This is a genomic window from Mycoplasma corogypsi (genome assembly GCF_045276875.1).
GTDB classification, from domain to species: domain Bacteria; phylum Bacillota_I; class Bacilli_A; order Mycoplasmatales; family Metamycoplasmataceae; genus Mycoplasmopsis; species Mycoplasmopsis corogypsi.
In genome coordinates this window covers 403700-519042 of the sequence record NZ_CP174163.1, presented here as the reverse complement: position 1 = coordinate 519042, position 115343 = coordinate 403700, and the positions used below count along the sequence as shown (strand labels likewise).

Below are 115343 nucleotides of genomic sequence, written 5' to 3'. Positions count from 1 at the left end.
TGGATCTACAACTGGTTCAGCTGGTTTAGTTTCTTTACCTTTACCATCTGTTTCAGGTGTAGTAGGCTCACTTGGGTTAGTATTATTATTTCCACCATCTGCATTTGTATTAGATGTATCGCCAGATGTTTCTGAGTTTGTATTTTCTTCTGTTGTAGCTTTACTTCCACAACTAGCAGCAATCATTGTAGGCACGATTGCTAATGATACACCGGCAGATAAAATTAATCTAAATTTTCTATTTTTCATAATTTACCTCTAGTTTTCATAATTTACCTCTAGAAATAAAAACCATTTATTATTATGAACTTTATATATGATTGGCTTATTAAACAATTGTTTATTAAATAGTTTTTATTTCGAATCAAAAATATAATAAAATCTATCGTTAATTTCGTTTATTTCCATACCTATTAAACAAAAAAAAAAAAAAAAAGAAGAAAATGGTAAAAAAACGGAATAAAATTTGATATAACCACTGAAAAGAGAGCTTTTTATTTTGCTGTTTTTGAGGTTATGGTCATTATATATCAGTTAAAACTATTTATTTTTAGTTTCAGAATTTATAAAAAACACCACTATATATTTGAGATTGAAGTACCACTTTTACCTAAATAAATAGAATTTAGATTCACTTCATAATCATAGACTATGTATTTCTTAGCTGCATCAGAAATTAAGTTCTACTAATAGTTTTATTGTATTTTTACTAAAAATAATTAGATATACATGAAAAAAAGAAAGCACACTGAACTATACAGTGTGCTTTGGTTTAAATATTTTAGGAATGAATTTGACCACAAGCAAGTTGCTTGTGAATGACTTTGAATAAATACTAATTATAAATAAAAAGAATATTAACTAGCGTTATCTGTAGCTGCCGCTGCTGGTTGTGTATTTTCTGGTTGTGCGACTGGTGCAGTTTCTACAGTACCAAATGTTTGAACTGGTTTTACAAATTTAGTTAATGGTATTCTGACTAAAAATACATTAACTCAACCTTCATTTGTTCTACCTTGTAAAGGAACATATACAGCTCCTGTATCACCTTTTAATTCTTGAAGCACAAAGTGTTCAGATAAACCATCTACTCTACGGTATCTTAAATTAAATGCAGGAACAATTTCATTGTCAGGTTGAGCTACAAAAATACCATTTTTCTTAAAGTATCAATCATTATCAAATTTGTATCTATTGTCGAATTTATTGATGTATCTTCTTAACATTTCTTGGAATTTATTATTTCTATCAAGGAATCAGTTTTTAAATTTACTATTAAATTCAGTGTTTGTTATTGTAGCGGTACCATTTACTGTTTTATTTAATCCCTCTTCAACACCAATTCCTGTTAACCCAGATGCATCTAATGGAATTGATGGACCATCATAGTTAATAAATAAGTTAATATATTCACGTGCAATTTTTTCATTTTCTGCTGTAATTTCAGTAGTTGGTGCAGGTGAAGCAGTAAAGTAAACTGAATTATGTTCATATGGATAAATACCATCATTGACAGATTTATTTCTAATATTACGTAAAACAAGTGAAATAGTATTTTGACTTTCACTTAATGATGAAATACCATCAACTGGTTTAACGTCGAAAGTAACACTTGGTATTAGATAAATAATTCTTTCATTTGACTGAGTTTTATGGAAATATAGGTATTTATATGAAATAACCGGATTATCTAATTTAACATTATTAAAGTTTTCTGATCCTAATTGTTTTGTTAATTTTTCAGTTAAGTCAGCATAATTAGATACTTGACTGAAGTATGCATTTAATTTATCTGTTAACTTAGTTTTTACATCATTTACGCCACCTATTTTTTTTGCTACATCTTTATCAACTGGTCCATTTTGTTGTAAGTCAGATTGTTCATCATTTTGCAAGATGTATTGAATATTTGGTAAGTCTTCTATCGCCATACTTGGTAAGTATCTGTTTCAACTTAATGTGTAGTTGTGTGGATTTTTAAAGTAGGCTTTTGAATCGGTTCTTGTAGTTCCGTCTAGCCCATTTTTAGCAGCTTGTAAGTTTGCTAAAAGTTTAGAAACCACATCAGCTGTAGACTTAAATGAAGCATCTTCAGCTTTTACTACTTTGCCATCTGTTTCTTTAACATAATTAACTAATTTTAAACTGTCTTCAGCTCTAACTGGACCTCAAACTCTTGGGTCAAAACTTTCTGAATTTGTAATAGCGGCTTCTAATTCTTGAGGAGTTACAGTTTTGAAATTATATGCTGGATATAAAGCGAATGTTTTATTTAATGCTTCATCAAATTCAGCTTTATTTGAAGAGTTATAATATTCCTTAGTATAATCATTTCTAACTTTTTGGCTTTCAAATACTAATGTTTTTAGTTGTTTTAATGATTCTAATAATTTTTTAATTTCAGCAGCTTTTTCAGCTTTTACAGAAGTTGTTTCGTTAAATGATAATAAATCATCAACATGAGCTAATAAGTTAGTTTTTAAGTCATCTACTAATATGTTTGAATTTTCACCTAATTCAGTTTTAAGTAGAGCTACACTAGCTGTTAATTCAGTGTAAGACTTTAAATTGTCTGTAGCTGTTTTTAGTTTAGTATTTGCATCAGTTAATTGTGCTACTGTTGTGCTTGCTGTTTTTAATTTATTTTCAGCCAATAAATCTTCGGCAACTTTTAATGCTTCTTGATATGCAACTTTTGCTTGATTATCATTAGCTAAAGCACTTGCATCAACTTTTTTATATTCAGTAACTTGCTCAACTAAAACTAACACATCTGTATTTAATGCTTTTGCATTTGTTAAAACAGCTGTAACTGCTTCTCTTGTAGTTGCTTGATTTATATTATTTTTTAATTCAGTTTTAGCAGAATCACTTAAGTTATTTAGTCCATCGATATCATTTTTTGTTGTTTCTTTTACTTTATTTAATTCAGCTAAAGTATCAACAACTGGCTCGCTTGGAGTAGTTTTATCTTTTTCTCCATCTGTACTTGGATTAGTAGGTTCTGATGGCTGTTCTGGTGTTGTAGGTTCTTTTTGACCATCTTTTTCAGGAGTAGTAGGCTCGCTTGGAGTAGTTTTATCTTTTTCTCCATCTGTACTTGGATTAGTAGGTTCTGATGGCTGTTCTGGTGTTGTAGGTTCTTTTTGACCATCTGTTTCAGGAGTAGTAGGCTCACTTGGGTTAGTTTTATCTTTGTCACCATCTGCGTTTGTATTAGATGTATCGCCAGATGTTTCAGAGTTTGTATTTTCTTCAGTTGTAGCCTTGCTTCCACAACTAGCTGCAATCATTGTGGGTATGATTGCTAATGATACACCGGCAGATAAAATTAATCTAAATTTTCTATTTTTCATAATTTACCTCTAGAAATAAAAACCATTTATTATTATGAACTTTATATATGATTGGCTTATTAAACAATTGTTTATTAAATAGTTTTTATTTCGAATCAAAAATATAATAAAATCTATCGTTAATTTCGTTTATTTCCATACCTATTAAACAAAAAAAAAAAAAAAAAAAAGAAGAAAATGGTAAAAAAACACGGAATGAAATTCGATATAACCACTTAAAAGAGAACCTTATAGTTTGCTATTTTTGGTGTTATGGTCATTATATATCAGTTAAAACTATTTATTGTAGTTTAAGAATTAATAAAGTTTATATAAAACATCACTATATATTTGAGATTAAAATACCTTTTTTATCTAAATTCAAAATAAAATTTAGGTTCACTTGATAACTCTAGACTATGTATTTCTCAGCTGCGTCAGAAATTAAAAGGCTACTAATAGTTTTATTATTTTTTACTAAAAATAATTAGATATACATAAAAAAGAAAGCACACTGAATTATACAGTGTGCTTTGGTTTAAATATTTTAGGAATGAATTTGACCACAAGTATGTTACTTGTGAATGACTTTGAATAAATACTAATTATAAATAAAAGGAATATTAACTAGGATTAGCTTCTGCTGTTGCCGCTGCCGGTTGTTCACCTTCTGGTTGTGCGACTGGTGCAGTTTCTACAGTACCAAATGTTTCAACTGGTTTTACAAATTTACTTAATGGTATTCTGATTAGGAAAATTCTTAATCACCCATTCTGTGTTCTGGCATACATTGGTAAGTAAACTGCTTCTTTATCACTGTGGACTTGTTGTAATGCAAATTGAGTTTTCACTCTTGGTAATTCACGGTATCTTAAATTGTGTACTGTATTGCTAAGATCATCTGGATATGCAACAAAAATCCCACTCGCAGCTACATTATCAACGTTATCTACATTAAATCTATTATCTAGTTTATGGATATAGTTTCTTATTCCGTATTGGAATTTGTTTGTTTGATTCAAGAATCAAGCCTTAAATGTTTCGTTGAATTCATTACTTGAAATAGTTGAAGTGTTATTAACAGTTGGTTTTTCACCTTCTGTAACCCCTAATTTACCAACTAATGATGATGCATCTAGTGGAATTGTAGGACCATCATAGTTAACAATTTGATTTAAAAAGTCTCAAGCAATTTTTTTGTTGTCTGTTGTAATTTGATTACTTGGTGCAGGTGAAGCTGTAAAGTAAACTCATGGTAATTCGAATGGATACATTCCACTATCTAGTTCTGAATCTCTTAAATCACGAAGTTGCAATTTAATTTCTTTTTCCGATTCTTCTTTTAATACAGTATTATCTTTAGCAGTAACTGTTAGTGTTACAATTGGATCTAATAATACACGTCTAGATGTGCTATCTTTGTAGTAAACATATTTAAAAGTGAATTTAGGTTCAGATAATTTAACGTTATTAAAGTTTTCTGATCCTAATGTTTTAGTCAATGTTTCTGCTGCTTTTTGTAGATTTTCATCATGACTGAATCACTCTTTGAATTTTTCTAATAAAACAGTTTTTCTATTTGTTACATCTTGGATACTTTCAAATTTAGATTCATCATAAACACCATTATCAGTAACACCTTCAACATCATTTGCTAACATTACCCCAATACCAGGAAGATGAGGAATACTTAAATTTGGTAAGAATCTGTTTCAACTTAACATATATCCGTATGGATTTTTGAAATATGCTGGTGAATTTTGTCTTGTTTCACCATCTAATCCATCTTTTGCAGTTTTTAATGTAGCTTCTAATTTTGCTACTAAATCAGCAGTAGCTTTAAGATCGGTTTCTTCTGCCTTAACAACTTTGCCGTCAACTTCTTTTACATAGTTAACCAATTGTAATTCATTATCGCTTCTTTTTGGACCTCAAACTCTTGGGTTAGTGTTGTCTTGGGCCGCGATTGTGCTTTCAATATTATCACTGTTAAAGTTATATGCTGGATATAAAACTAAAACATCGTTTAAGGCTTTATCAAATGCTGCTTTATTAGTTGAATTGTAGTAATTTTTAGGATATGTAGTTCTTAAATCGATACCTTCTGACACTAAACCTTTAAGTGATTCTGCATGAGTTAATAATCTGTTAATATCAGCTACTTTGTTAACTTTTTCAGATACTTGTGCATCTGAAGTTTCTAAAGCAGTAACATGTTTTAGTAGGTTGTCTTTTAGTGTTGCAACTAAATAATCAACATTACCTTCTAATTTAGTTTTTAATGCAGCTAATGTTCCAGAAAAGTCAACATAAGCACTTAAATTTGTTGAAGCTAATTTTAATTGTGCAGTTACTTCTTCTAATTTAGCTTTTGTAGCTGTCGCTTCATTTAATTTATTTTCTGTTAATAAGTCTTGTGCTGCTTTTAATACTTCTTGGTATTTTGTTTTTGCATCATTTGTAATATCTTTAGCACCTTCTTCTAATTTCTTAGATTCAGTTACTTGTGCTACTAACGCAACTACAGCAGCATCCAATTGTTTAGCTTCTTCAACAATAGCACTAATTCCGTCTTTTGTAGTTGCTGAATCAATTTTTGTATCAAATGATGTTTTAACTGTTGCAGATAAATTTTCTAAAGCAGCTACACTGCTTTTACCTTTAGTTTTTTCGTTATTTAGTTCAGCAACTGGATCTACAACTGGTTCAGTTGGTTTAGTTTCTTTATCTTTACCATCTGTTTCAGGAGTAGTAGGCTCACTTGGGTTAGTTTTATCTTTGTCACCATCTGCATTTGTATTAGATGTATCGCCAGATGTTTCAGAGTTTGTATTTCCTTCAGTTGTAGCCTTACTTCCACAACTAGCAGCAATCATTGTAGGTATGATTGCTAATGATACACCGGCAGATAAAATTAATCTAAATTTTCTATTTTTCATAATTTACCTCTAGAAATAAAAACTATTTATTATTATGAACTTCTATATATGATTAGGCTTATTAAACAATTGTTTATTAAATAGTTTTTATTTCGAATCAAAAATGTAATAAAATCTATCGTTAAATTCGTTTATTTCCATACCTATTAAACAAAAAAAAAAAAAAAAAAAGAAGAAAATGGAAAATTTTTTCTCTTTTTATCACATTTAAATGCACCAATTACATATTAATAAATTAATATGTTATGAAACATCGCAAAAGAATTTAAAAATTTAGTGTAAATTATGTTTTTACACTAAATAATTACCTTTAATAATAGTAAAAATCATTTTAATTAAGACAATTTAGAAAGTAATATAAAAAAACAATCATATGAGTGCTATCTAACGTCCCAAGCCTTGTTTTGACGATCAAGTTGTACTTTACATACTTTGTATCAAAAGAAACTTATTCCAATAGTTAAAAGAATAAATGCAACAAATAATACTAAGTTTAATGTAATTACTGCAAATATATTTCCACCAGTGTAGAAAAATGGTTGTCTAAAGTTTAAAAATGGGTAAATTACCACACCAAGTTTACGGTAAAAGGCTGATTTTTCGCTAGCAAATTGACTGAATAAGTTAACATAATCATCACTGATAAAGTAAACAATCATTGCAAAAAAGTAGTAAGCCAACAGTGGAATAAATGATAAAAACATTGCTCATTTTGAAATAGATACAGCTTTACGGTTGTAAATAAATGTAGCAATTCCTAATACAGGAGTAACAAAGTGTACCATCACACTTGGAATAAATCTTAATGGATCGATTGTTCTATTAATTAAAGCAGGTACAAAAATTAAAGCTCAAAAGACTAAAAAAGTAATGCTAATATAGACTGTTACTAAAAACATTGCTCGTTGCATTTGTCATTTAGTTGGATAAATGGCAAATAGAATAATAACAATTCCCATTGCAATGTTTGAAATTCAAGTAAAAGTAAAAGTTGTACCCCAAAAAGTATTTAATGGTTTTTGTAGTAAGTTATTTTCATATAAAAATTTAATTTTATCCGGTTCTAAACCTTCTAAAACTTTTACATAGTTAATTTTATCAACGATCCAAACCATTAAAGTAGCAGCAAACATTAATAATAGATAAATAACACCTAATATGAGGGTTATTTTTCTTTTTTTGTCCCAAAAATGGTATGGGAGCTTTTGTCCTAGTTTTAAATTCATAATATTATTTTATAATACTTTTTAAATCTTGCTATTTTCTGCAATAAAAAAGTCCATATTGGACTTAATAAACTAATGATAGTTTTGAATAATTGCTAATAAATAGATTAATCTTTCTTCTTAGCAGCTTGCATATTACGCATAATTGATCTAATTTGTGATTCGCTAGCTTTACGACCCATTTGTTCAAACATAACACGAATCATTTTTTCAGTAATAGGTGGATTTTCTTTAATTTGTTTTTCAAACATTCTTTTAGTTACAAAGAAAGTAACAATAGCGGCTGCTAAACCAATACCAATTACTAGTCCAACGATTAGTCCAGCTAGCTCTCCTCCAGATAATGTAATCATTCTCTCTCCTATCTAAATCTGTGCTTATTTTAATTATAACCAAAATAAGTTAATAACTTAAATTATTGGTATTTAATTTTGTTATATTCTGCTTCATTAAAGTCTTTACAGAAGTTTGTAAGTAATTCAGTTGCTTCAAGTAAATCACTTATGCTACATACCCCAATTGGGCTATGTAAATATCTTTGAGGTAGTGAGATAGTTAGAACACTAGCTCCTCCAGGAGCATATTGTAGCTCGTGAGCATCAGTTCCTCCACCCATTGCTACAAAACGGTAAGTTTTTAAGTTATGTTTTGTGGCTGTTTGTTCAAAGAAATTAATTAATTTAGTATCCATTAAAGTTCCACCATCTTTATATCTTAAAGCAGCACCTTTAAATAAAGCTGTTGTTCCTTTAATTGTTCCGATTGTATCGTGACTTGAAGTAGTATCTAAAACTATAGCTACATCAGGGTTAATAATACTTACTGAAGTTCGAGCTCCTCTTGTTCCTACTTCTTCTTGTACAGTACCAAATAAATATAAATCTATATCTAGCTCTTCATCTGCTAGATTATTAGCAATAAATTCTAAAACTGTTACCCCAGCACGATTATCCATTGCTTTTCCACCGATTAAATCAGGGTTTTTAAATTGAATTAATTCACCAGATAAACAAACTCTATCTCCTGGTTGTACTTTAGCTTCTAAAGCTTCCGTTTTTGATTTAAAACCAAAATCAGCATACAATTCTTCGTTTGTAATAGCTTTAGACACTTTATCTCGTTCCATAATGTGAATTGAAGTATGTCCAAATACTCCAGGGTAGCTCTCGTTTGTTTCGTTTACTATTAAAGTTGCTTTAGTTCCAACTACAACAGTTGGTCAAATACCTCCAACTGGTGATAATAGTAATTGGCCATTTTCGCTAATATCTCTAACCAAATAGCCAACTTCATCCATATGAGCTGCAATCATTACTTTTGGAGCATTAGCTTTTTTAGATTTTCTGTAGAAAATAATTGAACCCATTTTATCACGAGAAATTTGATAAGCCCCAGCTTTAATATTGTTTCTTAACTCATCTGCTACAGGTTCTTCGTATCTTGACATTGCTTGAATGTCTAAATAGCTAATTAAACGCTTTTTAAATTGTGTAGTTTTATCCATAATTATCCTTTAATTTTTATAACCAAATCTTGCTAAAGCTTCTTGGTTATCGATTCATTTTTTGGCTACTTTAACTTTCAAATTTAGTGTAGTTTTTTGGTTAAATTGACGCATGATTTTCATACGTGCATTAACTCCAATTTGCTTGATTTTTGAAGCGTTTTTACCAATTACCATTCCTTTTTGAGAATCTTTTTTAACATAAATTGTTGCGTTAATTAAGATTTTTTGGTTTCCAAATTCATCTAGATCATCTGGATCTTCAATAAAATCAGTAATTTCAACAGCAATTGAGTGAGGTAGTTCGTCTCTTAGCTGTTCAATTGCGCTTTCTCGAATAATTTCCTTAGCTATAAAACGCATTGATTTATCAGTTACATAACTTTCGTCATATTGCAACGGTCCTTCATATGAGTAAGTTTTTATTAAATCAATTAAAGCATCAATTGATTTAAAATCGTCTTTTGAAGTTGAAACGATATGTTCAAACTGAAATTCTTGCAATTCGTCCATTTTGGCTAGTAATTTTTCAGGCTGGCTTTTGATTGTATCGATTTTAGTTATAACAGCTATTTTATGTTTTAGGTTTTGAATTTTATCTAAAATCATTTTATCACCAGGACCTATTTTTTCATCAGCTGGAGTTAAAAATAAGACAACATCGACATCTTTAGCAGCTTCATAAGCATTTTTATTTAACGCTTCACCTAGTTTATTTTGAGGTTTATGAATTCCTGGAGTATCGGTGAAAATTAATTGAGTATCTTCATCATTATATATACCGATAATTTGATCACGAGTGGTTTGAGCTGTTTTAGTTACAATTGCAACGTCATAGCCAACAATAGCATTAGTTAGTGAGCTTTTTCCAACATTAGGTCTACCAATGATACTAATAAAACATATTTTCATTATTTAATATCATCCATTCTAATTCCGTATGGAACTAATTGTTTTATTGTATTAACTCTAACTTGTTTACCATCGTTGCTATATTGATAAACTTTGGCATCAATTGGCATAAATTCGGTCATTACTTGTCTACAACCAGCGCAAGGGCTTATGATTTCGTTTTTTTGGCTAATAATATGAATTTCCTTAAAACTACCCACTTCAGCTCCGTATGCTACTGATCCAAATAAGGCGCTTCTTTCTGCACATAAACCTGATGGATAAGCTGCATTTTCAACATTTACACCATAGTATTGTTTATTGTTTTTATCAATTGCAATAGCAGCCACCTTAAACTTTGAATATGGGCTATATGAATATTGCAATAAGTTTTGTAATTTTTCAAGCATATTATTCCTCTCTTGTGATTTGTAAAGGATTAAAAATATCATCCACTATTTGATTCATTTGTACTCTTTCATTTTCTTCTTCATGGTCATAGCCCATAAGATGAACTAAACCATGAGCAAATAAATAACAAAATTCACGTTTAATTGAATGACCAAATTCCTTAACTTGCTTTTCTAATTTTTCTCAACAAATAACTAACTCACCAAGTAATTTTACTGGTAATTGGTCATACATATTTTCATTTCCAACTCCAAAAGATAAAATATCCGTTACATAATCTTTATTACGATATTGTTTATTTAATTTCTGGATTGTTTTAGGTCCTACAATTTGTACATCTAGCAAAATTTCTTCTTTATCAATTTTGAAATAATCAGCTAAATTGTTAATAATTTGCTTCATTTCTTTGTCAAAAATAATTGCTCTTTTAATTCTGTTGTCGATACCTAAATTAATAGTTCTTTTCATAATTTTAATTATATAAAAATCCAGTAAATAAGTAAACAAACGGCTGCGTTATTTAGTTAATTTGACTAAAAATAAGTGCTTTTATTTTGGTTGTATAGCATTAGATATAAAATTCTAATTGCATATTATGGGTTTGTTATTAAAAATAAAATCTCCACACTGATATTACTAATGTGGAGATTTTTTTTACTATTTTGAATTGTTTGGTGACTTATTTTCCTCTTTACTTAGTTGATTGTCTTTGAAAATCAGTCTTTTTATTCTATGAATATTATTTGGGGTAAGCGCAGCTAAACTAGCTAGGTAAATTAACCCATAAATAACTGCGACAGTGATAGTGTCGTATCTATATCAGTATCATTTTAGTTCACCATTTAAATCAGGTTGAATGTTATTAACATTTTCATAATGAGGCACTCAACTTAAAGTGACAAATATACCTAAAATTAAAATGTTATTTTGTAATGTAAAAAGTGAGATTTTTTTCTTATAAACTAAAAACATTCCACCAACAAAGATAATAACGGTATAAAAGAAGTTAACTAAAATATTACCTCAAAATGGATTATAGTAATTTGGTCAAGGTAAAATACTTGAGCTTAATAAGAAGTTTAATAGACCAAGTACAACAGTAACAACGAAAGTGGCTAATTTAATATAGTGAAGTTGTTTAAGCAACTTTTCTTTATCAGTTTTTTGATTTTGTTTAGTCACGAGAAGCCTTTAGTTCACTTAACATTAAAATAAAATCACTTAAACTAACTGTTGTTACAGCTTGTTCACCATATTTACGATATGACACAAGTTTTTCTTGTTGTTCTTTTTGACCAACAATGATTTGAATTTTAGATTTGCTCATTTGTGCTTCACGAATTTTTTTGTTTAATCTTTCATCACGTTCATCAATTTTAGAACGATAACCTAAATTAAATAATAATTCATTGATTTCACGAGCATATTCGATATTTTCTAAGTTATTGACTGGAATTACAGTAATTTGTTTTGGAGCTAGTCAAAATGGTAATACACCTTTAGTTTGTTCTAGTAAAATTGAAACAAATCTTTCATATGTACCAACTAATCCACGGTGAATCATTACTGGACGTTCGTCTTTACCTTCTTTATTAGTAAATCAAATATCAAATCTTTGAGGTAATAAAAAGTCTAATTGTAAAGTTGAAACAGTAATTTCGTGTCCTAGTGCTGTATAAATTTGGATGTCCATTTTAGGTCCATAAAAAGCAGCTTCACCGATTTTTTCTTCGTATTGAACACCTAGTTCATTTAACACAGTTCTTAATTCATTTTCTGCGTCATTTCACATTTTATCGTCAGCGTAGTATTTTTCTTTATCTTCTGGGTCTCTTAAACTTAAAGAAACATAGCTAATTTGAATCTTAAAAGCTTCTAAAGTTTCTTTAACTTGGTTATACATATGTTTAAATTCTTGAGCGATTTGGTCTTTACGAACAAATGAATGCCCTTCAGTTAAAAGCATACCTCTAACTCTTTCAAGTCCAGTTAAAGCACCTGATTTTTCATAACGATATAACTGAGATTGTTCACTATAACGTATTGGTAAATCACGATATGAACGCTTTTTAGTGTTATAACAAATAATATGATGTGGACATGTCATTGGACGAGGAATCAATCTTTCGTTTTCCACCACAATTGGTTTAAACATATCATCTTTATAGTGAGCTAAATGACCAGAAATTTTATATAGTTCCTCTTCACCAAAGTGAGGGGTTAAAACTTCAGTAAATCCATATTTACGGTCCATATGTAATACTAAATTTCTGATTTCATTATGAATGTACATTCCATCTTCTAATCAAAATGGCATTCCTTGTCCACCTAATTTATTGAAGGTGAATAGCTCCATTTCTTTACCGATTTTACGATGGTCTCTTTCTTTACGGTCTTGTAAAATTGCTAAATATTGTTCTAATTCTTCTTTAGTTTCTCAAGATGTTCCATAAATTCTAGTTAACTGAATATTATCTGAATTTCCTCTTCAGTAAGCTCCAGCTAGACTTAATAATTTTAGATTCTTAATTTTTTTGGTACTTTCAACGTGCCCACCAGCACATAAATCTATAAATACTTTTTCTTTATTTAATGGATCAACTAAAGCATAAAAAGTAATATTAGCACCTTTAGCTACTAATTCATCATATAATTCTTTTTTGTATGGTTTATTAGTAAAATCGTACTCTTCAAGTGGAACTTGAACCATTTCTAAGTTTCTTGAAGCTAGTTTTTTCATTTCTTTTTCAATTTTAGCTAATTCAGTGTCACTTAAAGCATCGACAAATTCAAAGTCGTAGTAAAAACCTTCTTCAGTTGCTGGTCCAAAACCAAGCTTTACTCCTGGATAAAGTCTTTCAACAGCTGCCCCGAGTAAGTGACTAGTTGTATGGTTTAATTCTTTATTTGCTTTCATTTGTTTCTCCAAATAATCCCATTTTTAGCATTAAGTTGTTTAAGGTGTATTTTGCAATACCACTTGCTTTAGTTGCACCTAACGCAGTTACTTGTTGCACTAGCGTTAATGATTGTTTGTATTTTGTTTGAATATTGGTTAGTAAATTGAATACTGAGGTGGCTACTTTTTCTTTAAACTCTTTGTAGTTTGCATCTTTAAATTTAGCTTCAGCTTCTTTTAGAGTTTTATTTTCTAAAGCTGCATAAATATTTAATAAGTTTAAAACCCCTGGTTTATCATTAGAAATGCACACTTTATTTTCGCTATCAGTAATTGCCTTCATAATTTTGTTATATGCTTGCTTTGGGTCTTCTAATAAGTAAATGCATGATTTATCTGATTTATCACTTTTTGACATTTTTTGAGTTGGATCAGTTAAAGACTTAATTCTAGCTCCAACTTCTGGAATATAACCAGTTGGCACTTTTAATCTAGTTTTATACTTGTGATTAAATCTTTCTGCAATATTTCTAGTTAACTCTAAGTGTTGGGTTTGATCTTCACCAATCGGTACTAAATCAGCATTATACAGTAAGATATCGCCAGCCATTAGTGTTGGATACATTAATAAACCAGTTGGAACTTTAGTTGTACCATTGCCTTGTTTTAGCTTGGTTGCTTTATCTTTGAATTGGGTCATTCTTTGTAATTCCCCAATTGTAGTTTCACTAGTACATAATCATTGCATTAATCCATGCTCTTGCACTTGTGATTGATAAAAAATAACACTTTTATTTGGATCTAGTCCACAAGCTAAATATAAAGCAACAATATTTTCACGATCTTTTTGTAGTTGTTTTGGATTTACTGTTCCAGTTGTTAAAGCGTGTAAATCAGCAACAAAAAAATACGATTCATATTGATCTTGCAACTTAATGAAATTTCTAATTGCCCCAATGTAATTACCTAAAGTTAAATCACCAGTTGGTTTAATACCACTAATTAGTCGTTGTTTCATTTTACTCCAATACTATATTTTTAAATTGTAAAACTTGTTTATATTATATTACTTTAAAAATTTTAGTGCACAAAATATTGCGCTTTTTTGTTTTTCAAAACTAAAAATTAGTTGGTATGAGCCACAATTTTTATCCGTTTGCAAACTAACAATTTATAATAAAAAGTTAGAAAAAAAACAAAAAAAGATAAAAATTATTTTGTGTTTTGAATAACTAGTAAATAGTGTTTTTTTAACCTTTTATAATTAGCTAAATTTGAAAAAATGCTAGCAAATTTAGCGTTTTAAGGGCTAATTTACTACTTAAAATTAAATGTATAATATTTGTAAAAACTAGGAGGATTTGTGCCGTCCAAAACTAAAAAAATCACACTCATTAGTCATTCATATGGTTATAGATTAATGGCACTAGTGACTATTTTATTAGTAGTTGCTGAAGTTATTATGCAAGTGTTTGCACCACTACAACTTCGTGCTGTAATTGACCAAGGAATTAGACAAAATAACCTTGATATTGTACTATATCGTAGTGCGATCTTAATTGGTTTAACTGTGTGTTCATTATTTATTGGTGTACTTCACTCGTTTACAACTTCTTATGTTTCAACTGGGATCGCTAAAAATATTCGTAATAGCTTATTTTCTAAAGTGCAACGCTTTTCATTTCAAGATTTAGATAAATTTCCGACCGGAGTGATTATCAATCGGATTAATAGTGATGCTTCTAATATAGCAAATTCAGTGTTTTTTATTTTAAGAGCAGTAGTTAGATTACCGATCCAATTAGGGCTAGCTTTGGTATTTTCAATTACTTTAAGTAAGGAATTATCACTCATTTTTGTGGTTACTTTACCTCTTTTATCAGTTTTATTTACCATTGTTTGACTATTTAGTTTTCCGTTATTTAAAAAACTATACGCAGCATATGATGATTTTAATTTAAAACTACAGGAAAATCTATCTTCGATGCGTACAATTAAGTCATTTACAGCTGAAGATAAAGAGTTTGAAAAAGTTAAAGACAAAACAACTATACTGAGAAATATTTCAATCAAAAGTGAAAAAATTTTATCTTTTAACTCACCTATAATTAATGGGACTATTTTTGCTTCTATTTTAGCATTAGCAGTAATAGGTACTCAACTTTTAGTTAATCAAACTCCTAATTTCGAAATCGGAAATATCACAGCTTTTGGTTCATATATTTGAATGATTTCTGGTTCACTAGTTGGTCTTATGTCTATTTTAGGGATGATTTTAAGAAGTATTCCTTCAATTAAGCGTGTAAATGAAGTATTAAATCACCCAATTAGTATCACTAGCAAACAAAACGCCTATACAGGTAACTTAAATGGTTGAATTAGCTTTGAAAATGTTTCATTTAAGTATGCTAATTCAGAAATTAATAACTTAAATAACATTAACTTAAACATTAAAGCTGGTGAAAACATTGCAATTATCGGACTAACTGGTAGTGGAAAAAGTTCACTTGTTCACTTAATTCCTAGGTTTTATGATGTCAGTGAAGGTAGTGTTAAAATTGATGGAATTAATGTCAAAGATATTGATTTAACTAACTTAACTAACCATATTTCTGCTGTTTTTCAAAATAGTGTGCTCTTTTCAGGAACAATTCGTTCAAATTTACTTTGAGCTAATAAAAATGCAACTGATGAAGAAATGTGAGACGCTTTAGAAAAAGCAGGAATTAAAGATTTTGTTTGAGAACTTCCTGACCAATTAGACCATATTGTAGAACAAAAAGCAGAAAACTTTAGTGGTGGACAAAGACAAAGATTATCAATTGCTCGTGCCTTGCTTAAAAATCCTAAAATCTTAATTTTAGATGACGCAACTAGTGCTGTAGATGCTAAAACCGAAAACTCGATCAAAAAAGCATTAAAAGAAATTAATAACTGTACGAAAATTACTATTGCTCAAAAAATTAATTCGATCATTGATGCTGATCGAATTGTAATTATGGAAGATGGACAAATTCAAGCGATTGGAAAACACGAACAACTTTTAGCTGAAAACAAATATTATCAAACATTATACGCTACTCAACAAGCGATAGGAGGTATTGATGAAATATTCTAATAATACTTCTTATAGACCTAGACCAAAATTAACTAGAGAGCAACGAATTCAAACTATCAAACGGATTTTACAACTAGTTTGAGAATCGAATAAAGCTGCGCTTATTTTTGCGGTAATTTTTATGCTACTTAGTAATATTGGAATGATTTATAACCAAATTTTTATGGGTAAAATCATTTTAGGTGGTTTTTTAGAACCTTATACAAAAGATATCATTCCAGCAAACTTAAGTTTTGATTAAAATAAGTTTATTTTAGTCATAATTGGTTCGGCAATCATTTTTGGTACAGCTGTCTTATTTTCATTTATTAGCGTACGGATTATGATTAAAATCACATTTGGAACAATGTGTAAATTACGCTTAAAGCTATATAAACATATCCAAAAATTACCAATTAAGTATTTTGATCAAAATGCTAAAGGTGATATTTTATCTCGTTTTACAAACGATGTTCAAACTTTAAGAGATTTTGTTAACACCTCTTTAGTTGATTTAATTAACTCTTCATTTACTATTTTTGTGTCAGTTATTATTATGTTTGTGTTAAACTGATTCTTAACTTTAGTAATGTTAGTTTTAATTTCATTTATCTTCGTTATTTCATACTTTTTGGTTAAAAAATCATTTGCTTTCCGTTCAAATGAACGTAAAAAATTAGGTGAATTAACTGGTTTTTCTGAGGAAATGCTTTCAAATTTAAGAACTATTAAGTTATTTAACCAAGAAAAGGATTCTGAAGAAACATTTAAAAAAATTAATCAAGAATTAAATAAAGCTGACTATAAATCATCTACTTACAGCCATATGATGTTTCCTATTTCCTTTAACTTGGGTGGAATAGCGTACGCGGTAATGACACTAGTTGGTGGATATATAGCGGTAAAAAGTAATGATCCTAACGCTACTTTATTTATATTTATTAGTTTAGGTACTTTAATTTCGTTTACTCAATTTGCACGAAGTTTTAATAACTTAATTAGCAACATAACTTATACTTCAAATAGCATTGTTGTTGCTTTAGCTGGTTGTTCTAGAATTTTTCAAGTTTTAGATACCAAAGTAGAAACAGACGATGGATATATTGAACTAACCAAAGGATTTTTCCAAGATAATAAATTCATTGAAACCCAAAAACACCCAGATTCGAAATTTTATTGAAAAATACCTAAAGATTTAGATTTTGAATACAAACTTGTAAGTGGTGAGATCGAATTTAAAAATGTTAGTTTTAGCTATGATGAAAATACCAAAGTTATCGAAAATATGAGTTTTAGCGCTACTAAAGGTCAAAAAGTTGCTTTAGTAGGAAAAACTGGAGCTGGTAAAACTACAATAACAAACTTACTATGTCGTTTTTATCAACCAACTAATGGGTCGATATTTTATGATGGTATCAATATCAACGATATTAAGCTAACAGATTTACGTAAATCACTTGGTTATGTGTTACAACAACCAACTTTATTTACTGATACTTTAACTAACAACATAGTTTATGGTGAAAGTGAGTTAAATAACGAGCTATTAAGCGATGTGATTGAGGTTTCTAATTTAGCAATGCATGTTGATAAAATGACAGATAAATACGAAACTTTATTAAATGACTCAGGAAATAACTTATCTCAAGGTCAAAAACAACTCATTTCAATTGCTCGTACAAGTTATAAAAATCCACCAGTTTTAGTATTAGATGAAGCCACAAGCAATATTGACATTGTAACTGAAAAAATTATTCAAGATGCAATGGATAAATTAATAAAAAACCGTACCACTTTCATTATCGCTAACCGTTTAAGCACAATCAAAAATGCTGATTTAATTTTAGTTATTAGTGATGCAAAAATTGCAGAACAAGGTACTCACGAACAATTAATTAAAACTCAAGGTCAATACTATCAACTTTGACAAAATATAGCCCAAAAAAGTTAAAAGTTTTAAATTTCAATAATTTCTATTTAACTAAAATAGAAATTATTTTTAGTTTTTAAACTGCTATGCTAAGTTTTTAGCAACCAAAATCCGTAAAACCATAGTAAAACCAAGCTTTTAGATCTAAATTTAGTGTAAAAATCAAACTTTTAATCCAATCAAAAATAAGCCTTTAAATATAGTAAATAGTTTATAATTATAGAAAACTTAAAAAAGGAGTGCTGTGAACTTTTCCCAAAAACTAAAAAGCTCAATAAGTAAAAGTAAATTTATCAACTTTTTTAGAAAAATCATGGTCTGAAAAAGAAAACTACCACATCTAAAGTACTTATTCTTTTTATACTTTGTCATCGTGATAGTTTCAAGTTTATTGTTATTTAGTCCATGAACTCAAAATGAAAATAACCAAATCAGCTATATTGATGCTGTATTTACTACAGCTAGTGCTTTTAGTGATACTGGACTAGTTGTTGTTAATACTTTTGAACATTGAAACTGGTTTGGTCAGGCGATTATAGCTGTTTTGATTTTAAGTGGTGGAATCGGAATTTTTGCACTCAAATTCTTTATTATTAATTACTTATTTGGTAAAAAATCAGCAACTTTAAGCGAGGTTAAACTACTTCAAACTGAGCGTGGAAGTGATGATCCAGTTCGTACAACTAGATTAGTTATAAACTCGGTTAAATTCTTATTTTTATCTATTTTTATTTTTTCAATCATTTTAACAGTCTACTTTTATTTTTCTGGACCTAAAATGACAGTTGCGATTCAAAACGAATTAGCAAATAATTACATCAATCCCAAAGGTGATATTGTAATGTCGCTAAGATTTGGAATTTTCCATACTATTTCTGCAATCAATAATGCTGGTTTTGATATCATTTCTGGAAATAGTTTGATGCCTTATTATAGTGATTACTTCTTACAAGTTTGTTTTATTATCCTACTAATTATTGGTGGTTTAGGTTATCCTGCAATTTATGACATTCGTCAATACATCCGTCATAAAATTCGTAAAAGAAAAAATAAATATCACTTTAGTTTATTTACTAAAGTTTCATTAACTTTTTACTTGTTAATCTTTTTAGTTGGATTTGTCTGAACTTTAATTAATGAAACAACTAGCATCGCTGGAGATACTTTATTTAACAAGTTAGCGCTTAATAATACAAACTCATTATCATTTCAAGAACAAATAAAACTAAAAATTTTAATGGATCAGTGAAACTTTAATATGTTTAAATCTGGTGAACCGGTTTCAAAAGAAAATATTGAGTTTTTTAAAGCTCATACTATTTCTTACTATGGGACTACTTTTAATAAAGTGTTTGCAATATTTTTTACATCACTTTCAACTCGTAGTGCTGGTTTTGCTACCGCTAACTTAAATGACTTTACCAAGGCAAGTAAGCTAGTTTATACCATTATGATGGTTATTGGTTCAGCCCCTGCAAGTACAGGTGGAGGAATTAGAACCACTACTTTCGCTGTCTTTATGATGTCAATTATTAGCACACTACTAGGACAACCTAGAATTAGAATGTTTAAACGTGCAATTAATAAAGATACTGTGTTTCAAAGTTTATTAGTAGTTGCGATTGCTCTTGTGATTTTAACTATTGGAGTACTATTATCAATTACAAGTTTAAATAGTCATACTGAAACTGGAATTAATGCTCGCAATTTTGGTTCAGAAGCAATTATTTTTGAAGTAGCTAGTGCTTTCGGAACTACTGGTTTATCTACTGGTATTACTACTCAATTAAATACACTTTCAAAAATTACCATTATAGTTGTCATGTTCATTGGACAATTTGGTATTTCATCAACTTTATTAGTATGAAAACGTAAAAAAGATAATAAGAGAAAATTTGAATACATCGATGGAGACCTAGCGATAGGTTAGGAGGAATTATGAAAGTTAAATACAAAGACGATATAGCAGTTATTGGTGCTGGTAGATTTGGTCAAGCTGTTATTGAACAGCTATTAAAATTAAATAAAAACTTAATTTTAATTGACAAAGTTGATGATGAAGTTAAAAAATATTCTGATGATGTCGACCGTATTATCATTTTAGATGCAGCTGACAAAAAAGCTTTACAAGCTAGTGGTATTGATCAAATGGAAACAGTAGTTGTTACTGTAACTGAAAACGTTGAAATTGTCGGTGCTTTACTAGAATTAGGTGTAAAAAATATCATTGCACGTGCTAAATCTAAACGTTATGCTAGAGTTCTTAAATTAATTGGTGTTAAAGTCATAATTCGTCCTGAATACGAAGCTGGAATTAGAACTGCTATCATAGCAGCAAATAATAGTTTTATTAACTATTCAGACAATATTTTTGAACTAGAAAATAACTTTGTTATTGGTTCAACAAAAATTAAAAATAATGAATTAACTAACAAACCTATTCGTGATTTAAAACTGCCTGATTTTGGAATTAATATCATTTTAATCAAGCGTGATGGCGAATCACATATGGCCACAGCAAATGGTGAATTAAAATTAGGTGATACTATCTCGATAGTTGGTGAAATTAGTGACGTAACTAATGCTTTAGAGTTATTTAACAGAGAAAACTAAAAAAATGTAAAAATTTCCACATTTTTCATATTTTGAAAATCAAAAAAATACTGCATTTGATTTGAGTGCAGTATTTTTTTATATCTAAAAACAGGCTAAAAAATTATTACACTAACTAATTTAAAATTACTAGAAAAAAATTTAAAAAATATTGTAGTTTTTTGTGCTATCAGGTTCATATTTGATACAATAAAAGTGGATGTAAGTGGGAGGAAGTGGAAATGTATGGAATACACACTCGAAGTATTGATGACAAAGCCAGAGTAGTCATACCACCAGCTCTTAAAAATGAGTTGGGTAATGAGTTTTATATTACTTTAGGTTTTGATGGAAATGCAGAAATTCGTTCAAGTGAAGCTTTCGAAAGTTATCGTAATACTTTAGAAAGCAAAAGTCACTTTAATAGAGATGTAAGAACAGTTACTAGAATTATTTTAGGAAATGCTGCTCAAGTAAGCTTGGACAAACAAAATCGTATTTCACTACCTAAAAACTTAATCGAAAAACTTAACATCCAAAAAGATATTGTTTTTGTGGGAACAGGGACAGTAATAGAGTTATGAGCTAAAGAAAAGTTTGATGAATTTGAAGCTAGTGTTTCAACCGAAGACCTAGCAAAACTAGCCCAAGAAATATCAGGGATTTAATATGGAACAACAATTACATTTTTCAGTTTTACTTGATGAAACAATTGATTCATTACATATTAAAGAAGATGGTATTTATGTTGATTTAACCTTAGGAATGGGTGGACATTCAGCGAAAATTTTAGAAAAACTAACAACTGGTAAACTATTTGCTTTTGATAAGGATTCATACGCAATAAAAACTGCAAATGAACGATTGAAAAAGATAAATAACAATTACGAGCTAATTCAAAGTGATTTCAAAAATATAAAATCAGAATTAGCTAAGCGTAATATTTACCATGTTGATGGTATTATAGCTGATTTAGGAATCTCATCACCTCAAATAGATCAAGCCGAAAGAGGTTTTAGTTACAATAAAGATGCCAAGCTCGATATGAGAATGGATACTAGTCAAACTTTTGATGCACACTATTTAGTTAACAATTATACAGAAGAACAATTAGCTAGCATATTGTGAAAATACGCTGATGTAAAACTTAACAAAAAAGTTGCGAAAGCCATTTTGCAAGCTAGACCAATTAATACAACTTTAGAATTAGTTAACGTGATTAAAAGCGCATATCCTGCAGCCTTATTAAGACAAAAAAATCCAGCTAAAGCAGTTTTTCAAGCTTTACGGATTGAAGTAAATAACGAACTAGAATCACTTAACACCATGCTAAGTGATGCAGTGAGTTTACTTAATAAAAATGCCACACTGTCAATAATTACTTTTCATTCAATTGAAGATAAAATCGTTAAAGATTTTTATAAAAACTTAACTACAAGCAAAATACCTTCTAAGCTTCCAATTATGGAACAAAAACAGTTTTTAACTAAACAAATTAAACCAAATGATAATGAGCTTGAATTAAATAACCGTTCACGTAGTGCCAAACTAAGAACAATCACCAAATTATTTTAAGGAGTTAAAATGGAACAATATATCGCTAATTTAGCAATCGAAAACACCTCTGCTAATTTTGTTCTAATTAGAAAAACTTCAAATAGTTTGCTAAACGGTGGTATAGATATCCAATTTGACCTAACTAACGAACAAGAAACTTTAGTTGCTTGTTCAAAAATTAAGCAAAAATTATCTGAAATCAAAAGCGATCAATTATCAACAAATGTCATAATAAACGATGCAATAATTAAAGACTTAAAATTTGATAACAAATCAGTCTTCTTACAACAAGATGAATACGAATCAAAATCAATGCGATATGAAGATATCCAAGACAATTTAATAAGTAAAATTAACTATTTAAATAGTGAATTAGAAACTAATAGTTATGTAATTTCATATCCTACTATCACATACATAACACACAACAACGTAAATCGAAGTTATAATAAATTACCAAGTGTTCCAAGACCCTTTAATACTATTAAACAAGTTTATGCGAGATTTAGTTTCCCTAAAGATCAAACCTTCATAAGTACTGTTGAAACTATAATGAAAAAAATCAACATCAAAGAGTTTATCTACAAATTAAAATCACAAATTCTAGCATCTATGGCTAAAGATGTAGAAGACAAATGATCATTTTTAATTGATGTTGAATCAGACAATATTATTTTCGCAATCACATACAATAATAAAATTATTCGGTATAATTACAATGATGCAGTAGGACTTAATTATTTTGTTGAAAAAATGTCAGAATCAATGCACAAAAATGCCTCTGAAGTTCATAATATGCTAGCTTCGCTAGTGAGGTTAAAACAAAGTGAAAATTTTGACAAAATCATTAAACAAAATGAATACTTACACCTACTAAATTCTAGTAACAATCAATTTACAGATTATATTTCACAAGAAGCTAAGAAAATAATTTCGTTTCAATGCCAAGATTTAGGAATCGATCGTTTACGCATAAAACAAATTAAGCTACAAGTACCAAGCTGAATGGCTTTTAGTAATGAAGATTTTAATGACCAAAATCATCATGATTTCAGTGTACAAAATATAGCGCACTTAAACAAATTAAAAGCAAAAAACAATTTATTATATATTTCAAATTGCAATAGACTAATTGAACAATTAGTTTTAACCAACTCAAAAGTTGAACAAAAAGCAAGTCAAAGCCAAACGCACACGAGCGAATACGAAATCATTAAGCAGGATAACAAACTTAGTTTTTTAGGTAAAATTTTGAATTTATTTAAATTTAAAACCAAATTAGCATAGGAGCATACATGTCAAACAAATACAAACCAAGTCAAAGTCAAGCTGCAACTGACGAATTGACAAATCCTACACATGTAGTTTTTAAAGTTATTGGTGTTGGTGGTGTCGGATCTAACGCAGTAGCTAACATTATGCAAGAAAACTTAGAAAATGTAGAGTTTTTAGTTGCAAACACTGATTTACAAAGCTTAAATGATAATAGTTGTGAAAACAAAATTCATTTAGGTGATGCTCGTGGATTAGGAGCTGGAGCAAACCCAGAAGTTGGCGAAAAAGCTGCTTTAGATAAAAGAAAAGAACTTGAAGAACATTTACGTGGAACTGACTTACTTATTATTACAGCTGGACTAGGAGGAGGTACTGGATCAGGTGCTTCACCAGTTATAGCGCAAATTGCCAAAGAATTAGGTATCTTAACAATTGCTTTAGTTTATACTCCATTTAAACACGAAGGATCTAAAAAACGTAAAATAGCTCAAGAAAGTTTACAAGAGTTAAAAAAACACGTTGATTCATACATTGTAGTATCAAACAGAAAATTAAGTGAACAATGTGGTGATTTACCATTTAATGCACTTAATGAGTATGGAAACATTGCATTAAAAAATATTATCTTAGCAATTCACGATATCATTTACAGAACAGGTAAAATTAACATCGACTTTGCTGACGTAGAAACAATTGTAAAAGATTCTGGACTAGCAGTTGTTGGAATCGGACAAGCAACAGGAAATGATAAAGCTGAAAAAGCTGTTCAAAAAGCATTTGAAAACTATGTTTTCGAAAACGATATCAGTACAGCACAAAGATTGATCATTAACATTCAACACGATAATAAAACAAGCTTAAAAGAAATTGAAAGAGCTACATTATTAGTAAGTTCAATGTTTAACATTGACGATGAAAATGAAGAAGATCAAAACATTATTTTTGGACAAGAAGAAGTTGAAACAAGAGAAAATGAAGAACTATTCAAAATTTCAATTATCGCTACAGGCGTAGATGAAAGATCAGTTAATTCAAATAGACCTTCTCAACCTCCATTTACAGTTGATTCAACACATCAACCAACATCATACACACCTCAACCTCAACCAGTTCAACCAGAAGTAAAAACTTATGTTGATTCTCGACCACAAGTAGTTCAAAACAGCTACACAGAAGCGGCTAATACTGTCTACCAACAACCAGCTGCACAAGAAACTGTTGCACCTCAACCAACATTGGAACAATTCCACCAACAAGCATTTTATTCTGTTAATGCTGCCGAAGAACAATCTTCAAGTCAACCTGAAGAACCTCAAAGTTCATACGACAGCTTATTCGCTGATGAAGTTGTAGAAGCTAAAGTAGAAGAAACTACTCACGAAACATCACTTTTTGATTTAGAAGTAGAAAAAGCAAAAACAGAACAACCACAAGCTGAAAGTGTTTATAAACCACAAGAAGCTCCAGTTTTTGCAACAATGGAAATCAATGGAATGTTTTCAATTGACCCTGAAGCTAAAAAAGCAGAAACAAAATCAAACCAATCATCAGAAGATGAAGATGATATTACTTGATAGTCGATGTATCCGAAGAATTTCAGTAGTATTTAATTAAATTCTGAAAAGAAAACCAGGAACTTCCTGGTTTTTTATTATTTTGTATCATTTTGATTTAATAACTTAAGCTAACTAAATTCACAAATATATACTTTTAGCACCATAAAACCAGCGTTTTGATTATATTTAACCTACTTGATGCAAGTTCTAAATTAATTGGTTTCTTGCTTATGTTATTAAAAAATTATTATAAAATTATAGTACTTAAAAAAGTGGAAATCATATTCTTTTTATTATGTATTTTCAAGGAGAATAATATGAATTTAGTTGAAAAATTCAAATCAGTAGATACATCAGATTGTTCAAAAGTTCCAGTAGAAATTAGTGAGTTAGTGAGTGCTTTTGGTGGTGTACATAACATTTTAGTTTTTAACTCAAGTGTTTCACAATTAAGATATGATGTTAAAGATGTTTCAAAAGTTAATGCAGCATTATTAGAAAAATTAGGAGCTGTAAAAGTTGAAGTTTTTGAAGCAGCAAAACACGTGCAAGTTACTTTCTGTGCAGGAGCTGAAGGTTTGAACCAAGTAGTTAAAAAATTTGTAGCTACTTTACAAGCTCAACAACAACCAGAACAAACAACAGCTACAGTTGAAACTAAAAAATCTGAAGCAAGACAAGTAGCTTCAGTTGATTCATTAGAAGTTTTAGCACCTATATCAGGAGCTGTTTCACCATTAAGTACTTTAAATGATGAAGTATTTTCTAAAGGTTTAGTTGGATCAGGTTTAGCAATCCAAATGGATACTAAAGCTCAAAAAGTTAATGTAGTTGCTCCATTTAGCGGAAAAATTACAATGCTTCCAGCTGGTAAAAATCAATTTATTTTAACATCAGCAACTGGAGTTGAAGTTGTAGTAGTTGTTGGTTTAAACTCACACTTATTAAACGGTGTTGGAATTAGCTCAAATGTAAGCTTAAACCAAAGCGTAAATGCTGGTGATGTAGTCTTAGAATTACAAATGGATAAATACCTAGCTAAACAAGTTGATACACATTTAGTATTAGCTGCAACTCAAGATTCAAGTTTAAAAACATTAAAAAACGAAGCTCAAAGCGCTACAAGCGGACAAGTTTTATTTACACTAGCTAAATAAAACTATTAGTCACTAAAAATGATAAAAATAGGCAAAAAGTGCCTATTTTTTCATCTTTTTAAAGTAATATACCTAGATAAAATAAATAATATTATAAAATTTAAACATGAATAAATTAAACCACAAACTTTTAGATGTAAATTACCGTGTTAACAAACTAATTCAACTTAAAGAAGAAATTTTAGCTAACGAACCTGCTATTTACGAGGCTTTATATTTAGATTTAAACAAAAGTGAGCAAGAAGCTTTTTTATCTGAAGTAGGACAAGTTTTAGCTGAAGTAAATCTTTATATTAAAAAGCTAAATAAATGAGCAAAAACAACTAAAGTTAAAACTCCAATGTCAATGAATCCAAGTAAATCATACCAAGTGTATCAACCACTAGGAAAAGTGTTAATTATTTCACCTTGAAACTACCCATTTAACCTTTCAATGATTCCTTTAATTGATGCTTTTGGTGCAGGAAATTCAATTGATATCAAACTTTCAGAGTTTTCAATGCACACTTCAAGAGTAATGAAGAAAATTTTAAATAATGTGTTTGATGAAACAGAAGTGAGAGTACATTTAGGTGAAGCAGATGTAGCGATTAATTTATTAAAAGATAAATATGACTTAATTTTCTTTACTGGAAATGAAAAAGTAGGTCATAGTGTTTATCAAAAAGCTGCTGAAACCTTAACACCTTGTGTTTTAGAATTAGGTGGAAAATCACCAACTATTATTTTAGAAGATGCTTTACTATATGATACTGCTAAAAAACTAGCTTGAGCTAAAGGGTTAAACTCTGGTCAAACTTGTGTAGCTCCTGATTATGTATTTGTTCCTAGAAAAATGCTAAATGAAACTAAAAAAGCTCTTGATAATGCATTTAAAGAACAATTTGGAGAAGATATTTTAGCAAACCCAACTTATCCTAAAATTATTTCACCAAGACACTTTAATCGTATTTTAGCTTTAGATTTACCACTAAAATACGATCAAGATAAACTTAAAATCGAACCATATGTTTTTGAAGCTTCATTGTTAGATAAAACAATGCAACAAGAACTATTTGCACCTATTTTACCACTAGTTCCATATGATAATTTAGAAGACGTTATTTCATACATCAACGAGCACAATACTCCACTAGCTTTATATATATTCGGTCGTAATAAGCACACAATTAATAAAATTATTACCGAAACCCAGTTTGCAACAGGAGCTGTAAATAACGCTATTGTGCAAATTTCAAACAATAACTATGGTTTTGGTGGTCTAGGACATAGTGGTTTTGGTAAATATCATGGTTATACTGGATTTAAAACTTTTTCTCATGAGAAAAATTACTTGTATTCATCACATAAGCTAAATATGAATCAAAAAATTCAAACTAACCCAAAAATTGGTAAATTTACCTTTAATATGCTTAAAAAGATTTTTTAGTTTGCTTATATCTTTAAGAGTTATGGACTTATTTGGTATAATTGAAACATGAACGATATAGCATTAAAACGTAAAGAAACTCAAATTCAAAGATTAGTAGCTGATATTTTATATAACGATCTTACCAATGTTAACATTGTTGATCCAGTAGTTATGGATGTACAACTTTCAAATGATTTATCTCATTTGAAAGTATTTGTTAACTTAAGTGGTAATGAACAAAAAGGAATTATCGCCTTAAACGCTAGTTCAGGTTATGTAAGAAAAATTTTAGCTAATTCACTATCTTGAAGAAAAGTTCCTGAAATTCACTTTTATTTAGATGAAGTTAGCAAAAGTGGTTTAAAAATTGATCAAATCTTACAAAAAATCAAAGAGGAAAAATAATCAATGAAACCAAACTTCTGAAAATTCGCCCTTTTTGGTATAACAGGTTTTGTTTTTGGTGGTTCAACTGTTTTAGTTTCAACTGCTTTAGTTAACCAATGAAATAATCAAGTCAAAGTACAACAAAAAGTTTTAGCTAATAATATTAACACCTTAGACCAATACTTACCGCAATTAGAAACTAAATATAATAACAGTGACCCTAAAGATCAATTACTAGCTAAATTAATCGCTAATATTAAAGATATTAACTCACAATATCAAGCTAGTTACAAAACAAATAATGACAAACAACAATTAACTAATTTTAATGCTAATGTTGAAAAAGTAATCACTAGTACTAAAGGTCATTTAGCACCAAAAGCTGCTTAAAATAAGCAAAAATTATTAGTCAAAATGATAACATCTGTTATCATTTTTATACACCTTTTTTATCAAAATTATTTGGATGCAAATAAATATCTGTGCTATAATTAATTAGCTTATTTGCATCAAGAGTATGGTAGCTTGACAGCATTGACCATTGCCAACCTGCTTTAGCAAGGTGGAGAGTTAGGGTATAACCAACATGCAACTTACCTTAATTTTAATCTCCTTGTAAATAAGCAAAAGGAGATTTTTATTATGAGAAAACTATTTACAAGTGAAAGTGTCGGTAGAGGACATCCGGACAAATTATGTGATCAAATTAGTGATGCTATTTTAGATGAATATTTAAGAAGAGATCCAGTTGCTAAAGTAGCAATCGAAACAGTTGCAAGTGGACACAATATTTTTATAGCAGGTGAAGTTCAATCAAACATCGCTGTTGATGTAATCGAAATTGCTATTAACATCTTAAAAGAACTTGGATACTATTCAACTCGAACCAGTTTTCAAACTGATATTAGAGTGCAAAGTCCTGACATTGCACAAGGAGTTGAAAAAGGCGATGAAATTGGAGCAGGAGACCAAGGAATTATGTTTGGTTATGCAACCAATGAAACACCAACTTATATGCCTTTAGCGATTACTTTAGCACACGAATTAGTTAAAAGAGCTGAAAAATTAAGAACAGACGGTTTATTTAAGTGAGCTAAAGCCGATATGAAAAGTCAAGTTACTGTTGATTATACTGACCCAAATAACACTTTAATTGACACAATTTTATTAAGCATTCAACACTCAGATAAATGAGATGATGAAGAATTTAAAAACTATATTAAAACGGATATCATCGGATACGTTTTAGATCAATATAACTTACCTCAACCAAACCGTATTTTAATTAACCCAACTGGTAAATTTATTATTGGAGGTCCAATTTGTGATACTGGACTAACTGGTAGAAAAATTATTGTTGATACTTATGGTGGTTCAGCTAGACACGGTGGAGGTGCTTTTAGTGGTAAGGATGCTACAAAAGTTGACCGTAGTGCCGCTTATGCAGCTAGATATATCGCAAAAAACATTGTAGCTGCAAAATTAGCAGATAAAATCGAAATTCAATTAAGTTATAGTATCGGTATTGCTCAACCTGTTTCAGTTTCTGTTGAAACATTTGGTACTGAAAAAGTAGCTAAAGAAGTAATTGAACAAGCAATTTTAGCTTTATTTGATTTAACTCCAAAAGGTATTATTACTAAATTAGATTTAAGACGACCAATTTACCAAAAAACCTCATATTATGGGCACTTTGGTCGTAATGATTTAGATTTACCATGAGAAAAATTAGATATGGTAGAAGCTTTACAAACTTATGTTAAAAAACATTCAAACTAGAAAACTAAGTATTTCAAGTGGTTTTGTTATTTTTGACCAAAACAACTTAAACAAAGTACTTTTAGTTCAAGAACAAGATGGTTCATTTGGTTTTCCCAAAGGAAGAATTGAACCAAATGAAAACTTACTAGCTACAGCTAAACGAGAATTATTTGAAGAAACTAATATAAGTGCAAATTTATTAACTATTTATCCAAAATATCACATTGTTTCACACTATACGCTTGAAGAATTTGATGTTGATCGTAAAGTTACCTATTTTGTAGCTTTAATTGATGAAAATCAATGCAATTTACTAAAGCAAGAAGATGAAATTTTAAGTGTTAAATTCGTTGATTTAACTACTGCTTTAGCACTTTTACAAGCAACTAGTTTTAATAAATATTTAGTGCTTTTAGAAGCTATCAAATTTGTCCAATCAAAAAATTAATAACCTAAGTTTTCCTTAGGTTTTTCTTTTGATTTTTTCATAAAAAAATTAAAATATATGTATATATACATATAAAAATAGGAGGCATGATGGAATACAATCAACAAACAAGTAAAATCGATTGAATTGATTTTAGAAAAAAAGAAATTGAACATGCCATATTAAAGGCACAAAGTGAGGATGTTAATAAAGCTTATCGTTTAAGTCAAAAAAACTTGCCTTGATATAAACGAGAATTGTTTTATAACTCATTAGGTGCAATCACCAGTTTATTTGTATTAGTTTTACTAGTTTTAATTGCTTACTTTGTAGCTACTTATGCTTAAACTAAAATTAATGCAAGAAGCAATTGATTCAAATGCTAAAGCTGATAATCCATCACTTTTAACATTTGAATGAAACTACAATGTGGCAATTTTTTCTATCTTAATTGCTGTTTTAGTACTTTTAACAGTAATTTTAATAGTTAATGTCTGACCACATATGGTTTCATTTATGAAATCAAGAACAAAAAAAGTTAAGTACGACAAACTAGGAAGAAGCAGTCAAATTAGATTAATTAACCAACTTCGTGAAAGTGTGGAATATTTTTCTAAAAACAAAATTGGTGCTTTAATAACTATTGAAAACAATGATAATTTAGATAACTTACGAACTGATGGAGTTATTTTAAATGCCAACATCTCTAATGCACTACTAATTGCAATTTTTAATAAAAACTCTCCTTTACATGATGGAGCAGTTATTATTCGTGATAATAAAATTTACTATGCAGCAACTTTTTATAAAATCACAAGACGTAGTGTGCAAAACAATTACGGTTCAAGACACCGTGCTGCAATGGGTATTTCAGAACAGTCAGATGCTACAACAATTGTAGTTTCAGAAGAAAATGGGTCAGTAAGAATTATTAAAGGACAAATGATTCATCAAATCAAAGTCGAGGAGTTCCAAGAACAACTAATTAAATTCTTAAAAGAGCAATAACAATGGAATTTACAGAAACACTAAGAGAAAACTTAGTTTTACAACTTAAAGAACTAGTTTGAAACAAAAGCGTTAAAAACATACGTGAACTTGAAGATGAATACCCTAAAGCTGACTTTGCTGAAACTCTCGAAGAACTTGATAGTTACGAACAACTATACATTTTAAGAGTCTTAAAAACTGACACCGCCGCAGAAGTTTTCTCTTATTTAGAAGATGATACTAAAGCTAAATTAGCTTCTAGTTTTTCTGAAGAATGAGGAACTAAAATTTTACAAGAGCTTCAATCAGACGAACTAGCTGATATTTTGGAAGATTTACCAGCTAATATTACTCGTAGGATTTTAGCAGAAACTAATGAAGATAAACGTAGCAAAATTAATGCTATTTTACAATATAGTGACGATCAAGTAGGAAGCATGATGAGTGTTGATATTTCAATTATTCAAGCTAGCTGAACTACTAAAAAAGCACTAAAAGAAATTCGTCATGACTATCGTCAAAATAAAGAGTTTTCTCACAACTTTTATGTAGTTGATGAGCAAGGTAGATTACTTGGGGATATTACACTTGAAGAATTAGTGTTTAACGATGAAGACCAAATTATTGATGAGTTATACAATGTTGTAACTAGTGTGCACCCTTATGATAATAAATTACACGCAGCTCAAATCTTTTCAGACCACGACCGTTCTACTGTAGCTGTAGTTAATAAAGATAACTTTTTAATTGGAATGATTACTTCTGATGATGTTATTGATGTTATTCAAGAACAAGCAACTGAAGATATGTATAAAATGGCTGGTATTAATCCAGAAGCTGCTGAAGAAAGTTATTTAAAAACTAAAATTTGACAGATTGTTAAATCTCGTACTGTATGATTAATTATTTTAATGCTTTCAGCAACCATTAGCCAATATATTATCCAAGCCTTTACTGAACTTAGTGAACACTTTATCCAAGGGTTAGGTGTTGCGATATCAACCTCAATTATTGTTGCTTTAATTCCGATTATTTCTGGTTCAGCTGGAAACGCTGGAAGCCAAAGTTCAACAACTATCACACGTGCTTCGGCACTTGGTGAAATTGAAAAGCAAGATATTTGACGAGTTGTTTTAAAAGAAATGTCAATTGGGGCTATTATTGGTTCAATTATGTTTGCTGTCAATGTCGTTAGGCTATATATTTACTTTTCAATCCCTGGTTTTAGAGGGCTTCCATACGAAGAGGCTTCATGAACTTCAATTACATTTATTATTTTAGCTAGCTCACTTTCACTTTTAATAGTTGTAGTTTTTGCTAAATTTTTAGGAACAATGATCCCACTAGTTGCAATTCGCTTCAAAAAAGACCCAGCCGTTATGTCTGCTCCAATTTTGGCTACCTTAAGTGATGCTTTATCGACTTTAATCTTTTTTGGTCTAAACATTGGTGTTTTAGCATTTGGTAACTATATCGGACTTATTTAGGAGTAATATGGAAAAATTTGATAAAGAAACACAAACAACTAACTACACATTAGCTGATGTTGAAAAAGTTAAATTACTTGCTGAAGCTTTAATTGAAGCTAAAAATGAAGTTGCAAAACTAAACAAAGAATTAAAATATCTAGTAGCTAATACAGATGTTCCATTTAGTGAAACTTTATCTAACGGTGGAATAGTTTCTTATGATTTAGTTCAACCTAAACCTAGATTTAATTATAACCGTTATACAGGTGCTTTATTACAAATTATCGAAAGTGGACAAGAATTAAGTGAAGATGCAAATGAAATTTTAAAACAAGCTTGCTTTGATCATAAAGAAGCAAAGTGAAAATTATCAATTAAAAAATAAAGGAAGAAAATGGATTACACACTTATTATTTGAATTATTTTAGGTATTCTAATTGGTACTGTTGTTGTTTGATTTATTTATTCATACATCAAAGAGAAAAAAGACAAAAAGAAATTAGCTATCGCAGCTAAACAATTAGAAAAAGAAACAGCAATTTACACTCGTGAGTTAGCTATTTCACTAAAAGCTCTAACGGAACACAACAAACAAGTTCAAAGTGAATTTGTGCCAAGTATTGGTGAATACAAAATGTCAGATTTAAATAACGCAGCTAAAAACACTATTTTAGAAATTACTAAATCACCTAAATTTAAAACTTGTTATTTAGAAACTCAATCAAGACAAAAATTTGTACAAGCTATTATGATGTTGCAAGACTTAAATAGTAATTTATGAGATAAAAAACTACAAAGCGTAGTTGAAGTTTTTGATAAATTTTTAGATGAATCAGAAAAACAAATTGCTAAAGAAAATGAAACTGATTTTATTAAATTAGCAGAAAAACAAGATTTAGAAAAACAAATTATTGATTCATATAATGAAAAATTAAAACAAACTAAGGAAAGCAATGAATCTGCCAAATAAACTAACTGTTGCTAGAATTTTATTTGTTATTCCTTTTGCAATTTTTGCCTCACTTGCAATTTATTTTATTAAAACACCAAATAATTTTGTTATTTTTAACTCACTAGCTTTAACTACTTTTATTGTTGCTATGTTAACTGACTTTTTAGATGGTTATTTAGCTAGAAAATATCATTTAGTTACTGATTTTGGGAAACTATGAGATCCAATTGCTGATAAGCTAATTACAGTTTGCTTTATTTTTTACCTAACTCAGTTGGATAAAATATACTGATTTGTGGCTGCCTTTTTTATCCTACGTGATATTATCGTTGATGGAGCTAGAGTGGTGATGGCTCAAAATAAAATAGAAGTAGCAGCCAATAAATGAGGAAAATTAAAAACTATCTTAATTACAGCGTTTTTAATTGTAACTTCAATTATTGTGTCTTTAGAAGCACAATACAATATCGCTTCAATTACTTGAGCTAATTACTTAAGTCAAAGTATTTACACCATTTTACTTGTTTCATCAGTCTTTTTAAGCTTAATTTCAGTACTGATTTACTTAAGAGCTATTTTACCTTATATCAAAAACAAATAATCATTTCACACTAATTTATATATAAACCCTTTTGAAGCTATGTTTTCAGTTTATAAATCACAATTACCTTGAGAAATATTAATTTCAGAATTTGTTGCTTTGTTTTTATTAGTTTTAGCTAGTTATACAGCTACTTTTTTAGGTAAAACTCATCAAAAATATCGCTTTATTTTTGCTAGTTTTTATGGGGCTTCTGTTTTTGTTGTACCTTTAATTGGAGTTGGTTTATTTAGGTTACTTACCCATTTAAGTGCAACTGATAAATTAATTCAAGTTGATAATGTAACAACTGTAGTTAATCCGATGAATAGTTTATTTTATATCTTTATTGAACTATTTTTAAGTTTATCTAGACACACTAAAGCTAACTTAACTTTTTCCAATATCATGATTTTAATGGTGGTACATTTATCGAGTGTAATTTGTGCTTCAGTTGTCTGATATTTTATTCGTAAAAGGTATAAATTTGACCACTTTTTACAAGTGCCTAATGTTTTTAACTACGATCAAACTTTAAAAAACATTGGTTTATCAATCTTTTTTATCGGTGCATTATTTGGGGTGCAAATGATGTCTCGATTGCATCAAACTTCAATCTTCTTAAATGCATTTTTAACAGCTTTTATTTTGTTTTGCTGTTTAATGTTTGCTTCGTATGTTTTAAATATTTTTAGCTTTCCAAGTAATATTTATGTATCACTAAGCCGTTATTTTATGATTTTAGTCTATCATCGCAACTTTTTTCTAAATACAGTTGCAATGGCTGAAACTACCTTAACTTACACAATGTTTACTTGTTTTTTCTCGGTTTTTGCTATTGTTATTTTATAAACAAAAAAATCAAGCCATTAAGCTTGATTTTTCTTATTAGTTATTCATTGATTTCTTTTAGTCAACCTAAAGTTCTTTTAATTGCAACTTTTCAGGCTTTTAGTAAGAATTTACGTCTAGGAGCTTCCATTTGTGGTTCTCAAGTTGTATCAATTGCTACTAGTTTTTGTAATTCTTTTTGGTCTTTTCAGTATTTTACATATAGTCCAGCTAAAAATGCTGCACCCATAGCTGTTGTTTCAACGCATTGAGGTCTTTGAACTTTAATTTCTGAAATATCTGATTGGAATTGCATTAGGTAATTTGATCTACTTGCTCCACCATCAACTTTTAAGAGCTGAATTGGTTTACCTAAATCACTTGCCATCGCTTGGATTAAATCATTTGATTGTAAAGCGATCGATTCAGTTGTAGCTTTAACTAAATGTTCACGTTTAGTTCCTCTTTCAAGTCCAAACACTGACCCACGTGAGTATGAATCTCAATATGGTGCTCCTAAACCTGTAAATGAAGGAACAACTACAACATGGTGTGTTTGATCTTTTGAAGCTAATTCACAGTAAAAATCACATTCAGCAGCATCATATACAATTCTTAGTGAGTCTCTAAGTCATTTAATTGATGCACCAGCAATAAACACTGATCCTTCTAAAGCATAAACTGGTTTTTTGTTCCCTAATCTTCAAGCTACAGTTGTAAGTAAGTTATTTTTACTATTAACTGGTTTTTCACCGATGTTCATTAAGGTAAAACATCCAGTTCCATAGGTGTTTTTAACAGTACCAGGTTCAAAACATAATTGACCAAATAAAGCAGATTGTTGATCTCCTGCTACCCCTGTAATTGGAACTTCTCCAACTGCGTTAATGCTTCAAAATTCAGGTCATACAGTTCCATAATCATCAGATGAAGATTTTACAGTAGGTAAAATATCTCTCGGAATATCAAAGATTTTTAATAGTTCATCATCTCAATCCATTGTGTGGATGTTAAATAATAATGTTCTAGAAGCATTTGATACATCAGTTGCATGTACTTTTCCACGAGTTAGTTTTCAAATTAATCAAGTATCAATTGTACCAGCTAGTAATTTACCTTTTTTGTGTAATTCCATTGCTTTTGGTACATTTTGTAATATTCACCGGATTTTAGTTCCAGAGAAATATGGGTTTAGAATTAACCCTGTTTTATGTTTAATTGTTTCAACAACTTTAGCATCTTTTTCAAGTTCTTCACAGTATTCTTGTGTTCTACGGTCTTGTCAAACGATTGCGTTATATACAGGCAATCCAGTTGTTTTGTCTCATAAAACTACTGTTTCACGTTGGTTGGTAATTCCAAGAGCGGCTACATCAGTAGATTTAATTCCTGCTTTATGTTTCGCAGATTGCATTGTTGATAATTGGGTGTTTCAAATTTCAAGAGCATCATGTTCAACTCAACCACTTTTTGGGTAGTATTGAGTAAATTCAGTTTGGCTAGCAGCTACAATTTCAGCGTTTTTGTTAAAAACAATTGTTCTACTGCTGGTTGTACCTTGATCTAGGGTAATTACATACTTTTGTTTTTCCATGTTTCTCCTTGGTGATTAAACTAATTGAGTGAAATCAGGTTTAAAATCAGGTTTTGGTTCTAATTTTACATTTAGTAATTTAGCTATTTCTGATGCAATAACTGGTGCTGATGAAAGACCTGGTGATTGCATACCAGCTGCTAAAATAAAGTCTGAGTCATTTTTACTTGGACGAATTACAAAGTCATCGGTTTCAATGTCAATTGGTCTTGAACCTGAAAGTGTCATAATTGTTCTTTCAAGTTTAATATCTGGAATTAAGTCTGTACCAACTTTACCAATGTAGTCATATTTTTCTCTTGTAACTAGTCTTGTATCCTCTTTTGGTACATTTTCTTCGGCTGTAGGACCTACTATGTAGTGTCCATCTAATGTAGGTGCTACTACTACACCTTTTCCGTGAATTGTAGGAACTTTAAATACAACTGAATTAACTAAATTAGGTGTGTATTTATCAAGTACTCTATATTCACCTCTTCTAGTTGTTTGTTTAAAGTCATCAAAACCGTTTTCGTTAGCTAACACATCAGCATAGTGTCCTGCTGCATTAACTATTTTTTTAGCGTAAAATACTCTATTATCTTCAGTTTTAATTTCCAAAAACACCTTCAACTTTTTAATTGAAACTACTTTAGCATTTTTAGCTAGTTCCATTCCATTTTGCATTGCTGCTCCAATTAAAGCTTTAGTCGCTTCAACAGGTGCAATAGCTCAAGAACTAGTACATAAAAGAGCACCTTTTACATCTTTATTGATGTTTGGTTCTTTTTTGATCACTTCTTCTTTTGATAAAATTTGCATATCTTCTTTACGCACTTTATTAATTAACCCACGTTCATAAAGCATATGTACATGTTCCATTTCTTCATCGTTAAAGGCTGTAATTAATGAGTCGATTTTAACTCTTGGAAATTGTAGGTGTTTAAATCACTCATTAACTCATTTTTTATTTCCTTCAACATTCATTCATGGTTCATTTTTCTTTGAAGGATCAGGGTCAAAACCGCCATGAATTAATCCAGTGTTTCCTAATGAAGTTTCATTAGCTAAAACTGGATTTTTTTCAAGTAAAATTAAATCTAATTTGTACCTAGCTAATTCATAGGCAATACTTGCTCCAATAATTCCACCACCTATAATTGCGACATCATGTACTTTTTTCATAATTTGTCCTTAGATTGTTTTTGTAAAATTTTTTAGTTGTTGTAATTCGTGTAAAATTGTGTCTTTAGTTGCTCCTTTGTAATTGGCAGCGGTTGCTACCATTAAACCTTCAATTAAAGGAGCGTCAGCTAATATAACTTTCTCATTAGCTAACATTTCTAAAGCCATTTGTGTTGATAATAATGAACTCCCCATTTCACAAAAAACGAAGATGTATTCTGAATCCATTAAACTATTTATTTGTTCGATAATGTATGAAACATCAGTTCCTAGCTCATCGCTAAAAGGCATACCACCAGCATTTAGTGTGATAAACTCATCACATTTCATAATGTTTGCTAATTTAATAGCTTCATCAACTAGTTTTTTACTATGACTAACTACTACAAAATTAATCATTATTTAGTTTCCTCATAAATAGTTTCTAAAATGTAATACATAGTTTGTGATCCGGCATCAGTTATACCTATTGATCTATTTCCTAAGTAGCTGGCTCTACCTTTGGTTGCTGGAATATTTTTAGAGTTATCTAAGTATTCTTTAGCTACTTTTAGTGCTAATTCCATAGCAGTTTTATGGTCGATATTTGCTAAAACTTTTTCTTGATAAGTTTGAGCAAATGGAACTAAAATATCTACTAACGTTTTTTCACCAACTTTAGCTTTTCCACGAGCTTGAATTCCTTCACCAGCTTTAACTAAGGCATCAGCTAAATTGTTTTCTTTAGCCATTTGCATTAGCATGGTAGCTAAAATTGGTCCACTAGAACCACCTACTTTTGACATCAAAATCATAGCTGAATTATTTAATATCTCTTTAGTAGTTTTACCTTCTCAATTAGGTAGTGTTTTTAGGATTTCTTCGCTCCCTCTTTTGATATTAGTTCCGTGGTCTCCATCACCAATTAAACGGTCTAATTCGTTTAATTGTTCATAATTTAAGATCAATTTGTTACATACTTTTGTTAGTATTTGTAATACTAAATTACTATCGTTCATTAGTTATCCACCTTAAAATAGATTTTGTTTGATTTCAAAATCAAAATATTTTTTAGTTCTTGCACTTAATTTTAAGATTGAAATTGAAAATCCAGGCATTTCAAGTGAAGTCATATAATTTCCAACTACAGTTCGATGAATTTTGACATTTTTAGCTTTTAAGTATTCAACTACATTTTTATTGATAATATTTAATTCCATTAAAGTAGTTGAACCAAGTCCGTTAACTAAAACTACTACTTCTTCATCTTTAATTTGACTTTCTTTTAGTAGTTTTTCTAACATATATTCAACATGTTCTTTGGCACTTAAAAGTTTTTCTTTATGAGTTCCAGGTTCTCCATGAATTCCTAAACCCATTTCTACTTCATCTTCTTTTAGTTCAAAACTAGTTTTGCCAGAAGCTGGAATAGTACATCCACCAAGAGACATTCCAAGCGTTTTTACATTCTGAATTACTTCATTTGCAACACTTGCTACTTCTTCCATACTATTTTTATCTTCAGCACAGCTTCCTGCAATTTTGTGAACTAAAACTGTACCTGCCACCCCTCTTTTTCCAACGGTGTATAAGCTGTTTTTTACTGCAATATCATCATCTACAATAACTTTTACAACTTTGATACCTTCCATTTCGGCCATTTCAGCTGCCATTTCAAAGTTTAAAACATCTCCAGTGTAGTTTTTGATAATCAATAACACACCTAAACCGTTATCAGCAGCTTTAATACCTGCTAAAACTTGATCAGGGGTAGGTGAAGTAAACACTTCACCTGCAACTGCAGCATCTAATAATCCATATCCTACAAATCCTGCATGTGAAGGTTCATGACCTGAACCTCCACCAGATACTAGTGCTACTTTTTTAGTTTTGTTTTTTCTAGCTATGACATTGTTTTTTCTAGCTATGACATTATAGTTAGGAACTTTAATGACATTAGGGTTACTATATTCAACCCCAATGAGCATTTCTTCAACAACATTTTCAACTTTATTTATCAGTTTTTTCATTCTGCTCTTTTCTTTTTCTATTTTACTAACCACTATTATTTTAATCTATGGAATTGTTTCCACAATCTTTTTCAGTGTTTTCACAAGTTGCAAAAATTATTTTTTATCCCCAAAAAATCAGATTTTTTAAAAATTTAGTGTAAAGAAAAACCTAAAAGCATAGCTATTAAGCAACTTGCAAAAATCAGAATTTCCAAATTTTAGAAATTCAAAATTTCAAAAATTAAACTGCAAAATGTGGAAATGTTTCCATATTTAGGAAGTTAATAGTAGAATAATAATGGTTGTGTTAATCACACAAGCTTACACTCTATTTTACTAACCACATTATGGAGGTAAGAATGCACGAAAATGTTTTAGCTTTAGCAACCGCTTCAAATGTTGCAGTTAATACATTAAGTCACGGACAGTTTCTTCTATTTGCATTGTTAGGAGAAATTCTAGGGACTATGATTTTAATTATTTTTGGTAATGGTGTTGTAGCCAGTGTTTCATTTAAGAAAATGTTTGCTCACAATACTAGAGCTAATTGAGTTCTTATTACAGCAGCTTGAGCTTTAGCTGTGTTTTTAGGTGTTTTAGTGGCAGATCAGTTTGGTGCTCCTGGTTATTTAAATCCTGCTGTTATCGTAATGGATTTAATTAAAGGACAAAAAGAAGTTGGAGTTCCAAAGTTCTTAACTAATTATGTTGCAGCTGATGCAACAGCTAATGTATTAAACGCTGGAGAAATGATTTTATTATTAGTTGGTACATTTATTGGTGCTATTTTAGGTCAAGTTATCTTAAATATAATTAACTGAAACCACATCAAAGAAAACCCAGCAGCAGCTTTAAAAGGTTCTTCATGTACAGGTCCAGCTCACGAAAATAAATGAGTACACAATTTCTTATATGAATTTTTAGGTACTATATTACTACTTGTTGCTGTTTTAGTAGCTGGTAAACAAACTGGATTTGCTGGTTTAACTATCGTTGTAGCAGCTGTAACTACTATTGGTATGTCTCTTGGTTCAAGTACAGGTTATGCAATTAACCCAGCTAGAGACCTAGGACCTAGATTGGTATACTACTTAACAGCATTAATCTTTAAAAACAAATTAATTGAACCAGTTAAAGCGGATTGAAAATACGGATTATTAGTTCCAGGACTAGCTCCAGTTGTAGCTGGATTAGTAATGGGTGGAATTAACGCTATTTTCTAATTAAACTAATTACAATTAACACACTTGGTGTGTTAATTTTTTTTTTTTTTTTTTATAGCAAAATGCTGAAAATACTGGCTTAAACGGTATAAAAAAAACACCAAGTTAACTTGGTGTTTTAGCTGACTTATTTACGTCTAGAAACTTTTAATACTAGTAATAATACAGTAAATAGGGCAACCATAGATAATGAGTAAATTACTGAGATGTATTTTTCTACTTCTTGTCCAGCAATAGTTACTTTTGCGCTGTTGATAATTCCTTCATTAATTCCATCTGTTAATTTTTTAACAAATGTTGCAGCTGTTGTCATGTAATTTGGATCATGAGTAGCTTTGAAGAATTCTAAAACAGTTTTCATTTCATTCGCATTTCCATTGTTAATGGTAAACATAATGTTATCTGGTGTTAAGGTGTTAAAATCTGCTGTAATAAATTGGTTTGCAGTTGCAATGTTTTTAAGCAAGATTCCAGCTTGTGTTTGTGGAATGAATGAAATAGGTGCAGATAGGTAATTTGGTAAGAATGAAACTGGGAAGTAACCACCAATTAAGAATCCCCCAACTGATGATAGTAGTCCGTTTAACACTTGGAATACTGACATTGTTTTTACATATGAGAATACAAATACGAAAAACATTGAGTTAATTAAACAAATTAAAACTGTAATACCTACAATTGATAGGAATGTTTCATAATTGGTAAAAGGTGAATCTGGGAACTTAGCATAAATATATGTGTAAATAGCAAATAATGTAAGTAAAGTAATCATTAAATTGAAGATAATGTTAAATACAACATAAGAAAGTCTGATTGTTGTGGTTCGTGTTGGAGCGATGAAAAAGTCATCTAATGTACGGTTTTCACGGTCTCACACGATGTTTTGTGAAAGTTGAATAGCAGTTGTAAATCCTGTAATAGTAATAAGTCCTGAAATTAATGTACCATTGAATAAATAATTGGTTACATTCGAAGTAAATTCACTACTATAATGAAGTTCAATAACCCCTGCTTTTCTTAAAGCGTTTAATGATTCTTCAGGAACAGAACTTAATTCTAAAAATCTTGTATGAATTGTTCCTGGTTCAAAATTCTTACGCACAAAGAAGAAGAAAACAAATAATGTAATAACTGGTCCTAGTAGTAAAAAGACTAGTTTTTCTTTGTTTCTTCAGAACAATTTAATGTTTCTTGCTAACAATGTGTTAAATGTTGACATTATTTACCTCCTTTACCATTTGTTAAGTTAATAAATACTTCTTCCATTCCACCTTTAATTAACTCAAAATTATCAAGTAAATGAATGTGTTTTTTGGTAAATTGGTTTGCTTGTTCATAACTTGGGAATGTTACTTTGTAATATCCACCTTTAAATTCATAATTCATTTTATGTTGATCTAATAATTTCTTAATTCTTTGATCTTCTGAATTATCTTGAATCATAAGTCATGACATTGCGTACTTGGTTTTTAAATCTGAAGGTGTACCTTCTGCTAGTTTTTGACCTTTTTTAATAACTATAGTGTAATCACAATTATCAGCTTCGTCCATATAGTGTGTTGTTAAAATAATAGTTAAACCTTTTTCTTTTTGTAAGTTTTCTAAAATTTCTCACACTAGCTTTCTTGAAACTGGATCTAGTCCTGTTGTTGGTTCATCTAAAAATAAAATTGATGGATTGTGAGCTAATGCTCTAGCAATATCAACCCTTCTTTTTTGTCCACCTGATAAACCTTGGTATTTTTGGTCTACAATATCTTCAAGTTTAAATTCTCTAATAATATTGTTTACCACGTCTTTAGTTTCTTGACCTTTGAACTGGTTTTTATATAAACTTAGTCTTGAATATAAGTTTTCATATACTGTTAGGTTTGGGTCTAAAATTGAACCTTGGAATACAATCCCAATGTTATTTCTAATTTTAGTAAAATCACCCTTAACTTTTTCACCACATAATTCAATTTCACCTGAATCTTTAGCTAAAAGACCCATAATAATATTTAATGTGGTAGACTTACCAGCACCATTAATCCCTAAGAAACCATAAAGTTGTTTACGATATACCTTAAAACTTAAGTCTTGTAGAGCTTTATTTTTCTTAAAACTTTTGTTTAAGTTAGTTATTCTAAGAATAACTTCTCTATCTTGTAAATTTTGGTTCATAAAATACTCCAATACTGTGAAATATTGTTAGACCTATATTAATAACATTAATACGGTCTGAGTTGCACTTTTTTAAAATTCATAAAAAAAGTACGTAATTTAAGAAGTGTTATAAAAGTTGTACTAGTTTTCTGAAACTATTTTTTCACAAAATTTAATTTTTTTAATATGGAAAATTTTTCAGTTAGTTTTCAATTTGTATTTTGCCTAAAATACCAAAAAAGTTAATTTGCACCCCTTAAATCGTTGAAAAATTATTTTTTTCAATTTAATCTTACAATTAATTTAATTTTTATAGCGATTTAGTGAGGTGTTTTTTCACTTTTATGAAAATGTTCCATTTTTACACTAAATAAACTACATACTAGTTATATAAATATTTTGGAACTGTTAAAAAATCTTTTAAAATTAGAAAGAATTAGAACAAAAAAAAAAAAAAAAAAAGATTTTTTGTTTCGTCAAAAAATCCATAATTTCCGCAAGAAATCATATAAATTTAACAATTTAATTCTATATTAATTCTATATAATAAAGCTATTACAAATAGTGATATTAAGAGGAACAATGAAAACTAATAAATTAAACAAAATTCTGAAACTAGGTGCTTTACCTGTTATTATGGGTTCAGGTGTATCTTTATTTGTTTCAGCCACAGATGCTAACTCTGGAAATGATGAGGCTGCAGCATTAGCAAGACGTGTAGAACAAGCTAAAACTAGATTAAAAGGTGTTGTTGATAATAATACTTATAAAGATCTAGGTGGTGGATTTGCTAAGTATCAAGTTGACTTATTAAAAGCTAAAATTGACAAAGATGTAACAAGTGATGAAACTATTGCTTCAACAGAATCATACATTAATGATTTTGCTGAAGCTGTTAAATTTAGTTGGGCTGCTTTAACAACAGCTTCATTTGGTGATTTTACAAGTGATGCCGCTTTAAATGAATATAAAAAAGCGTTCACAAATGCTCAAAAACCTGTTGACAATTTTGATTATAAAAATATCTGAAGTGCTGGTTTTTGAGGTAATTTTAAAAATGAAACTGACGCTTATAAAGCTAAATTAGTGCCTTTGTGAAACATTTTAAAAGGTAATTCAATATCAGAGGCTGATAAAGTTAAGACATTTGATGATGTAAATAATTTCCAGAATAAGATTGTTGAAGCTTATTCACCTTGATTTAATAAAGGTAAAGATGGTAAACCTAACGAAACAAATGACAATGTTAGAACATTTTTTACAAGTTTTATAAATTATCCATTTAATATTCCTTTTTGAGGTGTTAAATATTACAGACCTACAGATCCAGCTAACGCAGACACTGCCATGGTAAATACCGGTAAAAGATATTATTCAAACTGAAATGCAATGTTTGCTCTTTGAATGGGTAATTATTTAAAAAGTGATACAAATACACTTAATAACGGTGACAATAACATTAGATATGGTTATACTTCATCAAACGGATATGCAGTGGGAATTTTTGATTTTACAAATACTAATAAAGTGCCACTTATTAAAAAATATTCAGAATATAAATATTGACTTGAAACTAAAACAACTGAATTTTCACAAGCTGAGAATATCCCAAGTATATGACAGATTTCAGCATCATTAGATAGAAACATTAAAAAATTCAACAGTGTGGAGTATTTATTAAGTAAATTAAATTTCGCTGATAATTCAGTAGTTAACTTCTCTAGACATTTAGCTATTGGTAATGACTTTGAAGGTGATTTAAAACCTGGTGCGCTTGTAGCTGATATTAACAGACTTGGTGCTGAATTAAACGGTAAAGTAAGGGTAAATGATGCAAAAGCTGAATTAGGAAAAGCTATTGACACACTAAATTCAAGAATTGTAAATCTACCTGAATCATCTAAAGCTCCGTATGCGCAATTAGCATCAAATGCAACAACATTAAAAACTAATAACGAAAGATTAGACGATTTATTTGAAGAAAAACGTAAAATCGAAATTGCTTTAGCTAACTTACTTGTTATTGAAGAATTGAACAAATTAGAAAAAGCTGAAGCATTAGTTGGTAATACAAACGAATTCACTAGCCTATTAAAAGCTGCACAAAGAGAAAATGCAAACTCAATTAAAAATGCTATTACCGCAAATGTGGTTGGTACATCAGAAATTAATAAATTTGATTTAGTTAGTTCATATGTTGCATTAGTTAATAAATACATCACAGCTGAAAAAAACTAAGATCAATGAACAAATTGATGCAATAAAAAACCCAAATCTTTCAGCTAACCTTATTGCTTCAGTAAAAGCTGAAATCTTAACTAATACAGTTTCATTGCCAGCTGCAAAAGCAAAATATTTAGAATTATTAAACTTAAGCAGAAGAGTTAATGCAATTGTTACAAAAGTTAACGAAGAAAAAGTTGTTTTAAACTCAAAAGATAACGGTTTATCTTCTGAAGTTAAAAATGAATTGTTGGGAAAAATCGATAATGTTCAAAACGATTTAACAAATGCTAATAATTTAAATGATTTAGACGGTAAGTTAAATACAGCAACAACAGCTGTTAACGAAGTTGGTTCACGTTTACCAATTTCTACAACAGAATTATTAATCAAAAACATTAAAGAACTTTCAGAAGCTATCAAAAATGCTTTCATTCGTCAGTTAAATAACAATTCAGAAAATAACAAAAAAGTTGTAGATGAAGCTAGAAATTTAGCTAATGAAGTTAAAGCTACTGTTGATAAAATTGATAAATCAATTGAAAAATTAAACAGTGACGCTTTCGAAATCACACCTGAAGAAAAAGAAAAGTTACTAAATGACTTAAACACAGCTAAAAACAATATCACTAAAGCTGCTAATAGTGACGCGGTTCGTGAGAGTGTTTCTTCAGATTCAAAATTAATTGCTAAAGTTGATACAGATTTATCAAAAGCATTAGATAAAGAAATTATTGATAACCTAGGTAATTTACCTATTGAATTAAAAGATAAATTAAATAATAAAATCACTGATTCTACTACTGAAAACGCTGTAGTAGTTGCAAAAGCACGTTAGTATAATTTTGCATTAGGTGAACTTGATAAAATTGAGAAAAATGTTCAAAAAGATAGTTCATTATCAGCTGCTTCAAAAACTGAAATTAAAGATAGAGTGGATAACTTAAGAAATAAAATTAATTCAGGTGAAGCTACAAATGTTAGAGCAGATATCAATAATATTTTAAGAATTGCTCCACAAGTTGATTCATCATTTAATTTCGAAACATTAATCTCAACAACAACTGTATTTTTAACATTATTAGGTTTAGGAGCAGTAGTTTCACTATTATCATTATTAGTTGTTAAAGCGAAACGTAAAAAAATAGCTGCTAACTAAAATATTCGATATTAAATTAACATTCATTTGAGTGTTAATTTTTTATATAAACCTTTTACTCTGAAAAAACAGCTTTATATGTTATAAATTTAATGAAATTATGTTATTCAATTGCCAAGACATCAACTAATTTGCACTCTGAAACTTTTAGAAAAAAACACAAAAATTTATTGAATTTAAAAAGAAATGCACTATAATTTAAGTACGTATATTAAATTACAAAAAACTCAATTTAACTAAAAAACAAAAGAAATACAAGAAATTGTATTTCTTTTGTTTTTCTAGAGAAAAAAGGAATATCATGGGTAAAATAATAACTAAAAAATTAGTATTGCTAACTTTAACTAATTCGCTGCTTACAAGTACAGTAATCGCTACATCTTGTTATCAAAATAAAGCTGGTAATATACCTAGCGATAATCAAGACAAAGCAAATGATAATCAGTTAAATTTAGAAAATATCATTAAAACTATAAGTTTAGCATATCCTGATCCTTCAAGTGTTAATGTATTAGATGCTAATTTAGACTTAGTTAAAGTTATTAATTATACTCCTAACCCTAATATTTCGTTTGATTGAGTATTGTCTAAAAGAAATTATTTAACTAATGAGCTTGAGTTTAAAACAACACTAACAAATAAATTAGATAATAGTTCTTTATTTAAAAATATTGTCATTTCAGGTTTTAAGGAAGTACCGATTAAAATTGATAATTTACCTGAATTACATGATCAAAACACAGACATATCTACTGATTATGCGAATTTATCAGTGTTAGAAAGATCAAGTATTAATTTTAATAATGATTGAAAATTCAAATATGGGGATGAAGCTTCATCTTCAATTACATCATTAAACTATAATGATAGACAAATGACAAATTTAAACTTGCCGCATGATTGATCAATTTTTTTCGATTTTTCTCCAAATATTTCAAACGAGTGAGGAGCCCTTGAGGGAGGGGTTAGTTGATATAGAAAATCATTTAACATACCAAAGGAATGACAAGATCAAGAAATTAATATTCACTTTGGTGGAGTTTTTTCAAATTCACAAGTTTGAATTAACGGTCATTTATTAGGAAAATATCCTTCTGGATATTACCCATTCACTTATAACTTAACTAAATACATAAATTTTGGTGGTGAAAATGTTATTGCTGTAAAAGCGGAAAACAAAAGAGAATCCTCACGTTGATATTCTGGTTCTGGGATCTATCGTGATGTAAAATTAGAAGCATTTAATAAAGTTAGAACAATAAGAGATGGTGGAATAGTTATAACCACACCAAAATTAAAAACTCAAAAAGATTCTAATGCAGAAACTAAAATCCAATATAAACTTGAAAATAAAACTAACATTGATAAACAAATAGTAATTGAACAAACAATTATAGACAAAAATACTTGTGAAGTAGTTGCTACAAATAATACTGAAACGCTGAATTTACCAGCACATTCCAAAAATTATGCCTTTGAAAATACTATTTTAGTTAATAGACCCAAATTGTGAGATACCGAAGCTCCAAATCTATATCTTTTAAAAACTAAAATCTGAGATGGAAAATCATTAATCCAAGAGACTGATACTCGCTTTGGTTATCGTTATTTTGATTGAACTGCAAATGATGGTTTTAGCATCAATGGCAGAGAAATTAAATTTAATGGTGTTTCTATGCATCATGATCAAGGTGCTTTAGGTGCTATTAATAATTACGATGCCATTTACCGCCAAATGAAAATGATGAAAGATATGGGAGTTAATGCCATACGTTCAACGCACAATCCTGCTGACATTAATTTAATAGAGATATGTGAAGATTTAGGTTTATTACTAATTAATGAATCTTTTGATACTTGATATACTGTTAAAAAACGTAATGACTATGGAAATGTATTTAACGAAATAGCTACACACCCAGATGCTAATGGAACTGATGTATGAGCCAAATTTGATTTACAGCAAATGATTAAACAAACCATCAATTCACCTGCTATTTTCGCTTATTCTATAGGGAATGAAATTAATGAAGCCTACACTCAAATGGGTGTTGATACTACTAAAAAATTAGTCGATTGAGCTAAAGAAATAGATAAAACTAGATATATTACATGAGGTAATGATAAATATAGATATTATGTAAATGATAATATAAACCGTGCATCTAGTTTACTCGATACAGTTGGTTTTAATTATTCGGAAGATAATTTAGATTACTATAGAACTAATTTTCCGAACTGAAAAATATATGGAGCAGAAACATCCAGTTCCTTAAATTCTAGAGGTGTTTATTTCGACCCAGATGATTTACCTAGTGGAACACCTTGAAAAAGCATTGATGCTTTCTCATATCAATTATCAGATTTTGGAAACAGTAAAGTAGGCTGAGGAAAATCTGCTTTTGGATCATGAAAATTTGATCGTGATCGTAAATGATATACTGGTCAATTTATATGAACAGGATGAGATTATATTGGAGAACCTACGCCTTGAAACCAACGATCTGGTGCCGATGTACCTAAAAGTTCATACTCTGGGATTGTTGATACAGCTGGATTTGCTAAAAATGATTACTATTTGTACCAATCACAATGATTAGATCCAGAAACCAAACCAATGGTACATATTTTTCCTCATTGAAGTTGAGATAATGAAAAATATCGTAAACTAGTACAAAATAGTGAAGGTAAAATACCTATTCGTATTTATTCTAATGCAGATAAGGTTGAATTATTTAAGAATGGAGTATCACTTGGTGTAAAAACGTTCAAAAAGGTAGCAGGTTTTGGTGAGAAAAAGTTCTATAATGAAGGCGAAAATGGAAAATTATATCTGGAATGATTAGTTGATTATACACCTGGTAAAATAGAAGCTAAAGCATTGGATAAAAATTCTAAAATTGTAGCAATTAATGTAATAGAAACAGCTAAAGATCCAGTAAAAATAAAACTAACTCCTGAAAAAACTGTAATAAAAGCAGATGGGGTATCTTTAAGTTATATTCAAGTATCGGCTATTGATGAAAATGGTGTAGAAAACCCATGAGCTGATAACAATATTATTTTTGATATCGAAGGTCCTGGCGAAATTGTAAGTGTTGATAATGGAAATGCAGCTTCAAGAGAAAGATATAAAGCACAGCCTAATGGTGTTTGAAGCAGAAAACTATTTAGCGGTAAAGCTATTGTGATTGTACAATCTAAAACTAATGAAGGAAAAATTAAATTATCAGCTTCTTCAACTGGTTTAAAATCTGATTCAACAAATATATTCACTATTAATAACATTGATTCTAGTTTAGAAACTATAAAATATGTTGATTTAGATACTCAATATAGTTTTGTAAATGAAGAATTGAATTTACCATCAACAGTAAAAGTAGTTTTAAATAACGGTAAATTTGCGACAAAACAAGTAACATGAGATATTACTGGTGTAAATACAAATAATATTGGCACATATCAAGCATCGTTTGTTTTAGAAAATAAAAAACACCAAATTAATGTTGAAATTGTAGATTTTGCATCAACATTTAAAGTTAGAAATATTCATAAAACTATTCATATAAATTCAACAAATCAAGAAATATTAAATATGCTTCCAAATACTATTGAAGCAACAAATGGTGTTATAAATGTAGTTGAAGAAGTTATATGAAATGAACAAATTGAAACTAAAAATAATCATAAAATAATTACTGGTCATTTAAGAAAACACCCACCTATTAAATTTGAAGCAATATTTGCACTTAAAGATAATATTGATTACATAGTATTTGAAAATAATTTATTTACATCGGAAAATATTGCTAATATTTCATCTTCATATCAACAGGGTAATGATCAAGCTGCTAATGTTATAACAGCAACTCCTAATGTTAATCGTAGATGAACCACTTGAAAACCAGGTAATAATTCAAATGCAAAAGAAAATTATTTAACTTTTGAGCTACACAAACAACATAAAATAGGTGCTTTAGCACTAAATTTATATGTTGATAGAAACACTGGTAATAATGGTCCAGAACAAATTATTATTGAATATTCAAATGACAATAATAACTTTATAAAAGTGTCCAATCAATCAAATGTTTCTGATTTTGCAGCAAACGATATCAATAAAACTTTTATCGTTAATTTCGATCCAATAAATGCTAAATATATTAGAGTCAAAGCTATTTCTAGAACTAAAACAAATAACCAATATTGAGTGACAGGTTTTACTAGAATACAAGCATACGAATCAAAAAATAGTTTTGTGTTACAAAATAATGCTAATTTACAAGCTATTAAGTACAATAATAAGCTTTTACCTGATTTTGACCCCAATAAAACTGTCTATAATTTAAACATACCTTATAGCCAAGAATGACCAGATTTAACTTTTGAGACAGATAAAGCTAATAATGTTAATGTAGAAGTTGTTGAAATTAGCAATTGTTTATCTAAAACTTATTTAGTAAATGCTATTGGAGAAGATGGAAAAGTTAAAAACTATACTGTAAATATTCAAAAAACTGTTGATAAAGTGAAATCTCAAACATTAGATTTATCATATTTACCTGTTGGACAAGCTCAAAAAGCTAAATTAACTATAAAACTTGAAGATGATACATTTTTAGATATTTCTAAAGTAGAAAACCTTAAATTTTATGATGAAAATGGTCAAAATCCTACTTTATTTAGCTATGAAAATGACTATATATTAGCGCAAACTGCTGGAAGTGAAAAAGTGTATGCTGAATTTAAATATAAAAACCAAATTTATAAAACTAATGTTGTAACACTTAATATTCTAGAATCTTTAAGTGAAAAGTTAATTACTTCTACAGAGGTTATTAAGTTAGAAACTATGATAAATCAAACAGCGACATTGCCTAATACTATAAGTATTAATTATGAAGGTGAAAGATTTGCTCGTAAAGAAAGAGTTTTATGATCAAAAAGCACACATAGTTTTAATGAACCAGGGGTTTATGAAGTTGAAGGATTTATTGAAAGAACAAACCAAAAGGTTTTTGCTTCAATTTTAGTTTCAAAATTACAATATACAGAAACAGTTTATACAACTAGCGTTCAAGGATTTTTACCAGAATTGCCACAATGAGTATTAACTTATGATAATTTTGGTAACCAAAAAGTTATTAATGTAGTTTGAGAAAAACTAAATAATAGTCAATTTAGTAGATTAAATCAAGTGGTTAAAATAACTGGTAAACTAGTAGGTTTAGATCAAGAAGTTGAAGCTAATGTATTAGTTGTACCAAAATTAGAAGATGAAAATGTTTCAAGAGCTGTAACAGGTTTTGAATATCCAGCTATTTTCGCTGGATATTCAAGTGAAACACAAAATGAAAATAATAGAATTAGTAACCTAAACGATGGAATTATCAATCCAAACAACAAATGAAGTGATTTAAAACAAAATAACTTACAAAGACAAAATTATATTGGTGCTATTTTTGCTAAAGGTGGAGTTTTAACAAGTAAACAGATTGACCAATTACAAATTATTTTTGGTCATGATACTAATTCTAGTGCACCTAAAACTTACACAATTCAGTATTTAGATACTAAACCTACTGATTTACCTGACTTTGCAAATTTAGGAAACATAAACAATACCAACAGCAACTTAAAAAATAATAGCCTTTGAAAGAATGTTTCAATTATTTCACAACCAAGCACATTAAGCGATGACATACAAACACCTAATATCTTTAAGTTCAAACCTGTAAATGCATATGCTATTAGGATACTAATGACCCATAAAGATGGAAGCACTGGAGATGGTATTATAGTTCATGAATTTTCAGTGTTTTCACCTGTAGCATCAATACCAACTGAATATGATATAGATATGGTTAAGGTTAATGGATTATCATTTAATGAGTTTGATAAAAATATTCATGAATATAATTTAAATACTAATTCTATGCCTGTAATTGAATTTGTAACTACCAAAAATCCAATAATTAGGATCGAATATTTAGAAGATAGAATCATTTATATTCTTCAATCATTAAATAAAAGCAATATCTCGAAATATACATTTAAACTAAAAACTAATGATAAAAATCTTTTAGGTGAAGAAGTTGTAAGTTTAAGATCTGATTTAATAGCAAAATTAAGTACTATTTCAATTAAAAATGGTCTTTTTAATTACTTAAAATCCCAAGTATTAATAGAAAAAATTAATTTTTACTTAAAAAATATTTTTTCTAAACGTGAAAAATTTGCAGAAATTTCTTCAGAAGTGGAAAAAATACTTTCATCTCTTGATTAATATATATATATATATATATATATATATATATAGAATAGAGTAATGTGTGTGTATACGAAAACACTGGTTTTTCCAGTGTTTTTATTAAATTTATTAGTAATTAGTATTCAGTGCAACAGATTATGTTTTTACAGAAAACGGTTTATTAATCTTAATTATGATTTTCTAATTCAGTTAATATTTTTTTAGTACCTATATGGCAAATTGTTTCAGAATTTATTATAATTTAGATAGATAGAAAGAATATGCTTTGTTCTAGTTAGAAAAAGTTTCAATGAATTTGGCTGATTGTTAATTAAAACTTTTTATTTCTGGTATTAAGCATATTTTATTATTAAAGTTTTTTTGACTTTAATATAACTTAAGAGGAAAAATGTATAAAAAGAATATTAATAAATTTATTAAATTAAGTTCTCTTCCAATTGCTGGAATTGGTGGTGTTTTATTAATTACTTCCGCTACTGATACTAGTGAAAGTACAAATAATAATACAACTACTTTTAACGTACAAGCAAAGAAAGATGAATTAGTTAAAAAAGTAGAAGCAAATAAATATAGTCACTTAGGTGGTGGTTTAGTAGGGTATCAAATTGATTTACTAAAAGAAAAAATCAACACTATAACAGATGAAGCTTCATACCATGAAGTAGATATTATGGTTACTGATTTTATCGAAGGTATGAAATTTAACTGATCAATCATCACAACTGCATCAATGGGTGATTTTACTGATCCAAAAGTTTTAGAAGCTTATAAAACTGCAATGGCACATAAATCTAATGATTTCGATTTTACAAAAGTCTGATCTCAAACATTTTGAAATGATAATGGTTTTAAACCAACATTAGATGAATATAAAAACACACTTGAAAAACTTTGAAAATTACTAAAGAATACAGGTGATATCGCAGAAGGAGATAAACTTAAAACAATTCAACATTTAAGAAAGTTTGGTAAAGATGTTACTGCTGCATATGCTAAAATTTTCGCTGCAGCTACTGCTGACTCACAATCTAATCGTAATGCTAAAACATTCTTCCAAGCTTATATAAACTTTGCGTTTAACCGTACACTATGACCTGCTGAATTTATTCCTTCAAGATCTATAGACAACCTTGATGTAAATAAATATCCTAAATCAGGAAACAGATACATAGCTAACTGAAATGCTATGTATAGCATTTATTTAGGTGATAAGATAGCATCGTTAAGCAACAATCTACAAAATGGAAGTGGTAGAGAAAATGTTAAAAACTTTGCTGGTGGTTACAACTTGTTACAAAGTTATAACCACAGATTGTTAAGAGACAGAGGTGACTTATGATTAGCTAAAACAATAATGAAAAAATTTGCTATGAATAAATACTATTACTTAACAAATGGTAGTGATATTACTCAAGCAGGTAATCCAACAAAAGCTGCAAGTGATTTTGTGAGATTGCAGAAAATTTTAGATGACCTTAATGAAGTTCCATTTCTTTTATCAAAAGTTAATTTTACTGATGATTGATTTAAATTTAGTGAAAATTTAGCTACTGGTTCATATTTTAATGGTGCATTATTCCCTAAAGGAAGAAATGGATTTACTACTGATTTACTTAACACCTACTTTGTTACAATAGTTAATTCATACAATGGTTTAGAAAGAATTGATAAAGCTAAAAAAGCTCTTGATCCTGTAATTAAAAATTTAGAAACAAGAATCACAAATTTACCTACAAATATTAAACCATCATTTGAGAAAGCTGTTAATAATGCTAAAGAAATCAGAAAATTAAATGAAGTAGTTAAAGAAATCAATGCTTCAGCAACCACAACAAATACTGCTGTTTCAAACGTTGAAGTTGCTGAAAATATTCTTAAAGTTAATAATGGTGAAACCTTAATTTCAACAGTCGATGGGTTTGAGAGTCCCTTAAGTGTTGATGAAAAAGTTAAAGTAGCTTAAACTCTTAAACAAATTTTAGATAACGCTGCTGTTTCGCTTGATCATTCAGTTAAAACAGGAATTTCTGGTTCAGTTTCTAAGGTTGATACTTATGTATCTAATAAAAAAGGTGAATTAGTTACAAGAATTGATTCATTTGCTAGTGAAAACAACTTATCAAGCACATTAGTTTCTAATGTTAAAAATACAATTAATGCTACAAACACAAACGCAACTACAATTATTAATTCATTTAACAGTGTTAAAAAAGCTAATGATGAAGCTAAAAGAATTAATAATTTAATTACTGAATTAGATAAACCAGAAAACAAAATAGCTCCTGCAAGAAAACAAGAACTTAAAACACAGCTAGAAGCAGCTAAAAATGCTATTAAAAATGAAACTAACTTAACTAATTTAGACAACCAAGTAACTTCTAAATCAGCTGAAGCTACAAATCTAGGTAACACAATCGCTAAAGAAGATGGAACAATTAAAATTAATGAATTAGCAAACTTAAATAATGAACATAAAGTTGAATTATTAAAACAATTAAACGAAAATCCATCATCTGCAGTAGCTGTTGTTGCAAAAGCTAGTGTCATTGATAATGATATTAAGGTTGCTAAAGAAAAAATTAAAGATGCAATTAATGCAGTTAATGGAAACAAAAACTTATCTACAAAACAAAAAAATTCATTAGTTACTGAATTAAATACAGCTTTAGAATCAGTAACATCTGCGACAAATGAAGAAGCAGTAACTAACACAGTTGGTGAAGCAATTAAAGTTATTGCAAAAACTGATCCAGAAGTAGCAAAAACCACAGGTGTAGAAATCATTAAGAACATTCCTGAATTCAATATATCTTTACAAAACGATTTTATTGCTAAACTTCAAGGTAGCGAAAATACTAATGCTAAATTAATAAGTGATGCAAAAATTTTATCTGATGACCTAAAAGTTTCAAAAGATAAAATTGATGAAGCTATTACTTCAGTAACTAACAACATTTTATTAACAGGTGATCAAAGAACTAAATTAATCGAAAAATTAAATACTGCTAAAACTCAACTCGATGAAGTAAAAAATGTTGATGCAGCTAGAGAAACGGTGTCTAACACTTTAAAATTACTAGCTGAAGCAGATCCAGAAATTGCTAAAAAGGCAAATGAAGAAATTATTAATAATGTTGTTGATTTACCATCTAACTTAAAAGAAGAATTGGTTGCTAAATTATCAACAAACCCTGAAACAAACATTAGACTAGTAGAAGAAGCTAAAACACTTGCTAATGATATTAAGGTAGCTAAAGAAGATTTAACTAATACAATCGCTTTTATTGATAACAATACTAACTTATCAACAGAAGTTAAAACCAATTTAACTAATGAATTAAATGCTATCTTAAATAAAATTGAATCAATAAACAATAAAGATGCTATTAGCGAAATTGTTGAAGAAGCTGTCAAAATTGTAGGTACTGTTAATCCAACAATTATTAAAGAATCATCAACTGACATTATTAAAAATACTCCATCATTAAACACAGCACTACAAAATAGCTTAATTGAAAAACTAAAAGATAATGGAAATAATAACTTTAGAATCATTGCAGAAGCTAAAAACTTATCTAGCGATATTAATTTAACTAAAGATAAAGTTGCAGAAGCGCTAGAAATTGTTAAATTATCAACTACATTAAATGAAGATCAAAAAACTGCCTTAACTACAAAATTAAATGATGCATTAGTAAAAGTTGCTGAATCTGAAACTAAAGAAGCGGTTAATGAAAATGTAGCTAGTGCAATTAAAGTTATTGCTGAAGTTGATGTAAATGTAGCAAAAGTAGCAAGTGAAGCTTTAGTAAGCAATATCAACTATTTACCAGTTGCAATTCAAAAGGATTTAATTAGTAAACTAACAACTGATGCGTTAGCTAATGAAAAAGTTGTTTCTGAAGCTAAAACAATAGCAGCTGATGCTAGAGTAGCAAAAGATAAAATTAACGAAGCAATTAATGTTGTTAATTCTAAATCTTCATTATCTACAATAGAAAAAACAACATTGGTAAATGAATTAAAAAGCGCTTTAACTAAAATTGAAGAAGCCACAAATCATGAAATTGTTTCAAATGCTATTACTGAAGCTATTGATGTAATTGGTAAAAATGATGTGATTTTAGCCAAAGAAGCTAGTGTTGAAATAGTAAATAACATTCCAGAGTTAAGCAGTGAAGTTAAAGCTGAATTTACAAACAAAATTCTTCAAGGTTTAGGTGATAATAACAGACTTGTTTCTGAGGCAAAAACAGTAGCTAATGAAGTTGTTATTGCTAAAGAAAAAATTAATGATGCTCTAAGTGCTATTGAGAAAAACAGCGAACTTTCTGAAACTGATAAGCAAAAACTAAAAACAGAACTAAATAAAGCAATAAGTACAATTGAAAACTCAAAATCAAAAGAAGAGCTTTCAAACAATGTAACTAATGCTTCAGAAGCTATTTCAAAAGCTGACCCTACAATTGCTAAAGATTTAGATACTGCTGTTATTAATAATCTAGATGTTTTACCTACTGCAGTTAAAGAAAAATTAGTAAACAAATTAACTAATGCTCGTGACACTAACAAAAATATTGTTAATGAAGCTAGAATTTTTGCTGATGGAATTACAAAACTAAATGCAATCCTAAAAAGATTAGATACAGATAAAAAATTAACATCTGCAGATAAACAAAAAATTAAATCTCAAACTAATGCGTTATTATCAAAAATTAACAGTGGTAAGTATAATGCAAATAATCTAAATGCAGATATTCAACAAATTGAAAATGAATTCCCTAAAGATAAAAATGATATGAGTACAGTGGTGATTATTACTCTATCAGTTTTAGGTGGATTAGTCTTAGCTAGTTTATTAACTTTATTTAGTGTCAAACTTTGACGTAAAAAACATAGAAGTTAAATATAAATAGATTAAAAATATGGACTATTAGTCCATATTTTTTTCTTTACCTTGTGAAACTAAAAAGACTTTAATGCAATAAAAAAGTCTAGCGATGCTAGACTTATCATAATCTAATATCATTAGTTAAAATATAACCAACAATGATACCAATAGTTACTATTAACAAGACCAAAATAAATAGTCATGCAGCAATATAAGTTATTTTATGTCTTTTGTGAGCAATAATTTCATTTTGATCTAATTGATGATTATTAATTATGTCATCAATTGCACGATGTTGTGATTGATCAACGAAGTTAATTGAGTTTTGCTTAATATCTTCAATTGCTAATGTAGAAAATTTAGCTTTCAAACCTAGAGATGCTTTTTTATTTTTCTTTTCAGGTTTTGGTTCGATTTTTACTTCATTTTCTGTGGTGATTGGTTTTTTTGATCTTGGCATTTTTGCTCCTAATTAATCGATTTTAGGCATCACATTAATACTAAAGGCTTTAGGTCCAGTATGAACAGCTACTACACTTGAAGCTAATGTACTTACTGAAATAGGAATGTTTCTTTCTTGAAGTTGTCTAATGAGTTCTTCGTTGATTTTATCGTCATTTCCTAAGGTTAAATTAAAGTCTGGATTTGGAATTTCATGTGCAAATTCAACGATTTTATCAATCGCTTTTGTAATTGCACCTTTAATAGTTCTTTTTAAACCGATACTTTCAACTGTACCTTCGCTTGTGTAAGATAAAATTGGAATAATTCCTAGTGTATTTAGAATGAATTTTTTAGCACCTTTAAGTCTACCACCACGAACCATATAGCTTACATCAGCTGGAACAATTAATGTAGCACTTTTATCGCTTAAAGTTTTAACATTGCTAATAATAATTTCTGGTGTCACACCTTCATTTGCTAACTCTACAATCTTTTTAGCAACTGGATAAAATTGAATACCAGAAAAGTGATTATCTATAAAGTGAACATTTGGATAATCAGCTGCAAAAGTTTTAAAATAAGAAGCTGTTGAAGATAAACCTTCGCTTAAACCAATGTAGTAAACTTGTTCACATTCTTCAGAAGCTTGCTTAATGGTTTCTTGGATAATATCAATTCTTGGTAATGATGATTGACATGACTGAGATTTTTCTAGCATTTGAAGTATTTGTAAACGATCTTCATAACCGTCAAGGTATGTTTTACCATCAATTACAACTTGCAATGGTAAAAAATAATAACCTTCTCTACTTACATCCTCAAGTGTTAAGCTAGAAAATGAATCAATAATAATTCCGACTTTTTTCATATTTCAATTATAAACAATTATGTTACTTTATATATATTAAAAAAGCAAATTTAGTGTATCTTAATTTTCTTTAAATTAACTAGTTAGTTTTTAGTGTATAAATCTTAAATTTTATGAAATAATTTTTTTATATCATAAATGTAATAAAATTATTTTACTTAATATCGGAGATAAATATGAAAGTAAAAACAAGAAAAATTGTATCTTCAGCAATTAGCTTAATATTAGCTGGTGGAATTGCAGCTGGAGCTTATTTTGGATATTTAAAATTTGGTAATCAACAAAAGATTGATCACAATAAAAATGACAACAAATTAAACTCAAATGCAAATTCAGGTAGTGGATCTACTTTAAGTAATAATAATACAGAACCAACACTAAATAAAAAATCACTTCATGTGATGAATTGAAATGTTTTAAATTTTGGTGGTGGTGATAATGATGTATTAAATGCACCAAAAATCAATCGTATTAGTGATGTAATTTTACATGAAAAACCTGATTTAATTGGTTTTACAGAAATTAACTACAATAACCAATCAGTTAGAACACTTGATAATCTTAAAAAACTACTAAATTCAAGTGAAAAAAATGAATCTGGTACAACTTGAGATTATGTAATTAGCGAAAACGATGAAAATCCTAGATTTCCTAATTCAAAAGAACACTACGCAATGTTTTATAAATCAAATGTGTTATCAGTGGTTAAAAAAGAAAGTATTACAAAAAATAACTTATATGCTAGACCACCTTTTAGTGTCAAATTCAAAACTGGAAATGACTATCAGTTTTATTATGTGATAGCTCACTTTGATGCACCTGGTGTTAATGCAAAAAATGGTGAAACAGCAACAGATTCTTTATACGGAACAAATGGTTCACAAGAAGTAACAGAAGCCAAAAGCGTTAAAGAATATATTTTTGATAAATACAAGCCAGAAAATATAGACATTATTTTTGGTGGGGACACTAACTTAACAGCCAAAAGTCAAATTATTTTTGATGAATTTAAGAAATTTGGAATTGAAAACACTTATGGAGATGATTTTAAATACAACAATTCAGTTGATGCCTATAAAACATCTCTATCATCTAAAGACGGATATGCTAATCCATACGATAAATTCCTATTTTTAGATACACCTGATAAAGGTACAATTGTAAAACCTACTAAAGAAAAATTCAAGTTTGATATTATTGCTCAATATAAAGCTGGTGGTATTTGAGAAAATTTAAGAGTTCCAGATTATAATACTTGAAGCAAACTTAAAAAAGCTCCAAGAAATCAAACTCCAATTGAATTGGCTCGTAAAATTTCAGATCACGCACCAATTAACATTTTTATCGATATAAATGAACAATAATAGCGTTGATTTTACAAAGTTAGTAATTAATAATATATAATTTTTATATGAACAAACACAAATTTAAGAAGATTTTTTTAACTATCATTACTTTTGGTTTAATTTGAATTAAATGAAAAAAACAGATGCAACATACTGAAAACTCGATTTATCAAATTGACAAAGTGCCATTTGAAATGAATAATTTAATTGAGTTTTGCGGTGAAAACAACATCATAAGTGCTAACGACAAATTATCAAAAGTTGAAATTGTTGTGTCTGACATTAAACAAGTGAATGTTAATGGTATAAGAAATCTTAAAGGAATTAGTGGTATATTCGTAAAATCAAATAGTCTTATTTTAATTTTAGGTGAGTTTAGTAAAGCAGTTGCAGCTAGATTAAACCAAAAATTATTAACAAGCAATTAAAAATTAAGCGAGATTGCTATGAATATAGAAACAGTGTTAAATGTTTTATCAAAACCTGTAAAACTAAAATTACTGGTTCATTTATATAAATGTATAAATAATGAGTGTGACGTTAATACTTTTGTTGAATTATTTTCAGAAAAACAACCAAACATCTCAAAACATTTAAACGGTCTTAGAAAATTAAATATTATAAACTCCAAAAAAGATGGTAAGTTTGTTTACTATTATATGACAGAAGAATTTAAGACTCATTTCGGTCCGATTCTTGATCAAATTATTAAAATCTCTCATTTAGAGAATTTAGAATGTAAATGCATTGATGAATAATATAATTTATTAATTTAAAAACATAAAATTCAAACATACATCTTTCACTAGAAGCTTTATTTTTAGTGAAAGATGTATGTTTTTTCTGCTTCAATGTGGAAATATTTCCACATTACAATAATTTAATACAAAAATGTGGAAAAAAGTTGCAGAAAATGACAATTTGCGCTGAAAATATAGGCTTTTGTTGCTATAATAAAATTATGTATCAGATATTTATGTTTAATTTATTTGATGCAATAAAATAAACTAAGTATTATTACTACAAATTATGTTTTTACTTAAGTGTAGTTAAATCAAAATTTATAGAAAGGACATAAATGTTTGCATTTCTAGACAGATTTAAAAAGTCTTCTGCACCACGTTCAAAAAACAACAGTGGTAGCGGTAAGGCAAGAAAAATCCTATCTAAACTTTCTGGTGCATTCATGCTTCCTATCTCTGTTATGGCAATCGCCGGATTGTTCCTAGGGGTTGGGGCTACAATTGCATCAAACTCAAGTGCAGAAGCTGCAAAACAATTTGGTAAATTCATCCAATTATTAGGTGAACCTGCATTCGCTGCTTTACCATTATTATTTGCTGCTGCATTCGTTGTTGCCTTTACTGATGAGGCCGGAGTTGGGGTTTTTGCTACTATCATTGCTTATCTAGTTTTCCTAGCTATTCAATCAGTATTCATCACACCAGTTGAACAAGCTGGAAAAGTTGTTGGATATGACATTTTATTCCGTGGTGGAGGTAGAAATCCTGAAGATCTTCTAAGACTAGTTGGTTCTTCACTTGGAACTACATCACTACAAACATCAGTATTCGGTGGTATTCTAGTTGGACTTATGGTTGCTTACCTATACAACAGATTCCACACAATTCAATTACCTACCGTTATTTCATTCTTCGGTGGTAAAAGATTCGTAGGTTTAATTGCAATTCCTGCTGCAGCTTTACTTGCAATCTTATTCTTAATTTTCTGACCATGAATTGGTATCGTATTAAACTTAATCGGTACAAATCTAGGTAAATTCAAATACGGAGACTCATTCGTATTCGGATACATCGAAAGATCATTAATCCCATTCGGATTACACCACGTATTCTACGCACCATTATGATATACACCAGCTGGTGGTAGTGTAGAAGAAGCATTAGTTCCATGATTAAAAGATAATGGAATTAACGAAGTTACTTTAGCAACAATGAGAACACAAGGATACACACTTCCTGCATTTGTTGACTTTATTAAAGCAGATCCAAACAGATTTGTTGGTGACTCAACAATTACAATTAACCTTTTAGGATTCCCACACAGTGATGTTACTTGAACAGCTAAAGGAGCAAAAGAAAGCTTACCTGTATTTGACTTCGTTAGTGATCAATTAGGAATCAGAGTTGGTAGATTCTTAGACGGTAAATTCTCATTCATGATTTTAGGTCTTCCAGGTGCTGCTGTTGCTATGATTTTAGCTGCACCTAAAGAAAACAGAAAAGTGGCTATTGCTACAGTTGTTCCAGTTGCTGCAACATCAATCTTAACTGGTGTTACAGAACCAATTGAATTCACATTCTTATTCTTATCACCATTCCTATTCTTAGGATTCCACGCATTCATGGCTGCTACATCATTCTTATTAGCAAACTTATTAAGCGTTCACATCCCAATGGCATTCTCAGGTGGATTCCTAGACTTAGCTATCTACGGAATGGTTAACGTTCAAAAAGGAACAAACTTCTGATGAACATTAGTAGTTGGAGCAGTTTACTTCCCAATCTACTTAGTAGTATTCTACTTCTACATCAAACACTTCGACCTACCTACACCAGGTAGAGGTGGAAACACAAAATTATTCACAAAAGCTGATTACTTAGCTGCAAAAGATGCTAAAAAAGCATTAGAAGGTCAATCAGATGTTAACCCTAAAGCTTACGCAATCGTTCAAGCTTACGGTGGAACAAAAAACATTACAGCATACAACAACTGTGCTTCAAGATTACGTTATGACGTAAAAGATGCTTCATTAGTAAATGATGACGCATTAAAAGCTGCAGGAGCATTCGGAATTAAACGTGAAGGAAACTCACACGTTCAAGCAATTTTTGGAACAGCTGCAGAACAATTAAACTCATTAATTAAATCACAAAGAGAAGCTATTGCTCAATTAGAAGCTAAACAAGCTGGTGCACAAGCTGCTTCAGCTGAAGCTCCTCTAAAATTAACAGCAATTGCTAAAGGTGAATTATTATCACTTGCAGAATTAAATGACGGTGCATTCTCAACAGGTGCAATGGGAGAAGGATACGCAGTTAAATTTAGTGACAAAAAACACGGTGTAGTTTACTCACCAGTGGATGCTAAAGTTACAATGGTATTCCCTTCAAAACACGCATACGGTCTTAAAACAGAAGACGGTGTTGAAATGCTAGTTCACGTTGGTGTTGATACAGTTACACTAAACGGTGAAGGATTCACACCTGCTGTTAAAGTTGGTGATGAAGTTAAAGCAGGACAAGTTCTTGCTGAAGTTGATTTAGAAGTTATTGCAAAAAACCCTAAATTATTATCACACCCAATCTTAGTTGTATTGTCAAACAGTCCTCGTACAAAATTTGAGGTTACAGCTTCATCTAAACAATTAACATCTCCAAGCGATGTTGTTGGTGAAGTTAAATAAATATAATTACATTTAGTACTTAAACAAAAAACCAACCATGAGGTTGGATTTTTCATTGCTTTAGACAATATTTGACTGAATATATCATTCAGTTTCATAGTTTTTAACTCATAAAAAACCAAGAAAATGATAAAATTAAATAGTTAAAAACTCAAATAATAAGGAGAGTTATGGCAAACTTATATAACCAAAGAGAAGTCACAGATCCACAAGGATTTAATCCAAATGTATACAATGTACCAGTAAATGCTAAATGCGGTGGTTTTGGTAAAGAGATTTGATATGGATCATTTATCTTTATTGTTCCAATTTTTGTTCATGTTTCAATGAGAAACGCTCTATTAAGAGAACAAAATGATATTAATGAAGCAGCATCATTAATTGATACTCAATTGCAAAAACGTTACGATACTTTAACTAAATTAGTAGCTCAAGTAAAATCATACAAAGAATACGAAGGTTCAATTATGCAAGAAGTAACAAGACTAAGATCATTAATTGGTCAAGGTTCAAGTACTATCTCTAACTCAAGAGAAATTGAATCATTAAACAATAGCGTATTCGGTCGTTTAATGGCAATTAGTGAAAACTATCCAGAACTTAAAGCTTCAAATGCTTATGAGATGTTAATGCGTGAAACAACTGAAATTGAAAGAGAAATCGCAGCTTCTAGACGTCTATACAATAGTAAAGTTAATAATTTTAATCAAAAACTATTCATCTATCCAAATAGCGTTGCAGCTACATCTTTAGGTCTTTCTACTGCCCCATTATTTGCAGCAGCTGAAGAACACAAACAAGATGTAAAAATGGACTTATAATTTTTATGTTTGTAAAAGACTATATTTCATACTCAGAATTTTCCGAAAACATTAAAAGCAAATATTATAATGATTATTTAAAAAATATTGATTTAGGTGCTCTTAATCCGTTGCTAAAAAAAGCTCGCATGTACTTTTTTATGGGCATTGCTACAGTGTTTTTAGCTATTATAATGTTCTTATCACTGATGTTTGCAGCTTTTAGTTCAGCAAATACTCAAGTTATGATAACTTTAGCTGTATTTACTGGTATTTTCATAATTGTAGCTATTGTATTTCACGCTTTACGTGTAACAACAAAGCGTAAAATAATCGAAATAGCTTTTTCAAATGTGAACTCAAAACATTATTACGATAAATTTTTCAATGAATTAAATGTTAAATATGAATTTTTCGATGAAAATCTTGATGAATTAAAAAGAAAAACACAAAACAACATGCTAAATTTAGTTAATCAAAAAGATTTAGATACCCACAGTCCACTAATGGCAGGTCCTGAAGCTTATTTGATTAAACAAACTGAACCACAATACCTATTAATCGAAAACAAATACCCAGTTTCATTAGTTTCTACAACTTGAAAAGAAGAAATTGTAACTCGATCTGGTAGAGAAGTAAGAAGAGAAGTTATTATAACATATAATACAGTACTAAAAATTGATTTAGCTAAAGCCAATTTAAACCAAAATTATAAATTTTCAATGTTTACTGATAGTGGTTGAAGTAATACTAAATTTAAAAAACTAGAAAATAACGAGTTTAACAAAATGATTCAACTACATGATAATAACGAATATTTAGCTCGTAAAATCTTTACTCCACTAGGTATGGAAAATATGGTTAATTTTCTAAAAGAAAAAATGCCATATGAAAGAAATGTTGTTTACGGAAATGATCGAGAAATTATTATTAACTCAAACTGTAGTCGTTTTTTAACACCTAATTTCAAATATTCACTAAATATTGATAAATTACTAAAGAGTTTATTTTTAGATATTTTACAAGATGTATATTTAACATATTCAACTTTACATACTATTTTTATCCCATTATTACTTGATACAGAAAACTAATTTCTTATGAAATTCACTAATTTTTATTGGTGAATTTTCATTTTTTTTTAATACTTAAAAATAGTTTTTTTATAATTATGGAACTTATAGAAAAAATATTAAATTTAATTTATAAAAATTTATAAAATATTATAATTTATTTATTTTATATAGAACTAACTATTTATCTAATTGTATTCTTCCAAAATTGGTAATTAGTATGTTTCTTATCGCATCCATTTATTTAAGAAATTAAATAAATATTAGGAAGGAAATATGAACACGAAGTGAAAAATTGCTGGTGCTGTTGCTCTGAGTTTGTCAATTAGTTGTATCGGTTCACTAAGTGCTGGTATTGCTGTCATTAATAGCCAGAAAAACCATTATAAGAATCAAAACAGCTTATTAGTTGAAAAATACGAATCATTAAATAAAAATCGTGAAGAAATTCAATCAATGTTCAATAAACAAAATAATCAAAACTCTTTATTAGTTGTTGATAATGATTTATTAAACAAAACTAAATATGAGTTAGAAGCTAAAAACAGAGAACTTTTATTACAAAATAAAGACGTACAATTAAAGTTTAAGTTCAATTTAACAGCTTCATTTATTAATGATGATTTTGTTGCTAAAACATTCATTAAGGATAAAGAAACATTTAATTTCTGACAAACTCAAAAAAGAAGTGTCTTGAAATGAGAAATGATTTATGATGGAAAACCCACATTCTTTTATTCATGATCATTCCAACCTGTTCAAGGTCATTTAATTTATTTTGACAAAGACACCGATTACAGTGAACCTAGATTTAGAAACATCAATACATTTGCTGCTTTAGCACCACAAATTCCTACTAATTTTGATAAATCAAAAGCTAAAATTACTGGTGTTAAATTCCAACAAATTCAATATTTAGACGAAGATGAATTATATGGAACAGATAAATCGTTCTTAGAAGATTTAGCTAAAGGTAAATTTATCATTATGCAATCTAGTAACCAGATTTTACTAGCTATCCTAGGTCATATTAAAACTACAACCGCTTCAAATATTCAAAAATTAGATAATCTACCAAAAGTTGATAAAACTTAGTGAGCCTACAAACACAAATTCAACTACAAACGAAAATACAAACGCTAGACCAAACACTAACGTGAATAATACTGCAAGATAAAATACTTCTCTCGAAGTATTTTTTTGTTGCTTGTGGTTAACTTTATACCATTTGCCTAAAAACCATATTTATCAACAGTTTAGGCGAATTGTAGTGAAAAAATGGTATAATTTGCAAGTATAAAAAACAAGGAGAAATATTATGATTTTTGATAAGTTATCAAACATTAAAAAATACCAATTTCCAGAGCCACAAATAGCTAAAGCACTGGAAATTGCAGCTCAAACGGATTTTAATAGTTTAGAAAAAGGTGTTCACATTATCGATGAGAATATTAAAATCGTTAAAAAAGATTTTGAAACTAAATTTGAAGGATATCATGGTGAAATTCATGACAAACACATCGATATTCACATATTCGGAAGTGTAGAAGAAAAAATTTACTTTAAGCTAGAACCTAAATATACAGAAGTAGACATTTTAGAACAAAATGAAGCTTTAGATGTTGTGTTTGTTAAAACAACACCTCATAAACATAGCGTAATACTAAATGAAGGTTACTTTGCTTTATTTTTCCCAGGTGAACTACACAATCCAACAATAAATAATCATAATATTAATCTAATTACCAAAAACATTATTAAAGTGAAAATTAAATAACAGGAGCAAATATATGCATTCAATTAAAAACTTCTTATTAAAGCCAGGTTTTTATGATACCTGAACAAATGTTATTGTAAAAGGCTGAATTACTTTTACTAGAGGAAACAAAAACATTCGTTTTATTGAACTAAATGATGGTTCAACAATCAAAAACTTACAAGTTGTATTTAAAAAAGGAAATTTTGATTTTGAACTATTAGATCAATTAAAAGTTGGTGCTGCTTTAGTTATTAAAGGATCACTACATGCTACTCCTGACATGCCACAACCAATCGAAATGATTGCAGAAGAATTAATTAGCTACAAAAATGTTGATGATGATTATCCAATTCAAAACCAAGAAATTAAGTTAGAAACTTTAAGAGAAATTCCACACTTAAGACAAAAAACAAACTTAATTAAAGCAATTATGCTAATTAGATCTACTTTAGCTCAAGAAGTACACAAATATATGGCAGCTAGAGACTTTTATTACATGAGTAGCCCTATTATTACTTCTAATGATGGTGAAGGTGCTGGTGAAACATTTAACGTTTCTGACGGAAATGTTGCCAACCCATTTTTCGGTAAAGGACATAAAGCTACTTTAGGTGTAACTGGTCAATTACATGGTGAATCATACGCTAACGCGATGAGAAACATTTATACATTTGCTCCAACCTTTAGAGCTGAAAGATCAAATACTAAGCGTCATTTAGCTGAATTTTGAATGATTGAACCAGAAATGGCTTTTTATAGTTTAGAAGAAACTATTCATTTAGCTGATAACATGCTAAAAACAGTAATTCACAACACAATCGCTCAACATCAATTTGAATTAGAATACTTAGAACAATTTAGTAAAAACTGTTTAATTGATAGACTACATAAATTTATTGATACACCACTAAAAATCGTTGATTATAAAGAAGCAATTCAAAAATTAGTTGAAGCTGGACCGATTTTTGAAAACAATGATATTAAATTCGGTTTAGACTTAGGAAGTGAACACGAAAAATACTTAACAGAAGTAGTATACAAAGCCCCAATTGCTGTTATTAACTTTCCTAAAGACTTTAAAGCATTCTACATGTATCAAAATGAAGATGGTAAAACTGTTGCTGCTTTCGATTTACTAGTTCCTGGAATTGGTGAATTAGTTGGTGGTTCGCAACGTGAGTGTGATTACCAAAAACTAGTAAATAGAGTAAATGAATTAAACATTGATCAAGCTGATTTACAATGATATTTAGACTTAAGACGTTTTGGTCAAATGCAAAGTAGTGGGTTTGGGATTGGTTTTGAACGTCTAGTTATGTATGTAACTGGAATCGAAAATATCCGTGATGTAATCCCTTATCCTAGAACTACTGGAAACATTAAAATGTAAACCTACTTCAAATATCACCTTAGGGTGGTATTTTTTTTATATAAAACTGACAATTTTAATGTAAAATAAGCACTTTTAATTTATAATTAAAGTAATTATTATTACTTTTTTTATTCACTCAATCATTTAATAATTAAAAATACTTTAAATAATAAAAAGAAAGGCAAAATTTTATGAACCCAACTAGAATATTTGCTCTTGGTGGTTTTGAAGAAATCGGTAAATCAACCTTAATCATCGAGCAAGATAATCATATATTCTTAATTGATTCAGGAATTAAATTTGCAGACACTTTCAACACAGGGGTTAAAGGGATTATCCCAAGTTATGAGTATTTAAATCAACCTGGAAAATATATTGAAGGTTTATTTATCACTCATGGTCACGAAGACCACATAGGTGGTGTTGTTTATTTAATTCAACAAACTAAAATCAAGAAAATTTTTGGTCCTAGAATCGCAATTCAGTACCTAAAACTAAAAATGCAAGATTACGGTATTCGCCGTAATATTGAATTTATCGAAATAGAAAAATCTGCTGTGTTTAAGTTTAAATGTAATGTATCAGTAGACTTTTGAACTGCACAACACTCAATTCCTGATGCTTTTGGAATTAGAGTTACTACTCCTCATGGATCACTTATGTGTACTGGTGATTTTAGATTTGATTACACACCAATTGGAAACTACACGGATTTTGCTCGTTTAGACGAAATCGGAAAACAAGGTTTAACTGTTTTACTTAGCGATTCAACTAACGCTATGCGTCCAAATCACTCTCCAAGTGAAGGAGATATCTTACACGATATTCAAAGACACATGCGTGCTGCAAAGCGTAAAATTATCATTACAGCTTTTGCTTCTAACTTAACTAGAGTTAAAGTTATTATTGAACTTGCTGAAAAAATGGGCAAAAAAGTTGTGACATTTGGTCGTTCAATGATTCAAGGTATAAAAATTGGTCGTAAACTAGGTTATATTAATGTTGGAAACGATGTCTTAATTGATAAAAAGAACATCAATAAAGTACCAGAAAAAGATTTAGTTATCTTAACTACCGGTTCACAAGGTGAACAACTAGCAGCCTTATCTAGAATGAGTTACGGAAAACATACTACTGTAAAAATCGCTAAAGGTGATGTTGTTATTTTCTCTTCTAGTCCAATCCCCGGAAATAGAATGGTAGTTGAACTATTAGTTAATCGTTTATACAAACTAGGGGCTAAAATCAAAGAAAACGGAGTAGATGGCTACTTGCATACTTCTGGACACGCTTACAAGTGAGAACATGATAAAATTTTCCAACTAACTAAGCCAAAATATTTTATGCCTTATCATGGTGAATACCGTATGAGTGTCACTCACGGTCAAACTGCGATTGAAAACGGAGTAGATCCTAAAAACATTATCATCGCTCGTAAGGGTGAAGTGTATCACATGGAAAACCAAGAGATTTATAAAACTGATGAAACTGTCTCATATGGACCAATTTACATCGATGGAAACACCATTTTAAGCGTTTCTAATCAAACCTTAAAAGAAAGAGCACAACTTAAAGATAGTGGTTTTGTTAACATCATCTTTTTAATTGATCGAAACCATGGAAATATTATCGGAAGACCACAAATTATTACTCGTGGTAGCTTCTTTGTTAAAAACGCTCGTAAATTAATCGATGAAACAAGAAGAATTGCGCACGGAGCAGTGTTATTTCACATTAGAAATAACCCAGTTTGAACAACAGCTGAATTAGAAAGACTAGTTTCAGATCGTTTAACCGCTTTATTTTATAAAGAAAAGCGTAGAGAACCAGTTATTATTCCTACATTTGTTTATTTAGATGAAGATAATGATGAAGAACTAATTAAACATCGTTTTAAATTTACTAACAATAAAAATCAAGCAAATGAAATCACTCAACCATCTAAAAACAAAAAATCTAATCTTAATAAAGATCAGAAAAAAATGCTCAAAAAGGTTGAGCAATCTATTTTTGGTGAAGTTGAAATGGATCAATTTGACGTCGATGAAGATGACGAAATTTAAGCGCTATGCGCTTTTTTTTGTTAATTGTACCAAAAAATTAAAAATTCAAAGCAAAACACTAGCTAGTAGCTCAATTTTAGGCTTAAATATGGTATAATATAAATATATTTTAAGAGTTATCCACACGCACTTATATGTGCTCGTTAGGAGGTTTATGAATAAAACTTATGACCATAAGTTGGTTGAACAAGGTATTGAAAATAAATGACAACAAAAGCGTTATTTTATGGATCATGATCCAAAGAAAAAACCTTTTGCTATCTTGCTACCACCTCCAAACGTAACTGGTAAATTACACTTAGGACACGCATTAGATGTTTACATTCCAGATACTATTATTCGTTATAAAAAACTGAAAGGTTTTGATGTAATGTGACTTCCTGGAATGGATCACGCTGGAATCGCTACCCAAAGTAAAGTTGAAGATGAACTATTTAAAAAAGAAGGTTTAACTAGACACGATTTAGGTAGAGAAAAGTTCATTGACAAAGTTTGAGAATGAAAAGAAGAATACGCAAACTTATTTAGAAAACAATGATCAACTATTGGATTAGCATTAGATTACAGCCGTGAACGTTTTACACTGGACGAAGATGCAAATAAAGCCGTTTTAAAAGTATTTATTGATTTATATAACAAAGGCTTTATTTACAAAGGTGTACGTGCTATCAGCTGAGATGTTAAATTACAAACAGCTTTGTCAAATATCGAAGTAAATAACGAACCAACTGAACAAACTATGTATTACATTAAATACAAAGTTAAAGACAGTGATGAATTTTTAACTATTGCTACAGTTAGAACTGAAACTTTACTGAGTGACGTTGCTGTAGTATGCAACCCAAATGATACTCGTTATACTCACTTAATAGGTAAAACGGTGATTCACCCATTAACTAACCGTGAAATTCCAGTTATTGCTGATAAATATGTTGATATTAATTTTGGTTCTGGATTAATGAAACTAAGTGCTCACGCTGAAGCTGACATTGATATTATCAAAAAACACGGATTCGAAATCATTGAAACTATTGACAAATTAGGTTATATTAACTGTCCTAATTCTCAATTTGATAAACTAGAACGTTTTGTGGCTCGTGAAGCCATTGGTAATTATTTAAGAGACAATAACTTACTAGTTAAAGAAGAAAAAACCATTTCAAATGTTGCAATTAGCGATCGTTCTAAAACAGTTGTTGAAACTTTAGTCTTACCTCAATGATTTGTTAAAATGGATCATTTTAGAGACTTGATTCTAAATCACATAAAATCAAAAGAAGGTGTACAATTTTTCCCTTACCGTTTCCGCCAAACAATGATTCAATGAATGACTAATGTACATGATTGAACTATTTCTAGACAACTTTGATGAGGACATCGTATCCCAGCTTGATATAAAAATGATCAAATTAAAGTTCAAATTGAAAGCCCAGGTGAAGGATGAGTGCAAGATAATGATGTCTTGGATACTTGATTTAGTTCAGGGATTGCTCCATTTACTTTCTTAAATTGACCAAACAAAAACAAAGACCTAGACCGTTATTATCCATTTTCATTACTAGTATCAGGATATGATATTATCTTCTTTTGAGTTGCTAGAATGTACTTTTTTGGTCTTGAATTCATGAAAGAAAAACCATTTAAACATTTACTGTTACATGGTTTAATTCGTGATGCACAAGGTAGAAAAATGTCTAAATCACTAAATAACGGAGTAGATCCGATGGATTTAGTAGATCAATATGGTTCTGATGCTTTAAGATGATTTTTAATCACTAACACAACACCAGGAATGGACATTAAGTTTTCGACTGAAAAAGTTGAAAGTGCTTGAAGAATTAATAATAAACTTTGAAACATTGCTCGTTATATTTACACAATGGAAGAAAATCAACCAAATCACTCACAGTACACAAAAACAGATGCTGATCGTTGAATTTTAAACAAATTAAGTACTTTATCTAAAAACATTACTAAAGCTTTTAGAGGTTATAACTTCACAATCATGAGTGCAGAAATTTACAACTACATTTTTAACCATCTAAGTAGTTGATATGTGGAACTGTTAAAAACTCAACCTTCAAAACAAGGTGCAATGGGAGTATTAAGAAAAACGCTGATTATTTTACATCCATTTATGCCTTTTATTACTGATAGATTATTTGGTTTACTATTTAATGAAGAAATTCTAGAACAAAAATGACCAGTATTTAGAAATATCGGAGATACTAGTTTTATCGATCCAACTATTGAAGTTGTTACAGCTTTAAGAAAATATCGCGAAGAAAACAATATTTCTAAAAAAGAAATCCTTTATTATCACCTTGATGCGCCACTACCAAAAATGCATCAAACAATTAATGAATTAGCTTTTGCTATGCAAGCACACAATAACGATTATTTAATACCGTTAAGTTTTGGAAACTTATATATTCAAGTTAGCGCTGAATTAAAACAACAAAATAAACAGTTATTACTAAACAAAATTAAGCTATGCGAAAGCGAAATAGCTCGTGCACAAGGTATATTAAGCAACCAGAGTTTTATAGCTAAGGCTCCAGAGCAAAAAGTTGCTGAAGAAAAAGCTAAATTAGCTAAATACGAAGAAGAATTAGCTAAATACCAGGAGGAATTAAGATGCAAATATTAAGCGGAAAAGAACTAGCTCAAAAAGAGTTAGACAAATTAAAAGCTGAACTTAAGGAACTTGATCTTCCTCGTGCTCCTATTATGGCGATTGTGCAAGTAGGAAATAACCCAGCTTCAAACAAATATGTTGAAACTAAAATTAAAAAATGTAATGAAGTAGGAATTGAAGCGGTTTTATATAAATTCGATGAAAACATTACTCAAAATGCTCTTTTGAAAAAACTAGATGATATTAACGAAAATAGTGATGGAGTTATTATTCAACTACCATTACCTAGGCATATACCAAAACAAGTTATTTTAGATGCTGTTCCATATACTAAAGATATTGACGGATTAAGTACTAAAAATGAATTTAAGTTATATAATGACACCAATGAAAAACACTTCGTTCCAGCTACTGCTAGAGCTGTTTTAGAGTTAATGGACCACTATCAAATTGATGTTAAAGATAAAAAAGTGTGTGTTGTTGGTCGTAGTCATTTAGTTGGTAAACCACTAGCACATATTATTAAACGTCGTGGAGCTACTGTTGCTACATATGATGAAAACACTGGAGTTAAAGGTGTTGAAAGTGGTGATATTGTTATTGTAGCAATTGGTGTAGCTAAATACATCAAAGAAGATCACATCAAAGAAGGTGCTATCGTTATTGATGTTGGAACTAATTTAGATGATAATTTAACTAGCGAGTTATGTGGAGACGTTGACCACGATGGTGTTAAAGACAAAGTAGCAGCACTAACACCAGTTCCAGGTGGTGTAGGTCCGATGACTGTTGTATGTTTATTAAAAAATTTAGTTGATATTATTAGATAGTAATAACATTTTTATATAAATAACTAATATTAAAATCAAGGAATTATTATGAGAAAAATTGCAATTTTAACATCTGGTGGTGATGCTCCAGGGATGAATAATGCTGTTAGAGCAGTTGTAAAACAAGCCAAAGCTAACGGTTTAGAAGCGTACGTAGTTTACGAAGGATATAAAGGATTATACAACGATAACATTGTTAATGCTGATAATTTAGATGTTGATCAATACTTAAACCAAGGTGGAACATTCATTTATTCAGCTCGTTTTCCTGAATTTAAAAACCCAGAAGTTCGTCAAGTAGCTGCTAATAACCTAAAAAACCGTGGAATTGAAGCTTTAGTAGTTGTTGGTGGAGATGGAAGCTACAAAGGTGCTCAATTATTACACGAAATTGGTGTAAAAACTATTGGATTACCTGGAACAATTGATAACGATATCGCTTCAAGTGACTACACTATCGGTTATGATACTGCACTTAATACAATTGTTGAAGCTATTGACCGTATTAGAGACACAGCTAAAAGTCACCAAAGAATTATGATCGTTGAAATTATGGGTAATGGTTGTGGTGATTTAGCACTATATTCAGGACTAGCTACTGGTGCTGAAATTATTGCAACTAGCCAATACCGTTTAAGTGAAGAAGAAATCGCAAACCAAGCTTTAGAATTAACTAAACAAAAAGGTCGTAGAAGCATTATTATTGCGGTTTCAGAAAAATGCTACGACATTAAAGCACTTGAAAAATTAGTTCAAGAAACAACTAAATGAGATACTAGAGTAAACCCACTAAATCACATTCAACGTGGTGGTCGTCCAAGTGCTCAAGAACGTATTTTAGCTACTTTAATGGGTATGAAAGCAGTAAGTTGCTTATTAGAAGGAAAAAGTGGTTTAGCAATTGGGATTGTTAAAAACGACATTGTTGCAGTTCCTATTTTAGAAGCTTTAAGCATGGAAAACCCATCAAAACTAAAAGCTGCTGACAAAGCACTTAAGTTTTCTAAACTAAATCAAGCTAAATAAAAAAAATATCAGCCACACGGCTGATTTTATTTTGCTTTTTTATAAACTTCAGTCTTCTTTAAGTAAAAATACTAATATTTAACAAAATTAAAAAACTTAGTCTCATTATTTATGACTAAGTTTGTAATTTGATAAAGCTATTTTAAAGCTAAACTAGAAATTAACTATTTTGTACTTCTGAAATTTGTGTTTCAATTTGTTTAATTTCTTGATTAAGTTGAGCTAGTTCTGCTTCTTTTGCTTGTTTTTCGCTGGTTAATTGAGCTTGAAGAGTATTATCGACTCCGACATTAGTATCTCTATTTCTGATTGCTTCTAATTCAGTTCTTTTTGCTGAAATATTATTTTCTAACTCACTAACTTTTTGTTCTTTTTGAGCTTTTTCTGCTTTTTTAGCTTCAACAGTCGCAGGGAAATTATCTAATTCGCTCTGAAGTCTATTTTTTTCATTAGTTTTACTTGTGATTGTTGCTGTAATATTAGTTAATTCTGTTTGTTTATCTCTTAGTTGTGTTTCTAGTTCATTAACTTTATTTCTAGCATCAATTCATTCTTGAGGATTAGCGTATGGTCTATCTATAGAAAAGCCGTATTCATCCATAAATTCTTTTGCTTTTTTCTCAAGTTCTACTCTTTTCGCTTCGACTTGTTGTTGTTTTTCTTTTTCACTTGCACTACTTGCTTTTATTTGATCTTCATTAGATTTAATGGTTTCAGCAATAGTGTTTATTTTTTTATCAACCTCTTGAATTCACATTGTAAAACTTCGATCTAAATTTTTATATGTTGTACCAACATTATTGTATTTATTAGGATTTGGATCTCTAGGTGTAGCGATCTTTTTATCCGCTTCTATCAATTTAGCTTGTAATGCCGTAATTTTTGTTTCTAATTCATTAGCAGCGGATTGTATAACCTTCATGTATTCATCAACCTTTGACCTATTATCTTCGTTTAATGAGTTAGCACTGCTTACACTTCTTGCATATCTATTTAATATTGGTGTTAGGTTACTTGAGCTTATTATAGATTTAATTTCAAATACAGGGTTATTATCGATATTTCAATATTCTCTTAAGTTATTTTCTAATGCCTCTTTAACTTTAGTTTTTAATGATTCTTTCATATCGTTTAATTTTTCTGCGGCTTTTGTTCTAGTACCTTTATAAGCATCCATCGCTGTTTTGGCATCTGTTTTATAGTATGTGTTTGCAGCTTCAATTAAAGTTTTTAAGTCTTCTTCTTTTACTTTTTCTGCTGTTAGGCGATCATTTTCAGCATTTAACCTTGAAATATCAGTGCTTGAGTAACTTGATAGTAATGCATCATATGCATTTTTTAGTACTGTATATTCAGCTTTTTTGGCATTAATTGCTTTTATTTTTTCTTCATTTTTTGTGTTTTCAGTATTAAAAGCGGTTTTAGCATCAGTTAATTGAGTTTCTAATCCTCTGATTACTTCTTCAACAGTTGGTTTTTGTGCTTCTAATTTAGGAATTTCGCTAGTTAAAGTTTCTATTTTTGTTCTTGTGTTTGTTTTTAGTGTTTCAGTATCACTCAATTCATTAGTTAAAGTAGCTATTTCTGTTTTTGCAGTTTCTATTTGAGTTTGTAACTCTCTGATTTGAGTTTCAGTAGCTTTAATTTCTTCTGCTTTTTGAGCTTCTGCGGCACTTACTGCTTCATTTCCTAAATTATTTAGTCGAGCAATAATTCCGTTTACTTCAACTTGTTTAATTCTAGCTTCACGTTGTTTAGATTTTAATTGAGCATCTAGCTCACTTAATTTAGCTTCTTTTTCTCTTTGTTTTTTAATTCTTTCAAGTCTAGCAGCTTCTCTTTCTTTATCACTAGCTACTTGATTACTTGTAGAACTAGTATTATTGTTTGAATCTTTGTTTTTATTATTTGCATCCAACTTTTCTACTACATCCATACAGGAAATAGCTGTAAATGGCATAACAATAGTTGTTGATGCTAATATTCATTTAATCTTTTTCATTTTTAAATCCTATTAATAATATTTTAGCTAATTTTTTGCTAGAAGTGTCAAACTTACTAAAAACTAGAAAAACAAAAAATAACAACTTTGTGCTATTTTAAGTAATCAAAATATCTTTGTATTGTTATTCCGCCATTTGGATGGTCTTTATCTCTAAAGTTTATATCTAAATCCACTTTAGAACTATCATAAATAATTCCAACTTGTTCTTGTTGACTGATAGTAAATCTATTGCTATAACTTTTAGGTATTTTAGTCGTATTATAATTTTGAACAATAAATTTGAATTTATTTGAATTAGTCAACTTATTTAAGTTTTTAACTATTAATGCTACATCATCACCAGTTTCATCATTTATTTCAGTTAAACCAATAATATCATAATTGTAATGTGCAATGATTTTAGCTAAAGCATAAGCCTTAAATTCTAATAAATAATCGTTTTGACTACCTTTTCTACCATAGTTTAGAATATTTCAATGAGCTACTTTTAAGATTGGCTCATTATTTTTAGTTAGCGTCATTGAAACTGGTAAGTGATCAGAAATATGAGTTCTAATTAGATTTAAATCTGTTTGATTATCGTTAACTACATAACCGTTTTTATTATAAAATTCAGCTTGTTTGTTTGGAAATATTTTAGCAAAATCACTAATAATATCACCACGATAATATTTGTATTTATCAACTTCTAAGGTAGTTAATTCTAATAAACTTGGTTCTTTCGAAGATTTAAAGTAAATCTTATCATATGGGTTTACATAAGGGTTTTTAGTTCCTAATGAAGTTTTTAACGTATCATCATTTGTATTTGCATATGCATTAATCTCTTGATTTAACAAAACCTTTTGTAAATCAAAGTTTTGACTCATAATATTTGTATCACCGCCATAAATAACAAAACTACTTGGATTTAATTTACTTAAATCATTTATAACATTGGCTAATTCAACAAATTCACTAACTTCTTGAGCACCCTGATTATTTAATTGACTACCTACTATTTTTTCTAAATTTGAAGGTAATTTAGCAACTGGTTCACGGTTAGACTTACCACCTGGTGAATCTGCATGATTAAATAAAGTAATAATCTTTTGATTTGTAGTTTTTTCAATAAATTGAGCACCAAAAATAGGGCGTACAAAAATAGTTTTATCAGGAATAAATTCATTAATTGGTTGATTTAATTTAACTAAATTTAAGTTTGCATTATCATTAGCTATTGTTTCAGTAGATTTATTTGCTGAATTTGAATTATCAGTTTCTTCGCTATTTGTTTCTGTGTCATTTTCATCGGTGGTTTCAGTGTTTTCGTTATTTGAAACTTCTGATAAATCTTCAACAGAAACATCATGGGCTAATTTTGTTTCATATTTTATCCCTTGTTCACTAATTAAAATAGTCTCGATTAATTTAGGTGATTTATCTTTAATAAATTTAATTTTGATCTCTATTTTTCCAAGATTTTCATCAAAATCGAATTCTAGACCAACTTGGTTATTTTTTATCGAACTAAAAATTAATGAATAATCAAAATTATCGTTGAGACTGAAAATATCATTATTTTCACCAGTTCCACCACCATATATACCTACAATTCCATTGCTATATCTATAGATGATAATTGGTGTTTTACTACCCTGTTTTGCTCTTTGTTGTCTATATGAATATCTTTCTTTGAATTTGTTATATGAATTTTCATCTTTAAATTTAATGATGTTTCTAAATTCAACTGGTACAGTATTGTTTAAAGCTTCTTTACCAGTCAATTCAGCATTTTCATCTTCATTTGGTGTATTTACTGGTTCATTATTAACTGTTCCATCCGTTTCAGTTGTTGTATTATTTTCTTCAACTGGAGTAATATCTTTATTATTTTCTTCTACATCTATTGACTTATCAATCACCTTATTATCTTTGTTTTTCTCTGAATCCACTGAATTTACAGCTAATTTAGTTTTTGATTTTAAACTTTCATTCTCATTATTATCATCTTTTTTAATTTGTTTTTGTTCTTCACAAGAAATAACAACTAAAGGAACTAAAACAGCTGAACTAGCAACTAATAATTTTAATTTCTTTTTGAGATTAAAATATTTCATAAAACTCCTTGTGTTTGGGAGATTAATATAAATAAAGTGATTTATTATTGATAATAAAATTATAATTTTTTGCTAATTTTTAGACTAAAATTCACCTTAAAAACTTGATGATTTGAATAAAAAAATCACTAAATTCATAAAAATTATTATTTTATTTTGAACTCTAATAAAAAGTGCTAAATCAATAAATTTTCAGGAAAATAAACTAACCCAGTCATATATATTCTAATTTAGTAATATATTTTAATTTTTTAATTAAAAAGTGCTATAAATATAGTAAAATTTAAAAAATATTTGAAACAAAATAGAGGGGATCATGAGTAAAATAACAAGTTATAATGGTACTCAACCAGTTTATAATGAAAAATTAGCTCTTGAATATCTAGAAACTATTACTGAATTTTTAACTACAAAAGCTAAAGAAGTAAATGCTAGTGGTTTTGTGGTTGGTATTAGTGGTGGAATTGATTCTTCACTAGTTTATGCAATTTCTAAAAGAATTAAGCATTTAGACACAATTGGTGTAGTTATGCCAGTTAATCAAATGACCAAAACTGATTTAGAACATATTAGTCAATTAGAAAAAGCATTCGAAGATAAATTTATAACTGTAGATTTAAGCACAGCTTTTAGTGGTATAACACAAGCTATGTCACTTGATAATCAATTAGCAATTGCTAATATTAAACCAAGATTAAGAATGACAACAGTTTATGCATTAGCTCAACAAAATAACAAGTTAGTTTTAGGAACAGATAATGCTGATGAAGTGTTTATCGGTTACTTTACTAAGTATGGTGATGGTGGAGCTGATTTATTACCGATTTCACACTTAACTAAAGGTGAAGTTAAGTTTCTAGCTTCATTATTAGGTGTACCAGATTCAATTATTTCAAAAGACCCAAGTGCTGGACTATGAGAAGGTCAAACCGATGAAGATGAATTAGGTTTTTCTTATGCTAGTTTAGACTTTTACTTAAATAATTACAAAAAACTAACTAATGAACAATTAGAAGAAGTTTTAGGAAAAGAAACAATACAAAAAATTTTACATAAACACAAAATTTCACAACATAAGCGTGATGGCGCATATGTTCCAATTAAAATTGAATAAAAACAAAATACATATTAGTTTCTAATATGCTATTAAAATAAACAAGGAGCTTTTTATGGCAGGACATTCACATGCAGCCAATGTTATGCACCGTAAAGGTGCCCAAGACGCAGCTAGAGGTAAGATTTTCCAAAAATTATCAAAGGAAATTTACGTAGCAGCAAAATTAGGACCAGATCCTGAAATGAACCCAGCTTTAAAGTTAGCTATTTCAAAAGCTAAAGCTAAAAATATGCCAAAGGACAACATCGAAAGAGCTATCGCTAAAGCTAAAGGTGATAAAAACGCTAGTGCATTCGTTGAAACTTTATTTAATGCAACAATTCCAGGAGGGGCTACTTTTATTGTTCAAACATTAAGTGACAATATCAATAGAGTAACTTCAAATGTGCAAGCGTACTTTAACAAACAAAACGCTTCACTAGGTAAAACAGGACAAATTCCATATGCTTTTGATAAAAGAGGGATTATTGAAATTTCTAAAGACTTAGTTTCTGAAGATGAATTAATGTTAGTTGCTTTAGAAAATGGTGCTGAAGAAATTGAAAACGAAGAAACATCATTCGTACTTTTATCATTACCAGAAAACTTTACACAGCTAAAAAATGCAATTGAAAACGACCTAAGTATCGATACATTTATTCAATGTGAAGTTACATACATTCCTAACATTTATGTTGAATACGATGCAGAAAAAGAAAAGAAATTACTAGATTTTATTGAAAAACTTAAAGATGATGAAGACATCCAAGAAGTTTACCATAACATCGATATTAAAACTGAAGAATAATGTTTAATTTTTGAACTCAATTAGCTAACAACTTAACTAATTCGTTAAACGGAAATGTTGTTGGTGCTAAAATTGCTTTAGTATTTATTTTCATCGCCTTTTTGTTGGTCATACCAGTTGGTATTTCAATTTTATTTCCAATCTTTAAAAGTAAATTAAATCATCGAACCAAAGTTTATTTATATGCCTTTTCTACTGGTTTTTTCCTTATTTTAGCTTCATTTGGTTTTTTAAGAGAAGCTTTACATAATTCTGAAGCTTATGCTGAAAGCCACCCTGAAGTTAATGAAATATTAATTAATGTACTAGTTGTTTTTGGTGGATTAATAAGTGGTTTAATGTTTAGTTTTGCTCTAAAATATGTAATTACTTATCGTATTAATAAAAAATTAATGAGTAGTAAAAAATTAAGTGTCTTTGTCCACGATCATTCACATGAACATGGTGTTGCTCATATTCATGAGCACCCAGATCACATTTTTACTCAAGAAGATAGTTTATCGCTTGCTGAAGATGCTTTAGCTGAAAAAGTTAGTGGCAAACTAAAAGTTATTGCTTTAGCTTTACTTTTAACCCACAGAGTGCCAGAAGGTTTCTTAATCGGATACAACTTAAGTTTATTTTTTGAAAACGGAAGTGGTTCTGGTGCTATTAATAGTTTAACTACAGCTTACTTTATTTCGCTAATTTTACATATGATACCTGAAGAATTAGTCTACTACTACCGTTTAAGAGAAGCTGGTTATGGTCGTTGAAGCGCACTTTTAATTTCAACATTAATGGACTTTTTATTCCTACCATTTATGATTGTTGGTGTATTTGTTGGTGGAGCTGTAGCAAATCACATTTGGGCACAAGGCTTTATGATGGCTATTATTGGTGGAATTTTCCTATTTACTTCACTAGTTGAATTTTTCCCTGAATTCTATCATGTCAACATGGAGAAAAAGCAATGATTTATCACTATTATTTCTCTCTTTGTTGGTGTAGCATTTGCTGCCTTTGTCTTACTTTTCCACTCACACGGATCACATGAAATGCACGCTCATTAAGTTATAATTTTAAGACTTGACATTTAACTATGTTGAGTCTTTTAATTTTTTATTAACACACTTTTAATAAAGTGATACAAGTGTTTTTAGCTTTTGCATAACTTATAAATTACAATGTTGTATAATTTAAATATATTTAATTTAGAAAGGTAAAATGCAAACAAAAAGAAAAATTTGAACCTATTTCTTTATCGTTTTGATTTTTTTAGCGTGTTTAGTTGGTTTAATTGTTGTTTTAGCATATGCAAATAACGATGTAAAAGTTAATATTATTTTAGCTTTTACCATTGCAGCAATTTTAATCGCTATGATTATTGTGCTATTTAAAGCAACTAGCCAGTTTGCTCGTTCGAGAGAATTAGTTAAAAAATCTTTTAATAGTCTACTCGAAGAGATTATGTCAAACAATAGCATTGGTATGCTAATTTATGATGTTAATCGTCAAATTATATGAACCAGTAATTTCTTCACTAACACACTAAAAGAAGACTTTATCGGTCAAGATATTATGGACTTTTTTAATAAGTACGATAAAAACTATGACCTAAATTCACTTCTAAACAATAACAAATCAACTCTAAATATCGAAGGTTCAAGTTATGAAGTGCAATTTTGACCTAAAAGTAATACGGTTATTTTACGTGATATTACAGCTGAAAACTCATTTAAAGTTTTAGCTAAAAACCAACAACCAGTTATTGGTGAAATTGAAATTGATAATTTCCAACTTTATCAATCAATTTTATCTGATGAACAACTTTTTAACATCAATCAAGTGGTTATTGATGTTATTAAACAATATGTAGAAAAATATAACCTGATCTATCGTCAGTATACTAATGGTAAATTTGTTATTTTCACAAATGAAGAAACATTAAAGAAACTACAAGATACCCAATTTAATTTATTTATGCAAGTGCATGAAAATATTTCTGATCCTTCAATTTCAAAACTGACTTTAAGTATTGGTTTTGCTCGTGGTTGAAGTAGTTTAAAAGATAAACTAGAACAAGCCAAAAAAGCCCTAGTGCAAGCTCAAAGTCGTGGAGGAGATCAAGTTGCGATTTTCTCAAATGCATCAGCACCAGTTTATTTTGGGTCAAATTCAGAAATTTTAGCTGATAACAATCAAGCTAAAATTAGACTAGTTGCTGAAAACTTTGAAAAAGCTTTAAGAAATGACAAAATTGATAGTGTTGTAATTTATGCTCATAAATGAGCCGATTTAGATGCAATTGGTTCAGCTTATGCTGTGTATGAAATTGCTCGTGCTTTTGGTAAAAAAGCATACATTGCAATTAGTAGCTACGATTCAACCGGAAAAAATCAGCAAAAAGTATTAATTGAAAAAAGTATTTACAAAAATGATGATATTTTCCTTAAAAAAGCTGAAAAAGGTAGTGAATTAACTAATGAAAAAACGATGGTTGTTTTAGTTGATACTTCTGACCCTCGTCGTACTGATAATGAAAATGCTTTAGTTAATGCCGCTAGAGAAAATATTTTCATTTTTGATCACCACCGTTATGCATTTCCAATTGATTTTTGTCCAAAAACTAACCGTTATATTGAAACTTCTAGTTCATCAGCTAGTGAGATAGTAACTGAAGTTTTAACCTATTTAGATCACAAAGTTAACTTAACTGAACCAGCAGCACAAATGCTACTAAATGGTATTTATTTAGATACAAGTCAATTTACCAAATCAGTAACTCCTAGAACTTTCAAAGCAGCTGGATGACTAGAGGCAAAAGGTGCAAAATCAAACATCAGTAGTGAAGTGTTAAAAATTGATCAAAATACTCAAGATTTAGTTAATGAAATTTTAGAAAACACCACTGAAGTTAAAAAAGGATACTTTTTAGCTTACAGTGAGCTAGAAACTACAAATGATATCATTTCAATTGCGGCTAACCAGTTATTAAATATTCGTGGTCGTATTGCTAGTTTTGTTGTCGCAAAACTAAAAGATGAAGGTTTATATAAACTTAGCGCACGTGGAATTGAAACAAATGTGCAAATTATTTGTGAAGCAGTTGGAGGTGGTGGTCACTTTAGTACTGCTGCAGCCAATAGTAATGAAGATTTAGAAACATTTGTTGATAATATCAAGCAAGCAATTATAAGCGCTAGAAAAGAGGAATACAATGAAAATAATCTTGATTAAAGACTGTAAAGATGGAAAAGCTAACACAATTATTGAAGTAGCAGCTGGATATGGAACAAACTTTTTAGTTAAAAAAGGATTAGGTGTTCCTTATAATGATGCAACTAAAAAAGCTTTAGAAAAAAGATTAGATAACCTAGCAGCAGATGAACATGAAAATCGTTCAAATGCTTTAGCGTTAAAAGAAAAATTAGAACAGTTAGAATTAAAATTCCACCTAACTGCAGCAACTGATGCAAATAAAAACCTAAACGTGCACGGTTCTGTTTCAACCAAAGAAGTAGACAAAAAACTAAAAGAATTAGGTTATAACTTACCAAAACACTCATTGCAAAAAATTCATTTAGTTTCAGAAGGTTTACACCATGTTGATGCTATTTTATATAAAGATATTAAAGCTCAACTATCTATTGTAATTACGATTCAAGAAATTAAAAAGTAGGTTACATGCGAAAAGAAAAAACTATTGAATTTCAAGAACCTCAAATATTAAATGTTGATCCTAATACAATTCTAAAAGATGAAAAAATAGAACTTAGAGTGCTCTCAATGGCACTAAACGATAAAGATCGTCAGTCATCTGTAGTAGGTGCTTTAAATGAAGATTGTTTCTTTTATCCTCAAAATAGAGAACTATTTAATTTAGTGAAACTACTACATAAAAACATTCAAAGTTCAAATATGTGATTTAGTGCACAAGATTTAGTTAGTGAACTAGAACAAAATAAAAATTTAGCAAGTAAATTTAACCTGCTAACTCCAGAGTTTATTTATCATTTTTCAACTATTCCTTTTTCTGAAAGTTCATTTGAACGTGATTTAAATACATTACTAGAACTAAAAAAACTTCGTTTTTTACAAGCATTTTTTAACAAGTATTCAACCGTAATGACACAAAATCAACGTTCAGATATTAAATATAGTGATATTTTGAACCAATTTGAACAGTTTGTGTATGAAAACGGAAGCAAAAACATCGAAGACTCAGGTTTTGTGTCACTTGAAAAATCTTCATCTGAACTAGTTAATTACTTACAAAACTTCGATCCTAGTGTCGATCAAATTCGTGGCTTAAAAACAGGCTATAAAGCAATTGATAAATACATTAAAGGTTTTACTGAATCACAAGTTATCGTCTTAGCTGCTCGTCCTGGGGTTGGTAAAACCGCTTTAGCCTTAAATATTGCTTTAAACATTACCACCAGCCACTTAGATGAACAAAACACTAATCCAAGTTTAATTCAAGAATATCATGATTTAAATAGTCAAAATGCAATTAATGAACTATCAAATGATACTCAAGATGAATCAGTAGATTCAGCCAATAGACCAAAAAATGTAGTCTTTATTTCACTAGAAATGCCAGTCCAAGAACTTACAGCCAGATTAGTTTCTTCAGATTCACAAGTTGCTTTAAGTTTAATTAATCACCCAGAAGAACTTGTAGGAAATACTGGTGAATTAAGTAAAATTATCATCAAACAAGCAACCACTTTAAGTAAAGCGCATATTTATATTGACGATAATACAAGTAGTAGTATTTTTGATATCACAAGAAAACTAAAAGATATGAAAAAGAAACTACACGGAAAGTTAGATTTAGTTGTAATTGACTATATTCAACTAATTTCAGCTCCAGATGTTAACGGAAACCGTCAAAACGAAATTGCCTTTATTTCTCGGAGCTTAAAACAGTTTGCTTTAGAGCAAAAAGTTCCAATTTTAGCACTTAGTCAGTTATCTCGTTCAGTTGAAACACGTGAACAAAAAACACCACAGCTTATCGATTTAAGTGATAGTAGTGCGATTGAAAAAGATGCTGATATTGTTATCTTTTTACACCGTGATGTAGTAGATAACAAGAAAAAATCTGATCATAATGATAACCCAAGTAAATTTATTAATGCACTCAAAGATTCAGATTTAAAAAACAAACAAGAAAATTCAAGTTATAGCTTAACTCATGTTACAATCGCCAAAAACAGAAACGGTCAGCCAGGTAAAAGTACTTTAGTTTACCGTGGTGATATCGTTAGATTTATTGACGATTCATTTGATAATGAGTAGGAGAAAAGAAAATGGAAAACTCCCCCAGTCGAACTTACAAATTAATACAATCCTTAACTAATATCGGAGGATTTTATGCATAGTTTAGCAGCTAAAATCGTTCTATTAGTTATTATTATTTTAATGTTCATTTTAAGTAGTATTTTTAGTGGTAGCGAAACCGCTTATTCAACTATTTCAGCAGCTAAATTACACGAAGCTGTTGAAAATAAAGAAAGATTAGCTAATTTAATCCAAAAACAAATCAAACGCTACAATCAAGTTTTAAGTACCATTTTAATCGGTAATAACATCGTAAATGTAGCTTCAGCTACAGTAACTAACTTATTGTTAAGCAATATTTTTGGTCACGATGAAGGATTAGTAACACTTTTAACTATCGCAGTTGTTACACCTTTACTTGTTTTCTTTGGTGAAATCACACCTAAATTATTAGCTAAAGCAAATCCATTAAGATTCTTAAAAGTATTTTGCTTATTTATTGAGCTACACTACTGACTACTATTTATCATTACTTATCCAATTTCTAAACTAACAAAACAAGTTTATGAAACTCATAGTGAAGAAGACTTAAAAAACTTTATTAAAATCGCTCAAACCGAAGGTGTGATTCAAACAGGTGAATCACTTTTAGCGCAAAACGCTTTAGATTTAGATTCAACTAAGGTTTCTTCACACTACATCAAAATGAAAGATGTATCAACTATTGATTATAAAAGCACCGTAAAACAAGCTTTAGAATTATTTATCGAAACTAATTATTCTAGAATTCCTGTTGAAAAAGATGGTGAGTTAATCGGTATTGTGCTAGTTAAAGACATTTTCCACCAAAATCAGTCAAATCGTGTCATTGACTATATGAAAACAGTACCTTTTATTTCCGCTAACTCCATTTTATCTAGTGCACTTGAAAAATTAAGAGCTTCTAGGTCTCATATGGGTTTTGTAGTCGAAAATAATCACTCAAACACAGCAATTGGTATTATTACCATCGAAGATATTGTTGAAGAAATTATCGGTGAAATTTATGATGAATACGATGACGATGAAGAAATTTATGAAATTTCACTTGAAAAATCACGTGTGCAATCTAATGTTATCATGTCAGATTTATTTAAACAACTTGATTTAGATGAGGATTTACTTGAAAAAGGTGAAGGTGACATGCAACTGAGAAAATGATTGTTACTCAAAACTGATAAAAAATGACTAACTAAAAATGCTCGTTATAATTTACAAGATAAAGTTACATTTAAGGTCATCGAAATTACCAAAGCTCAAAAATATTCAGCCATTATCGAAGTTCATAAACTCTCTTAAAATATTTGTATAAATAAGTACGAATTAAAAATTTAAAGGTACTAATTGTAATATAATATTAGTACGATAAAAACGCTAAATGCGTTTTTTTGTTCCTAATACCAATAAGACTAAAGAGGCAAAAATGGATAAAACTAAAATTTATATAGATTTTGAATCAATAACTAATCAATTTCTCAATATGAGTGATAATTTTTACAAGACCAAGAATTTCTAAAAAAATATGGAATTGCCTATTGTTATACTTTAGCGACAAGTCAAAAACAAGTTACCACTGAATTTTTTGATCTAAATTTTAAAAATTTTAATGAGTTTTTAACCAACGCTAGAGCCAAATTTATCCACTCTATTATCAACTTAATTGGTTTTGAAAAATTCAACAGCGATAATTACGAATTTGTTGGTTACAATAGCGTTTTAGAAAATTTTTGAACTAAAACTCTACACGAAAAACCGACAATAGATTTATTAAGAACTCAAATTGGTTTATCAACTTATGAAAAAATATTTAAGCTAACCGATATTGATCATGAAGCTAAACTTAAAAGTAAATATAAAAGAATTTTAAGCTATCGGATTCCCAAACAAATTAGCTCAAAATTAAGTGGTTTTTATGCAGCTGGTTTAGGATATGTTTTATTATGTATTTCTAATAAACATTTTTACAAAACTACCAGTGATTACAAACTAAAAAACTTTTTAACTAGCTTTAAAAATAAAATCAGTCAGTACAACCAAATTACTAAAATGATTAAAAACTACAATAAAGATGATGTTTTGATGCTAACTAAATTAGCTTTAAAACCAGACTTACAAGAAGTTAATGATCAAATTGTAGCAATTAATAAGCATAATAATACGATTAGAAGACTTGCAAGTAAAATCAACGATAAAATTACTTATACTGGATACTTCTTACACTTTAATTACTTGTTATCTGGATACAAAAATGTTGTTTTTGAAAACGAAAACATTGATAATACCAATGTTTTGTTAAATGCTCAATTACTTAGAAAATTTGTAAGTCACCTACTAATTGATAAAGTAGATAGTACTAAATATTGTGCTCTGTTTGCAAACAAAAGTGATGAAGCTTTAATTAAAATTATCAAAAATTACAAATACATCATCGAAAATTTAAAGCAAGCTTCCGAATTTATCACCTTGTTTGAAATTATTTATTCAAAACTAACAAATATTTTGAACCTACAAGAACTTTGACATAATAATCCAAATCAAATGAATAACTTTTTAGATTTATATGATAGATTCATTTACGATAACAATAAATTAATTGTCAGCACTAAAATCGAAAACACTGATAAATGCCTAAAATTTTCGCAAAATTGTGATGTTTTCATCCAAGAGGCAACTGAAATTTTAACTAAAATGGATTCTTAAATTTCAATTTTAGTTTCGCATCTTACTGGATGCTCTTTTTTTATTTAGTAAACACTATCAATTATTAACTATTTAGCAGTACTATTTAAACTTTTAGCTCTTAAAAATGGTATAATATGAAACAAAACTAGAGAGGAGAATACAATGATACAAATGTTTAAAATTTTACCAACAAAAATCAAAATGTATTTTGTGATTGGTGTCTTTTTTATGTTACTAAACGTTGCTGTGGCGATGTTTTTACCAATCTTAATCTCTCAATTTATCCCACTACTAGTACCAAGTGGCAAAATGGATACTTACAATATTCACTTATTTAACAATATTGTAATTTATGAAGGAACTAACAAAGAATGTTTAGCAATGTTAGCTATTTTAACTTCTTCATCTATTTTTCTATTTGCTTTAACTAGTTTAATTGGACTACTAATTATTATCTGAGGTGGAGATAATGCTTCAAAATTCTATCGTGATCAGTTGTTTAAAAAATATCAACTTTTAAGTTTAAAAGACATTTCAAACTTAAAAATCGAAAGCTTAATCACTAGAATTAACGATGATGTGGCTGTTTTTTGAGAGTTTTTAGTTGGAGCTTCGACTGCTTTAGTTAGAGCACCACTATATATAGTTGTTGGTTTAGTTTTTGCTTTTTTAACAGATGTTTCATTTGCTTGATCAATTTTATTAGTTATACCTGCTTTAACGATTGTTATTGCAATTATTTTTACTAAGATTAATCCATTACTTAAGAAAAATAGGGTTAATTTGGATAATATCACCAAAGAAGCTGAAGAAACTATTAACGGAGTTAAATTTATTAAAGCTTACAATTTACAAGATAAGCAACAAATGAAATTTAATTTAGCTAATAGCAAATGAGCTTATAATGAAAAGAAAATTTTTAACACTTTTAGTGTTGCAACACCAGCGTTTTTTGGAATTGTTAACTTAATTATTGTTTTCATTTTAACTGCCGCTGCGATCTTAATTAAAACTAACGCTCCAAGTGTTAATGAACAATTATTAGCTAAAATTAATGTTTTTATTGAGTATGAATTTATGATCGCCATGGGTGTGATGTTATTTGCTCAATTTATGGGTTCATTTTTTAGAGCTAAAATTAGTTCTAAACGTATCACTGAAGTGTTAAATACTAAATATGATGACTTAAAAGTAAATAACGGTGCCAAAATCGTTAATTTACTAAGTCAAGTCAATAATGTTAAAAACTATGGAATTGAATTTAGAAACTTAAACTTTAAATACTTTAGCGAATCTCGTGATTATGCACTAAAAGATATTAATTTTAAAATCGAAGGTGGACAAACTTTAGGAATTATCGGACCTACTGGTAGTGGAAAAAGTACTATTGCTAACTTATTAGTTAATAATATGAAGTACGATAATGGAAATGTTTTAATTAATAACATTGAAGTTAAAAACATTGATACTAAAGAATTACACGATAAAGTCGGAATTGTTTACCAAGATGCGTTATTATATTCTGGTACGATTCGCCAAAACCTAACTTTCGCAAAAGAAAACGCTACTGACGTAGAATTACAAAAAGCACTTGAAAATGCTTGTGCATTTGATTTTATCAAAACTCTACCTGACCGCTTAGAACATCATGTTGCTCAAAGAGGAAAAAACCTATCAGGTGGACAAAAACAACGTTTATCAATCGCTAGAACACTACTTATTGATCCTAAAATTTTAATTTTAGACGATTCAACTAGTGCGCTAGATAACATTACAACTAAAAAACTAATTCATAACATTAATAACAATTACAGTTGTACAACCGTAATTATTTCCCAAAAAATTAACTCAATTAAACACGCAGATAAAATTTTAGTAATGGACAAAGGTGAAATTATTGCTCAAGGAACACATGAACAACTATTAGATAGTTGTATCTGATACAAAGAAGTGGCTCAAAACCAACTCGAACAATAGGAGAATGTATGGAAGTTAATGAAAAAAGAGAAATAACCAAAGACTTAATCGAAGACAAACACGAACATGTTCCATATAAATCTGCCTTAAAAACCTTAATTTCATACCTTTTATACGAAAAGAAAGCTTTTGTTTTAGGAGTTATATTTTCATTTATTAACTCACTATTTTATGTTTTAGGAAGCTTTTTAGCTGGTTTTATTGTAACTAAATACATCTCACCAGCGGTTGAAGCTAGCGATCACGCCAAAGCGTTTGATGCTGTTGGATTTTCAATTACTTTAAGCTGTTTAGCACTTTCATTTATTACTTATGCTATTTTTAGGTATTTAGAAAACTCTCATTATGTCAAAGTAGCTTATAACTCGGGAAGTAGACTAAGAAACGAAATTATTGCTAAATTTCACAAATTACCTTTAAGTTTTTACGATAAAAATAAAACCGGAAACTTAATTTCAAGTATTATTGTCGATGTTAATAACATTTCTAACTCAATGTTTCAAGTTTTAACACAAGTTACTGGTGGAATATTTAGTATGACACTAGCGATTGTGATTTTATCACTGCTATCATTGAGTTTAACAGCCATTATTGTACCTTTAAGCTTGGTTTTATTTGGGTTAGTGATGTTGCTTATGAAAAAATCTCAACCTCACTTTATTAAAGTACAAAACGCATTTGGTGAGCTAAATGCCTTTGTTGAAGAAATGTTAGTTAATACTAAAGTAACTAACTCTTTTGACCAACAAGCCTATACATTCAGTAAATTAGAAAAAATTACCTTAAATATTCGTGATTCCGCATACATAGGTGATACCATCGCTAAAAGCTTTGATACACTTTATGGAATTATTTCTAATATTGTCATTGTTGCAATCACTGGTATTGCGGCTACATTTACTTTATTTAATCTTCCACTAGTAGGAATTCCTGGAATTGGTATTAACGAAAATGGTCGTGCTACAGCAGGATTTGTTATTACTTATATTTCAATTTGTTGAAGTTATATCGGACCATTTCAACAAATATTAAATAGTACTTTCAGCTTACAAATTGGGGTAGCTTCTTCAAGTAGATTATTTAAGCTAACTAAAATTAAAACACCAGATACCTCTCAAGAAACAATTGAATTAAAACAAGTTAACGGACACATAGTCTTTAATGATGTGTATTTTAAATACAACCCAAAATCATTAAATCACCAGTTAAAATCAGCTTCATTTGAAGCTAAACCTGGGGAAGTAGTTGCTATCGTAGGACCTACAGGAGCTGGTAAAACTACAATTATTAGCTTATTAAGTAAGTACTATGACTATGAAAAAGGTAGCATCACAATTGATGGAAACGAATTAAGAAACATCAAAACTAAGCAACTAAGAGACAATATGACGATTGTGCTGCAAGATTCATTTTTATTCAATGAATCAATTATTGATAACTTAAAAATCGCCAATCCTCATGCTACTGATGAAGAAATTATGCATGCAGCTAAACTAACTCAAGCTCATCACTTTATTATGAATATGCCTGATGGATATAACACCATGATTGAAAATAATGGTTCAAACTTATCGCAAGGTCAAAAACAATTACTTTCAATCACTCGTGCAATCTTAAGTAACCGTAGTATTTTAATTTTAGATGAAGCAACAAGTAATATCGATTCAAGTACTGAAAAAATAGTTCAAGAAGCGATGTTACACTTAATGAAAAATAAAACTTCATTTGTGATCGCTCACCGTTTAAGTACAATCAAAAATGCTGATCAAATCATCGTAGTTGATGATGGATTTATCATCGAAAAAGGTAGTCACAAGCAACTATTAGATCAGCAAGGTTTCTACTACGATTTATATACTTCACAATTTAAACAATAATTAGTTAAGGCACAAAGTTTGTGCCTTTTCTTTACAAAATTTGGACTGTTTTTAGCGCTGTTTTAGTATAAGTTTTATTAATTAAATTAATAAAAAGGTATAATTAAAAATATTATGAACAAAAACCTTGCAAACCAAATTCGACCTAGTAAAATTAGCGATCTTATCGGACAAGATCACATTAAAAAAATACTGCAAGCCGTAGTAAAAAACAACATCACTAGTAGTTTTTTATTTTACGGCGAAAGCGGAATAGGTAAAACAACTGCTGCCTTTGCATTAGCAAATCAAATGCAAAAAGAATATGGTTATTTTAACGCTAGTGTTGATAGCAAAGCTGATTTGGTTAAAATTCTTGAAACTAAACAAATTATCATCATCGATGAAATTCACCGTTTAAATAAAGACAAGCAAGATATTTTACTTTCATATTTAGAATTTGACAAAATTATAGTTTATGCTACTACAACTGAAAATCCTTATTTTAAGGTTGTTCCAGCAGTTAGAAGTAGAATGCAAATTTTACAATTTAACAAACTAACTGAAGCACAAATAGTTTTTGGTTTAAGACAAATTATTAACCAACAATTTCCAAAGTTATTAATTAGTGATGAGAGACTTTATGATTTAGCTAGCTTTAGTGCTGGTGATTATCGTTTAAGTATTAATAACTTGCAGATGTTAGCTTTTTTAGCAACTGAAAATGTCGAAATAACTAAAAATGACTTAAAAACCATTATTCCAAATATTAACTTTTATAGTGACTTAAATTCACAAGCTCACTATAACAATCTATCAGCACTACACAAATCACTGCGTGGTAGCGATGTTGATGCTAGTTTATATTATGGACTACTAATTTTAAAAAGCGGTGATTTAGATGGGTTATTTCGCCGAATGCTTTGTGTAGCTTATGAAGATATCGGAGTGGCTGCACCAATGGTTGGTGTGAGAGTTGAAACTGCAATTAGAGTTTTTGAAAGACTAGGGGTTGCTGAAGGGGTGTTGCCGATTGGTTTTGCACTAATTGATTTAGCATTAGCTCCAAAGTCAAATTCAGCTTATATGGCAATTCAAAATGTCAATAACTATTTAGATAACGGTAAAATTTATGAAATACCAAAACACTTAAGAGATAGCCATTACGCTTCAGCTAGCAAATTAGGTGATGGAGTTGGTTATTTATACCCTCATGACTATCAGCCGTATAATTATGTCAAACAACAATACTTACCAAACCAAATCAAAGATGTGCAATTTTATTTTCCAGGTACATCTGATATGGAACAAAAAATCAAACAATGATGAAATAAAGTTAAAAACTCATAAGGAGTAATTATTATGAACTATAAATTAACTGATATTAATAATTTAGAAGATTTAAAACATGCTAAAGCACACGTTTATGGTCAAAATGGTGAATTATTTAAGCTGCAACAAGAACTAAAAAGCGCACCAGTGGAACTAAAAAAAGAAATTGGTAAAAAAATAACTGAATTAAAAAATAGTTATGAAGCTTTCTTTATTGAAGCCGAAAACCGTGTGAAAGAACTAGAAATTTTAGCTCGTGTAAATAATGAATTTATTGATGTAACTAAACCATACAGTTTACAAGGTGCTTTAAATCCAATTACAATTATTGAAGAAAGATTAAAAGACTGATTTTTTCAACATGGTTATTATCAAAAAGAAGCAGGTGAAATAGTTTCTGATGTCTATAACTTTGAAAGATTAAACATGCCTTCAAATCACCCAGCGAGAGCCATGCACGATTCACTTTATTTAGACCCAAATACTTTACTTAGAACTCATAATACTGGAATTACTGCACTGGTTTTAGAAGAACACAAAAATGAAGAAATTTCAACCTTTGCAATTGGTAAAGTGTATCGAAATGATGAAGATGATGCGACTCACTCACACCAATTTACTCAATTAGACTTTGTTTCAGTTGGACATGTTAGTTTTTCTAACTTAATTTGAACTTTAAAATCACTTTTATCATATGTTTTAGAAGAAGAAGTTGAAATTAGACTTCGTCCTAGTTATTTCCCATTTACTGAACCTAGTGTTGAGGTTGATGTATTTTACAAAAATAGATGAATTGAAATTTTAGGAGCTGGTATGTTGCATCCTAATGTGTTAAAAATGGCTGGATATACAAATGATTTCAATGGTTTTGCTGCTGGTTTAGGAATTGAAAGAATTACAATGATTAAATATGGATTTAGTGACATTCGTGATTTATATCGAAACGATTTAAGAATTATGGAGCAATTTAGAAATGAAAGATAGTTTTTTAAATATTTTACGTCGTGAAGGTCAAAAACCTTATTTTGAACAAATTCTATCTAACTTAAAAACATGTCCAAATGATTTAAGCATTTATCCTCATCAAGTTGATATGTTTAGAGCCTTTGAATTTTTCCAAGTTGAACAAACTAAAGTAATTATTATCGGTCAAGATCCATATCATACTGAAGGAGTAGCTGATGGATTGGCTTTTAGTACTAGAAGCAATAAAACACCTCCTAGTTTAAAAAACATGTTTAAAGAGCTACTTAAAGACTATCCAAAAACTAAAATTGAAACTAATAGTTTAGTCGATTGAGCAAAACAAGGAGTTTTACTTCTAAATACAGTTTTAACTGTCGAACAAGGTAAACCAAATTCACACCAAAAATTCGGTTGACAAACTTTTACTAGAAGCGTTTTAGATGAAGTTTGCTACCAAAATCCAAATGTGATTTTAGTGTTACTAGGAAAAAAAGCACAACAATTTGCTAAAGGTGTTAAATTAGATCCGCATAACATTATCGCTATCGCACACCCTAGTCCATTTAGTTATAGACATGGTTTTGAAAACTCTAGTTTATTTAAGTTAATTAACCAAAAACTTAAAAAACAAGGTCAACAACCAATTAAGTGAGATTTATTAAAATAAGGAGTTCTATGTATTTTTCATTAAATCAAATTAATAAATATTTAAAAGTTAAAAAACTAACTCATACCGAAGTTGAAGTTGCACTTAATGAATTAGGTTTTGAAGTTGAACAAGTAAAGCGTTTTAGCGATATTGAAGGACTAGTTTTTGCCAAAGTTTTAGAAGTTAAAGATAATCCAAATGCTCCTAAATTAGATTTATTAACTTTAGAAACTAAAAATGGTATTATTAACATCCAAACTAATAATAAAATACTAAAACCAGGTGATTTATCAATTTGTTTTCCAGTTGGTTCAAGAAATAAAGACATAGTTTATGGTGAAAAAATGCTCCAAGGTTATCCTTCACAAGGAATGATGGCAGCTTTAAGTGAAATTGGTTATGACTATGAACTTTTAGAAGCTAAAGACCAAGTGTTAGTCTTACCTAGCGATTTTGCAACTCTAAATGATAATCCAATTGTAAAACTAGGTTTAGATGATTACATTATTGAAGTTTCAACCACCGCCAACCGTAATGATGCTAATTCATATTATGTTTTAGCAAGAGAGCTAGCTGCTTATTTTGATTTAGAATTTAACTTTGAGATTACTAAAGTGAAAGATTCATTTAAATCAAATTTAGTAGTGGAAAATAAATTAGCTTCAGAACTATCATTTACTGAAGTGCATGGAAGTTTAGAAACTAGTTTTGAAGAAAAATTATTACTAGCTAAACACGGAATTTCCTCAAGATTTAACTGAGCTGTTAACTTAAGTAACCTATGTTTAATTTTAATGGGTACTCCAACTCACGTTTATGACTTAAATAAAATTGGTTCTAAAATTTCAACCCAACTATACAGTGGTAAAGTTAATATTTTAGGAAATAAAGAAGTTGAAGTTAAAGATGTTTTAGCTATTTGTGATGAACATAAAGTTATTTCGCTAGCTTGTGTTATGGGACTAGAAGATACAAAAGCTGATGAAAATAGCTCTAAATTTGTTTTTGAAATTGGTTTATTTGATCCAAAATTAGTTCGTCATGGAGCAAAAGAAATTAAACTGTTAACTAACTCATCAAACCAAGGTTCAAGAGTAATTTCACAAGAAATGGTAGCTTTAGGTATGAATTTTATTCGTAGCTACTGCAAAGATTTACAAGTTTCAAACACAGTTAATGAAGTAAATGTAGCTAAACCATTAGAAATTAAATTAAATGATGAACTTTTAACCAGATATGCTTATGAATACGACCAAACTAAATACAAAAATGCTTTAGCAGCTTTAACCAAATTAGGTTTTGAATTCAAAAAAGATAAAGTCAAAGTTCCAAATTATAGATATGATGTAACAATTTTTGAAGATATTATTGAAGAAATCTTTAGATTTATGTCATACTCACAATTTAAAGCTCAACCATATAAAAACAAGCCTGTTTTAACTCAAAAAAGAAATAACGATAAAGCTATTTTAGTTCACCAAGGTTATTTTGAAGCTCGTACATTTACATTAGTATCAGAACAAAAAGCTAAATTAAATCCATTTAACTTTGCTTCATCTGTTAAATTGCAAACTTTTGTATCAAAAGAAAGAGAAGTAGTTAGAAATTCAATCATTAGCTCATTATCAGAAGTTATAGATTACAACCAAAAACGTAAAATTAATAACTTAAACATTTTTGAACATGGAATGATTAATAATAATGTCTTAGTTTACGGAATGGCTTCTACTGTCAAAGACTTTACTCAAGTACAAGAAGATTTATTAAACTTTTTACAAATAAATGATCTTGAATTTGTTCCTTTTAAAGATAATGAGTATATTCATCAAAACTATTCAGCAAAGATTATGCACGAAAACAAAATGATTGGATGAATTGGTAAATTACATCCTAAGTTTAATACAACAAATGCTGTTTATGCTGAATTTATAAAACCAAATGTTTTAAAACAAACTAAATTTACCCCAGTTGATTTTTCACCTCTAAAAAGTGTTGATTTAACTTTTGAAATTCAAAATGGTGATTATATTGGCAAAATCGTTCAAGAAATCAAACAAACAGTAAATGTTTTACAAGTTCAACAAATTGATGATTATCAAAAACAAAACTCACATAATATTACTTTAAGAATTACAGCAAATGAAGCTAATATTGCATTAATAAGCAAAAAATACAATAAATAACTAGCGAGGTAGTAATGTACAAAGAAATTAAAATTAAAGACAAAATAGTACAAGATGCAATTAATAATGAATTACATCGTCAAGAAGATCACATTGAGCTAATCGCTAGTGAAAACTATGTATCTGAAGATGTTTTAATAGCACAAGGAAGTGTTTTAACTAATAAATATGGTGAAGGATACCCAGGCAAAAGATACTACGGAAGCTGTGAAAATGTTGATATAGTTGAGCAAGCTGCTATTGATCGACTAAAACAAATTTTTGGTGTAAAACATGCTAATGTTCAACCATACTCTGGTTCTGTAGCTAACGCAGCTGCTATTGCATCAGTTGTTCCTAGCGGTGGCAAAATTATGGGGTTAGCCTTAAGTTGTGGTGGACATTTAACACACGGATACAAAATAAGTTTTAGTGGTATTTTCTATAATTCAGTTTCATATGAACTAGATCAAAATGGTTATTTAGATTATGATGCTATTGAAAAACAAGCTTTAGAAGAAAAACCAGACTTAATTATTTGTGGTTATTCAGCTTATTCAAGAACTATCGACTTTAAGCGTTTTAGAGAAATAGCTGATAAATGTGGAGCTAAATTACTTGCTGACATTGCTCACATTGCTGGACTGATTGCTGGTGGAGTTCATTCATCACCAGTTGGTCATGCTCATGTAATCACTTCTACAACCCACAAAACAATGCGTGGTGGTCGTGGTGGTATTATTATGACTAACGATGACGAAATTGCTACTAAAATCAACCGTTGAGTCTTTCCAGGATATCAAGGTGGACCACTATTCCACGCTATCGCTGGTAAAGCAGTAAGTTTTAATGAAGCTTTACACCCTCAATTTAAACAATATGCTCAAAATATCGTAGCTAACTCTAAAAAATTTGCTCAAGCATTTTTAGATAAAGGTTGTACATTAGTTAGCGGTGGAACTGATAATCACTTATTTATGGTTAATGTTAAGCAAACATATGGAATTAACGGTAAAGAAGCAGAAGAAATTTTAGAAAAAATTAATATCACAATCAACAAAAACTCAATTCCATTTGACACTTTAAGCCCAACACTTGGAAGTGGTATCCGTTTAGGTGCAGCCGCTATGACAAGCCGTGATTTCACTAAATGAGAAGAATTAGCCGATATTATTGATTATTGTTTAAGAAACTACACAAGTGTAGTTAATGACCAAGTAAAATTAAATGAACTAAAACAAAAAGTATTAGCTTTAACAAAAGAATTTCCTATTAAAAAATCTTATATTTAATAAAACACAATCGAACCAAATTATTGGAATTTAAAAACAACATATAGAACTTATTAAAATTAACTGGAGAAAATGACATGGAATTAAGAGACATTAAGAAGCTAAATCAAAGAATATACCAACTAGATACAGATGTTTCAAGAAATAGTAAAGTTATTTTTATTGCATCACTAATTTTTTGTTTAACTAAAAACAAAGATTTCCAAAATGTTAATAAATTAACTAGTTTTATCAATTTTGTAAGCGAAGATGTAAAACCAATTGATCAACTACTAAATCTAACACAACAAGAAATTGAAAAATTAGACCTAAAAGCCAGCACATACAATGCTGTAATGAACTCACTTAAAACAATTTCTGGGGTGAACACCAATTTAGATAGAGATAGAAGCTTATTTCAAGAATTTATCACTGATTTTATTAGTGAAGATTTCCCAAGTATTGAAGTTGGGGATTTATTCTTTGAAACTTTATATATGGAAATTGATAAAAAAGCAAGTAAAAGTAATGAAGGAATTGTTTTAACACCATCATTTGCAGCTCAACTTATGGTTGATTTATCTGAATTAGACTATAAAAAAGATGTTGTAGCTGACTTGTGTAGTGGTACTGGACTATTTTCTCTTTTATCATATTCAACTATGTTCAAACAAATGGATGAAGACTATAATACTAGAAAAATCACCAAAGAAGAATATGACCAATATAATAGTAGATTATATAATGCTATTATCGCTAATGACATTGAACCAAAAATGGTTACTATTTGTTTAGCGAATTTCATGCTGAAAAGATTAAATGAATCTTTACTATTTAGTGAAGATGTTTTAACTTTACAAAAATCATCATTCAAAGTTAAAAAAGATGGTGTTGAAACAAGAATTCAACCAACAAAAGTAATCTTAAATCCTCCATACGAAGATAAATACAAACCTCTTGAAATCATTTTACAAAACATTACATTAGTAAAAAATTCAGATAACAAAAATTCAAAAGTTATCGCTATTATTCCATCACAAAAATTCGGTCAAAGTAAAGATGTTTTTGCAAAAATCCTAAATATTGCAACACTTGAAAGTGTTATTAAAATGCAAGAAGATTTATTTATCGAAAGTGGAAAGGCTCAACCTGCTTCAATATTTGTTTTCAATGTTGACAAACCACACAAAAAAGATGATGTAATTCGTTATTACAACCTTACTGACACAGGTTATGTTTATTTAAAAGATAGTGGACTAGTCGATAAAAATCAAACTTTTGAAGATAAAAAAGCTGAATTACTAAGTAAAATCAAGCAATTAGAAGTTAAAACCTCAATTTCTAAATTCCAAAGAACTTGACAAAATTTCTATGAAATTAACAAAGAAATTGAAGTTGATGCTTTAATTGACCCAGATAAAATTAAAACCAGCAAAGAAGAAGCTGATGTTACTCTTGAAAATATAACTATCAAAAAGATGCTAAAAGAAAAAGAAGCTTTACTAGAATCAGTGAACAACTCATTCAAAGATAAAGATGGTTCATTTGAAAAATACATAATTGATATCCTTAGTGAGGCTTAATTATGAGTAATATTATTTGAAAAGGTTTTAAATTAGGTGATTTGTTTTTGTTTGACGGTTCTAACCAATACCCATTAACACAAAAAGAAGCTAATATCGTTGATATTAAAGATACAGATCATTCAGTTGCGGCAATTGCTCAATCTGCTAAAAATAACGGTATTATAGGTTTTATTTCCGTAGATGAAAATAATAGCGAATATATTACTAAAAATTCAATGACATTTTCAATGAATTTTGGTATTTGCTTTTATCACAACTATGATTATTTATTGTTAGATACACATGGTAGTATTTTTAGACTTATTCCAAAAAACCAAACTTTTGAAAAAATTCTCCTAAAAAATGATAGTTGTAATTATTTTTTAGCGCAAATCATAAATAAAATATGCTCAAAATCTATATATAACTGACAATGAAAACCTAATTCACAAAGATCAGCTAAAGAAATCATCATGCTTCCTTGCCTTGAAGTGAGTAAAGAAAATAACTACATTTGAGAAGAAAATGGAAAATATTTCACTCTAGCTGTTGAATATATCCAAAATTTGATGGAAAAAGCCAAAGAGTTAAAAGAACAAAAAACGATTCGCTTGTATGAGGCTGAAAAGGCGAAGTATGAGGCTGATTATATCAAACTTAAGAATAAAATTGTATGAAAAAATTAATTTCTGGGAAATTTTCTTGCACTTTCAACAAAACATATAATTAAAGATCCTGTAAAAAACTTTGATATGTATACTACTCCAATAGAAGGTACTGTCGCTGTTGTGACAGCTTCGAAAGAAAACAATGGAATTATTGGTTATATCAAAGAAAATGATGAAATAAAAAATCGTAAACTTAAAGGTGTATTGACCATAGCACCAATCGGAGCATATACAGGAATTTGTTTTTATCAAGAGGATTATTTTACTTCAACAGGTAATAGCAAAATTATTGAAATAACTAATTCTAAATTAAAAGATATTATGGATGCTAACAAATATTCTTATCATTTTTTGGCAAGAATCCTTACAAAGAATTTTTGTAAAACACTTTATGGTTATAGTAGAGTTTTAGTTAACAATGACGTTTACAAAACACCAATTCTTCTCCCTTGCCTTGAAGTATCTAAAGAAGAAGATTACATTTGAGAAGAAAATGGGAAATATTACACTTTAGCTACTAGCTATATCTCATATATTTATTTACAAAGTAGAGTTAATTTCAATCAAAAACTAATTGATGAATATACATATGAATATTAAAAAAGTTGCATTAATAAATGTGATTTAAATGAACCCTATTTTCCTGAATTCAAAAGGAAGTAGGGTTTTTTAATACTGTTAGAATTAAAACAACTAATTAATTATTAAGTCAAAGAAATTTAGATTCTTTAAACAAACTAGTAAAACAACCATAAATTAAATATTGAAAAAATAAAGTAAACTGTGCGATGGTTTTTATACTTGCTAATTGAATGACTAAATATCAGTTATTGAAATATATAAATTTGGTGTTCGCTTTATTTTTGGTGCACATATTATTTTCAATTTGTGCATCTATGAGTTTTTGTCACTATTATTTTGTAATCAGCTCATAACAAAACAAAAAAACCTCCTAAGCTGGAGGTTTTATAATCTATTAAATAATTAAAGTAGATAAAGTGATTAAAGGAATTAATGCAATTAAGTTTCAAATAAACTCAAAAACAAAGGGGAATTTACTTTTTGGAGTTTTAGCTTTTTTAGCTTCATTTAATTGTTCTTTAGTTTTTTTGTAAACATGTAATTCGGCTTGGGACATTTTCGCCTTCTTACGTTCTTCGTTGATTTTTTTATGATTTGCCATTGAGTCTTTAAAGTTAGCTATGGATCTTGATAAAAAACCTAACTTAAAGATGATGATAATAACATTAATTAATAAAGGTAAAGCAAATGCAAAAGCAAATGAATCTAATACTTTTCCTTTATAAGCACTAGCAAAATAAACAACTAAGAATAAAACCAAAATCAAACTAATAAAACAGGCTTGAACAATTCAAAAGCGCTTTGTTCTAAATTCATTTTTACACATGAAAATGAATTTGTATCATCCGTTTCTTAGCATAAAACTCCTTTAAGTTTATTGTTGATTAGTTTCTTCTTGTATTCATTTTTCAAATTGTTCATCAGTTGCATAAACAAAGTGTTTATCTTTTTTAACTGTTTGAACTTTAGGAATGTTTGGATATTGTTGTTCGTTTAAATATGAAAGTTCAAATTTAACATCTTTGAATTTTTCATTAGCGTTTGAGATTTTAGGTATAGCTTTAAATAAGTTTTTAGTATATGGGTGAACTGGATTTGCGTAAATTTCTTCAGTATCTCCAGATTCAACTATTTTACCTAAGTGCATAATTTGCACACGGTCAGCAATGTATTCAATCATTGAAAGGTCATGAGCGATAAATACCATTCCGATATTTCTCTTAGTACATAAATCTTTCAGTAAGTTAACTACTTGTGCTTGAATTGAAATATCAAGAGAAGCAATCGGCTCATCAGCTACAATAACTCTAGGTTGAGTAATTAAAGCACGTGCGATAACGATTCTTTGTCTTTGTCCACCACTAAATTCGTGCGGATAACGGTAAGCAAATTGTTTTAATAAACCAACATCTTCAAGTGCTTTATAAATAGTATTTTGCACAAATAGTTTGAAAATACCTCTAAATCTTTTTCAGTTAGTTAAGCTTAATAAAGTATTGTAGAATTTAGATTTTCTAAATTTACGGTCAAAGTTAGTTACACCTAATAATTTATAAATATTAGCTAAATCTTTGTTAATAATTTTAATTTCGGTATCAAATGATTTATTTCCATTTAACTTATCGATCACATTATTACGATAAACTTTTAAGTCAATAATATATTGGTTTAATTTACCATTTAATACTTTAGTTTTCTTGTTATAGCTAGCTTTAAATTTAGCTACTTGCTCTTCAGAAGCTTGTTCTTGTTTTAAGTTATTTAAATCAGTTTTATATGCTGATGCTAGGTCTTTTAGTTGGTTTTTGACATCAACTATTACTTCTTTTTCAAAGAAGTTAACAAACTCTTTAAAACGAGCATTAAAAGCGGTAGTTAGTTGTTTTTCTTGATCTAATAGTTCAAGATAGTTTTGTTTTTGATTAGCAATACGATCGAATAAATCTTTAATTCTGATGTTATAGTTTTCAATGTATTTAGCTAATTCATTTTCAAATACTTCTTCAGTTTGAGCTAAATGTACTCTTGCAGCTTCTAGAGCTTCTGAATTATCAGCTGCAGCTACTTTTTGATGTTCATTTAGATGCATTTTAGCTTGAGCTAATTTTTCTTGTAAGTCTTTTTCTCTAGTTACAAATGTGTTTTCAAACTGTTCTGAAATTAACTGGTATTTGTTAAATTTAAATTCACAATTTGCTTGAATATATCTTTTTAGCTCTTTAATGCTTGATTTTTTAGTTTCATCGATAAATGAAAGTTTTTTATAAAAGATTGTAGCGTACTCACGGATGTTTTCAGTTAAATCTTTAGCATTTAAGTAATCGATAAATAATAGGTTTTTAATTTGAGCTTTTAATTGTTTTGATAGTGTAGCGTAAATTAAGTATTGTTTTAGCTTGTGGAAGTAAAAACTTAAAACATTAGATGTATAAGCATCAATTTTATGCATTTGAGCTTCATTTTTAAGCTCACTAACTAAGTTTTTAAAAACGTTAATTGAGACAGCAACATAACTTTGTTTATCAACTGCTAATTTTTTTAATTGTTTTTTATATTCAGCAATTTGATCTAAATAGTGATAGTATTCGGCTGTATGTTTTTTTAGTTTTAGTTGTTTTTCATATTCAGCACGAGCATTTTTTAGATCAATTTCATCAAAGTCAATTTCTTGATTACGGTATGCCTCTTTTTTGTTGTGGTATAAATCAATTAAACTATCTGAATTGGTGTATAAGTTGTTTACAAGTAAAGAGTTGATTTTACCTTTTTCATCTAAAAAGCTGAAAATACTATTAAATTGGTCTTCTAAACTGGTTGAAGTATTAAAGTTTTTTTCTTCTTTTAAATGTTGTCATTTAGCGATAAAAGGTGCATATAACTCGTTTGAAACTTTTAAGTTTTGTAACTCTAATTCAAGTGCTTTTTCTAAGAAAGTGTAGTGAAAGTTTTGGCTAATTTGTTTTCAATCACTTTTTAGATCAATCATTTTTTCTTTAATAACACCATTAACCACTAATGGTTCACGTAAAATACCAAAAATATTGTTTTGACCGTTTAATGCAGCCATTGGATCTTGGAAGATCATTTGAATATTTTTGTGCATGTATTTTTGATGCTTACGAGGTAATTTTTTACCTGAAATAACTTGATCACCTAGACGAACAAATCCACTGTAATCTTCGTATAAGCGTAACAATGAACGACCAACAGTTGTTTTACCACTACCACTTTCACCAATTAAACCAACAATTTCACCTTCTTTAACATTAAATGAAACATCATCTACGGCTTTGTTAATAAATCCACGGTTAACAAAGTATTTTTTAAGTCCATTTACTTCTAAAATGTTTTCTCTAGTTGATCAATCTACTTGAGCTACTTGAGATACTGGAGCTAAATCATTTTCCTGAGTTTGGATGTTTGAATTTACAACTAAATCTTGGTTTCTTAAAGCATTTACTAATTCAAGATTAGATGTTTTAGTTAAAACAGCTTCTTGAATAGGCTCTTGAACAATTTGATTTACAACTGGTGCGTTTTCTGGTACATAAGTTGGTACTTGTGGTTTTAAGTTTACAGTAACTTCTTTTTGAGCAACTTTATCTAAAACAACTGGAGTAATTCTAAATCCTCTGTGGTGTCTTCTTAATGGTGGATTATTTTTGTTCATGGAATACCTTCTTGAATGAATTTAATCTTTCTTGCAGTTCAGTTGATAAAGTTACTTTTGGAGCATCAGGGTGTAATAATCAAGTTGCAGCACTATGAGTTTCAGAAACTTCAAATAGTGGGGGTTCTTTAATAAAGTCAATTTCTAAAGCATACTCATTTCTAGGAGCAAATGCATCACCTAAAGGTAAGTTGTTCATATCAGGTGGAGTACCTTTAATTGAGTATAAACGATCGGATTTGTTTTCTGGAATAGCTGAAATTAAAGCTCAAGTATATGGGTGTTTAGGGTTTGTAAAAATATCGCTTTTGCTTCCTTTTTCTACGATTTTTCCAGCGTACATTACATAAATGTAATCACAAAACTTAGCAACAACTGAAATGTTGTGGCTAATTAAGATAATTGAGATATTCATCTCTTGACGAATTTGCTCAAATAAAGCTAAAACAGATGCTTGCACAGTAGGATCAAGCGCTGTAGTAGGTTCATCAGCAATAATAAGTGAAGGTCTTAGCGCTACAACCATTGTAATAACTACACGTTGTTTCATCCCACCACTTAGAGTATGTGGATACATGTTAAAAACTTGTTCAGCTTGTAAAATACCAAATCTTTTTAATAAAGAAATTAAGTAATCTTGTTTTTCTTTTAAAGGTTTATCTTTTCAATCAGAGTTATTATTTAATGCATCTAGTAATTGTTTTCCAATTTTACGAGTTGGGTTTAGTGAAGTTAGCGGATCTTGAGGAATGTATCCAATTTTGTGACCTCTAATTTTTTGTCAATGACTTTCTTTCATTTTTTGAGTTAAGTCATATCCGTCAATTACCATTTCATCAGCGGTTGTAAAAGCGTTTTCGTTGATGTTTAAAAATGATTTAGAAGTAACACTTTTGCCACTACCACTTTCACCAACAATCCCTACAATTTGACCACGTTTTAGGCTAAGCGAAACACCTCTAACGATGTTGATGTATTTGTTTTTAGAAATACGGAAAGATACTTTTAAATTTTTAACTGTTAAAAGTTTTTCTTCTTGTTTCATGTTAGCCTCCTAATTTGTTTTTCCACGAATAACTCTTGGGTCAAGAGCATCATGAATTCCTAATGCGATAAAGTGTAGTGATACTGAAATAGATAATAAGATCATTGATGGTAAGAATAAGATTAAGAAGTTATTTGAAGCTTCTTTTGGTGCACTTGATAATAGTGCTCCTAAGTTAGCGTTATCACCTCTAAAGAATCCTAAGAATGCAAGTGATGATACAGATAGAATAATTCCTGGAATTCTATTTACGTAGCTAGTTGCAATTTTACCAATAATGGCAGGTAAAGTGTGTTTGTAAATCAATCTAGCTTTTGAAGCTCCAATTGATTTACTTGCAGTAATAAATTCTGAATCTTTAACTGTAATAATGTACATTCTAGTTCCACCAACAGCACCTGTTCAACCTGTAAATACTAAAGCTAAAATCAGTGTGGTATCAGAAGTACCAAATGTTGAAGCAAATAGTAACAATCAAATTAATGTCGGTGGAGCGACAAAGATTTCAATTAGACGCATAATAATTGTGTCAATTTTAGATCCAACGTGGAATCCTAAATATGAACCAACAGCAACTCCAATAACTGTTTGAAGTGTGGCTGTAATTAAAGCAAGTCTAATTGCGTTTCAAGTACCAACTCATGAAGAAGTTCAAATATCAATTCCAATTGAGTTAGTACCAAAGTAAGTTGGAATACCAAAGTTTGGATTATCTGGGTTAGCTTGTCTTAAAACTTTAACAGCGTCAGCGATTTGTTCCACTGAAGCATTTTGAGGCAAGTTCATTCGATTTAAGAAAATGATAATGTTACTTAATTCATAGAATTTGTAAGCATTGACATATAGTTCTGAAGAACCTGTAGGAGTTGGGACAATTTTAATTAGTCCAGTATCTTGTAAAGTTTTATGTCCGTTTAAATATCATTTTAGTAAGTTTCCAGTAGCTTGGTTTTCTGGATCTGGGTTATAAAGTGTACTTAAACCTTTAATAACTTCAGCATAAAATGAGCTATTTGGATAAATTGATGATAAAACATATTCTTTATAAACTGGTGGAAGTAAGTTAACAGCATCTGAACCTTTAACTTTAACTATTTTTCCATCAATTGGGACGTTGAATTCGTAAGTTAAACTAACTTTTAAGTTAGGGTTAAATGGACTAGCAAATGTAACAACTAGCGAAATAATTAACACAGTTAGGAAAATAATTGTAAATAAAACAGTTGCTCAGTTGCTAAAAAATCTTTTGAAAATTTCAACTGGTAATTTCTTTGGTTTACCTGCCACATTGGTGAAGTTGTTGATGTTGTATGGAACTCTAGTAAATAGATCTTTACCTTGTAAAGATTGACTAAGACCATATTTTTTGTTAAATTCTGAGCTAGTCATTAGTTAAAGTTCCTTCCTGAGAATTGTTGGCTTTTAATAATTCTCTAAATTGTGCTTCACGAGATCATTTGGCTGTTAGCAAGCTTTTTACACTATATCTAGAAGGACTAGCATATTTGATCCGTGGATCTAAGAATGTATAAACAACATCAACTAAAAGTTCAGTAAATAAACCTAAAGCGGTAAATAATACATTTGAGAACATAATGATGTTAATTTCACCATTAGGGAACGCTTGTGCGAAGGTTTGTGATGTCCCTGGAATTTGTCAGTATGTCTCGATAATAATTCCACCACTAAGTAGTCCAATATATGAAGGGATAATGGCAGTAGCTAATGGAATTGAAATGTTTCTTAAAACATATTTGGTAAAGATTTCAAATTTACCTAAACCTTTTGATTTGGCAATCAAAATGTAGTTTGAAGTAAGTACTGTAACGACTTGGTTTCTAGTAAATGTAATATAACCACTTAAAGAACCAAGTACGATAATGAAAATAGGTGGTAATCAAGAAAGAATAATATTTCCGATTGAGTTAGTATCTAACACTGTTTTATCAGTGAAGTTGTAAGCTTGCGGTGGCACATTAAAGCTTAATAACACACTAATAAAGATTGGCACTAAAACAAATGATGGCAGTGCCACAAACACTAATGAGAAAAAGTTAACACTAACATCAAAGAATTTTCCTCTTTTATATCCAGCAATAACACCTAACACAATACCTAATGATGCACTAATAACAAAGGCAGGTAGTGTGACAATAATTGAGAATTTTAAGAATTTAAAGAATAAAGCTGGAATAGTTTTATTTGGATCATTCATATCAAAATATTTAGTAAAGACATCTTCATTATAAGGAAGTCCAAATGGGTGGTCTTTGTTGAAAATATCTTTAAATCAGTAGAATAATCTAACAAATGGGTTTACTTTTAAGTTAAATCAGAATGTAGGATTTTTAGTATCAAATGGTACATCAGGAGTTAAATGATAATTTACGGACTGATTAAAGTATCTCCGCATAGTATCAATATAAACCTGTGAACCAACGCTAGCTGATCCTTCTCCTCCTTGTGATGAGTTTTGTGCTCTTTCAACAAATGGGTTATTTGAGAAAATCGCAACAGATAAGTACACAATCACAATAATGACAAAAAGGGTAACTACAGCAAATCCTAAACGCTGTAGAATGTACTTTAACATTGTTTCTCCTTTAATACAAGATTAAATCTCTTTAATACTTGTTATTATTCTATAAAATTATATGAAATATAACAGAATAATAAACAATTAACGGTTGTCCGTTAATTGTATTTTTAATAATTAATTAGCTTATTTTGCAGGGTTAAATGCAACTAAGTAAGCTGATAAATCAGCTGGTTTATCACCAAATGAAGGAACTATGTATGATGGGTTGACAATAGTTCTTATAAATGGATCTGCTGATAAACCGAATGTTACATTTGTTGTAAATCCATATAAGTTAGTTAATTCTGTACCTAATTCAATTAAGTCTTTTTTGCTGAATTTGTGACCTTCAATTTTATTGTTTTGTAAGTCTAATCAGAATCTAGCTGAGAATGAGTATCCATCTAGTTGTTTGTCTTTTTCTTCAGCTGAAAGTTCAACTAATTTGTTTCCTTGTCCTGATAGTTTCATTGATCCTAAATTTTGTGATAAGTGAGCTAGGTCGTTGTTTTCTAGTTCTGATCATTTATCGTAAGGAATTGAAAGTTTGTGTGTTCCAGCTGCGTTCATTTTGTCTACATAAGTTTTTAATGCTTGTGCAGCTTTTGTTAATTGAGGGAAAGCTTTCATTTTTTCAGCGTATTCTGCATTTGTAGCAATACGAGACATAATTGGAAGTAAGTATCCATTTCATGAGTATCCATCAAATCCTGAACCAATTCCGTTATAGTCATATCCTCAATTATATAAGAATGAGTGGTTTAATGATAATCAGTTTGCACGTCATTCAGTTGCATCTTTAGGCATGATAAATTCAAATTTTAATCTTGGATCTAATTTACCTAATGTGTTAAATAATGATGTTAATGTTTGTTTTTCAGAATCATCTGGGTTTGTGTATCTGTAAACAAATTTGTATTTGATTTCTGAAGGAATACCTGGGTTAGCTGCATAGAATTCATCTAATAATTTTTTCATTCTAGCTTGTAATTGCGCAAATGCTGCTGATCGGAATCTTGTATCAGCTGAACTTTGAACTGAATTTGTTTCTGTTGGGTCAATTTCTGTTCCTAGTGATCTTTCACCATCTTTTAGCTCAACTCTTTGGTTTGTAGTTTTATCTACAACAAATAATGTACTTAATTCTTTTCAGTTAGCTCTTGGTGAAAGCGCTTTTTCACCTGATAATGAAGTATCTGCTGTATCTTCATTAATATTTGAATCTGGTGTTAAACCTGATAGGTAAGTATTTGTTGGTTCACCACCACGCAATGCTGTTGAAATTGCAGCTCAGTTTAATGAAGCAAAAATAATTGATCTAAATTCACGAGCAACACCAGTTGTAGCGTATTCTAAAACACTTGCATGTTGTTTATTTTTTAAATCAGCTAATGGAACACCATATAGAAGTCTTGATAATGGTTCATCAATTAATTCAGTGTTGTTTCCTTGGTTAGGGTAGTTAGGAATAAATTGGTTTAATACATTTGTAAGCAATGATTGTCTTGTTCTAGCTCTTGTAAATGTTAATCCGTAGTCTTGTGGTGCGTTTGTTACTATTGTTTTATCTGTAGCACTTAAATCACTATAAGAAACTGATGATTGGTCACCACCAATGTATCTGTTTAATGATTGTGTGTTAAATAACGCTGTATCCACTTTTCCATATTTAATACTGAATGTTCTAATTCTTCTTGGGTGGTTTACATATGCTTGATCTCAGTAATTTTTATTAACTACATAATCAACTGATCTTGATTGTGAATTATAAGCGTTTGGAAGATATTTTCCTGAGAATAATGTTGTTTCACGTGTGTTTCCGTATCAGAAGTATCCTGATAATCTTAGTAATGAATTTTGTGGTAAGTCTTTAACTAAAGTAGCAAGTTCTTGAATTTTAGTTGCAACACCTTCAGCTGTACTTGCTGAAGTTACTTTTAATTTTTCTGGGTGTTCTGCTACATCTTTTAAGTATTCATATGGAGCTGGTGTAAAGTCGTAATCTCCAATGAATTTGTTAATGATGTCAGAGAAATCACTTTTTTCACCTGCTAATCCATTAATTACAAGGTATGAACGTCCGCCTTCTTCTCTAACAGCTTTTTCTTTGTTTGAAATTGATTCAAAATCAATTCCGTATAGTCCGTATAGATAAGCGTTTGGATATGTACTTCCATGAGTATATGTTTTACTTGTAGATGTTAAGATTTGGTTAGTTGCAGCATTTAATGCATCAACTTTTGCTTTTGATTTATTTCCTGATTCGGCTGCACTAACTCTATAAGCGTAGTCGTTTAATCTTGTTCTAACAAATCCCATTCAGTAGTCTAAAGCTGTAACTTTGTAGTTTGTTTTTGTACCATCTGGCATTGTTCAAGTTAAACCATCTCTTACACGAGCTTCTAATTTAGTTGCCATTCTTAAATCATTTTCAAATTGTCTTGAGTTAATTGATTTAGGGTTTTCACTAATTAATTGTACTGATTGAGTATCTCATCCATTTGCAGTTGGTTGTAATGAAACAACTGTAGCTTCATCTGTGTCATATGTTTTTGAAGTTCCATCTGCAAAGTGTAACACGATAGCATCTGCATGTTCAAATTTACGTCTGTATAAACTTGGTTTAACAATTACACTGTGTGATTCTGTTTTACCTGTTAATTGGTCAACTGTTTCTTTTGTTTCAACAACTGGTCTACCAACAAATTCATATGATAAAAGTGATGGAACAGTTAAGTTAACTGTTGGTTGTCCAGCATCTTTATTCCCATAAGCTGATGAATAATCTACTGGGCTATCTGTAGGTGTATAATCAGTGTTTAAGTAAGAAACGAATAAGTTACTTTTTGCTGATTTTGTTAAGTTGCTTAATGTTCCATTGTATGGATGTGTTTCATTTGCAGCTGATTGATATGAAACTGCAAACTCTGAATTTGATTCTGCTTCTTTTTTATTAGCTACTGGATCTCCACATGAGATAGCAACTAAAGGCATTGTTATCGCACTTGCTGACGTAAATGATAATAATAATCTTTTAAATTTCATCATTACTCCTTGTTTTTTGATTATGATAATTATTTTGTTTTGACTTTATTTTTTAGTCTTAAAAAGTTTGTTTCCAAGTTTTTCATATTCATAAACTAATTCTTTAATGTATGAAAAACCTTCTTGATAAAATTGTTCACTTGTTAAGTCAATTCCGACTTTATTTAGAATGTTAATTGGATAATCACTACCACCAGCACTTAAAAAGTTTTCAATATAGTTTTGAATTGCCACAACTCCTTCAGTTTTATATTTTTTGAAGAAGTAGCAAGCTACTAATTGACCAATGGCGTATTTATAAACATAAAATCCATAGTAGAAGTGTGGTACATAAATAGCGCCTAAAGTATCTTTATCGTTGTATTTTAACTCAGTTGGATTTAAGGTGAATTTCTTACTGTTTTCATAGTAAAGTTCACTTAAAGCGCTATATGAGCTAGAGATTTGTCCTTTACTAATTTTGTCATATAAGCTATATTCATAATTAGCTCATTCAACTTGACGTAAAACAGTACCTTGAAAACCTTTAATCATACTTTCTAAAATATGGAATTTTAATTTATCATCGGTTGAGGTTTTTAATAACAAGTCAAACAACATTAATTCATTATAAATTGAAGCAATTTCTGCTAGGAAAATTGGGTATTGGCTGTCAATAAAGTTTTGACGAGTATCTGAAAAGTATGAATGCATTGAGTGACCTAATTCATGTGCTAAGGTTTCAACGCTTCTTAATTCACCATTAAAGTTCATTAAGATAAACTTTTTATCAATACCATATGAAGTCCCAATACTATAAGCTCCTTGACGTTTTCCTTTTGAAGGCATATAATCTACTCAACGTTGATTAAATGCTTTTTGGATTTGATCGATATATTCAGCACCAAAGGGTTTGAGAGCTTCTAAAATAAGTTGTTGAGCTTCTTCAACACTATATTGACTTTTAACATCAACTAGTTCACGCATTCCGTCTCATTTTTGTTGTTTAGAACCATAACGGATTTTGTAAAACTTTTTATGTAATTTATGGTACTTAATTAAAGGGTCACGATTATTTGAAACTTGTTCAAATAGACTAACTAAAATATCATCTGACACTTTATCGCTATCGGTTAACATTGCAACTGCTGAAGGATACTTACGAAGTTTAGCTTCGGTGGTGATAGCAATAAATTGTTGGTATAAAATTTCAGATAATGAATCTTTGTGTTGGTAATATGCATTTCAAAAGTTTTGATAAGCATTTTTTCTAACTAACGGATCATTTGATTTTAGTAACATATCACGGTTGGCATAATTTAGCTTTAGTTTTTTCCCTTTTGAAGTTAAAACATCATTAAATTGTAATTCTGAATTAGTAATAATGCTAAAAATTGAATGTGGTTTTCCAGCTCCAATTGCACTATTTATAATGTATTCTTCAACTTCATCACTTAATTTGTGTTCTAAAGCATTAATTTGGTCTTCCATGTGACGCTTGTATGATTTTAATCTAGGATCTTCTTTTCAAAGCTTCATTTTATCAATGTGTTTGTAAAATCTATTGCTTTCTGAACCTAGTTTTTGAGATAATTCATTACTTAAAAATGAAAAATCTTGTTTAATTTTCTTTCATTTAGGATCAACTAAATTTGTGTTTAAGTTGTTACTAATATAATTATGAATTTTGAACATAATTAAACTAGCTTGTTCACTTAATTTAACATCCGCTACATAAGCTTCAATGTCATTGTATTTAGTGTCCTTGTTACTAATCCGTTGTTCAGTTAACTTTTGATATTCTGCAATTAATTGCTCTAGCGTTTTTCCTTCTAAAATACTTTCTAAATCGAACCGATATTTTTCTGGAATATCTAGATATTTATCATATTCGTTAATCTTCATATTACCTCCCTTTGCTTTGTAAAAACAAAAAAGTTTTGTAGCTATAAAACTACAAAACTTTAAAAATTATTAAAATGAAATAAATAATTAATATAAGTTTAATGTAATTCTATAGCACCTATGGTTTCCCAAGAGTGAAAATCTTTTATGCTTTTTCACCAATACATAAAATCGCCATTTTATGTATTTCGGCTTTTATGTCCTTTTAACGTCATCATTGTATGCCTACTCAGACGTTTACTCATACTAAAAGCTCCTCTATAGCTGCGAATATTTCGCAATTGAGACTTTAATCAAGTTTATTATAGCACTTTATTTTTAATTTAGTATAAAAATTTTATATTTTTTAGTGCTATTTTTGGCTTAAAATCGCTTTTTAACTATTTTAATTTTATAATAAAAAGCCAAAAAACATCATTTATAGCGACATTTTTTGACTAGTTTAGTTTAATATTCTTTGTTTAATAATTAATATTCACCATTTTTTCATTTTTCAACTTCTTCGTGAGTTGCAAAAATGTAGTGGTCGTCATTTAATTTAATTCATTCAGGTTGGTTGTTTTGATCGTAATTATGCATATTAATATCATATACATATCCAATTAAGCTTCC

General features: G+C 29.4%; 92 protein-coding genes and 1 riboswitch (2 of these 93 running past the window's edge). Of the genes, 60 read left to right on the top strand and 32 right to left on the bottom strand.

Annotated features, from left to right (window positions below; translation table 4 throughout):
- From ACJA23_RS02155 to trpS, 12 genes are all read right to left on the bottom strand, one after another.
- Positions 1-249, bottom strand: partial view of a GA module-containing protein gene (locus tag ACJA23_RS02155; RefSeq protein ID WP_406613560.1) — the start only. Its footprint begins 2037 nt before the window's first position; the window shows 249 of its 2286 coding nt (coding positions 1-249); the start codon lies at positions 247-249; its stop codon lies off the left edge, out of view.
- Between the two features lie 608 nt (positions 250-857).
- A complete protein-coding gene (locus ACJA23_RS02150; protein WP_406613558.1) occupies positions 858-3356 on the bottom strand; it encodes a hypothetical protein in 2499 nt (832 codons plus the stop codon).
- A 602-nt stretch (positions 3357-3958) separates the two neighbouring features.
- Positions 3959-6274 (bottom strand): hypothetical protein, encoded by a 2316-nt coding sequence (locus ACJA23_RS02145; protein ID WP_406613556.1) that lies wholly within the window; start codon positions 6272-6274, stop codon positions 3959-3961.
- Positions 6275-6654: 380 nt separating this feature from the next.
- Positions 6655-7500, bottom strand: coding sequence for an MAGa3780 family membrane protein (locus ACJA23_RS02140; RefSeq protein WP_406613554.1), 846 nt, complete (start codon positions 7498-7500; stop codon positions 6655-6657).
- A gap of 107 nt (positions 7501-7607) precedes the next feature.
- Positions 7608-7853, bottom strand: a complete 246-nt coding sequence (locus ACJA23_RS02135; RefSeq protein ID WP_406613552.1) for a YneF family protein — start codon at positions 7851-7853, stop codon at positions 7608-7610.
- A gap of 62 nt (positions 7854-7915) precedes the next feature.
- Positions 7916-9004 carry a M42 family peptidase gene (locus ACJA23_RS02130; RefSeq protein ID WP_406613550.1) on the bottom strand — a complete coding sequence of 363 codons (1089 nt, stop codon included), beginning with the start codon at positions 9002-9004 and terminating at the stop codon, positions 7916-7918.
- A gap of 9 nt (positions 9005-9013) precedes the next feature.
- Positions 9014-9916, bottom strand: a complete 903-nt coding sequence (era, locus tag ACJA23_RS02125) for a GTPase Era (protein WP_406613548.1) — start codon at positions 9914-9916, stop codon at positions 9014-9016.
- Positions 9916-10305, bottom strand: a complete 390-nt coding sequence (gene cdd / locus ACJA23_RS02120) for a cytidine deaminase (protein WP_406613546.1) — start codon at positions 10303-10305, stop codon at positions 9916-9918. The genes era and cdd overlap by 1 nt, the downstream gene beginning before the upstream one ends.
- A gap of 1 nt (position 10306) precedes the next feature.
- Entirely contained in the window at positions 10307-10774 is a 468-nt protein-coding gene (gene ybeY / locus ACJA23_RS02115; protein ID WP_406613544.1) for an rRNA maturation RNase YbeY, read from the bottom strand.
- Positions 10775-10963: 189 nt separating this feature from the next.
- Complete coding sequence (locus ACJA23_RS02110; RefSeq protein WP_406613542.1) at positions 10964-11488, bottom strand: hypothetical protein; 525 nt, start codon at positions 11486-11488, stop codon at positions 10964-10966.
- The gene (gene thrS / locus ACJA23_RS02105) at positions 11481-13223 is read right to left on the bottom strand and encodes a threonine--tRNA ligase (RefSeq protein WP_406613539.1); all 1743 of its coding nucleotides are present in this window, start codon (positions 13221-13223) and stop codon (positions 11481-11483) included. The genes ACJA23_RS02110 and thrS overlap by 8 nt, the downstream gene beginning before the upstream one ends.
- Positions 13210-14223: a tryptophan--tRNA ligase gene (gene trpS / locus ACJA23_RS02100; RefSeq protein WP_406613537.1), complete on the bottom strand. Its 1014-nt coding sequence runs from the start codon at positions 14221-14223 to the stop codon at positions 13210-13212. The genes thrS and trpS overlap by 14 nt, the downstream gene beginning before the upstream one ends.
- Before the next feature lie 345 nt (positions 14224-14568).
- On the opposite strand from trpS, the gene ACJA23_RS02095 reads away from it, so the two are divergent.
- The 22 genes from ACJA23_RS02095 to ACJA23_RS01990 all read left to right on the top strand — a co-directional run bounded on the left by ACJA23_RS02095 (position 14569) and on the right by ACJA23_RS01990 (position 35198).
- Complete coding sequence (locus tag ACJA23_RS02095; RefSeq protein ID WP_406613535.1) at positions 14569-16323, top strand: ABC transporter ATP-binding protein; 1755 nt, start codon at positions 14569-14571, stop codon at positions 16321-16323.
- A complete protein-coding gene (locus tag ACJA23_RS02090; protein WP_406613533.1) occupies positions 16310-16564 on the top strand; it encodes a hypothetical protein in 255 nt (84 codons plus the stop codon). Before ACJA23_RS02095 ends, ACJA23_RS02090 begins: the two co-directional genes overlap by 14 nt.
- A 9-nt stretch (positions 16565-16573) precedes the next feature.
- Positions 16574-18253 (top strand): ABC transporter ATP-binding protein, encoded by a 1680-nt coding sequence (locus tag ACJA23_RS02085; protein WP_406614756.1) that lies wholly within the window; start codon positions 16574-16576, stop codon positions 18251-18253.
- Between the two features lie 292 nt (positions 18254-18545).
- A complete protein-coding gene (locus ACJA23_RS02080; RefSeq protein WP_406613531.1) occupies positions 18546-20162 on the top strand; it encodes a TrkH family potassium uptake protein in 1617 nt (538 codons plus the stop codon).
- A gap of 8 nt (positions 20163-20170) precedes the next feature.
- A complete protein-coding gene (locus ACJA23_RS02075) occupies positions 20171-20845 on the top strand; it encodes a potassium channel family protein (protein WP_406613529.1) in 675 nt (224 codons plus the stop codon).
- A gap of 221 nt (positions 20846-21066) precedes the next feature.
- Entirely contained in the window at positions 21067-21492 is a 426-nt protein-coding gene (locus tag ACJA23_RS02070) for a division/cell wall cluster transcriptional repressor MraZ (protein ID WP_406613527.1), read from the top strand.
- Between the two features lies 1 nt (position 21493).
- A complete protein-coding gene (gene rsmH / locus ACJA23_RS02065) occupies positions 21494-22399 on the top strand; it encodes a 16S rRNA (cytosine(1402)-N(4))-methyltransferase RsmH (protein WP_406613525.1) in 906 nt (301 codons plus the stop codon).
- 9 nt (positions 22400-22408) lie between these two features.
- Positions 22409-23668, top strand: coding sequence for an MAG3720 family protein (locus tag ACJA23_RS02060; RefSeq protein ID WP_406613523.1), 1260 nt, complete (start codon positions 22409-22411; stop codon positions 23666-23668).
- Positions 23669-23676: 8 nt separating this feature from the next.
- On the top strand, positions 23677-25233 hold the full coding sequence (gene ftsZ, locus ACJA23_RS02055; protein WP_406613521.1) for a cell division protein FtsZ: 1557 nt from the start codon (positions 23677-23679) through the stop codon (positions 25231-25233).
- A gap of 296 nt (positions 25234-25529) precedes the next feature.
- Complete coding sequence (locus ACJA23_RS02050) at positions 25530-26369, top strand: PTS glucose transporter subunit IIA (protein WP_406613519.1); 840 nt, start codon at positions 25530-25532, stop codon at positions 26367-26369.
- A 106-nt stretch (positions 26370-26475) separates the two neighbouring features.
- Positions 26476-27798, top strand: a complete 1323-nt coding sequence (locus tag ACJA23_RS02045; RefSeq protein WP_406613517.1) for an aldehyde dehydrogenase family protein — start codon at positions 26476-26478, stop codon at positions 27796-27798.
- 48 nt (positions 27799-27846) lie between these two features.
- The gene (gene rbfA / locus ACJA23_RS02040) at positions 27847-28185 is read left to right on the top strand and encodes a 30S ribosome-binding factor RbfA (protein ID WP_406613515.1); all 339 of its coding nucleotides are present in this window, start codon (positions 27847-27849) and stop codon (positions 28183-28185) included.
- Between the two features lie 3 nt (positions 28186-28188).
- Entirely contained in the window at positions 28189-28557 is a 369-nt protein-coding gene (locus ACJA23_RS02035; RefSeq protein ID WP_406613513.1) for a hypothetical protein, read from the top strand.
- A 252-nt stretch (positions 28558-28809) separates the two neighbouring features.
- Positions 28810-29946, top strand: coding sequence for a methionine adenosyltransferase (gene metK / locus ACJA23_RS02030; RefSeq protein WP_406613511.1), 1137 nt, complete (start codon positions 28810-28812; stop codon positions 29944-29946).
- The gene (locus tag ACJA23_RS02025; RefSeq protein WP_406613509.1) at positions 29924-30376 is read left to right on the top strand and encodes an NUDIX domain-containing protein; all 453 of its coding nucleotides are present in this window, start codon (positions 29924-29926) and stop codon (positions 30374-30376) included. Before metK ends, ACJA23_RS02025 begins: the two co-directional genes overlap by 23 nt.
- 89 nt (positions 30377-30465) lie before the next feature.
- Entirely contained in the window at positions 30466-30702 is a 237-nt protein-coding gene (locus ACJA23_RS02020; RefSeq protein ID WP_406613507.1) for a hypothetical protein, read from the top strand.
- Positions 30695-31363, top strand: a complete 669-nt coding sequence (locus tag ACJA23_RS02015; protein WP_406613505.1) for a diadenylate cyclase — start codon at positions 30695-30697, stop codon at positions 31361-31363. The genes ACJA23_RS02020 and ACJA23_RS02015 overlap by 8 nt, the downstream gene beginning before the upstream one ends.
- A gap of 2 nt (positions 31364-31365) precedes the next feature.
- Positions 31366-32832, top strand: coding sequence for a magnesium transporter (mgtE, locus tag ACJA23_RS02010; RefSeq protein ID WP_406613503.1), 1467 nt, complete (start codon positions 31366-31368; stop codon positions 32830-32832).
- A 7-nt stretch (positions 32833-32839) separates the two neighbouring features.
- A complete protein-coding gene (locus tag ACJA23_RS02005; protein WP_406613501.1) occupies positions 32840-33199 on the top strand; it encodes a hypothetical protein in 360 nt (119 codons plus the stop codon).
- A 9-nt stretch (positions 33200-33208) separates the two neighbouring features.
- Positions 33209-33784: an MHJ_0274 family protein gene (locus ACJA23_RS02000; protein ID WP_406613499.1), complete on the top strand. Its 576-nt coding sequence runs from the start codon at positions 33209-33211 to the stop codon at positions 33782-33784.
- Complete coding sequence (gene pgsA, locus ACJA23_RS01995; RefSeq protein WP_406613497.1) at positions 33768-34367, top strand: CDP-diacylglycerol--glycerol-3-phosphate 3-phosphatidyltransferase; 600 nt, start codon at positions 33768-33770, stop codon at positions 34365-34367. The genes ACJA23_RS02000 and pgsA overlap by 17 nt, the downstream gene beginning before the upstream one ends.
- A 39-nt stretch (positions 34368-34406) precedes the next feature.
- Complete coding sequence (locus ACJA23_RS01990; protein ID WP_406613495.1) at positions 34407-35198, top strand: hypothetical protein; 792 nt, start codon at positions 34407-34409, stop codon at positions 35196-35198.
- Between the two features lie 40 nt (positions 35199-35238).
- Here ACJA23_RS01990 and glpK read toward each other — a convergent pair whose 3' ends face one another.
- From glpK to dhaK, 5 genes are read right to left on the bottom strand one after another with little or no spacing between them, the layout of a single operon-like run.
- Positions 35239-36771 (bottom strand): glycerol kinase GlpK, encoded by a 1533-nt coding sequence (gene glpK / locus ACJA23_RS01985; RefSeq protein ID WP_406613493.1) that lies wholly within the window; start codon positions 36769-36771, stop codon positions 35239-35241.
- A 15-nt stretch (positions 36772-36786) separates the two neighbouring features.
- Positions 36787-37935, bottom strand: coding sequence for a type 2 glycerol-3-phosphate oxidase (gene glpO / locus ACJA23_RS01980; protein WP_406613491.1), 1149 nt, complete (start codon positions 37933-37935; stop codon positions 36787-36789).
- A gap of 9 nt (positions 37936-37944) precedes the next feature.
- Positions 37945-38334, bottom strand: a complete 390-nt coding sequence (gene dhaM / locus ACJA23_RS01975) for a dihydroxyacetone kinase phosphoryl donor subunit DhaM (protein WP_406613489.1) — start codon at positions 38332-38334, stop codon at positions 37945-37947.
- Entirely contained in the window at positions 38334-38933 is a 600-nt protein-coding gene (dhaL, locus tag ACJA23_RS01970; protein ID WP_406613487.1) for a dihydroxyacetone kinase subunit DhaL, read from the bottom strand. Before dhaL ends, dhaM begins: the two co-directional genes overlap by 1 nt.
- A gap of 12 nt (positions 38934-38945) precedes the next feature.
- Entirely contained in the window at positions 38946-39944 is a 999-nt protein-coding gene (gene dhaK, locus ACJA23_RS01965) for a dihydroxyacetone kinase subunit DhaK (RefSeq protein WP_406613485.1), read from the bottom strand.
- Between the two features lie 341 nt (positions 39945-40285).
- Between dhaK and ACJA23_RS01960 the strand changes: the two genes are divergently transcribed.
- Entirely contained in the window at positions 40286-41149 is an 864-nt protein-coding gene (locus ACJA23_RS01960; RefSeq protein ID WP_406613483.1) for an MIP/aquaporin family protein, read from the top strand.
- 127 nt (positions 41150-41276) lie between these two features.
- Here ACJA23_RS01960 and ACJA23_RS01955 read toward each other — a convergent pair whose 3' ends face one another.
- Positions 41277-42368, bottom strand: coding sequence for an ABC transporter permease (locus ACJA23_RS01955; protein WP_406613481.1), 1092 nt, complete (start codon positions 42366-42368; stop codon positions 41277-41279).
- Positions 42368-43312: an ABC transporter ATP-binding protein gene (locus tag ACJA23_RS01950; RefSeq protein ID WP_406613479.1), complete on the bottom strand. Its 945-nt coding sequence runs from the start codon at positions 43310-43312 to the stop codon at positions 42368-42370. Before ACJA23_RS01950 ends, ACJA23_RS01955 begins: the two co-directional genes overlap by 1 nt.
- Before the next feature lie 564 nt (positions 43313-43876).
- On the opposite strand from ACJA23_RS01950, the gene ACJA23_RS01945 reads away from it, so the two are divergent.
- From ACJA23_RS01945 to ACJA23_RS01925, 5 genes are all read left to right on the top strand, one after another.
- On the top strand, positions 43877-45532 hold the full coding sequence (locus ACJA23_RS01945; RefSeq protein WP_406613477.1) for a hypothetical protein: 1656 nt from the start codon (positions 43877-43879) through the stop codon (positions 45530-45532).
- 94 nt (positions 45533-45626) lie between these two features.
- Positions 45627-46355 (top strand): hypothetical protein, encoded by a 729-nt coding sequence (locus ACJA23_RS01940; protein WP_406613475.1) that lies wholly within the window; start codon positions 45627-45629, stop codon positions 46353-46355.
- 96 nt (positions 46356-46451) lie between these two features.
- Entirely contained in the window at positions 46452-46676 is a 225-nt protein-coding gene (locus ACJA23_RS01935) for a hypothetical protein (protein ID WP_406613473.1), read from the top strand.
- 301 nt (positions 46677-46977) lie between these two features.
- Positions 46978-52962 (top strand): sugar-binding domain-containing protein, encoded by a 5985-nt coding sequence (locus ACJA23_RS01930; RefSeq protein ID WP_406613472.1) that lies wholly within the window; start codon positions 46978-46980, stop codon positions 52960-52962.
- Positions 52963-53335: 373 nt separating this feature from the next.
- On the top strand, positions 53336-54910 hold the full coding sequence (locus ACJA23_RS01925; RefSeq protein ID WP_406613470.1) for a hypothetical protein: 1575 nt from the start codon (positions 53336-53338) through the stop codon (positions 54908-54910).
- 89 nt (positions 54911-54999) lie between these two features.
- On the opposite strand, the gene ACJA23_RS01920 is transcribed toward ACJA23_RS01925, so the two are convergent.
- Positions 55000-56013 (bottom strand): hypothetical protein, encoded by a 1014-nt coding sequence (locus ACJA23_RS01920; RefSeq protein WP_406613468.1) that lies wholly within the window; start codon positions 56011-56013, stop codon positions 55000-55002.
- On the opposite strand from ACJA23_RS01920, the gene ACJA23_RS01915 reads away from it, so the two are divergent.
- Positions 56003-57853, top strand: coding sequence for a hypothetical protein (locus ACJA23_RS01915; RefSeq protein ID WP_406613466.1), 1851 nt, complete (start codon positions 56003-56005; stop codon positions 57851-57853). The genes ACJA23_RS01920 and ACJA23_RS01915 overlap by 11 nt on opposite strands.
- 103 nt (positions 57854-57956) lie before the next feature.
- Here ACJA23_RS01915 and ACJA23_RS01910 read toward each other — a convergent pair whose 3' ends face one another.
- The gene (locus tag ACJA23_RS01910) at positions 57957-58298 is read right to left on the bottom strand and encodes a hypothetical protein (protein ID WP_406613464.1); all 342 of its coding nucleotides are present in this window, start codon (positions 58296-58298) and stop codon (positions 57957-57959) included.
- Between the two features lie 12 nt (positions 58299-58310).
- Entirely contained in the window at positions 58311-59150 is an 840-nt protein-coding gene (locus ACJA23_RS01905) for a DegV family protein (RefSeq protein ID WP_406613462.1), read from the bottom strand.
- Between the two features lie 176 nt (positions 59151-59326).
- On the opposite strand from ACJA23_RS01905, the gene ACJA23_RS01900 reads away from it, so the two are divergent.
- The 13 genes from ACJA23_RS01900 (at position 59327) to pfkA (ending at position 75484) form a co-directional block, all read left to right on the top strand.
- Positions 59327-60514, top strand: coding sequence for an MnuA family membrane nuclease (locus ACJA23_RS01900; protein ID WP_406613460.1), 1188 nt, complete (start codon positions 59327-59329; stop codon positions 60512-60514).
- A 47-nt stretch (positions 60515-60561) separates the two neighbouring features.
- Positions 60562-60924 carry a PTS glucose transporter subunit IIB gene (locus ACJA23_RS01895; protein WP_406613458.1) on the top strand — a complete coding sequence of 121 codons (363 nt, stop codon included), beginning with the start codon at positions 60562-60564 and terminating at the stop codon, positions 60922-60924.
- A gap of 18 nt (positions 60925-60942) precedes the next feature.
- Positions 60943-61254 carry a transcriptional regulator gene (locus ACJA23_RS01890; protein ID WP_406613456.1) on the top strand — a complete coding sequence of 104 codons (312 nt, stop codon included), beginning with the start codon at positions 60943-60945 and terminating at the stop codon, positions 61252-61254.
- Between the two features lie 320 nt (positions 61255-61574).
- Positions 61575-63923, top strand: coding sequence for a glucose PTS transporter subunit IIA (locus ACJA23_RS01885; protein ID WP_406613454.1), 2349 nt, complete (start codon positions 61575-61577; stop codon positions 63921-63923).
- A 170-nt stretch (positions 63924-64093) separates the two neighbouring features.
- Positions 64094-64744 (top strand): LemA family protein, encoded by a 651-nt coding sequence (locus tag ACJA23_RS01880; RefSeq protein ID WP_406613452.1) that lies wholly within the window; start codon positions 64094-64096, stop codon positions 64742-64744.
- Between the two features lie 5 nt (positions 64745-64749).
- The gene (locus ACJA23_RS01875) at positions 64750-65817 is read left to right on the top strand and encodes a hypothetical protein (RefSeq protein WP_406613450.1); all 1068 of its coding nucleotides are present in this window, start codon (positions 64750-64752) and stop codon (positions 65815-65817) included.
- Between the two features lie 255 nt (positions 65818-66072).
- The gene (locus ACJA23_RS01870; RefSeq protein ID WP_406613448.1) at positions 66073-66891 is read left to right on the top strand and encodes a hypothetical protein; all 819 of its coding nucleotides are present in this window, start codon (positions 66073-66075) and stop codon (positions 66889-66891) included.
- Between the two features lie 223 nt (positions 66892-67114).
- A complete protein-coding gene (locus tag ACJA23_RS01865) occupies positions 67115-67573 on the top strand; it encodes a YhcH/YjgK/YiaL family protein (protein ID WP_406613446.1) in 459 nt (152 codons plus the stop codon).
- A 13-nt stretch (positions 67574-67586) separates the two neighbouring features.
- On the top strand, positions 67587-68945 hold the full coding sequence (gene asnS / locus ACJA23_RS01860) for an asparagine--tRNA ligase (protein ID WP_406613444.1): 1359 nt from the start codon (positions 67587-67589) through the stop codon (positions 68943-68945).
- Between the two features lie 173 nt (positions 68946-69118).
- Entirely contained in the window at positions 69119-70990 is a 1872-nt protein-coding gene (locus ACJA23_RS01855; RefSeq protein WP_406613442.1) for a ribonuclease J, read from the top strand.
- A gap of 154 nt (positions 70991-71144) precedes the next feature.
- The gene (locus ACJA23_RS01850) at positions 71145-73640 is read left to right on the top strand and encodes a valine--tRNA ligase (RefSeq protein ID WP_406613440.1); all 2496 of its coding nucleotides are present in this window, start codon (positions 71145-71147) and stop codon (positions 73638-73640) included.
- Positions 73628-74458, top strand: coding sequence for a bifunctional 5,10-methylenetetrahydrofolate dehydrogenase/5,10-methenyltetrahydrofolate cyclohydrolase (locus ACJA23_RS01845; RefSeq protein WP_406613438.1), 831 nt, complete (start codon positions 73628-73630; stop codon positions 74456-74458). Before ACJA23_RS01850 ends, ACJA23_RS01845 begins: the two co-directional genes overlap by 13 nt.
- Positions 74459-74503: 45 nt before the next feature.
- Positions 74504-75484 (top strand): 6-phosphofructokinase, encoded by a 981-nt coding sequence (gene pfkA / locus ACJA23_RS01840; RefSeq protein WP_406614754.1) that lies wholly within the window; start codon positions 74504-74506, stop codon positions 75482-75484.
- Between the two features lie 160 nt (positions 75485-75644).
- Here the strand turns inward: pfkA and ACJA23_RS01835 are convergent, their stop codons facing one another.
- Entirely contained in the window at positions 75645-77486 is a 1842-nt protein-coding gene (locus tag ACJA23_RS01835; protein ID WP_406613436.1) for a hypothetical protein, read from the bottom strand.
- Positions 77487-77578: 92 nt separating this feature from the next.
- Positions 77579-79588: a hypothetical protein gene (locus ACJA23_RS01830; RefSeq protein ID WP_406613434.1), complete on the bottom strand. Its 2010-nt coding sequence runs from the start codon at positions 79586-79588 to the stop codon at positions 77579-77581.
- 316 nt (positions 79589-79904) lie between these two features.
- Here ACJA23_RS01830 and nadE point away from each other — a divergent pair, with 316 nt between their 5' ends.
- The 18 genes from nadE (at position 79905) to ACJA23_RS01740 (ending at position 102527) form a co-directional block, all read left to right on the top strand.
- Positions 79905-80702 carry an NAD(+) synthase gene (nadE, locus tag ACJA23_RS01825; protein WP_406613432.1) on the top strand — a complete coding sequence of 266 codons (798 nt, stop codon included), beginning with the start codon at positions 79905-79907 and terminating at the stop codon, positions 80700-80702.
- Positions 80703-80757: 55 nt separating this feature from the next.
- Entirely contained in the window at positions 80758-81492 is a 735-nt protein-coding gene (locus ACJA23_RS01820; RefSeq protein WP_406613430.1) for a YebC/PmpR family DNA-binding transcriptional regulator, read from the top strand.
- Positions 81492-82544 carry a ZIP family metal transporter gene (locus ACJA23_RS01815; protein WP_406613428.1) on the top strand — a complete coding sequence of 351 codons (1053 nt, stop codon included), beginning with the start codon at positions 81492-81494 and terminating at the stop codon, positions 82542-82544. Before ACJA23_RS01820 ends, ACJA23_RS01815 begins: the two co-directional genes overlap by 1 nt.
- 154 nt (positions 82545-82698) lie before the next feature.
- Complete coding sequence (locus ACJA23_RS01810) at positions 82699-84711, top strand: DHH family phosphoesterase (protein WP_406613426.1); 2013 nt, start codon at positions 82699-82701, stop codon at positions 84709-84711.
- Entirely contained in the window at positions 84692-85153 is a 462-nt protein-coding gene (rplI, locus tag ACJA23_RS01805) for a 50S ribosomal protein L9 (RefSeq protein ID WP_406613424.1), read from the top strand. Before ACJA23_RS01810 ends, rplI begins: the two co-directional genes overlap by 20 nt.
- 5 nt (positions 85154-85158) lie before the next feature.
- A complete protein-coding gene (locus tag ACJA23_RS01800; RefSeq protein ID WP_406613422.1) occupies positions 85159-86778 on the top strand; it encodes a DnaB-like helicase C-terminal domain-containing protein in 1620 nt (539 codons plus the stop codon).
- A 75-nt stretch (positions 86779-86853) separates the two neighbouring features.
- Positions 86854-88098, top strand: a complete 1245-nt coding sequence (locus ACJA23_RS01795; RefSeq protein WP_406614737.1) for a hemolysin family protein — start codon at positions 86854-86856, stop codon at positions 88096-88098.
- Positions 88099-88845: 747 nt separating this feature from the next.
- Positions 88846-89499, top strand: coding sequence for a hypothetical protein (locus ACJA23_RS01790; RefSeq protein ID WP_406614735.1), 654 nt, complete (start codon positions 88846-88848; stop codon positions 89497-89499).
- A gap of 153 nt (positions 89500-89652) precedes the next feature.
- The gene (locus tag ACJA23_RS01785) at positions 89653-91458 is read left to right on the top strand and encodes an ABC transporter ATP-binding protein (protein ID WP_406614733.1); all 1806 of its coding nucleotides are present in this window, start codon (positions 89653-89655) and stop codon (positions 91456-91458) included.
- Positions 91459-91466: 8 nt separating this feature from the next.
- Positions 91467-93335, top strand: a complete 1869-nt coding sequence (locus tag ACJA23_RS01780; RefSeq protein ID WP_406614731.1) for an ABC transporter ATP-binding protein — start codon at positions 91467-91469, stop codon at positions 93333-93335.
- Positions 93336-93449: 114 nt separating this feature from the next.
- Positions 93450-94664 (top strand): replication-associated recombination protein A, encoded by a 1215-nt coding sequence (locus ACJA23_RS01775; protein WP_406614729.1) that lies wholly within the window; start codon positions 93450-93452, stop codon positions 94662-94664.
- A 12-nt stretch (positions 94665-94676) separates the two neighbouring features.
- A complete protein-coding gene (gene pheS / locus ACJA23_RS01770; protein WP_406614727.1) occupies positions 94677-95630 on the top strand; it encodes a phenylalanine--tRNA ligase subunit alpha in 954 nt (317 codons plus the stop codon).
- Positions 95620-96279, top strand: a complete 660-nt coding sequence (locus ACJA23_RS01765; protein WP_406614725.1) for a uracil-DNA glycosylase — start codon at positions 95620-95622, stop codon at positions 96277-96279. Before pheS ends, ACJA23_RS01765 begins: the two co-directional genes overlap by 11 nt.
- A gap of 8 nt (positions 96280-96287) precedes the next feature.
- A complete protein-coding gene (locus ACJA23_RS01760) occupies positions 96288-98444 on the top strand; it encodes a phenylalanine--tRNA ligase subunit beta (RefSeq protein WP_406614723.1) in 2157 nt (718 codons plus the stop codon).
- A 14-nt stretch (positions 98445-98458) separates the two neighbouring features.
- Complete coding sequence (gene glyA, locus ACJA23_RS01755) at positions 98459-99715, top strand: serine hydroxymethyltransferase (RefSeq protein ID WP_406614721.1); 1257 nt, start codon at positions 98459-98461, stop codon at positions 99713-99715.
- A 77-nt stretch (positions 99716-99792) separates the two neighbouring features.
- A complete protein-coding gene (locus ACJA23_RS01750; protein WP_406614719.1) occupies positions 99793-101277 on the top strand; it encodes a hypothetical protein in 1485 nt (494 codons plus the stop codon).
- A 2-nt stretch (positions 101278-101279) separates the two neighbouring features.
- On the top strand, positions 101280-101945 hold the full coding sequence (locus ACJA23_RS01745) for a hypothetical protein (RefSeq protein WP_406614717.1): 666 nt from the start codon (positions 101280-101282) through the stop codon (positions 101943-101945).
- A gap of 66 nt (positions 101946-102011) precedes the next feature.
- Positions 102012-102527, top strand: a complete 516-nt coding sequence (locus ACJA23_RS01740) for a hypothetical protein (protein WP_406614715.1) — start codon at positions 102012-102014, stop codon at positions 102525-102527.
- A 376-nt stretch (positions 102528-102903) separates the two neighbouring features.
- Here the strand turns inward: ACJA23_RS01740 and ACJA23_RS01735 are convergent, their stop codons facing one another.
- The 8 genes from ACJA23_RS01735 to ACJA23_RS01700 all read right to left on the bottom strand — a co-directional run.
- Positions 102904-103368 carry a hypothetical protein gene (locus ACJA23_RS01735; RefSeq protein WP_406614713.1) on the bottom strand — a complete coding sequence of 155 codons (465 nt, stop codon included), beginning with the start codon at positions 103366-103368 and terminating at the stop codon, positions 102904-102906.
- A 15-nt stretch (positions 103369-103383) separates the two neighbouring features.
- Positions 103384-106179, bottom strand: coding sequence for an ATP-binding cassette domain-containing protein (locus ACJA23_RS01730; protein WP_406614711.1), 2796 nt, complete (start codon positions 106177-106179; stop codon positions 103384-103386).
- Positions 106166-107224 (bottom strand): ABC transporter ATP-binding protein, encoded by a 1059-nt coding sequence (locus ACJA23_RS01725; protein ID WP_406614709.1) that lies wholly within the window; start codon positions 107222-107224, stop codon positions 106166-106168. Before ACJA23_RS01725 ends, ACJA23_RS01730 begins: the two co-directional genes overlap by 14 nt.
- Before the next feature lie 9 nt (positions 107225-107233).
- A complete protein-coding gene (locus tag ACJA23_RS01720) occupies positions 107234-108613 on the bottom strand; it encodes an ABC transporter permease (protein ID WP_406614707.1) in 1380 nt (459 codons plus the stop codon).
- Positions 108606-109817, bottom strand: coding sequence for an ABC transporter permease (locus ACJA23_RS01715; RefSeq protein ID WP_406614705.1), 1212 nt, complete (start codon positions 109815-109817; stop codon positions 108606-108608). The genes ACJA23_RS01720 and ACJA23_RS01715 overlap by 8 nt, the downstream gene beginning before the upstream one ends.
- Positions 109818-109946: 129 nt before the next feature.
- On the bottom strand, positions 109947-112847 hold the full coding sequence (locus tag ACJA23_RS01710) for an OppA family ABC transporter substrate-binding lipoprotein (protein ID WP_406614703.1): 2901 nt from the start codon (positions 112845-112847) through the stop codon (positions 109947-109949).
- 45 nt (positions 112848-112892) lie between these two features.
- Entirely contained in the window at positions 112893-114731 is a 1839-nt protein-coding gene (pepF, locus tag ACJA23_RS01705) for an oligoendopeptidase F (RefSeq protein WP_406614701.1), read from the bottom strand.
- A 104-nt stretch (positions 114732-114835) separates the two neighbouring features.
- Positions 114836-115000, bottom strand: a riboswitch (Lysine riboswitch).
- 199 nt (positions 115001-115199) lie between these two features.
- Positions 115200-115343: the final stretch of an ABC transporter ATP-binding protein gene (locus tag ACJA23_RS01700; protein ID WP_406614699.1), read on the bottom strand. Its footprint extends 1182 nt past the window's final position; only the last 144 of its 1326 coding nucleotides appear in the window; its start codon lies beyond the right edge, outside the window; it ends in the stop codon at positions 115200-115202.